The 90,934-nt window shown below is 51.4% G+C and carries 64 protein-coding genes and 2 tRNA genes; 19 read left to right on the plus strand and 47 right to left on the minus strand.

From position 1 onward, the window contains the following. Positions 1-189 precede the first annotated feature (189 nt). The 9 genes from FUA23_RS22345 to FUA23_RS22380 all read right to left on the minus strand — a co-directional run bounded on the left by FUA23_RS22345 (position 190) and on the right by FUA23_RS22380 (position 3,615). Positions 190-333, minus strand: coding sequence for a hypothetical protein (locus FUA23_RS22345; protein ID WP_187271044.1), 144 nt, complete (start codon positions 331-333; stop codon positions 190-192). Between the two features lie 51 nt (positions 334-384). Beyond that, the gene (locus tag FUA23_RS22350) at positions 385-528 is read right to left on the minus strand and encodes a hypothetical protein (protein WP_187271046.1); all 144 of its coding nucleotides are present in this window, start codon (positions 526-528) and stop codon (positions 385-387) included. A 45-nt stretch (positions 529-573) separates the two neighbouring features. Further along, entirely contained in the window at positions 574-723 is a 150-nt protein-coding gene (locus FUA23_RS22355) for a hypothetical protein (protein ID WP_187271048.1), read from the minus strand. Positions 724-1,586: 863 nt separating this feature from the next. After that, entirely contained in the window at positions 1,587-2,363 is a 777-nt protein-coding gene (locus FUA23_RS14370) for a hypothetical protein (RefSeq protein ID WP_147931448.1), read from the minus strand. Between the two features lie 95 nt (positions 2,364-2,458). Next, positions 2,459-2,596, minus strand: a complete 138-nt coding sequence (locus FUA23_RS22360; RefSeq protein WP_187271050.1) for a hypothetical protein — start codon at positions 2,594-2,596, stop codon at positions 2,459-2,461. Positions 2,597-2,664: 68 nt separating this feature from the next. Continuing rightward, complete coding sequence (locus FUA23_RS22365; protein ID WP_187271044.1) at positions 2,665-2,808, minus strand: hypothetical protein; 144 nt, start codon at positions 2,806-2,808, stop codon at positions 2,665-2,667. A 44-nt stretch (positions 2,809-2,852) separates the two neighbouring features. Next, a complete protein-coding gene (locus FUA23_RS22370) occupies positions 2,853-3,002 on the minus strand; it encodes a hypothetical protein (RefSeq protein WP_187271052.1) in 150 nt (49 codons plus the stop codon). Between the two features lie 45 nt (positions 3,003-3,047). Then, complete coding sequence (locus FUA23_RS22375) at positions 3,048-3,200, minus strand: hypothetical protein (RefSeq protein ID WP_187271053.1); 153 nt, start codon at positions 3,198-3,200, stop codon at positions 3,048-3,050. Between the two features lie 250 nt (positions 3,201-3,450). Beyond that, positions 3,451-3,615 carry a hypothetical protein gene (locus FUA23_RS22380; RefSeq protein WP_187271055.1) on the minus strand — a complete coding sequence of 55 codons (165 nt, stop codon included), beginning with the start codon at positions 3,613-3,615 and terminating at the stop codon, positions 3,451-3,453. 939 nt (positions 3,616-4,554) lie between these two features. On the opposite strand from FUA23_RS22380, the gene FUA23_RS14375 reads away from it, so the two are divergent. From FUA23_RS14375 to FUA23_RS14390, 4 genes are all read left to right on the plus strand, one after another. Then, the gene (locus FUA23_RS14375; RefSeq protein WP_147931449.1) at positions 4,555-6,069 is read left to right on the plus strand and encodes a hypothetical protein; all 1,515 of its coding nucleotides are present in this window, start codon (positions 4,555-4,557) and stop codon (positions 6,067-6,069) included. Positions 6,070-6,268: 199 nt separating this feature from the next. Then, positions 6,269-7,780, plus strand: a complete 1,512-nt coding sequence (locus FUA23_RS14380) for a hypothetical protein (protein WP_147931450.1) — start codon at positions 6,269-6,271, stop codon at positions 7,778-7,780. Between the two features lie 1,213 nt (positions 7,781-8,993). After that, a complete protein-coding gene (locus tag FUA23_RS14385) occupies positions 8,994-9,596 on the plus strand; it encodes a DNA-3-methyladenine glycosylase (RefSeq protein WP_147931451.1) in 603 nt (200 codons plus the stop codon). A gap of 138 nt (positions 9,597-9,734) precedes the next feature. Next, entirely contained in the window at positions 9,735-11,105 is a 1,371-nt protein-coding gene (locus FUA23_RS14390; RefSeq protein ID WP_147931452.1) for a type IX secretion system plug protein, read from the plus strand. Here the strand turns inward: FUA23_RS14390 and FUA23_RS14395 are convergent. Then, the gene (locus tag FUA23_RS14395; protein ID WP_147931453.1) at positions 11,102-11,656 is read right to left on the minus strand and encodes an NADAR family protein; all 555 of its coding nucleotides are present in this window, start codon (positions 11,654-11,656) and stop codon (positions 11,102-11,104) included. The two genes, FUA23_RS14390 and FUA23_RS14395, sit on opposite strands and share 4 nt — an antisense overlap. Positions 11,657-11,914: 258 nt before the next feature. Between FUA23_RS14395 and FUA23_RS14400 the strand changes: the two genes are divergently transcribed. Together FUA23_RS14400 and FUA23_RS14405 are read left to right on the plus strand one after the other, a co-directional pair. Beyond that, positions 11,915-13,372, plus strand: coding sequence for a TolC family protein (locus FUA23_RS14400; protein ID WP_147931454.1), 1,458 nt, complete (start codon positions 11,915-11,917; stop codon positions 13,370-13,372). A gap of 132 nt (positions 13,373-13,504) precedes the next feature. Next, positions 13,505-14,854: an HlyD family secretion protein gene (locus tag FUA23_RS14405; RefSeq protein WP_147931455.1), complete on the plus strand. Its 1,350-nt coding sequence runs from the start codon at positions 13,505-13,507 to the stop codon at positions 14,852-14,854. Positions 14,855-14,896: 42 nt separating this feature from the next. Here FUA23_RS14405 and FUA23_RS14410 read toward each other — a convergent pair whose 3' ends face one another. The 5 genes from FUA23_RS14410 to FUA23_RS14430 all read right to left on the minus strand — a co-directional run bounded on the left by FUA23_RS14410 (position 14,897) and on the right by FUA23_RS14430 (position 21,638). Next, the gene (locus FUA23_RS14410) at positions 14,897-15,658 is read right to left on the minus strand and encodes a DUF4292 domain-containing protein (RefSeq protein ID WP_187271057.1); all 762 of its coding nucleotides are present in this window, start codon (positions 15,656-15,658) and stop codon (positions 14,897-14,899) included. Positions 15,659-15,810: 152 nt separating this feature from the next. Further along, positions 15,811-17,355: a tetratricopeptide repeat protein gene (locus FUA23_RS14415; RefSeq protein ID WP_147931457.1), complete on the minus strand. Its 1,545-nt coding sequence runs from the start codon at positions 17,353-17,355 to the stop codon at positions 15,811-15,813. A gap of 150 nt (positions 17,356-17,505) precedes the next feature. Further along, a complete protein-coding gene (pyk, locus tag FUA23_RS14420; protein WP_147931458.1) occupies positions 17,506-18,942 on the minus strand; it encodes a pyruvate kinase in 1,437 nt (478 codons plus the stop codon). Between the two features lie 330 nt (positions 18,943-19,272). Further along, entirely contained in the window at positions 19,273-20,790 is a 1,518-nt protein-coding gene (locus FUA23_RS14425; RefSeq protein ID WP_147931459.1) for an SUMF1/EgtB/PvdO family nonheme iron enzyme, read from the minus strand. Positions 20,791-21,047: 257 nt separating this feature from the next. Beyond that, the gene (locus FUA23_RS14430) at positions 21,048-21,638 is read right to left on the minus strand and encodes a hypothetical protein (RefSeq protein ID WP_147931460.1); all 591 of its coding nucleotides are present in this window, start codon (positions 21,636-21,638) and stop codon (positions 21,048-21,050) included. A gap of 295 nt (positions 21,639-21,933) precedes the next feature. Between FUA23_RS14430 and FUA23_RS14435 the strand changes: the two genes are divergently transcribed. Then, positions 21,934-24,429, plus strand: a complete 2,496-nt coding sequence (locus FUA23_RS14435) for a penicillin acylase family protein (RefSeq protein WP_147931461.1) — start codon at positions 21,934-21,936, stop codon at positions 24,427-24,429. Between the two features lie 16 nt (positions 24,430-24,445). Here the strand turns inward: FUA23_RS14435 and gcvT are convergent, their stop codons facing one another. The 18 genes from gcvT to FUA23_RS14525 all read right to left on the minus strand — a co-directional run bounded on the left by gcvT (position 24,446) and on the right by FUA23_RS14525 (position 56,180). Next, the gene (gene gcvT, locus FUA23_RS14440; protein WP_147931462.1) at positions 24,446-25,555 is read right to left on the minus strand and encodes a glycine cleavage system aminomethyltransferase GcvT; all 1,110 of its coding nucleotides are present in this window, start codon (positions 25,553-25,555) and stop codon (positions 24,446-24,448) included. Between the two features lie 104 nt (positions 25,556-25,659). Beyond that, entirely contained in the window at positions 25,660-26,655 is a 996-nt protein-coding gene (locus FUA23_RS14445) for a sensor histidine kinase (RefSeq protein ID WP_147931463.1), read from the minus strand. 77 nt (positions 26,656-26,732) lie between these two features. Next, positions 26,733-28,313 carry a phosphate ABC transporter substrate-binding/OmpA family protein gene (locus tag FUA23_RS14450; RefSeq protein ID WP_147931464.1) on the minus strand — a complete coding sequence of 527 codons (1,581 nt, stop codon included), beginning with the start codon at positions 28,311-28,313 and terminating at the stop codon, positions 26,733-26,735. Between the two features lie 103 nt (positions 28,314-28,416). Then, entirely contained in the window at positions 28,417-29,421 is a 1,005-nt protein-coding gene (locus FUA23_RS14455; RefSeq protein WP_246144234.1) for a hypothetical protein, read from the minus strand. A gap of 135 nt (positions 29,422-29,556) precedes the next feature. Beyond that, positions 29,557-30,303, minus strand: coding sequence for a coiled-coil domain-containing protein (locus tag FUA23_RS14460; protein ID WP_147931466.1), 747 nt, complete (start codon positions 30,301-30,303; stop codon positions 29,557-29,559). A 257-nt stretch (positions 30,304-30,560) separates the two neighbouring features. Then, positions 30,561-35,816 carry a proprotein convertase P-domain-containing protein gene (locus FUA23_RS14465; protein WP_147931467.1) on the minus strand — a complete coding sequence of 1,752 codons (5,256 nt, stop codon included), beginning with the start codon at positions 35,814-35,816 and terminating at the stop codon, positions 30,561-30,563. 433 nt (positions 35,817-36,249) lie between these two features. Beyond that, on the minus strand, positions 36,250-37,650 hold the full coding sequence (locus FUA23_RS14470; RefSeq protein WP_147931468.1) for a UDP-N-acetylglucosamine--peptide N-acetylglucosaminyltransferase SPINDLY family protein: 1,401 nt from the start codon (positions 37,648-37,650) through the stop codon (positions 36,250-36,252). A gap of 10 nt (positions 37,651-37,660) precedes the next feature. Continuing rightward, positions 37,661-39,040 carry a hypothetical protein gene (locus tag FUA23_RS14475; RefSeq protein ID WP_147931469.1) on the minus strand — a complete coding sequence of 460 codons (1,380 nt, stop codon included), beginning with the start codon at positions 39,038-39,040 and terminating at the stop codon, positions 37,661-37,663. Continuing rightward, positions 39,021-39,815 carry a type III pantothenate kinase gene (locus tag FUA23_RS14480; RefSeq protein WP_147931470.1) on the minus strand — a complete coding sequence of 265 codons (795 nt, stop codon included), beginning with the start codon at positions 39,813-39,815 and terminating at the stop codon, positions 39,021-39,023. The genes FUA23_RS14475 and FUA23_RS14480 overlap by 20 nt, the downstream gene beginning before the upstream one ends. Before the next feature lie 68 nt (positions 39,816-39,883). Continuing rightward, positions 39,884-41,410, minus strand: coding sequence for a bifunctional phosphoribosylaminoimidazolecarboxamide formyltransferase/IMP cyclohydrolase (purH, locus tag FUA23_RS14485; RefSeq protein WP_147931471.1), 1,527 nt, complete (start codon positions 41,408-41,410; stop codon positions 39,884-39,886). 115 nt (positions 41,411-41,525) lie between these two features. Then, positions 41,526-42,428: a hypothetical protein gene (locus FUA23_RS14490; protein ID WP_147931472.1), complete on the minus strand. Its 903-nt coding sequence runs from the start codon at positions 42,426-42,428 to the stop codon at positions 41,526-41,528. 101 nt (positions 42,429-42,529) lie between these two features. Further along, complete coding sequence (locus FUA23_RS14495; protein ID WP_147931473.1) at positions 42,530-44,161, minus strand: ABC-F family ATP-binding cassette domain-containing protein; 1,632 nt, start codon at positions 44,159-44,161, stop codon at positions 42,530-42,532. Positions 44,162-44,453: 292 nt separating this feature from the next. Beyond that, positions 44,454-50,036 carry an SdrD B-like domain-containing protein gene (locus FUA23_RS14500; RefSeq protein WP_187271059.1) on the minus strand — a complete coding sequence of 1,861 codons (5,583 nt, stop codon included), beginning with the start codon at positions 50,034-50,036 and terminating at the stop codon, positions 44,454-44,456. Between the two features lie 842 nt (positions 50,037-50,878). After that, positions 50,879-52,006, minus strand: a complete 1,128-nt coding sequence (locus tag FUA23_RS14505; RefSeq protein WP_147931475.1) for a cytochrome-c peroxidase — start codon at positions 52,004-52,006, stop codon at positions 50,879-50,881. A 14-nt stretch (positions 52,007-52,020) separates the two neighbouring features. After that, complete coding sequence (locus FUA23_RS14510) at positions 52,021-53,115, minus strand: cytochrome-c peroxidase (RefSeq protein ID WP_147931476.1); 1,095 nt, start codon at positions 53,113-53,115, stop codon at positions 52,021-52,023. Positions 53,116-53,125: 10 nt separating this feature from the next. Next, positions 53,126-53,884 (minus strand): MbnP family protein, encoded by a 759-nt coding sequence (locus FUA23_RS14515; RefSeq protein ID WP_147931477.1) that lies wholly within the window; start codon positions 53,882-53,884, stop codon positions 53,126-53,128. A 137-nt stretch (positions 53,885-54,021) separates the two neighbouring features. Beyond that, the gene (locus FUA23_RS14520) at positions 54,022-54,477 is read right to left on the minus strand and encodes a DUF2141 domain-containing protein (RefSeq protein WP_147931478.1); all 456 of its coding nucleotides are present in this window, start codon (positions 54,475-54,477) and stop codon (positions 54,022-54,024) included. A 176-nt stretch (positions 54,478-54,653) separates the two neighbouring features. Continuing rightward, positions 54,654-56,180 (minus strand): trypsin-like peptidase domain-containing protein, encoded by a 1,527-nt coding sequence (locus FUA23_RS14525; RefSeq protein WP_147931479.1) that lies wholly within the window; start codon positions 56,178-56,180, stop codon positions 54,654-54,656. 245 nt (positions 56,181-56,425) lie between these two features. On the opposite strand from FUA23_RS14525, the gene FUA23_RS14530 reads away from it, so the two are divergent. The 3 genes from FUA23_RS14530 (at position 56,426) to FUA23_RS14540 (ending at position 62,568) form a co-directional block, all read left to right on the plus strand. Then, positions 56,426-59,326, plus strand: a complete 2,901-nt coding sequence (locus FUA23_RS14530) for a M1 family metallopeptidase (protein WP_147931480.1) — start codon at positions 56,426-56,428, stop codon at positions 59,324-59,326. A gap of 96 nt (positions 59,327-59,422) precedes the next feature. Continuing rightward, on the plus strand, positions 59,423-60,844 hold the full coding sequence (locus FUA23_RS14535; protein WP_147931481.1) for an ATP-binding protein: 1,422 nt from the start codon (positions 59,423-59,425) through the stop codon (positions 60,842-60,844). A gap of 59 nt (positions 60,845-60,903) precedes the next feature. After that, entirely contained in the window at positions 60,904-62,568 is a 1,665-nt protein-coding gene (locus FUA23_RS14540) for an FAD-dependent oxidoreductase (protein WP_147931482.1), read from the plus strand. 54 nt (positions 62,569-62,622) lie between these two features. On the opposite strand, the gene FUA23_RS14545 is transcribed toward FUA23_RS14540, so the two are convergent. Beyond that, complete coding sequence (locus FUA23_RS14545; protein WP_147931483.1) at positions 62,623-62,865, minus strand: hypothetical protein; 243 nt, start codon at positions 62,863-62,865, stop codon at positions 62,623-62,625. Between the two features lie 216 nt (positions 62,866-63,081). Here FUA23_RS14545 and FUA23_RS14550 point away from each other — a divergent pair, with 216 nt between their 5' ends. Beyond that, the gene (locus FUA23_RS14550) at positions 63,082-64,290 is read left to right on the plus strand and encodes a bifunctional alpha/beta hydrolase/OsmC family protein (RefSeq protein ID WP_147931484.1); all 1,209 of its coding nucleotides are present in this window, start codon (positions 63,082-63,084) and stop codon (positions 64,288-64,290) included. 192 nt (positions 64,291-64,482) lie between these two features. On the opposite strand, the gene porN is transcribed toward FUA23_RS14550, so the two are convergent. The 3 genes from porN to FUA23_RS14565 form a co-directional block, all read right to left on the minus strand. Next, entirely contained in the window at positions 64,483-65,385 is a 903-nt protein-coding gene (gene porN, locus FUA23_RS14555; RefSeq protein WP_147931485.1) for a type IX secretion system ring subunit PorN/GldN, read from the minus strand. 175 nt (positions 65,386-65,560) lie between these two features. Next, entirely contained in the window at positions 65,561-67,198 is a 1,638-nt protein-coding gene (gene porM / locus FUA23_RS14560) for a type IX secretion system motor protein PorM/GldM (RefSeq protein ID WP_147931486.1), read from the minus strand. A 96-nt stretch (positions 67,199-67,294) separates the two neighbouring features. Beyond that, positions 67,295-67,900: a GldL-related protein gene (locus FUA23_RS14565; protein WP_147931487.1), complete on the minus strand. Its 606-nt coding sequence runs from the start codon at positions 67,898-67,900 to the stop codon at positions 67,295-67,297. A gap of 639 nt (positions 67,901-68,539) precedes the next feature. Between FUA23_RS14565 and FUA23_RS14570 the strand changes: the two genes are divergently transcribed. Further along, on the plus strand, positions 68,540-71,629 hold the full coding sequence (locus tag FUA23_RS14570) for a T9SS type A sorting domain-containing protein (protein WP_147931488.1): 3,090 nt from the start codon (positions 68,540-68,542) through the stop codon (positions 71,627-71,629). A gap of 79 nt (positions 71,630-71,708) precedes the next feature. On the opposite strand, the gene FUA23_RS14575 is transcribed toward FUA23_RS14570, so the two are convergent. Continuing rightward, complete coding sequence (locus tag FUA23_RS14575; RefSeq protein WP_147931489.1) at positions 71,709-72,467, minus strand: hypothetical protein; 759 nt, start codon at positions 72,465-72,467, stop codon at positions 71,709-71,711. Positions 72,468-73,059: 592 nt separating this feature from the next. Here FUA23_RS14575 and FUA23_RS14580 point away from each other — a divergent pair. Both FUA23_RS14580 and FUA23_RS14585 read left to right on the plus strand, forming a co-directional pair. After that, positions 73,060-73,121: transfer RNA gene (locus tag FUA23_RS14580), tRNA-OTHER, on the plus strand. Between the two features lie 7 nt (positions 73,122-73,128). Next, positions 73,129-73,202, plus strand: a tRNA-Gly gene (locus FUA23_RS14585). Positions 73,203-73,558: 356 nt separating this feature from the next. Here the strand turns inward: FUA23_RS14585 and FUA23_RS14590 are convergent. Together FUA23_RS14590 and queA are read right to left on the minus strand one after the other, a co-directional pair. Then, positions 73,559-74,062 (minus strand): pyridoxamine 5'-phosphate oxidase family protein, encoded by a 504-nt coding sequence (locus FUA23_RS14590; RefSeq protein WP_147931490.1) that lies wholly within the window; start codon positions 74,060-74,062, stop codon positions 73,559-73,561. 186 nt (positions 74,063-74,248) lie between these two features. Then, the gene (gene queA / locus FUA23_RS14595) at positions 74,249-75,313 is read right to left on the minus strand and encodes a tRNA preQ1(34) S-adenosylmethionine ribosyltransferase-isomerase QueA (RefSeq protein ID WP_147931491.1); all 1,065 of its coding nucleotides are present in this window, start codon (positions 75,311-75,313) and stop codon (positions 74,249-74,251) included. Between the two features lie 372 nt (positions 75,314-75,685). Between queA and FUA23_RS14600 the strand changes: the two genes are divergently transcribed. After that, on the plus strand, positions 75,686-76,936 hold the full coding sequence (locus FUA23_RS14600; protein WP_147931492.1) for an ABC transporter permease: 1,251 nt from the start codon (positions 75,686-75,688) through the stop codon (positions 76,934-76,936). Between the two features lie 227 nt (positions 76,937-77,163). On the opposite strand, the gene FUA23_RS14605 is transcribed toward FUA23_RS14600, so the two are convergent. Further along, a complete protein-coding gene (locus FUA23_RS14605) occupies positions 77,164-78,117 on the minus strand; it encodes a class I SAM-dependent methyltransferase (protein ID WP_187271061.1) in 954 nt (317 codons plus the stop codon). Positions 78,118-78,363: 246 nt separating this feature from the next. Between FUA23_RS14605 and FUA23_RS14610 the strand changes: the two genes are divergently transcribed. Beyond that, positions 78,364-79,149 (plus strand): T9SS type A sorting domain-containing protein, encoded by a 786-nt coding sequence (locus FUA23_RS14610; RefSeq protein WP_147931494.1) that lies wholly within the window; start codon positions 78,364-78,366, stop codon positions 79,147-79,149. 239 nt (positions 79,150-79,388) lie between these two features. Here the strand turns inward: FUA23_RS14610 and FUA23_RS14615 are convergent, their stop codons facing one another. From FUA23_RS14615 to FUA23_RS14640, 6 genes are all read right to left on the minus strand, one after another. Further along, positions 79,389-80,273: an NAD(P)/FAD-dependent oxidoreductase gene (locus FUA23_RS14615; protein WP_187271063.1), complete on the minus strand. Its 885-nt coding sequence runs from the start codon at positions 80,271-80,273 to the stop codon at positions 79,389-79,391. A 286-nt stretch (positions 80,274-80,559) separates the two neighbouring features. Further along, positions 80,560-82,074: a DEAD/DEAH box helicase gene (locus FUA23_RS14620; protein WP_147931496.1), complete on the minus strand. Its 1,515-nt coding sequence runs from the start codon at positions 82,072-82,074 to the stop codon at positions 80,560-80,562. A gap of 195 nt (positions 82,075-82,269) precedes the next feature. Beyond that, complete coding sequence (locus tag FUA23_RS14625; RefSeq protein ID WP_147931497.1) at positions 82,270-82,848, minus strand: retron system putative HNH endonuclease; 579 nt, start codon at positions 82,846-82,848, stop codon at positions 82,270-82,272. A 19-nt stretch (positions 82,849-82,867) separates the two neighbouring features. Next, a complete protein-coding gene (locus FUA23_RS14630) occupies positions 82,868-84,163 on the minus strand; it encodes an AAA family ATPase (protein WP_147931498.1) in 1,296 nt (431 codons plus the stop codon). 41 nt (positions 84,164-84,204) lie between these two features. Beyond that, entirely contained in the window at positions 84,205-84,966 is a 762-nt protein-coding gene (locus FUA23_RS14635) for a glucosaminidase domain-containing protein (RefSeq protein ID WP_147931499.1), read from the minus strand. A 152-nt stretch (positions 84,967-85,118) separates the two neighbouring features. Further along, positions 85,119-85,895: a hypothetical protein gene (locus FUA23_RS14640; protein ID WP_147931500.1), complete on the minus strand. Its 777-nt coding sequence runs from the start codon at positions 85,893-85,895 to the stop codon at positions 85,119-85,121. A gap of 39 nt (positions 85,896-85,934) precedes the next feature. On the opposite strand from FUA23_RS14640, the gene FUA23_RS14645 reads away from it, so the two are divergent. From FUA23_RS14645 to FUA23_RS14655, 3 genes are all read left to right on the plus strand, one after another. After that, positions 85,935-86,600: a porin family protein gene (locus FUA23_RS14645; protein ID WP_147931501.1), complete on the plus strand. Its 666-nt coding sequence runs from the start codon at positions 85,935-85,937 to the stop codon at positions 86,598-86,600. 74 nt (positions 86,601-86,674) lie between these two features. Further along, positions 86,675-87,973 (plus strand): serine hydrolase domain-containing protein, encoded by a 1,299-nt coding sequence (locus FUA23_RS14650; protein ID WP_147931502.1) that lies wholly within the window; start codon positions 86,675-86,677, stop codon positions 87,971-87,973. 260 nt (positions 87,974-88,233) lie between these two features. Continuing rightward, positions 88,234-89,703, plus strand: coding sequence for a helix-turn-helix domain-containing protein (locus tag FUA23_RS14655; RefSeq protein WP_147931503.1), 1,470 nt, complete (start codon positions 88,234-88,236; stop codon positions 89,701-89,703). Positions 89,704-90,934 lie beyond the last annotated feature (1,231 nt).

Raw genomic sequence — 90,934 nt, forward strand, 5'->3', positions numbered from 1 at the left:
AACTACAGCGGTCACAGCGGTCGCTGCGAACATCGCCAGCGGCAGCAATCTGTACGGTTTCCAGGCGGTCTTCGAGTTCGATGACGTCGAGGCCTTTCTTGAGGTTGTTAGAATCAGACATGGTAAATGAATTATTGAGTGAAAAAATAAATGATTGAATACTTCAGAGCCGAAGGAGGCTCAGGCGGTTTACTCGGGGCAGCCGCAGTCGTCGTTTCTCCGGTCACAGCGAACGCTGATCGGTAGATCGGCTGCCATCTGAACGGTTTCTAACCGGTCTTCAAGCTCGATGACTTCGAGGCCTCGTTTTAGGTTTGATGTTTGATCTTTCATTGGTACTTAGTTTTATGAATTAAAAAAATGGTTTCGATTTCTTGTTCTTCTTTACTCAGGGCAGCCACAGTCATCGTTACGGCGATCACAACGGGCACTGATGGGAAGGTCCACGGCTATCTGAACAGTCTCCAGACGGTCTTCAAGCTCAATGACCTTCAACCCTTTGTCCAGGTTATTTTTGTCGATTAGCATTGCTATCAATTTAAATGGGTGAATAATTTACGGCTCCGAAATTGTTTATTCCGGGCTAACCGTTTCCTCAGGGCAACCTTCGCGGTCGCAACGACGGGTGAAAGCGGCGTCGGCAGCGGCAAGCTGGACCATTTCCAGGCGGTCTTCGAGTTCGATGATGGAAAGGCCTTTCTTAAGGTTGTTAGAATCAGACATGGTAAATAATTTATTGAGTGAAAAAAATTAGGTGAGGTGTATCAGAAGTTGCAAAAGATTGAAGCCAAGACAAGCTTACATTGAATATGCGACAGATGGGTCTCAGGCTGTTTCGCTCCAGCAGGCAGTTAGCGATCAACTCCCTGACCTGTGCTTGGATAAGATGCTTGTTGTTCATCACGAACTGACGATTACAGTCTTTACAGCGGTAATTCTATTTCCCATGGTGCGTAGAGCCATTCTTGACTACTTTTAGTGAATGGCAGCCGGGACAGATGGTATACATCAGCCAAAGAATTTGGACGCTTTAAAGCTAATGATTCTGGACTATCTGCCGTTTTAACGCTCCATCCTTACTTCTGATACACCGCCAGTTTTTCAAGCACCAGCATGATTTAGGAGGAAAGCACTTAAAAAGAAAGAGGGTAATTTCCTTGGCTAGCCGTCCGAAACTTTTCCAAAAAAAAGTTTCTTTATTTTTTTAAGATCGGTAAACGGCATCTCATAAAAATAGACCCGAACAGGCCATCCTAGGTATTTGATTCTAGCGATAGTAACAAGAGGGATGTATAAAAAGGCAGTTAAGCTATAGATTAGCATGTTGATGCTAGAAGATGTTTCTAGATAAAATACACATAGCAAATTAACTGCAAGAGCAACTAAAAGTGCGAAAGAAAAAAGAAATCTATTCATGATCAATTGTTATTTGTGACTATTTAATTGTCCTACTGCTATAAGCAGTATTGATTAATTGTGCAAAAATGATCGCATTTGTATAAGTTGTCAGACTCACCATTAAACAAGAGTGGCAAAGTAGTTAGCTGGACACAACCACTTTACCACGCTTTATGAGGTTAAAAGCATTAGAAATTCATTCCTGGCAATCGTGTAGCACCATGATCGCAGCAGGTATAATCGAGAGTTACAACAGCATAGGCTGCGCAACCTACTGCAATTGTTGCCGCACAAGGCTTACCAAAAGCTGCACATGTTAGTCCTCCAACAGCCCCCGCTACAGAACCTCCACCGAAAAAAGAGCCTAAAACGCTACCTACGCATTTACCCCACTTACCAAACAGTTTGCTTGACACATATGCACTAGAAACAGAAATTACAGTAGTAGAGTTATCAAGTTCATTGTATAAAGTGTGAGCAATATTATCCCCATAGATGGAGATGTAATCTACGTTTAATGTAGTTATTGAGCTTTTTCTAGCAGTTGTTTTGACGAAAAATCCATCTTGAAGAAGCAAGTCTGAGTTAGCATTAAATCTAGCCTCTAACGAGTACACTAACTTATAGTCATCGCCATTAGCATTGGTTGCAGGAAAGACAACTAATTGTTCATTAGAAGACGAGTAGTTAATGAAGTAAGCTGCTTGTAGGTTATAAGTCAAGCCTAGTACAATAGTTGTTGAGTATAGAGTGTCATAATCAGCAGATGACACAGAAGCTAAAGTATGTAGGATATAGTTTGCAGTGTCTTCTGCTATTGGAACAACTTGAGCTAGATTTGTTCCTGATTTGTTGGGTGTGATTTCTTCAACTGAAGGCGTATTGAGAATAGTCTCATTTTTATTGGTGCAGCTAGTGAAGATGAGTGAAGAAATGACAAAAAGGGAGAAGAATAATATTTTCATTGTGAATGATTAAGTACTTATGCCTACTCTTTTTTTAAAATCCGATTTTCAGCAAGACTCGGTATAAAAATTAGATGATTGATTAGATATGGTCCTTACGCAGGATTGTCACAGCTACAGCGGTCACAGCGGTCGCTGCGAACATCGCCAGCGGCAGCAATCTGTACGGTTTCCAGGCGGTCTTCGAGTTCGATGACGTCGAGGCCTTTCTTGAGGTTGTTAGAATCAGACATGGTAAATGAATTATTGAGTGAAAAAATAAATGATTGAATACTTCAGAGCCGAAGGAGGCTCAGGCGGTTTACTCGGGGCAGCCGCAGTCGTCGTTTCTCCGGTCACAGCGAACGCTGATCGGTAGATCGGCTGCCATCTGAACGGTTTCTAACCGGTCTTCAAGCTCGATGACTTCGAGGCCTCGTTTTAGGTTTGATGTTTGATCTTTCATTGGTACTTAATTTTATGAATTAAAAAAATGGATTTTGGATCTTGTTACTTCACATCAGGGCAGCCACAATCATCGTTACGGCGATCACAACGGGCACTGATGGGAAGGTCTGCAGCTAGCTGTACAGTCTCCAGACGGTCTTCAAGCTCAATGACCTTCAACCCTTTGTCCAGGTTATTTTTGTCGATTAGCATTGCTATTAATTTAAATGGGTGAATAATTCACGGCTCCGAAATTGTTTATTCCGGGCTAACCGTTTCCTCAGGGCAACCTTCGCGGTCGCAACGACGGGTGAAAGCGGCGTCGGCAGCGGCAAGCTGGACCATTTCCAGGCGGTCTTCGAGTTCGATGATGGAAAGGCCTTTCTTGAGGTCATTAGTGGAATTAATCATGGTAATAATCTTTAAATGGTGAAAAAATTGATGAATTAGTTGGATAATGCCCCGGAGTATCAGCCCTGTCTTCAGCGGATAGAAGATGATAGTATGGGGGGCAATGGTATTTTTGGAGTTCGCCGGAGTCCGGCGGTAAAGTTCTCATGATGCAGTTGTTTGAGTGATTTCGTGGATATTCAGCCCCTTGGTCATCACCTGTATTATGAGCTCTTCTGGCGTACTGGTGTTTGGCGGAGAAGGAAGATGGTTAGTACCACGGGGTATTGTCATCGTCTGGTTCTTCGGGGTCGTCGTTGCGGTCGCAGCGGCGGCTGCCCTGAGCGGAAAGGGCTGATAGTTGCACCATTTCCAGGCGGTCTTCCAGTTCGAGAATTTCCAGACCGGAACGGAGATTGAGGAAAGATTTTTTCATGGCTGATATGGGTTATGCTATGAGGGTTCGTTGCAGGACTCCCGATCACAGCGCCGCGTAGGGGCTTCTGCAAGGGCGGAAAGTTGAACCATCTCCAGACGGTCTTCCAGTTCGAGAATCATTAATCCTTTTTTAAGTCGGTCCAGATTCATGATGAATTATAGTTTGTGGAATTGCTTCCGGTTTTGGTTGAGGGCTTTAAGTTGTTTCCCTTTGACATCAGCAAATATGGGGGCAAGCGTAAACCAGATACGAGACACAGCAGCAAAAAAAATCTCCGCATAAAATCCGACAAAAACGAAGCTACCAACCACACAAGTGATTGAAAATCAACAACCTATTAAAAAATAACGCACCCCATCATTGCATCAAAACATTTCCCGGCACCTGCGTTTGCGCCTCTAAAAAGTCAGCTTATCGAGCAAACAACCAGCTTTTTCTCTCTGAAATAAAATTGCGTCCCCGTAGGGCCCATTACGGTGTGGACGATAAAGGGCCGTGTTATGAGGTATATGGTTTTCCCTGCCCTCACAGGAGAGACACGATAGCCGCCAGAATTATTACAATCGCGTATTTCGGATTGTACACTATTGGTTGGATAAGGGTCGTGAGGTGTATAACTGAAGGCTGTAAGTGGGCGGAGTCTTTGCGGACTGGCTGGGGTAGCAAATCATTTCGGGGGGTGTACACAAAAAAACAGTATCGATCGTCTTTCTGGCTCACTTTTCATACATTGCGTGAATACTACTTCATGAAACTGTTTTCAGAAACCAAACCGATTTAAACTTTCCTGACCTGACCGATTTCCGGGCCACTTTTTTATTTACCAGGTGCGGGAGCCGGAGTGTAGTCATCGCTACACGATAATTGTGCAACGACGCCTGACGAATGGGGTCGTGAACAGATCGGTTAAACCGGCTCATTAACAAACCAATACAGATGGAATTGTTACGGGAAATCTCTTCTTACGTTAATTGGGAGCAAGTTCTGGCCAATATGGATGGGACACAAACGCCTAAAAAAGCAAAAAGAATTCAACAATTTTTCCTGCGCCTGCAGGAAGCACCCGCAACCGGTAAACTGGAGATGGCACGCCTTCTTTACGGTCGCACCCGAACGGCATCTCACCCTCCTTTTCTGGCACTGCTCGATGAGCTGAACCTGGCCACACTCAAAGCTTACCTGACTCCAAATGGTCGTTATACTTCCTCTCCTTCCCGCAAGGATATGATTCAGCGATGTGAACGCACCAACGCTCTGCTCTTCATGTCGGCAGAACGAAGCAAAGAGGCACGGACTAAATTTTTGCACCTTCTGGTAAAGCATGCCGCACAGTGCCACCACGTATCCCTGGAACTTGAATGCCTCCAGCTACTACAGGCTATTTACGGTTACCGGGCTTACGACGAAGTAAAACTACTGGAAACGGAGGCGGAAATCCGGCGGTGCATTACGGTGAACCGCATTACCGCACGCTGTAAGATGGCCGCCCTGGACCAACGCATGGCCAGCGCTGAAGGCCTCCCCTACCCCGCCGGAATTCCCCTTGCCGAAATAGAAGAGGCTGTAAGCGTTCACAAATTCTACGACATTCAGTATGCCGGGGGTGAAGTTCTGACTCAGATAGCAATTGACCAACAAGACTGGCCCGGCGCACTCCTACACTCCGGCCGTGCGCTGAGCTTTTTCCGGGAATACTTCCCAAAAGAGAAGCAACCATTCATACATTTCCTTTACGCCCAGGTGATGATTTACGCCGCTATGGAGGACTTCACAAAAGGATGGGCTTGCTGGAAAAAACTGTATCAGTTCTTCAGTAAGGAAAAAAGCAGAAGCCAGGTTGGTAAAGTGATCGAAATGGGAACCATCCTCTTACTTCGCTGCGGCGAAACAAAAACAACCACTGAACTGATGCAATGTATTGCGGACGCAGGAGGAGTAACCACCATTGGCAAGGGAGAGCGCGGCCGGTGGCTGACTTATCTACGTACCCTTGCTTTCCTGAATTCCGGACAACCCGCCGTACTGGAATTGATCGCCCAGCAAGAGCGAAAACTACGGAGGGGAGGAAAAAATATCTCCCTGCTTGCCGGTGACGAACTCAACCTCGGAATAATAGAGTGTCTAGATCTGCTGAAAAGTAAATCTTACCGTAAAGCAGCTGGTGTAGTGGCCGGATTGAAGAATAAGCTTCCCGGACGCCTTTCTTCCAGTGCTCCCGAATATCGTCTCCATCTTTTCCTCAAACTCCTGGTCGAGAGTGCCGCCGCAAACTTCCACCGGGCAGCAACGATAAGAAAGACTACGAAAACACTAAAGCGGCTAAAAGCCACCAAGCCCGGAATTGACGATAATGGAATTGATATCGAACTGATAACTTTTGAATTACTCTGGGAAATAATGATTCCTACATTATCCGAAAAAGCCCCACGCCGCCCTTACCTTTCTGCCTGAGATCCTTTAATGAATTACTTCCTGTCGGGAATTTATGGATTTGTGCTACGCAGTCAGTCCCCCAAAAGGCACCGCACGCTATTAGCCCGTCCAGGTCAACAGACCGCTTGTTATAGTTTTAGTTGTCTGACACCTTCAGCGTTGTTCTCTCTGTAATCTGGCAGGCCAATAATTCTTAGTCTCATAAACCTTACTCCCAATGGATTACTTACTCGAACTAAAATCAGGTTACGACAGAGTCGCTCACCTGCTTGACATTCCGGATAATACTTCGGGTAAGGAGAGTTTACTCAACCAGTTCTTCCACCTCCTGATTCATGGGGTAGTGGGTACTGACGAAGAGGCTGCTGAAAAGTTGTACGGTGCGGGTAAAGACGGCAGCTTTCCTCCTTACCAGAAACTGAAAGCTAAACTTAAAATTCATCTTCCTTACCGCCTGTGCCAGCTCACTACTCCCGTTGAGAATGCCGGGCCTTCGACCGTATTTGTTGCTAAGATGTACCTGCTCTGGGGAAGGGAGTGCAAAGCCCGGCACAAAGTAATGGCCACGGAATGGCTGATGAAGGAGGCTTTCCGACTGGGAGAGTCCGTCGAGCAATTCCGGATCGCCAGAGAAGCGGCTGAAGAACTTTGTGAGCTGTACGCCGGCCCCTTGTACAACCCCGGTCTGTTTCAGCGCTTCCGCAAAGCAGTTGCCCACAACGCAGAACAGGAAGAGACCCTCGGGATCCTGCAAATGCACTATTACAAACTCCGGGGGATGGAGACCAGAAGGGATCGCCGGTTGCGGGAAGCAGGAAATTCATTTGAAGCCATGTTTAACGAAACCGTGGAACTAACCCGGAACAGGGAAGGCACAAAAGTCGTTAATTACGGTTATGGCATCCTGGTGTCAATTTCCATGCTCCGTCGTGATCCGGCCTTAGGCCGGAAGTTTGCCGAAGAGGCTCTGGTAAGAGCCAAAAATCAAACCTACAGAAGAGATTCCCTATTGAAGGTGAAAGCCACGAGTCTGATTGTGCAACTTTCAAAGTTGGGAGACCATCACGCATGCCTGCAGGTACTTGAAGAGTGGAAACATCTGAGCGTTCCCGGAACCCTTGGCAGGTATGTCTATATATTCTATCGAATAATCTCGCTGTTAAGTTTGGGTCGTTACCCTGAGTCAGTCGTTGAAAGCAGAGCGGTTAACATTGCAGAGGTAAAAAAAGGTTACTCCAAAGAAAACGCACTCAGCTACTACTTCATCTTCGCGTATCAGTTCATACTGGCAAAGGCAGGTCTGGTTCCTTCCGAAAACCTACCGTCTCAGGTGGCAAACTTCCGTCTGCATCGTTTTATGAACCAGGTACAAGTGTTTGAAAAAAACAAACAGGGGTACAACATTCATATTCGGATCATTGAACTCTTCCATCTCGTCATCCACCGAAACTACGATACGTTTATTGACCGGATGGAAAGTGTAGACAAATATGTACAGCGTTACCTTTCTGAACCGGAACACCGGCGGAATGGTCTTTTCCTACAGCTTCTTGCTTCTGCAGGCCGCTATAATTTCGACGCGGACGCATTAGAGCTCGGTGAAAAGAAACAAATTGCAGAATTCATGGCTCTCGAGAATACTGCCTTTTTGATTGATACCGCTAGTACCGAGTTCATCCCCTACGAAGCCCAATGGAAGATATTCCTTGACATTCTCAGGGCGGGCTAATAGGCTTAAGTCAGAGTGGCTCAAACCAGATTGTCGCGATTGCTTCTCCCCAGCGTAGCGAGGCTGAGAGGGGGTTGAGCGACAATCTGGTGTACGGCCGATTTAACGGTGGGTTTTGCAAGAACATATTCCCCTGTAAAACCTATTGCAAGCTCCACTCCTATTTCGCCATCAATAAAACAGATTATCCGATGGAGCTGATCATGTCGTAAATTTCCTGACCAAATTCAGCCATGATTTCATTGAGGGTGATGTATCCGTTTTGGAGGAGATCGTAAATATCTTCAGAAGTCATGATATCGATTATTTATGGGTGATTAGTAATTGATTCTGGTACAAATCTCTTACCAATCGCCCCCCCACAAGAAGACGGTCACGCAGTTTACCTCTCGGTATAGTTTTCCCAAAAAAGCAAAAACACGATCATGTAAAAGCCTGAAAAACAGCTACATACAAAAAAGTAAACTTGACTCTTTTTCAATTTTTAATACTTACGAACACATAAGATTCAATCATTAATACACTAAAATTGATGCAAAAAAGAATAATATTTCACAAACTCAGCACAACCCAGAACACATAAAAACCCGGACGTAATGACGATTTAATCCAATACATCCGCCCCGTATTTTCGTGCATGTTTCACCTCGATCTTTTCCGGCAAAATCTTTCTGACCAGGAAGTAATAAAAGCTACTTCGACAGGCTGGCTGCGAACGTAAACCTCAGCGACGACGGTCCGATTTAATCAGAAAAACTGTATGCGTCTCTTTCGGACAACAATTTTCTCGAAATAGAATTCATAATTAAGAAGGCATACTACTGAATATTCACTCACCGCTTTTTTGTAGAGATCAAAACGCAGAGTACAGAATGCAGTCTCTCTGGCTTTGGCCTTGGCACCGGCAGTAGAATCCTGCTTTTGAAGCCGTTAAAAAATGGAAACTGTCTGAGCGTTCTCATACTACTGAACATTTCGCTTGGCGGCTTCTTCGAGGTTTTGGTTCCCTCTCCGCTGAGCCTTAGGCAAGCACGAAGTACTGCAAAGCACATCACGCCCGTAAAAAAATCTCATTTGTGCCCTTTCGCCTGCATCGTTGTAAATACTCACCGACGCTATGGAGCTGCCTCCACTTGTCGCTTTGCATCCTAAAAAGCTGCCTTCGGCAAATCCTCACCTCCTGTTACCGAAGGAGTAAATATCTTACCGCTTTATGGACCTTACCTCACTTCTCGCTCAATCAGACCCCGTAGCCATCGCGCGCCAACTCATCGGGGTAGAACTCATATCTGAAGCCGATGGCCAGGAAACCTCCGTACTCCTTACCGAAGTGGAAGCTTACTACGCTCCGCACGACCTGGCCAGCCACGCCCGCAATAACACCCGCACCGCCCGGACGGAAGTGTTCTGGGCCGCACCCGGCAGCTGCTACATCTACACCATACACACCCACATGATGCTCAACGTAGTAACCGGTCCGGTCGGGACGCCCCACGCCATCCTTTTTCGTGCGGGCGCTCCCCACAGAGGCCTGGAAACCATCAAAGCCCGTAGAAAGATGACAAAACTTAAACGGCAATTAACGACCGGTCCCGGCGTTCTTGCTAAGGCTCTCGGGATTAAGGACAAAACCCTTTATGGCTCGGACCTCCTCGACCCCGAAAACCCATTGCGGCTGGAAGTAACCACCCCTCCCGTAACGAAAGATGGCATCGTAGCGACCAAACGCATTGGCCTCGGTGTTAAAGCGGGTGAATGGGCAGAGAAACCCTGGCGGTTTCACCTTAAGGGCAGTCCCTTCGTCACCCCCGGGTGAAGCCCCGCAAAATCAGGCACCGACGCTCACCAGTTGTGGCCCGTAACTCCCTTAACGTCTTAACGAAACGTCAAACCCTGACTTAAACTCGACCTTGACCCAAAACCAATGTTTACCTTTTTGTAGAAAACACTCAGGATGAATCTCACTTTTTCAAAGCTTACCCTGCACCTGCGCTCCGTCGCCATGCTCCTTCTTTTCGCTATTCCTGCCCTGACGCAGGCCCAGGACGAAGACCTCTTGTTTATCGACAATACATACGTCGACAACATCAAAACTGTCCGTTTTCACCTCGATGGAGTACTCCACAGCTACCCACTCATCGAGCTCAACGGCAGCGGAAAGCTCCGCTTATCCTTTGATGATTTCAACGATGAAGTTCGCCGCTACTCTTACAAATTCATCCACTGCGATCAGGACTGGCAACCCTCCAGCCTCAGCCCGCTGGAGTTCAATGCCGGCAATACCATCGGTTATTTCGACGATTACGATTTCAGCATCCGGACGCTGCGCGATTACATCCATTACGAACTCGTTTTCCCTAACCGTGACATGCAAATCAGCGCCAGCGGCAATTACCTTCTGGTAGTCTACGACGACGAAGACGAAACCATCCCCGTAATTACCCGTCGCTTCATGGTGCAGGAAAAACTGGCAGGCGTCACCGGACGGGTTATGCGTCCTTCCATCGTAGATCAGATCCATACGCATCAGGAAGTCGACCTCACCGTCGGGACCAAGCAAATGCAGGTCCGCAACCCGCTGCGTGAACTCCGCGCAACGGTTATTCAGAACAACCGGTGGGACAATGCCGTGACTGGCATCGTGCCCAGCCTGCTCCAAAACGACGCGGTACGTTTCGATTATCAGGGACAGGTGAGTTTCTTTGGTGGCAACGAATACCGCAATTTGGACATTCGCTCCGTCCGCGCCCCACGTACCGAAATGGTAAGCGTCACCAACGAAGAAGACGGCTACGCCATGATGATGCAAGCCGACCGCCCACGCGACAACGGCACATACCTCGGGTACATAGATTTTAACGGCGATTACATCAACGATCGCTTCGAAGAACTGACCCTCCAGCTTACTCAGGAAAGCCAAAGCGGCGAAACATTCGACCGCTTCGATTACAACTACAGCGGCGACTATGTGCGCATGACCTTCGTCCTCGCAACCAATACCAAACTCGACCGCGACATTTACCTCTTTGGTGGTTTTACAGAAAACCAGCTTAAACCTGAGTATAAAATGGTTTGGAACACCCAGATCAGTGCTTACGTCGGTCAGGCGGTTTTGAAACAGGGCTTTTACAACTACCACTACGTGGTGGAGCAAAATCCCCCTCCCGGCAGTACCAAAGCATCGGATCGGTTCACCTATGATTACATCGAAGGCAGTTTCGACGAAACGGAGAACGATTACCTGGCCCTGATCTACTGGCGCCCGATTGGCGGCAGGTACGACCGGCTGGTCGGTACCAGCCAAATGAACAGTAACGTGGATTAAACCTGGTGCATCAGTTCATCCCTTGCTTCCATCAGGCACCAACCCAACCAGTTGGTTCCTTTCCAATCGTGCGGTGTAACTCGTTCGGCTTCGTCCTTTGACATGCCAATTCCCCAATGCGGATCAAAAGGACTTGCCTCCACGAGAACTTCGTTTCCGGTTGTCTTCAGGTAAGCCAGTAATTCCGGGTTCTGACTGAATTTCAGGCAAGAGCCTTGCGCAACGATGGTCCGCATATGCTCCTTCCAGACATCGACTTCAAATCCTCTGACCTCCCGCCCAAGTTTCTTGGCAACGGCGGGGTTTTCGGTTCTTAGAATCCTCTCCAGCACTTCCGCATCCCCGAACAGCCTTGCTTTACCCGCCATCATCCAGTGTTCCGCCGTCGCGTAGCTGTGCCCCTCGTACGAGAAGCCGGCAGGGTACCACTGACTCAGGCACGATTTTGTTATCACGCCATCGGGCCGCACACGATGGCCCCAGAAATAGAGGTATTTCAGTTTCCGGTTTTGTGCCAGTCTCTCAAGGAGCCATTCATTGGAGTAAGTCATTTGCAGTGTTTTATCGGATTAGGAATGCCCTGAAGGATCGATAAAGTTCTCCGGATAACTTAGTTTCAAAGCAAACAGTTTTTTTCAGGCGCGAACGCAGGTGCATGGTCGGGTTAAAGGCGACCGTTAACACCGCAAAAAATCCTTAGGAGGCCTCTGGCAGAGTAAGTCGTCTAGAAAAACCATTCATTCATAGATAAAACTTCCCAGCCCCTGTCCAATTATTAGCTTTGCCAACCGTAGTCAAAAAGACCGCCCATGCGCCAAGTTTACTTCCTCCTAGTCTCTTTTTTATTCACCGGCAGCCTCTTCGCCCAGAGCGGAGACACCTGGACCCTGGAACGTGCCGTAGAGTACGCCCTTACCAACAATCTTCAGGTCCGGCAGCTCGACAACATAACTGAGATTGCCCGCCTCAATCAGCAGCAGGCCAAGAACAACCGATTACCCACCGCCAGCGGCTCAACCAACGTCGGGGTACAGTTGGGTAGGACAATTGATCCGACCACCAACGAATTCAACCAGCAAACCATCGGTTTCCAGGGCTATCAGGTACAGTTTGGAATAAGCCTTTACAACGGAGGGCTGATAAAGAACACCCTTCGTCAGTCGGAGGTGGATCTCGCCGCTGCCAGGCTCGACCAGAAGGTGACCGCCAACAACATCGGTTTACAGGTAGCCAACGGCTACCTCAACATTGTACTGCTAAAAGAACAGCTCAACAATACCCGGGCGCAGCTGCAGCTTACCAACGACCAGCTGAGCAATACCGACGTTTTGATCAAAGCCGGAGCACTTCCGGCAGCACAGCGCTTCGACCTGGTAGCACAGCGCGCCTCCAACCAGCGCGCCATCGTCGACCTCGAAAACCAGGTTGAATTGGCAGAATTGAGCCTTAAGATCCTCTTGGAGCTCGACCTCGACGCCGATTTTGAGATCGTCACGCCCGAACTCAACCCCTCCGAAACAGAGCTTTTCGCAACCTACGATGTGAACGAAGTCTACTCTTCCGCCCGCGGCATCCAACCTACCGTCGCTGCTGCTGAGCTCCGCAGAGAGTCCTCCGAAATGGGCATCGAAATTGCAAAAGCCGGAATGCGGCCCTCCATTAGTCTTTTCGGTAGTGTCAGTACCAATTTCTCTACTGCAGCTAAAGATTTTACGAACCCTATTGACGTCATTCCTCCTACTTTCGATTTCGGGCCGATGGTTCCCGTCCGCATCAACGGCGAAGACGCTACCATCTCAGAATTGGTTGCCACCGGTGGTTCTGCCGACTTCAAGACCCTAAATTACTTCGATCAGCTCGACCGGAACTTCGGTCAGTCAGCAGGGATGACCCTCAGCGTTCCGATTTACAGCCAGGGCCGCAATAAGATCAACGTTCAACGCGCCGAAGTTCAACGGGCCAACGCAGAGCTCGACATTGAGCAGGCCGACAACCAACTGCGCAACGACATCCAGCTTGCACTTTCCAACCTGCGTGGCGCACAGGAGACCTACCGCGCCGCTCAGGCAAGCGAAGAAGCGTCTAAAATGGCTTACGACAATGCGCAGCGCAGTTATAAGGCCGGCGCCGCCAATAGTCTTGAACTCGTTACTGCTTCTAATCGCTTCGAACAGGCACAAACCGAACTTACCCGAAGCAAATACCAGCTCATTTTCAACCGCCAGGTCATCCGTTTCTACCTCGGCCAGGGCTTCTCGCTCAACTAACCAATCAACTCCACCTCTCCGGAGATGGTGCCCTGCACCACTCTATCCACTCACACTATTGCTTCCTGCCCACCCGATAGCTTTCGGGATCCCCAAAAGACGCAACCTACATTTACTGAAATCTACTCAATCATGGCTCGTAAGATAATCATCGCCGTTTTCGCTCTGATCGTAATCGGCGTCATTGCCGCCGTCGCTTTTGGTGGCCGCAAAGAATCCGGAACGAAAGTATACACCTCTGAGGCCAAAGCCCGTACCATCCAGGAAGTGGTTTCCGCCAGCGGAAAAATTTTCCCGCAAACAGAAGTCAAAATCAGTTCGGATGTCTCAGGTGAGGTCGTCGAACTTTACGTCGAAGAAGGTGACAGTGTTGTCCCGAATCAGTTGCTCGCAAAAATCGACGCTGATGCATACCAAAGTCAGGTTGCCCGCGGTGTTGCCGGGGTCAACAGCAGCAAGGCGCAGTACGCCAACGCTCAGGCGCAGATCAAAAGCCTGGAAGCTCAACAGACGCAGATTGAAGCACAGATCGAAAACGCCCGCGTGATCTACAACCGCAACAAAACCCTGGCCGCCGACGGAGTGGTAAGCCAGGCCGAACTGGAAGCCAGTGAAGCCAACCTCCGCGTACTGGAAGCCAACCTCTCCGCCTCCAAGAGCAACATCGCCGGTGCACGCCAGAGCGCAAAAGCAGCCGAATTTGGCGTACAGTCCAGCGAAGCAACCCTGAGCGAACTCCGCACCAGCCTGCGCCGCACCACCATCTACGCACCAATGGGCGGAGTAGTATCTCTGCTCAATGTAGAACAAGGCGAACGCGTTGTGGGTACCATCCAGATGACCGGTACTGAGCTGATGCGTATTGCGAACCTCAACGCGATGGAAGTCCGGGTAGAAGTGAGCGAGAACGATGTTCCAACCCTCAAAATCGGCAATAAAGTAGAAGTGGAAGTAGATGCGTACCTCAACCGCACCTTCACCGGCCGCGTCACCCAAATCGCCAACTCCAGCACTACTGCCGGCCTTGCCGACAACGTACTGAACTCCGATCAGGTAACCAACTTTGAAGTCAGAATCAGCATCGACCCCGAAAGCTACGCAGACCTGGTTGCCGAAGGCAACCTCTACCCCTTCCGCCCCGGAATGTCGGCCGGTGTCGACATCCTCACCAAAACCGCCGAAGGCATTGTTTCCGTCCCCATCGAAGCCGTAACCACCCGCGAAAAGAAAACCGATGACGATGAAGCTGCTGGCACCGATAACCTCGAAGAGGTCGTCTTTGTAGTCAGCGGAGACACCGTGCGCCAGCAAACAGTTACAACCGGCATTCAGGATGCCAACGTTATCCAGATCAAAACCGGCCTGAACGAAGGGGACAAAGTAGTTTCTGGCCCCTACACCGAACTTAGCCGCAAGCTGAAGGGCGGTAGCAAGGTGATCGTAAAGGACAAAGAGACTTTCTACTCCGAAGACAAGGATTAAAACACCCCGGAAGCATAAGAACGGAAAAGGCTTCGTGGTCCGTTAGCGGCGCTCGAACGGCATCGCTAACGGACCTTCAAATTTAAGGCGATTGAAGGTAAGGTCTAATTTCGCCGGGCCCGTCGCCTTCGCGTCAATGCTTACCGTACGCTCAAAAGCAAAGTCGGGGCCATCCTCTTTGCCCAGGGCTTTCCGGAAGTCTGCGTTACTGATACTCAGGGTACGGTTTTGGGCCAGTTCGTTCAGCGTCATTTCCATCAGCCGGAAACCGTTGGCGTCTACGGTATGCCGGGTCGCAAAGCGGCTATCATGACCAGAAAGCGTGTAGGTGTCTCCCTCCGTCTGCAATTTCAGGTCGCGGGTAAAGAATACAGCATTGCCCAGTACGATCTCCTGAAGCAAGTCAAAACGAGCAGGAACTTTATACTTCTCTTCGATATAGCTCAGTGGCTCTGCTGTGTAATCTCCGTTCAAACGGTTTATAACGAAGAAAGAATCTGGCCGGATCAGCGCCCGTGCGCCCTCGAAGCCAAATTTTTTCACGCTCATCCAGATCGCCTTGTCTTTGTGCAGGCGGATCGTGGCGCTTCCGCCAATGTTGAGTTTTTCGCTTTCCAGCTTAACGCGGGCCGAGCCTTCCAGGTATTCTGCGTCGAAACTGTTGTCTTCAAGGCCCTGAATGACTTTAGCAGCTTTGCTCGTAGTAGCCAGGCCATCCCGACCATCGTTGTTGCCCGTTACTTTTTTGTTACAGGCAGAAGCAAGCGTGATGGCGGTAAATGCCAGTAAAAAGAGTGTGCGCATAGTAGATTGAATCGGTGATGATGGTTTGGGGAATACTTGAAAGATCGTGCACCGCCTGGACGTTACGACCATCTGCCGCAATACACCCGGAGAAGTTTTCTTTTCGTGGCGCGGCCGCAGGTGCAAAATCTGGTTTAACGAGCAAAAATTGCTTATTGTACTTTAGTCATTTTACCCCGAAGGTTAGACGATTTGCTTCCTGCTGATTTAGCACGGGTATATGCTTTAGCCGCAGCAACTTTGTCGCCTGACTTCACGTAGGCATCACCCAGCATCTCGAGGAAAAACGAATTGGTATTCTGCGGGCTGTCGTAAGCGATCAGGGCTGTCGTATTTCCGCCGTTTGCGATCAGGAAGGCAAGGGGGCCTTCTTTTCCGCCGGGCAGTTGGGCAAAATCGATTTTAGCCGTTGCGTCGCCGGCCTCCAGGCCGGCCAGGGCCAGGGCCAGTTGCTCCATCGCAGCCTTGGCCTCCGGTTGAGACGAGGTCATAAACCGGGCCTGCTCCAGCAGAGAGTTCGCTTCGGAGAAATCAAACCTGAAAGCTTCGCCGAGGGCGTAATGAACGTATACACCGGGCCGGTTAGGGAAAACATCGAGCGCTTCTTCTGCGTACTTGCGTAATTCCACCGTCTGATTACTGAGGTACAGCGTTGCAAGCAGTTGCTCCCAAACCGGGTATACTGTGTCGTCCAGCTCAATGGTTGATTTGTACGCAGCGGCGGCCTCCTCCATTTGTCCGGAGTGAAAAAACACATCGCCCTGCAAAGCAGCGGCTTTAGCTTCGTCGGGGTGAACCCGCCGGAGCTCAGCGGCCAGCAACGTTGCTCTTCTACCCTTCTCTGCATCCTGCGTCTGCGCCAATTCGTTAACTAAAGGCAACAGCTTACCCACCTTCAGGTCGATGTCTACGTCTGCCCGGCCCAAAAGCGCCATCAGTTCAGCATCGTTACCCGAAGACTTCGCCGGCGCCACATCCTGCAGTGCCAGTTGCGCCCGTACGTCGGCGGGTTCCAATTGTAAAATTTCTTCGTAGGCTTTGCGCGCCTTCGCTTTATCATCCTGACTGGTGTAGTATCCTGCCAGCATATGACGAAAACGCAGGTCTTCCGGCTTGGATTCCACGAGCGCAAGGAGTTCTTTCTCGGCCCGCTTTTCATCTCCCTGCCCCAGGTAAAGGGAGTGCTTCAGCCGCGCCAATTCAACGTTAATACCAATTTTATCTTCCAGCTCGTTGTAAACAGAGATAGCGCCCTTTACGTCCTGAGCACGAACCAAAAATGCAGCCCGCTCGAGGTAAAATTCTGCTTCTTCCGGATTCTTCCGGATCAACTCTCCGTACAGATCGGCTCCCTCTTTATGACGACCACTTGCCTGGTACAACTCCGCTAAAAACGATGCGTACACTTCGTCAGGGCGCTTGCTGTAGGCTTTTCTTATATGATCGATAGCGTCCTCGGTATTTCCGGCAGCATACTGCAACCGACCAAGTTCAAAGTGGGCAGCGTCCATGTCAGGAGCCGCCTCCACGAGTTCTTCGAACATGCCGATGGCTTTCTCAGTCTTACCCAGAAGCGCTTCGCGCTTCGCCTCGATAAAACTGGTCTGTCGTTTGATGTCGCTTTCGGTAGGTGCTTCGGCCTGAGCGAAAAGCGGGACAGCTAAGAAATACAGGAAGAGTAAAAGTGCAGTACGCATAAAAAGGGATCAGTTCTTTTATGTAACGCCTCTGCTCTGCGAGTGTTGCACTACGAGGGTTTCAGGCGGTTTCTTGTTAAAATTTTCAGGGCCGGTAAGTGTTGTTGCACTTACCGGCCCTGACCGTTTTAACGCGAAGTAAACTTCCGTTTACTCAACCACTGTGATTTTCATCATGTTGGTCCGACGACGTTTTTCCAGTGGCATAGAGCCGGTATTCACGATCATGTCGCCTTCGGCAACGTGACCATTTTCTTTCAGGATGTTGGTAACATCCTCAACGGTCTGATCAGTGCTGGTGAAGTTGTCGTAGTGAAAACACCGGACTCCCCAGCAAAGACTCAGGGTATTGAGCATATGGTTGAGATCGCTGAAGATGTAGATCTTAGAGCTGGGCCGGAAGCTCGAAAGCTTAAATGCCGTGTAGCCCGTGCGGGTCATGCCTACGATGCCACGCGCCCCCACGTTCTGAGCTGCCCAGGCTGCAGCGGAACAAACCACATCGCTGATGAATGTTCCGGATTTGCTGTTCGACTTAGGGCGTTTCATCCCGATCTCGTAAATCTTTTCTGCCTCAGCAATGATGGAGTTCATGGCTTTCACCACCAGGGCCGGGTGACGACCTACCGAAGTCTCTCCCGAAAGCATTACTGCGTCCGTTCCGTCGAGAACAGCGTTCGCTACGTCGGTGACCTCCGCCCGGGTTGGGCCGGGGTTGTTGATCATTGAATCCATCATCTGCGTTGCAACGATGACCGGACGGGCTCTTTGGATACACTTCCGGATGATCTCTTTCTGGATGATGGGCAGTCGTTCCATCGGCACTTCGATACCGAGGTCACCACGCGCCACCATGATAGCGTTGGAGTGCTTGATGATTTTGTCGAGGTTCTCGATTGCTTCGGGCTTTTCAATCTTAGAGATGATCTTGGCCGGGTGTCCCGCTGCGTCGATGTGCTTTTTCAGCCCCTTGAGGTCTTTTGCATAACGCACGAAACTGAGTGCAATCCAGTTTACTGCCGGTTGTGTAAGGATGTACTTGAGATCCACCAGGTCTTTTTCCGTAAGGCTGGGCAGGCTGATCTTGGTATTCGGCAGGTTTACCCCTTTGTTTGATTTGAGCACACCACCAAAGAGTGTCTTCAGCTTGACGGTATCGGTACCGTTGGTTTCCACTACCTCGAATACAAGCGTACCGTCGTCGACCAGTACGCGCTCGCCTACCGTCACGTCTTCGGCAAACTGTGGGTAACTCATGTAAACCCGTTCAGCGTTACCGACACATTCTGTATTCGTAAAGGTGACGATCTGACCTTCCTCTACGGGAAGACCATCACCTTCCATTTTTCCAACACGAAGCTTCGGCCCCTGGAGGTCGGCGAGGATACTCACGTGGGTCCCCAGCTCTTCGTTAAGCTTCACGATCTTATCTATGGTGCCACCATGGACTTCGTGTGACCCGTGGCTGAAGTTAAGCCGAAAAACATCGACACCGGCAAGGATCAGACTTTTAAGGCCTTCGGTAGAGCTGCAGGCTGGGCCTACAGTAGCAACAATTTTTGTATTCTGGTGGTCGGTAACTTTCATCTTTCAGGGGGGATAGTGTAGAATTTACAATAATACCACGAAGATAACTTAGTTGAGCATTAATAAGGAGACTTTCCCTGAGTTGGTCTTAAATTTTAGCATACTAGTTTCCCGGTAAATACGAATCATCACCTATTCAAGCCGCTAAGCCGCTTCTGGCCGAACGTGATTATTGACGGCTTTCAGGGAGCGATGAACGCTACGTCTTATTTATTTCAGGACCAAGCAAGCACAACATAACGCAAAAACTCCCCGCTGAAACAATCAACGGGGAGTTTTTGAATCCTCAGGAAGTTTCTTCCCAAAGGTCAGGTAGTACAGGTCTGCAACCTAGCGGCGCGAGCGACGACGCTTCTTCGGAGATGTTCCGAAGCGGTTTTCATCACCACGGGCATCTGGGCGTCCGCCGGCGTTGTCTCCACCCATGCTGATCATTGCACAACGGAAGCCAACGGTACGGCTTGATTTCTCTTCCTCCATAAAGCGACGGGTACCGGGGCTGAGCCAGTAAGCACGATCGGCCCAGCTACCACCTTTGTAAACGCGGGCGCTGTTGGAGATGAGGGTGTATTTGTTGGTTTGGTAACTCGCAAGACTCTGCTCATCACCATCGAGGTAATCGTACGGGCGGCCAACTTTGTAGTTGTCTCGCTCAGCAGCTTCTTCGTCCGTTACGTACTCGTACTGCAGACGACCGAGACTGTCTTTAGGCAGTACCGTTCCGTCTACCGGGTCGCGGGCAACATCCTGGAACTTGTTACCACGGAATGGGTTCAGTTCGTGGTTCTCCACATCGCTCAGGTCAGTAGTGGTCAGCGGGCGGTAAAGGTCTTCTACCCACTCGTTCACGTTGCCTGCCATGTTGTAGAGACCAAAGTCGTTGGGGTAGTTTTCCAATACAGGAGTAGTGATCGAAGAACCATCGTTTGGCTTACCGGCAATACCCATGTAGTCACCACCACGACGCTTGAAGTTAGCGTACATCTGGCCCTGGTACTTATCGTGACGCTGGTAGCGCACGCTGGTTCCGCTCCAGGGGTAGATACGGCGATCGGTGTAGTTTTCGTCTTTCTCGTTTGCCTGAAGGCCGGGGAGTGCCAGTGCAGCGTATTCCCATTCTGCTTCGGTTGGCAGACGGAATTCGGGCTGGAGAATACCGTCTTCGAGTTTCACGGGGCGCTCACCTCCTGTACGGAGATCTTTAAGCTGCTTGCGGGGAGTACCATCGTACTGACCGGCGAAGTAAGAATCAGTTACAAATACCTGATCATCTTTAGCATCAGGGCTTGGGTTGAGAATACCTTTATCGATGAGGATCGCCTCATTTACCCGGTCGGTACGCCAGCGGGCGAATTCACGGGCCTGGCGCCAGTTTACACCCACAACCGGGTGCTTGGCGGTAGCAGGATGGCGAAGGTAGTTCTGTACGTAGGGCTCGTTGGCAGAAAGCTCATCACGCCACACAAGTGTATCGGGCAGAGCTTTGAGGTAAACTTCACGGTAGCTCTCTCCGTAAGAAAGGTAAGTCCAGTCGAGGTAGAAGAGGTAGTCTTCGTTGCTCATTTCCGTCTGGTCCATGTAGAAAGTAGAGACGGTTACACGACGCGGGATGTTGTCCCAGTCGTAAGGCACGTCTTCTTCGGTGAAACCCATTACGAAGTTTCCACCCGGAATCAACACCATGTTCGGTGGAGTCTCCTGACCTTCGTAATCAGGCTTGGTCTCGAAACCGCCCCATTTGGTGTCGTTCATCTTCCATCCGGTAGTGGAGGAGCGATCGTTTTTGCCACAAGAGGCGAGGATGGCTACCATACAAAGGAGAGGCAGCATTTTTTTCCAGTAATTCATAAAGCTGAGGTAAACCGAGTTTTTTCCAAAATTCGCGGCGGCAAATATACGTCGGGATGAAACGATATTAAACAATCTTGCCACTCACGAAAAGTTAAACCGCTTTGGAGGCTCCACTATTGTGCTGAAAACCTTAAAGTTTTCATTGAAAGTGAGTTGTCTCCTCAGAAGGCCTTTTTCATGCCCTGAATCATGCGCAAAAGCGACTCATCTCCCGCAGTACGAGAAGGTGGCGCGATCGCAGGTGCAGGGGCTTTTTATTTGTTCTTATTGATCTCGTCCTGTAACTGACGGCGAAGCTTCTGCTCCACCTCAAGCCGGTTTTTGCGGCTCTTCTCCAGGTCTTCGGTCACTTTTTCGAAATCCTGACGAGCCTCCCGTGCCGCACCGACCGCAAGGCGCATCCGGCCCAAAGCAAAGAATAACATCGCAAGCAAGCCGATGATCGCTGACCAGAATATCACACTATACGTTGTCTTAGACAACGACATGCCCAGCAAACTGACGCTGTCTTTTTCCCCCGTTAAGGCCGCAATCTGATTGTCGCGCTCCTCGATGGTCGTTCCCTGGCTGGCGATCTTTGCGTTTTGCTCATCGATCCGGTTTTCCAGCTTTTCGATCTCATTGGTGTAGACCCCGATTGAATCGCTCACGTTGGCCATGAAGGCATCGAGGAAATCACGCCGTACCGTCTTATAAATCTGGTACTTGCTCGAAACCCGGAGCATCTCATCGAACTGCCCCTGCAGGCTAACCGTATCCGCTGTAGCGGGGTTCCCCCGTTGAGCAACTGCTGACTGGGCGAAAAATAATAGGAAGGTGAATGTCAGTAAACGGAAAATATTCATGTAGCCAAAGCAGTTTTAGAGCCTGTTCCTCCAGGCTATTTAAATAGCCTCAGAGGACGCAAAGAAAAGCTTCTGCCGGGGATAATGCGAATTTGCCGGGCACTTTATGATTTCCGGGAATCAATTCTTTTTGAATCGACTACTGTATCTTCCCTCCGGAACAAGCGCCCGGGGTGTTTCCGGCACCTCTCTCAGGTCATCTGTTCTAACGGGTTCTGGTCAAAAGCCCTATCGCAAAAACAAACTCCCATCCTGCAACTACGGTTAAGGAAAGAGGATCTTACACAGAAAGCAAATGAAATACGTCCATCTCGCCACCTCAGGTATCGTTCTGCTGCTCTGGCTGATCTTCGGCTCCTACTCCGGCCCGGCAGGTCTGCCGGTTCCTGCTCTCGGAAACTTTTTTCACCCCCAGAAAGGCTTCTGGCATAACAGCCGCCCAAAACTTACTGACCGCACGAAGAAAATTGGTTTGAACCTCGATCATCCGCTGGCAAAGGGGAGCGTTCATTTTGATGACCGGGGCGTTCCCCATGTTTTCGCGCCGGACCTGGAGAGTGCAGCCTTCATGCAGGGTTACGTTAGTGCCGCCGACCGGCTCTGGCAAATGGACATCAGCACCCGCGCCACCGAAGGCCGCCTGAGCGAAGTGCTCGGAACCAGAACCCTGGCCCGCGATTCAATGCAGATTCGTCGGGGTTTCCGGCAGGCAGCGAAGAACGAAACCGATACCATGCGGGTCAACTTCCCCGAAGACATGCAGGTGCTCGAAGCTTACGCCGCAGGCGTAAATGCATGGATCGACCAGTTGAAACCCCGGCAGTACCCCGTCGAGTATAAAATCCTGGGCCATAAGCCGCTCCGATGGTCTCCCTACCGTACCGCCCTGCTGATGAAAGGGATGTCTCAATCCCTCAGCAGCCGCTATTCCGATGCCGGAGCCGACAAAACCAAAGCAGACCTGGGCGAGGACGTCTTCAATGCTTTATTCCCCAGCCGTTTCCCCGCAGACAGCCCCATCGTTCCGGACGACGGCAGGTATAAAAAAGGGGCGGAGACGCAGGTGCAAAATCAGGTTTCAACCGCGCTTCTCTCAACCCAGTATGCACCTGCGACCGCGCACCCAAAAGACTATGCCATCGGGGCCAGTGGATATGATGCCGTGAGCCACGAACCTTATACCCTCATGCCTGCCCACCCCGATAACGGATCCAACAACTGGGCCGTGGATGCGGAACATTCCAACACCCGCCACCCGATCCTGGCCTCAGACCCTCACCTGGCCCTATCGCTGCCCAGCATCTGGTACGAAATTCAAATCAGCATCCCCGGTGTGAACGCACGGGGGGTAAGCCTGCCCGGCGCACCGGGCATCATCATGGGCTTCAACGACCACATCGCCTACGGTGAAACGAACGTAGGGCACGACGTTACCGACTGGTTCCGGATCGAGTGGACCGACGAAAAACGCACCCATTATCTGCTGGACGGAGTAAAAACACCCGCCCGGATAGTGACCGATACGCTTCACCTCAAGGGAAGCAAGCCCATCATCATTCAAACTCCCTGGACGGTGTTTGGCCCCGTCCCGTACTACGATGGGCCCTACGCAGACCACGCAATGCGGTACCTGGGCCACGATGCCCCGGGTAAAGACGTGCGCCCGCACACCATGGCGGGCACCTTTCTCGGGCTGATGCAAGCCGAAAATTACGATGACTACGTGCATGCACTGAAGGGTTACATCGACCCCGCTCAGAACTTCATCTTCGCGGAAAAGAACGGCGATATCGCCATCCGCCCCAACGGAGGTTTCCCGATCCGGGCACCCGGTCAGACCGGGCGCTTCACCACCCCTGGCAACACCATTACCAACGCATGGCGCGGCTACGTACCCTTCTCCGAAAGACCAGTGCATAAAAACCCCGCCCGGGGGTTTGTCTCATCTGCAAACCAAACGACTACGGGGCCAAACTACCCCTACCCTTACACCGGCGGATTCGATGAATACCGTGGCCGGCTCATCAACCGCTACCTGAGCCGGGAAACCACCATGACACAGCAGACCATGAAGGAGCTTCAGCTCAGCAGCCATTCTTTGCTCGCCGAAGAACTTACCCCTCTGCTTATCGCCAGAATCAACCGCCAGGCCCTTACCGACGAGGGCCGCGAGCTGCTGCGTCTCATCTCTGAATGGGACTACCGCTGCGAAGGAGAAAGCCGCGCCGCGACCTTTTTCGAAATGTGGCGAACCAAGGTTTATGCCCTCACCTTCGATGAAATGCCGAGTGATTCCGGTTACCTCCAACCGGAGCTATGGAAATGGAACGAATTACTCAAAAAAGATGCCCGCAATGCGGTTTTCGACATTCAGGCTACCCCAAACTTCAAAGAAACGGCTGCCACACTGACGCAGCGTGCCTTCGATGAAATCGAGGAAGAGCTCGCCGGAGAGCTGCCGGTTCCCTGGGCAGAATACCGGAACACCCACGTGAAGCACCTCGGATCCATACCAGGGTTTGGCTCAGAACTCATCCGTACCGGGGGGGCACGCTTCGCGCCCCGGGCACTGAGCAGTGGGCATGGTGCAAGCTGGAGGATGGTCGTGGAACTGGGTACACAACCCCGTGCATGGGGTACCCTGCCCGGCGGGGCATCGGGAGATCCCGGCAGCGAGTTTTACGATAATTGCCTTAGCGACTGGGCAAACGGCAGGTATCACGAACTCGTTCGGTGGAAAGACGACGAAGAGGCGAAACGAAAAGCTACAGGAAGCTGGACTTTTCGATAAGCTTCAGCTCCTGGCCCTACAAAAACGGAATTTTGACGACCTCTGCCTCAACGGACTTGCGGCCCAGATCGATCTGAATTTTTGTCCCTGGTGTATGCTGGCCCAAAGCAACGTAGCCCAGCCCGACCGGGTAATCCAGCGAAGGCGAATGCGTCCCACTCGTTACTTCTCCGATCTTGTTTCCATCCGCATCCAGAATACCGTGTCCGTTGCGCGGAGCACGACGACCAGCTACTTTGAACCCAACCAGGCGACGTTCAAGGCCGGCCTCTTTCTGCGCGATAAGGTGATCCCGGCCTACAAAATCGCCTGCCTTGAGCTTTGTTATCCAGCCCAGGCCGGCCTCTAGTGGTGTTGTGGTGTCATTGATGTCATTACCGTACAGGCAGAATCCTTTTTCCAGGCGAAGCGTATCCCTTGAACCAAGACCACAGGGAATAAGGCCTGCTTCTTTCCCCGCCTTCAGTATCGCTTCCCATACCGACTCTGCTGCATCGTTGCTGATGTACAACTCAAACCCTCCTGCTCCAGTATATCCGGTCGCAGAAATGATCACATTGTCGTGTCCGGCAAGGCTCCCGCGTACAAAATGGTAGTAAGAAATATCTTCGAGGTTGGTGTCCGTTAAAGGCTGCAGGATCTCAGTGGCCAGAGGCCCCTGTACTGCCAACAACGCAGTTTGGTTGCTGATGTCAATCATTTCTGCGCCAAAAGAATTATGCTCTGAGATCCAGTCCCAGTCTTTCTTTATGTTACCGGCATTGACCACCAGCATGTAGGCCGGGTGCTCGTTGCTCATCCCCATAGCGGGGTTGGCGGGCAAGCGGTAGACCAGCAGGTCGTCCACGATTCCTCCCTGAGGGCGGGGCATACAGCTGTACTGTGCCTGCCCTTCCACGAGTTTGTCCACGTCATTGCTGGTAACGTACTGTACCAAATCTCGGGCTCCGGCTCCCCGGATGATGAATTCCCCCATGTGAGACACATCGAATATTCCCGCTTTTTCCCGAACCGCGAAATGTTCTTCTTTGAGGCTGGTGTAGGTCAGGGGCATTTCAAAGCCGGCGAAGTCCACAAGCTTAGCGCCCAGGGCGCGGTGAATTTCGGTTAGTGGGGTAGATTGCATGGCAACTTGGTTATTTGGTTAGTTGGTAACGTCCGGAACACAGATTGAAGGCGCGGCCGCGGGTGCAAAGAAAAGGTTTAATGCGCAATGTTGTCTCAGCAATCTTATTCAGTTGTGGGCAGGTAAATCCTGAATGTCGTCCCCTGCGGTTTATTATCCATCAACTCCAGCTGACCTCCGTGCTTTTCCACGAGTTCTTTCACGATAAAAAGCCCCAGCCCGGTTCCCTTGGTGGTCCGGGTATCTTCGTTACCTATCCGGTAAAACTTTGTAAAAACCCGTCGTTTTTCACGGTCGGGGATTCCCATCCCGTTGTCCGATATTTCCCAGATCAACTCACTGGCACCACCTCTTTGTAAGGACGTATGAATAACCGGGTCAGGCTGACTGTACTTGGCTGCATTCTCCAGCAAGTTCACCGCAACACTCATAAGCCCCAGATGGTCACCTCTGACCTTCCCTACTCCGGCCTCGATATCGACGTGGATGTTAGCCGATTTATATTTCATCGCAACCGTATCTGCTGCGTCCTGAATCAATGCTCCCAGATCGATTTCTTCCTCATTGATCTGATAAGCCTGCTCCAACTTAGCACTTAGCAACAGGTCATTCACGAGAGCAGTCAGTCGATCTGTTTCAGTAAGAGCGTTGGTACTTAGCTTTTGCTGAATTTCCGGTTTCAATTCTCTGCGCTTCTGGAATGTTTCCAGAATCAGCCGTATTCCCGCCAGGGGCGATTTTAATTCATGCGTAATACTCAACAGAAAGTTCCGCTGCTGTTCTGCTGCGCTGATCTCTTTACGCAGGCTCCTGAAGAGTAAAAACAGGCCTCCCGCAAGACTTAGAACCAGTAGCACCGACTCTCCGACAATCATATTTTGCTGGCGCCGGAAAGACTCCGCAAGGTCATAATAAGCCTCGGTAGCCCGAAAGTCAGCTGGCTTGTCGATTTCCCGCTGCACCGCCATTTGCAAAGCGAACAGTTCAACCCGGGCATCATGTGCCTCCTCATTTTTACGTAACAACAGAACACTCCACCACCCAAAAGCGAGGAGCATATAGCCAATGATGAGAAACGTAATGGGAGGTAGCCGACGCATTTGCTGTAATTTAGAAATCAGGGACTGCGCTCTTCCGCCTGCCCCTGATTCCCGAATATATTTATTTGATAAAGAGTTTAACGAACTATCTCAAAATCTGTACGGCGGTTCTGCGCCCGCCCGCTTTCGCTGGAGTTGTTGGCAATTGGCTTATTCGGGCCATTACCGACAATGATGAAACGATCGTTATCCATATTGTATTCCCGGGTGAGATAAGCCGCTACTGCCTGAGCGCGTCTTTTACTGAGTGCGATGTTGGTTGCAAGCGATCCGGTATTGTCCGTGTTTCCTTCAATCCGGATACGGGCATTACCAAACGCTTTCGCAATTGGTACAAATTCTTCATCGATGATCTGCTTAGCGTTATCGTCAAGAGTCGAAACGCCGGTAGGGAAGTTGATACTGATGCGCTTGGTCGCAATGGCTTCTTTGTCGGTTCCTTCTTCTTCGGTTACCGGGGCGAAGTCCGTTCGCCCTTCTCCTGCATGCTCGCTACCCGTCAGGCGGGCGTTTGCTTCAGACACCAGGTTGCCGCCGTAAGCTACGCTGCGGAAGGGAGCAATACTACTGTTGATGAAGCCCAGGTCTTTGTATTCCTGAGCCATGCGGCGGTACAGGTCACCACCGGTTACACCACGAAAATCTGAGTTCTGGGAAAAGAAGTTGACGTTATCGCCGTGTGTGGTCAGACGTACATTGTTCATCATCCCCAGGGCGTCAGCTTCAGAAAGCGACATTTCCCGGCCAAGGATTTTAGCTGCCTTTTGCTTGGCTGCAGCGCTGGAGTTGATCTCCGCGGCACCGCGCATCCACCCTTCGTATAGCTTCTGAAGACGGTCCCGGTTCGCCTCAGCGTAGCTGCGCTTGGCGAAGAATACATCGGAAATAATATTAGACGCGGAACGGGTACTTTCCAGAATTTTGGATCCCGGAACGGAACGAACGCTCAGCTCATCATCCGGAGACCAGACTACAGCAGCATCCACCTGCCCGCTTTTGAATGCTGCCGCGGCCTCGATGGCGGATGGCTGCGCAACAATTTTGATATCCTCTGGCTTCAGGTCTCCAGCGTCCAGTAACCACAATAGGAAAGAGTGGCTGGGCGTCAGTTCAGCTACCGCCACGGTTTTACCACGCAGGTCCTGAACAGAATTGATCCCACGCTTAACTACAATCGCATCACCACCCCGCGACCAGTCAGCTTGCCAGAGAACAACCGGATCAAAATCCTTCATCTCCGGCATGATCGTTGGCATAGCGTCAATAGTGTACCAGTGCACATCGATGTCACCGTTCTTCCAGGCATTGAGGCTCGATACAACGTCATCGTTCAGTACGAACTCTACGTCGATGCCATACTCTTTTTTGAACCGGCTTTGGTTGGTAGCCTTAAAGCCTTCATTGAAGTACTGACCTCCGGCGTACCCGCCCCAGGTTACTACTCCTACCCGGATGGGATCACCAGAGCTACTCCCGGTAGTCGCACTTCCTGTGGTTGAGGTTCCTGTCCCTCCGTCTGTTGCTTCAACGGTTGTTTCATCTCCTCCCAGAACGCCGCTGAGCAGCTTGCCGTTGGTAAGGAAATTGAAGCCGAATACCAGGGCCAAAAGAATAAGAATCGTAATGAGAAGCTTGCTGAATGTTGTCAGGCGTGCCATATCAGTGTGAGTGTTGGTTATCCGCCGGTTTCTCCGACGGGGTAAAAAAGAGGTCTGGCACAGAAAGTATCCGTACCAGACCGGTTTTAGTTGATCTCATTAATTAGTCGAAGAAAGAATCGTACTGGTTCTTGCTTCCGCTTTGCCGTGCCCGTTCCGGAACGGGCGCATCAAGATCGAGCACTTCGTTGTCGCTCTGAGCCTGAAGTAGAAGTTGGTCTTTCTCCTCTCCAAGCAGAAGGCTTGTGGACTCCTTCTCCCACTGCTCGAGCATCTGCATGCCTTCTTCTTCGAAGACGCCGTTCTGGAGGTCAACGGAATCCATAAAATTGGCGGACATTTCCATGAAACGTTCCATTTCACCAACTTTGTTAGCAACGTCTTCGGTGATGTTTTCCATCGCCATATCAAACATTGCCCGTTGGTCCGGGTCACCGTTGATGACACTCATCGCAGACTTCATCGCGCCGTGGCTGGCGTGGATCGCTTTGCGCTCCTGCTCTTTCACCATCACCTGATCTTTGATGTCTTCCGCCAGAATCTGGCTGTTCTCGTACATCTTCGTCAGTACCCGGTAGAGTACCTCCATCTTCTTGTAGAGCTCCTCCAGACGCATGTTACTGTCCTTCAGGCGGCCGGCACGGCGGCTCTTCAGAATCATCACATTACGCTTATTGGTCTCCTTAGCCTTACCGGCAATCTGCAGGTTATTCTTGATCTCCCGCTCGTTGTTTACGATCAGTTCCTTGAGCTTGTGCATCTGAGCACGAAGCTGGGAGATTTGCTTGTTCATCTTGCGCAGGTTGTTCTGCAACTCCTCTACGTAAGTTTTCAAAATGCCGATTGGGTCAATCTGCACAAACATACCGGTGATGGCACGCATCACGCTCTTGTAAGCATAGAATATAAGGTTACGCATCTTAGGATCGAGCACCATGTAAATAAGCACACCAAGAACCGCGATTGTCGCAGCCATGTAGAATGTACTTGCCAGAATCGTTGCCCAGGGTAATGAAACAGCCAGAAAGCCAACGCCTCCGACCAGTGCTGCCAGAAAAAGCAAACCAGTAATCCCTTCTGGTTTTTTCCAGAAAGATTTTGGTTTCATCTGTGGTGCTTCCATAATTTTTTCTTTTCAGTAGTTTAACTAAACGGTCAAAGGTAATCAACGGACCGCGCCTTAACAAAAGGAATAAAACCGCCGCAGGTTTATCCTCATCGACGAGCGCCCCGAAAACATCGACTATTTCAGGAATTCTTTCATGTTTGCCATATCCTTGCGGATACCATCCGTAATCACACTAAGTGTGGTTTCAAAATCAGCCTGGGTTTTGGCCAATTTGTCTACGCTTCCTTTTATCGTTTCCCGCAGTTTAGTTTGTTCTGCCCGGGATTTTTCGATTTGAGACTGCAACTCTTTAATTTTTGCCTCCTGCCGCTTTATATCAGCATCAATTTGTTGGAGTTTAGCCTCCTTATTATTGACCTGAGCCGCACGCTGCGCCTTAAGCGCATTGGAGAACTTCTTGTGCTCGTTCTCTAAAACAGAAAGGTAGTGCTGCGCAGATTCCTGCAGATGCCCCGGGGTTACCCCCATACTCTGCGCCGTGGCAAATGCTGTCTGAAATCGAATACTATCGGTAAAATCCATCTTCTTCAGGTTTTGAAGCGACTTCTTGTATTCCAGATAATCGAATCCAGGCAGATTGTTAGCCTCCATTGCCTCCATCAGAACTTTCACCGAACGATCATTAACGCTACCCGACACTGTGCGCTGAGCAGGCGGGGGCGCAGGTGCAACAGGTGCCCCCTTCGGGGTAGCAGAGCCCTTGGCTCCCTCTACAGGCTTTGATTTATCGGGCAATGTTTTTGCCACTTTCGGGCCGCCCTCTTCTTCGACGATGAAGTAAGACTTAAGATTTTTCCACATGGATATATAATCGTTATAGTTGGTCGGAAGGTCAGCACCCTCAACCAGGTGGTATTCCATACACTTTCAAAACACCCCTCCTTAATCTTCAACGATCAGGGCAAAGTATTCATCTGCAAAGTACGGAATTTTGTTCATGTTCCTCTTTTCTTCCTAAGACAACCGGGAGCTCCTCATAAATGAGAGCTTGTCAACAGCGGTCTCTCCTCAGGCCTCCGTGCGGAGTTGTCCGGAAAAAACAAAAGCGGCCCCTCCGGATTTCTCCGAAGGGGCCGCCTTTCATCTCCAGTAAAGGAGGGCTTATGGATTAGCCGTTCTTAGCGAACAACAACCATCTTTTTGGTAGCAGAGAAGTCACCAGCAGTCAGTGTGTAGCTGAGGATACCAGCTGCACCACCGAGTTCGTTAACGTCAACCGTAGTTACGTTACGACCAGCAACACCTTCCAACTCACGTACCATGATGGTACGACCCTGTACATCCTGGATGTTGAGGGTAGCTTTACCAGCAGTAGCAAGAGTGTAAGCGATAGTAGTTACGTTAGCAACGGGGTTAGGAGTGTTCTGCTCGAGGCTGTTAGCAACTTCGAAAGAAACACCAGCGAAGCTAAGTTCCAGACCGTTAGATACGCCGTTAGCAGCAACACCTTCACGTACAGTGATAGCGTCAGTCAGGCTAACTTGCTCGCTCAGAGTAACGGCTTCAGTAGCGCGTACTTCAAGTGTGAGGCTGGCGTTGTTGCGAAGAGCAACAGCGATCAGACCTTCAGCAGCGTTGTTCAGGTTGATAGCACCTTCACCGGTGTAGTCAGCAGAAACGAGTTCCAGACCAGCAGCCAGTTCGATAGTACCCTGGAAAGCAGCCAGTTCAGTACCGTTCAGTTCCATAGAGTAAACCTGACCAGCTTCGAGCTGAGCATCTTCTACGTTCAGGGTCTGAGCAGTACGGCCAGCGCCGTTACGTACATCACCGAGGCGGATAGCAACGAAGCTTACGTTCCGGAGGCTACCCTCCAGGTCGTTCACGTTGTACACCTCAGGGAAAGCTACACCGTAAGGGTTAGCTACGTTTACTTCAGTGTCAACAGTAACGAATACCCAGTTGCCACCTTCGAAGCCGTCCTCAAGACCGAGGATACGCTGAGTTGTAGCAATTGCATCGAATACGTTCAGCTCCATGTCGCGGTTAACGTCAGCAGCGATGAAGTCGTAAGCGTTCTCGAAAGAAGTAGTACCGAGGATCTGGCCGATCATAGCAACTACGTCAGAAGACTTAACTTCAGAAGCTTCGAAAGCACGGTCGAATGCAGGCTGGATAGTGTAGTCACCACCAAGCGGGAGGCTGTTGAATTCGAAGTCACCACCAGCGTTGGTCATAGACATTGCGTCCATACCGTTAGCACCAGTCAGGGTTACTTCTACACCTTCAAGAGCTTCGTCGTTCTGAGTAGCGATCAGACCGGACAGGTTGCCGGTAGAACCGTCACAGTGGCCCATGTTGTCCTGTACCTCGATGATTACTTCACAGTAGTCAGGAGTAGAACCGTTGTCGTCGAATGCGTATACACGTACGCTTACAGTACCGTTGTCGAAGTCATCACAGTCGATGTCGTCGATGCCAAGAACACCAACTACAGGAGTGAAGCCAGCAGCACCAGCTTCGCTGGAGCGGTAGAGGCTGTACTTGTCTACTACGTTACCGAAGCAGTCAACGATTGGAGAAGCGATGAAGTCAGATGCCCAGATAGCAGCCATGCCGCCACCGTTGCCGTCGTCCATCAGGGTAACAGTCAGGGTCTGGATACAGATCGGAGTAGGCGACTTGTCAGCAGTTACACAGAACTCGATGATCTGAACGTCGAAGTTACCACAGCCGTCAGATGCGCGAACGCGGATAGCGTGGTCACCAACTGGTACGTTGGTAGCAGTTACGGTGTAGTTTCCGTCACCGTCGTTAGCTACGCTTACGCTTACACCAAGGGCAGCAGCGTTGTCAGCAACGAATGCACCGGTGAAGTTGGCGTCAAGCTCAACAGAAACAACAGCGTCAGAACACTCGTCAGTAGCAGTGAACTCGAGAGTTACAGTAGTACGGCAGCCTTCGCCAGATCCAGCGAAACATTCAGCTGGCTCAGTGAAGGTGATTTCAGGAGCTACTTCGTCGTAGATCTTGATGAACTGCGTGTAGCGGAAGAAACCGCGGCTGTCGTATACGTTAGTACCGTAAGTGTTGTCATCGTTGATGTCACCACTTCCGTTGTCACCAAGGGCAACGTCACCCTGAGCAGATGGAGCTGGGTTGAAGATACGGTCAGTACCGATCAGGCTGTAGAATGCTACGTCGTCGTTGATAGTAGCAGTGCTAGCACCAGGAGTAACGTTTACGTAGAGGAGGTCCTCTTCGATGTCACGTGGGTTGCGGGTACGGTCGAAAGCGCCAGGAGCGTCGCGACGGATCACGTAAGGCTCACCGAGTGAGTTGTACTCACACCAGTTAACTACGTCGTAAGTAAGGCGGAGCTTGAAGCATTCCTCACCAGCGTCCTGCGTGCGCAGAGTGTCAACGTCAACAGTAGTAGTGATCAGGTCACAAGCAAGTTCCTCAGCTACAACAGCGTCGTAAGAAGGTACTTCCATACAGTCACCGGACTCATCAGTTGGGAAGGTGATACGGTAGTCGTGGATGCCGATTACGTCGATGATCTGGCTACAAATGTTAGTGTTGGTGAAACCAGCGTCGTCAGTAGAAGTGAAACGACGAGTGATGCGGCCAACGCCACAGCTGTTGATCGTTCCGGAAACAGTCTGAGTGATAGTAGTACCACAGTTGTCTACACCAGCAGCTTCGCCAAAGAGAGCGTCAAGCTGAGCGAAAGATGCGTCAGTGATGTCGTTAGGGAGGCTAGCGTTGTACTCAACACAAGTGATAGTGGTGTTACCAGGAGCAACACAAGTAGGAGCAAGCTTGTCCTCAACGAGAACGTCCAACCAGCAGAAGTTCATGTTACCAAGAGCGTCAGTCACTTTAAGACCAACACGTACAGTACCAAGATCGTCACAAGTCAGAGTGATTTGTGGGCCGTAACCGCCGATAGCGAGGTTAGTAGCAGTAACACGAGCGATCTCGAGAGTTACACCGGAACAGTCATCGTAAGAACCGTTGTCGATGTTTTCAGGAGTCAGTACAGCGAAACCGTTGTTAGCACCACCTGCGATAGAGATGTTCAGGCCGTCCTCACAGATAGCAACAGGAGGAGTCTGGTCTTCAACGCGGAAGTCGTAGTCGGTTACACCGGTGTTACCACAAACGTCAGAGTAAGTGTAACGGAGGATGTGAGTACCAGCTGGGATAGCAGAAGTAAGCTCAGGAGATCCACCAGGAACTACAGTGAAAGCGCCAATTGGAGCAGCAGTGAGGTCGCCGTTAGGGAAGATCTCAGCAGAGATAGTAACGTCACCGTCACAGTTGTCAGTTACAGTTACATCGTCAAGACGGATGTAAGCAGCACAGATGTTACCAGCGTTAGTACCGTAAACGAGGGTACCGTCAGCGTCAGTCTGTACGTTAGGACCAACGAAAGTAGGAGCGGTGGTGTCACCAACTTTTACTACCTGAGTGAAAGTGCGAACGTCTCCTGGCTCACACCAGTCGATTACAGTGTAAGTACGAACAAACTTGTAAGTGTTCGGGCAGGTAACGATAGAAGGACCGTCTTCGAAAGTCACACCGATGTTACATACGGCAGAACCAGTAGACAGGTTGAAAGTACGATCGCCAACAGCGAGGAACGGGAAGTCCTGGGTGCGGGGAGCAGGGCGTACAGATGGGTCAGCGCCACAGCTTTCGTAGTAAACAACATCTTCGATGTTGTCACCGTCGAGGTCGTCAAGTGATGGACGCTCGAAAGTGATGGTGTAAGAAGCAGAAACTGAAGGATTGCCCTCGCCAGCAGCAGAAGGACAAACAGCGATTTCAGTTGCAACGAAAGTACGGGTGATGATTACGTCATCACATGCAGGATCGGCACCGTAAGCAACGGCGTCGCTTACACATACTTCGATCTCGTCAGAACAACCGTCAGTGAAGGTTGGTACAACAGGAGCGTTAGTAAGGGCGCGAAGGCGAGCGTTCAGTGCAGAAGCCATAGTACCGGGGATAGTGGTACCAGTAGAAGCATTCACACGGTAGCAGCGGCTAACGCTTGTAGGAAGTGTAGAGAGGTTGTTGCCGTCGAGGTCAACACAAAGGAGGTTGATGTTAGCAGGAGTCTCAACTACAGCAGGAGCAGTTTTGTCTTCAGCGTTAACTGTACCCCAAGTGGTAACGAAACCAGTAACACCGAAAGCGCCTTGGTCAGCAGCAGTAGAGAAAGAGAAGTCAGTCAGGGAAACTTCAGTAACGATTCCGTCGTCCTCAGCGTCTTCAGTGAAGAGAAGGGTTACAACGTCACCGGCAGAAACTTCGAGTTCGTTGATTTTAGCACGGAAAGGAACGAGTCCATCATCACCGTTGATTGGGTCCTGGAAAGAGTTCTGGTAAACAAGAACACCTTCGAAAGTCACCTGGAAGAAGTCGATCAAATCACCAACTGCCTGACGGTTACCTTCAACAACGAAAGATGCGAAACCATTGTCGATGAAAGAAATGTCAACAGTAGAAGTACCTCCACCATCTACACCAGTAATGGTGTAAGCTTCAGCACTTGCAGATACGGTAGGACCGCCTTCAGTAACAGTGATGTTACCACCAGCTGGGTCGTAGTCGCCGGTGAAACCGAAGTTTACATCAGGACCGTTGTCGTTGTTAACAGTAACACGGTACTGGAAAGTACCACAACCGTCAACGATCGGGCCGTTGCTCGGGTTGCTGTCCATAACTACAACATCGAAAGCTGAAGCAGGAACGGAGAATCCGTTACCGTCAGCGTCGAAGTCACCAGTAAGAACCATTTCAGGAATTACCAGACCTTCACAACCATCAGTAAGTGTAAGGTTGAGAGAGTTGATACCCGCGAGGTTTACTTCCTCTTCAGGAACAGTGATGGCAGATACGAAAGGAGAAACAACAATAGCAGATACGCCCATAGTACCGGAGTCACCGCCAGCAAGGTCGTAAATGTTCATTGTCCATGTACCGCCCATTTCCTCACCGCCGAAAGCAGCGTTAAGGAAACCACGCTCAGCAACGTAAGATGCGTTAGCGTAAGGAGTTGCAGCGTCCTGGATGTTGATGCCAGCAGCATCGTCAAAAACAACATTCTCGAGGTTGTCCGAAAGGCTACCGTTACCAAAAGTAAGGGTGTGTACGGTACCAGCAGGAGAAGTGAGGTCGATGTAAAGGTCGCCTACCCAAGTGTGGACAAGATCAACTTCTACCTGGAAAACCACATCTTCATTGATGATGCCAGAAGCACCAACGTCAAAAGTAACTACGGTAGGGGTGAAAGGAGCTCCACCGGTGCCTACTGCAGGAATGGGATCGCCCACGCTGGAACCAGCGTAGGATTGTGCTGTTAGCGCAAAGCTGAAAAGGCAGCAGATGGCCAACATAAGCAATTGTCTTGCTTGCTTCATAAGATTACGATTTAAAAGATTAAACAGGTCGCCTCCCGTAGAAGGACTTAAATTATGGTTACAGATCGCTAAAACACTAGGCTTAGCTAAACATTAGGTCACTTTTATCGCGTAAAGCTACTAAGAGAAATCGCTTTCACAAAGCCCAGGAAGAATTTTATGATTTTTTCCTTTCTGAGGAGCGAACACGGCTTTACCTAAAGTATTCAATTTCTTTGCGTTAGCGCACCAGGGCCGGCATTTCCAAACTTTGCTCATCCACACATTTTTGCACCTGCGCTCCCGCCTGATGATTGTTGGTGTCCGAATAGCCCTGATTGGTCACCACAGAACAGAGGTAAGCTTCTGTAAACAGGAACGGCCCGCCAGGAAATATTTCCCGGCGGGCCGTTTCATCGGCACACTGTAAAACAGAGACCTATATATATAAGGTCTAGAAACGCAGAGTAACGGTTTCGCCGATACCACAGCCTACCTTGATACGATCACCCTCACTGTCTCCACGCTGGAACGCTTCAGACTTGATAGGCATAGAACTACGGTAGTTAGCAATCCGGCGGTTAGCGTCGCCGCTCACCTCGCTGTCCACACGCTTAGCCTGGTTGTACTTGTCGATCGCAGCGAGAACGGCAAGGCGCTGCTGGTAAGAATCACCACAGCTACTACCGAGGCGGGCGTAGATGTCACCAATCATGAGGTATGGCTTACCCCAGCCCGGATTGAGCTGAGCAGCTTTGTTTGCATTCTGGCGGGCAGCGCCATACTGGCGCAGTTTGCTGGACTGAACAGAAGCGATCTGGTAGTAGGCCTGAGCTTTCTTTTCGTCGCTGTCTGCGCTTTCGATAGCGTCCTCGTAACGCTTGATTGCTCCTGCGTAGTCGCCTTCGTCCATCAGGATGCTGGCGTCATACAGTGGATTCATCTGGCGGCGCTTTTCTTCCTGCTCCCCTTTGAGGGTTGCGTAGATTGCATCGTACTTGGCCTGAACGCGCTGTACGTCGGCATCAGTTTCCGGACAGCCCTGATCTTTGAGCTTGGAGAGGATGTATTTCACTACTTCGTAGTCCTCCTGGTTTTCCTCAAATTTAGGGATGAGCGTTTCTTTGAAGTAAGCACAGTCGAAGATCTGATCGGCAAACTCAAGAACGCTGGCGTCCAGGTTCGCTTTTCCTGCTTCCCAGTACTGAGCGTAGGCATCACCTTTGTCGATGTTCACATCCGCGATTTTGGTTGCCATATCGTAGAGCTTGCGGACACGCTTATTGTCGATCTTCTCCGTTTTGAAGTAGTAATTGAGCTGCTGACCCAGTGGCGCAAGGACGATGTACTCAGTATCGTTACCGCCAGCCTCCATAGCTTCCTCAAAGAGGTCGATTCCTTCCATACTGTAGCCCTGCAGGTAGAACATATCATATGCCTTGCGTCCTAGTAAGAAAGCCTTGTTGTTAGGGTAGCACTCGAGCTCTTCGTCGTAGAAGGAAATAACGCGGTCGTTGTATTCCTTCTTCTTGGCGTCATCCGTTGCATTCTTGGCCATAGCGCGGTAGAATTCGCGACCGTCGATGTAATGGAAAGGACGCTGACCGTCAGCTGCCGGCGCAATACCGTATGCCGTTTGCCAGTCTTTGAAGGCAGCATTGAACTCCTCCTCGCTGAGGGTGGTAAAATCTTGAGCGTCTTTAACGAAATTACGGTAAGACACGTGAGCGTTTTCCGCCGTTTCCTTGTCAGGCGAATCGTTCCAGGTAGCACACTGAGCGTTGAGGCTCATGCTTGCACTGACCACAAGAAGCAGAGCGAAGGCCCGGCTGGCGAAGCGAATGAAAGTATTCATGTTGGTTTTTTTAGTTGAGTTTGCGTTTGAAGAACCAGGAGTTATCGTTAAGAGAGAAACCCAGTGTAAATTGTATGTAGTTTTCGTCCAAAATATCAGGAACGCCAAATTTACCAATTTCCAACGCAAGATCCACAAACGAGATTTGCTGACGTGGAAGACGGAAAGGCAGTCCTAAACCGATTGTAGCAGCATTCCGGCGTGCTTGCACACCATCTACAGACCGGCCGTCCTCTTCGAGCCGAAGCCCGGCGCGGTACCTGATCCGTTGTGTAAATTTGTTGTAGGAGTTGGCATTCGGTATATACTGGATGCCAAAAGCAAAACGATTGGCGTCCAACAATGTCTCCGGCGAAGAAGTATTAAGGTATTCGCTGTTAGAAGTACTACCGTATTCTACTCCGACATAAATCTTGTTGATCTTCTCGTAGGCCAGACCTACGGTGTAAGACGTTGGCAGTTTCAGTGTTCCTTCCTGGCTCGTTGCGGAGTTCAGCGTATCCTGTACCGCCAACTGTCCGGTGGGACTAAAGCGACGGAACAACAAACTTGCGTCAGTGCGTATCTCATTACCGATGCTTCCGTTAACACCAATAATGATTCGTTTACCATTGGGCCGCATCTCACCGTTCTTATCCAGGTCTTTGAAGTTGTATGCATACTGCAGACCGTAACCGAGGCTGAATCCTTTTATAGCTACATCCTCAACAAACTCACTGGCGAGCGCTTCCTCAATATCATTGAAGGTGACAACGCGACTGTTGGTTATTTTGCCGAAATTGTAGTTCACGTTCAGTCCGCCCGACAGGTATTTGTAACGAAGTGCCGTAGACCAGGAGAAACGATAAGTACCTCCCGTACCTTTCAGTGTATTGGAAGTTTCTCCGAAATCAGGATCGTCGTCATCAATCTGGAGGTCGTACCCCACGTCAGAAGTCGGGATAAGCGAGAACGCCATACCACCATTCCAGATGTTTTGCTGCCGTGCAAGGTTGAGGCTGATGGGGTTCCGCAACGGGAAACCGAGTGAGATATAGCGCAGGTTACCCTGCCAGGTATTCACCGATGAGTTCCGATCAGAAAGATTTGCAGAGCGGCCGTACCCTCCTACCTCAAAGCTGGTTGATTGCAAACTGGCAAGGGTGGCGGGGTTCTGAATGTTGAGGTGAAAAGCATCCTGATATGTACTCATAAGACCTCCCATTCCTGCCTGAGCAGCATAGAACTGGTCCACGGGGTTACCCAATCCGAATCGGCTTAGCGGGCTGTTCAGCTTGGGTCGAATATCGGAAGCGTTCGACACCTGGCTTTGAGCCACATTGCTAAAGCCTCCACACAAGAGCAGAAGCAGCAACGGGAGCAGACTTGATTTACGATTGGTGTTGAACATAATATGACAGTATTTGATTAAGCCCGTGCAGGACCAGATTGGGGTAAATAACATTAGGAATGCTAAGCAAGCCAGCCAACAGCGCCGCATCTCCTCCAGTCAGGATCAACTCCAGATCGGGGAAAGTTTCGCGTAGTCTGAGGAAAAGACCTTCTATCTCGTAAGCTGCACCGAACTGTCCTCCGTGAAGGAGTGCCTTTTCGGTAGAACGGCCCACTTCGCCGGAGAGGCTTCCCGGCTCAACGAGAGGCAGTCTCGCGGTGAAATCATGCATCGATCTCAGCCGCATCCGAACTCCCGGGCTTATGTTTCCTCCGTAGTACACGGCATCGCCATCAATCAGATCGAGGGTAATACAGGTACCGGCGTCGACGATAAGCCGGGCGGGCAGATGTTCAGCAGGCGCGGCCGCAGGTGCAGAGGAAGTTGGAAGCGAAAGGCTTCCTGCCACCGCTGCGATACGGTCCTGACCCAACGTTGCCGGCGTCTCGTATAACGAGGTGAACGGCAGCGGCAGCTCAGGTTTCAGGGCCAGTGTAAACCGACCCGCCTGATTCCATTTATCCATCCACTTAGCAGGTGGCACGTTTGCCACCGTGGAATAGATGATGTTTTTAACCCCAAGGTTGGTTACCATCCGGTCCGCTACTTCCCATTCCTGGTCCGTAAAGCGGGTAACCGGCCCGGTCAGAAACCCATCGAGGAACACTCCGGCCTTGACCGAAGTATTTCCAATATCAATGGCTAGCTGATGATCCGATGTGGTGCCCATCATTGGTAAAGTCGCCCATAAGACGCACGACGGGGTGGTCGCGGTTCTTAAGCAGGCGTTAAAAATTTGGTTTAATGCTTAAAATGACGAATTCCCGTCGTCACCATGGCCATGCCTCTTGCATTGCATGCGGCGATGGAATCTTTGTCCCGAATAGAACCTCCCGGCTGTACGACCGCGGTAATACCCGCATCATGGGCGATTTCGACACAATCGCTGAATGGGAAAAAGGCGTCAGATGCCATCACGGCACCTTTCGTACTGAAACCAAAGGTTTCAGCTTTCTGAATCGCCTGTTTCAGCGCGTCTACCCTACTCGTCTGACCGCAGCCCATCGAAATCATCTGGTTATCTTTAACCAAAGCGATGGTATTGGACTTAAGGTGCTTGGCGCACTTATTGGCAAAGACGAGATCGGTCACCTCTTCCGTTGTTGGCTCGCGGTCCGTCACAACTGTGAAATCGGCAGCGCCCTCGGTCTTGAGATCCGTATCCTGTACGACTACGCCGTTGAGCAGAGTTTTGAAACTCTTCGTCTGCTGATCAAGGTGATGGAACTGAAGCAAGATGCGCTTGCTCTTTTTGCTGAGCAACTCACGGGCAGAATCGGTAAAGTCCGGAGCGATCAACACTTCGTAAAAGAGTTTATCGATTTCCTGGGCAGTTCCCAGTTCAACGGATTTATTGGTAATCAGGATCCCACCAAAGGCCGAGACGTTATCGGACGAAAGTGCTGTTTGCCAAGCCTCCAGTTGGGTGGGCCGCACAGCAACGCCGCAGGCGTTGGTATGCTTTAAAATAATGAATGCGGGGTCCCCACTCTGGAATTCCCGCATCATCCCTACAGCCGCGTCGATGTCAACGAGGTTATTGTAGCTTACGTCCTTACCATTCAGCTTGGTGAACATTCCGTCCATCCGGCCGAAGAAGGTGGCCTCCTGGTGAGGGTTTTCACCGTAACGCAATGGCGTTGCGTTCATTTGGCTGATCTTCAGGGCAGGCAGGCCTCCATCCTCGTTGAAGTAGTTGAAAATAGCCGTGTCGTAGTGGCTGCTCGTTGCGAAAGCACGACGTGCCAACTGCCGGCGATCAGTCAACTCGGTAACACCTCCCTTTTCGTCCAGAATGTGCTGAAGAGTTGCGTAATCTTCCCGGCTGGGAACAATCACTACGTCTTTGTAATTTTTCGCTGCAGCACGAATCAGGGCAATTCCTCCAATATCGATTTTCTCGATAATGAGTTCCTCTTCCTCTGTATTCGCAACCGTCTCCTCGAAGGGGTACAGGTCAACGATAATCAGGTCAATTTCGGGAATATCGTATTTAGCCAGCTGGCTAAGATGGTCCTCCTCACGGCGGGCCAGGATGCCACCGTGTACCTTGGGGTGAAGGGTTTTTACCCGGCCGTCCAGAATGGATGGGTATCCGGTCAGGTCTTCTACTGGTACGACTTTGATGCCCCGGTCACGGATAAAAGTTTCCGTTCCACCGGTGCTGTAAATAGTCACTCCCAGATTATTCAAAGTATCCACGATCGGGCCAAGGCCGTCCTTATGGTATACGGAGATCAGTGCTGATTTAATTTTCCTCTCGGTCATGTAGCCTTGCGGTTTTGAAGGCGCAAAGTTAGTCAAATAGTCACGTAGTCTGGCAGCGAAATAACAGGACTCCTTTACAGAGGCGAATCAAGGGTGTTTTCAGCCCGTATTTCCATCAGGAAACACCGAGTACCCAGCCCTCATGACGAAGTACTTTCTTACGTTTTTTCTTGCTCAGGTCCTGAGGTCCGGCAAGCCATGACTCCAGGCTATCCGTTTTCTGTTCATCCTGTAACCATTGAACATAAGCCCTCACCTGCGCACGGTCAGGAATTGTATGTTTCCCCTTTAGCGGAATCATACTGGGGTACACTTCTGCATGCACAACACAGGCACCCTTAGGCATCGCTTTCCCGAAGCGGGTCTGGAAGGGCCAGATGACGCTTTTCGACTTCAGGGACTTATTTTTGAAGGCCAGCCGGTAAAGCCGGGGTATTCCCAGAAGGGCCTGACTACCAACGCTTCCGGCGTAAGCCAATTTCCACCCTGGCTGCATCTTCGGAACCCGTTCTTCGACCAATCTGCGCTCTTCCAGTACGCTCCGCTTGTTCACAACAGGGTAACTGAAATCACGTTTAGCGCCCAAAAAAATGCCACTCTGTCCGGTAGGAACACCCCAAAAGGGTCCGCTGCCCAGGCTAATGCGCCTGTTTAATTCAGCACCCACCGCGAACCGGTTATTATCATTATCAGATTTGTCGATTATTAATTTCTCCAGTAATTTCCAGATGCCCTTCCACGGGCGTTTTTTACTAATGCGTAGCGCCGGCCCCAGGCCTTTAGGATATCCAAATACGAAATCCCACCCCACGAGTACGCGTTTCTTGTTTTTGACAAGTCTGACGAGCTTTTTCTCGATATAATCAACAGCAGCATCCCTGGTCCTGAAGTACCGTGACGTGACCCTTCCCTGGTTCTTTCCTTCTCCTACCCAGATGGCATCTTTGGTAGGCTTAACGGGGCTCGGTTTTGCACGAGAACTCCAATCAACAATAATAAAATAATCAAATGGTTGCAATTACTATTTCTTTGCTGCGAAAGTAGCCTGCATTAAGCCAATGTAAAGAAAAAGTAATGTTAAGTTTAAGTGTCTAAACACTCAGTCCGAATGATCCGGTGCTAAGCAGTAGCCTTGTAAAGCGCTTCTTTCTTAGCAGCGATCTCTTTGGAAGTAAGATAATCATCGTATTCCAGCAAGCTGTCAATCATTCCGCCGGGGGCGATTTCGATGATGCGATTACAGGAGGTTTCTACCAACTGGTGGTCATGAGAACTCATGATGAAGTTGCCCTTGAAGTCCTTCAGAGCATTGTTCATAGCCGTGATCGATTCAAGGTCAAGGTGATTCGTCGGCTCGTCCAGCAGTAGAAAGTTGGGGCTGTTCAGCATCATCTTCGAGAGCATACACCGGACTTTTTCTCCTCCTGAAAGGACGCTTGAGTCTTTATGTACTTCCTCTCCGGCAAAGAGCATTCTTCCGAGGAATCCACGGATGAACTGTTCGTCTTTGTTCGCAGAGTACTGCCGCAGCCATTCCACGAGATCCAGTTTATTTCCTTCCTGGAAATACTCCGCATTTTCGTTCGGCAGGTGCTGTACGGTGATTGTCTGTCCCCATTCGATGGAACCAGAGTCAGGCTCCAGTTCTCCGGCAAGAATTTCGTAGAAAGCGGTGAGAGCTGTTGCTTCATTGCTAAGCAGCGCAATCTTGTCTCCGCTGTTCATCGTAAAGCTGATGTCGCTAAAGAGCACGGTACCGTCCGGGCTTTTCTTGCTCAGGCCGGCAACCTTCAAAATCTGATCTCCGGGCATCCGCTCGGGCTGAAAAGCGATGAAGGGGTATTTACGCGAACTTGGCTGAATCGTTTCGATGTCAAGCTTTTCCAGCGCTTTTTTCCGGCTCGTTGCCTGCTTGGATTTGGATGCATTGGCGCTGAATCGCTGGATAAACTCCAGCATTTCAGTCCGCTTTTGCTCCATTTTTTTGTTCTTGTTTGCACGTTGCTGCAGCGCCAGCTGGCTCGATTCGTACCAGAAAGTATAGTTACCGGTGTAGATATTGGCTTTCTGGCGGTCGATGTCGACAATGTGCGTACAGACCATATCCAAAAAGTAACGGTCGTGACTAACAATGATGATTGTGTTCTCGAAATCGGCGAGGAAGTCAGCCAACCAGTGCACCGTTGGTGCGTCCAGGTCGTTCGTAGGCTCATCGAGCAGAAGCAGATCGGGGTTCCCGAAAAGTGCCTGAGCGAGCAGTACTTTCACCTTCTCCGGCCCGGAGAGCTCTTCCATCAGTTTGTAGTGCACATCCTCTTTGATACCCATATTAGAGAGGAGTTCGGCGGCATCGGAGTCTGCGGTCCACCCTCCCATTTCGCCGTACTTGTTTTCCAGCTCGGCGGCACGCATTCCCTCGGCCTCAGTAGCTTCGGGGTTCATGTAAATGGCGTTCTTTTCCTGCTCGATTGCGTAGAGAACTTCGTGGCCCATTTTCACGGTTTCCAGCACGGTGTGCTCCTCGAAACCAAAGTGATTCTGACTCAGAACAGCCATACGTTTGCCCTTCTCCAGGCTGACGTGCCCCCGGGTAGGGTCCAGTTCACCGGCCACCACCTTCAGGAAGGTAGATTTCCCGGCGCCATTTGCCCCAATAATGCCGTAGCAATTACCGTGAGTAAACTGCAGGTTCACCTCATTAAAGAGGACACGTTTACCGAATTGTACCGTTAGGTCATTGACGTTCAACATAAGTTCAGAGCTTTTAGAAGCCGCAAAATTACGGCTTTTTATACTGCCAAAAAAAGGCATTCCTACATTGCCTTTTTCAGGCGGGGTCGCAGGTGCAGTGAAAGTTCCTTCCGGGGCCCTTCCTCTCCTGCGCGATGAGTGGCTTTAAACCGGTTATTGCATCCCGCGTTTGCGCCATAAAAAATGCCCCGACTTTTACAAGTCGGGGCATCATCTGTTAAGGCTGCCCGAAGTAACTGTGCCCGTGCGTGGTTAAAACCAGGACCAGTTTCCTTCGAGCCCAATCAGGGAATTACTCAATAATCACCCGGTGCGTTTCGGTTTGATTTCCAACGGAAACCCGGAGGAAGTACACGCCTGCAGCCTGGTACTCGGTCGGGAGGTTAATTACTCCAGTACCTACCGGCAGGAAGATCCGCGGAGCGACAAGGTTGCCCCGTACATCAAACAACTGGACACTTGCGTCTCCTTCGTTTGCTGCTTCATCGGTCATTTCCACGTGGATCATGCCGTTGCTCGCGGGGTTAGGGAATACCCGGCCCAGAGCATTGGACACTCCGGCCAGTTGCATCTCTACCACATTAGAAACCATGTCGCCATACTGTGCATCGATCATCCGGACGCGGTAGAACGTACGGCCAGCCAGCGGGCTCACGTCCTCCTGGCGGAACATTGCCATATCGTTACCGGACACAAAAACCGGAGAGGTCACGTTCGCAACACCTTCGAAGTTCTGTCCGTCCGTAGAGCGTTCGAGCATGAAGCTGTAGTCTGATCCGTCGTAAGGCACCTGCCATTCGATGGTCACTTCACGCGAAACGAGGTTGTTGACCGAACCATTAGCAGTCAGGTTTCCGCCACAACGATTCGGATTGTTCAGAACAGCAATATTGCGGGTATGGGTACTGGTACAGCCGTTGGCCGTTACAGTAAGCGTTACGCTGAAGGAACCGAAAGTGGCCCAGCTCGTAGTAGCCAGCGGTCCGGTGGTGCTTTCCACCTCTGAAGAACCAGTGAAGTTCCAGGAGATCGATGCTCCGTTACCGGGGTTTACAGCCTGGAAGATCGCTTCTTCACCGACACAGATCGAAGTTGGACCGCTGATGTCGGCCACCGCGTCGTCTCCAACTTCGATGGTGATAACGTTAGACTCGATGTACTGACAGTTGTTGCGGCGCACACAACGTGTGAAATAGGTGGTTTGAGAAACGGCTCCAGGCGCATAATTCGGGCTGTTGGTGTTCGGAATAGGCTGCCAGAAGCTGATATCCTGGTTCGGGTCATTCGTATTGAACATCCAGAGGTACTCAATCGCACCTTCTCCTCCGGTAGCCGGAGCGATTTCGACAAACGGATCAGGAACGTTACCCGGTCCACAGATCTCCTGGCTGAAGCCGATGGTTCCCGGATTAACGATATTGGCAACACAGGGGTTGATGAAACCAGCGTCGATGGTGAAGTCCATCTCATCGGGTCCAACGGTGTAGAATCCTGTCATCAACATAGCGGGGTCCATATCGCTGTCAGTAGCATCGTTGCCAGAGTTAACGGTAGTCGGCACAAAGTCCTCCGGAGCATCGAAGGTCATTTTGTACGTTCCTGGTGGTACCGAGAACATATACATCCCCGTTTCATCGGTGAAGGCCATATCCATGTACGTTCCGTCCTGGCTGGTAACAGTAACCTTGACGCCTTCGATCCCGGGTTCTCCTGGGTCTTGCTGGCCGTTGCCGTTGGTGTCTTGCCATACGAAGTCTCCAAGTTTCGCATTACAGTCTTCTGTAAGCAGGAACCGTAGTTCTTCATCAGCGATACAAAGGTCCATATTGTCGGGGACGAAGCTCGCCGTGATGGTGTTTTCGCCCACTGGCAGGTTTGCCGGATCGATTTCAAGCACTGTCTCTCCGTTAACGGTGAATATCACATCACCTGGCAGTGGTTGGTTATTGATGAGACCAAAGCCATCAAGCAGGAAAGGAAGATCAAAACGGCAAATAGACGCAGGTGGCTCTTCTACGTAACGGACCACGGGGTAGAAACACTGGTTAGCGATTTCAAGGCTGTAGACTCCGTTAGAAATCACGGAGACATACTGGAAACTATCTACAAGCAGGAACTCAAAGGCGTAAACAGCCATATCGCCATCCATCGAAACCTGAGGAATCACGGTACCAACCGGTACCGGGTTTGGTGCGGCAGGAGGATCATCGCTATCCAGGAAATACATATTGGAGTTAGACAGGATCGTCCAGGTCTGGCCTGGGTTAGAGCGAATCTCAAGAATTTCCGTGAACTGGCCATCGAAGTCAGTAGTATTGTTATTCAGACAGTTACACGGGTCAGCGATTACACCTCCGGGAGTAGCGAAGAATCCGGCATCAACGGTCATGTTGAATTCCCCGGGAGCGAGGGTGTAAGTATCAGTCATCCCGTTCATATCAGGATCACCATCACTATCGGTTGTATCGTCACCGCTATTGGAAAGCGTACGTGTGCCTCCCGGTGGTTCGATGAACAGGATAGAGTAAGTTCCTGGCTCGAGGCCCATGAACGAATAGTTTCCGTTGGCATCCGTGCGGGTGGAATCGATAATCACACCAGCAGCATTTTTGAGGTATACCGGGTAATCCTCAATGCCCGGCTCGCCGGGATCCTGCTGGCCGTTGGCGTTGTAGTCTTCCCAAACGAAGTCACCGATGCCGGCAAGTGCGCGCAGGGTGGCAATACACTCTGTGGTACAGCCGGCAAAATCAGTAACAGTAACCGAGTAAGTACCCGCAGAGAGGTTGCTGATGGTTGGGGTCGTTTCGTTGTTGCTCCAGGCATAGGTAAAGGGAGCAGTTCCTCCATCGACAGCAACAGACAACTGGCCGTTGTTACCATTTGTAGCTTCCTGGTCAATAGTTATTTCGCAGGTGAGCTGGGGCAGTTCGTCGAGAACGATACCAGCCGTTACGTCAGTACAACCGTTGGCATCCGTCACCGTAACGGTGTAGGCCCCCGCAGGAATGTTATCGATCATGTTACCAGTATCACCATTGCTCCAGAGGTAAGAGTAGGGCCCTGTTCCCCCGGCGGGGAATACTGTGATCGCACCTGAGTTGGTACCGCCACAAACGATGTCCGGAGCAGTTACTGAAAGGTTGATTTCATCGGGCTCGGTAACCGTGAAAGAAGCAACCGAAGTACACTCATTGGCATCGGTTACTGAAACGGTGTAAGTGTCGGCTGGTACGTTGGTGAGGTCTTGTGTAAGCGCACCATTGCTCCAGGTATAAGCATACGTACCAGAACCTCCGGACACCGTGATGTCGATGTTGCCGGTACTGGTATCATTACAGTCTGCATTTTCAACGTTACCGGTAATTTCAATCTGCGCTACCGTGTTTACGGTCCAGATTTGAACGAGCGTACAGCTGTTCGCGTCGGTAATTGTCACGGTGTAATTACCGGCTGTAAGCCCGGTAATATCTTCGGTTGTTGCGCCGGTGCTCCACACGAAAGAGTAAGGAGGCGTTCCGCGCTCGGCAGTGAGGTTAATGGCGCCAGTAGCACCTCCGTCGCAAGCAACAGGGGTGATCTGAGTGAAGCCATTCAGGGCGAGTGGCTCGCTGACGGTGACGGATAGTGACTCGGTACAACCGTTAGCATCAGTAGCCGTAACGCTGTACGTTCCAGCGGCCAGACCATTCCGGTCTTCAAGGGTACTGCCGTCGCTCCATGCAAATTGGTACGGTGCGGTACCTCCGGAAACAGTGACGGCGATCGCGCCGCTGTTGTCTCCGGCACAATCAAGGTTTGAAGGTGTAGCGGTCAGTGACAAATCAGCAGGCTGCGTGATGGTGAAAGACGCTGTTTCCTGACACTCGTTTGCGTCCGTAACGGTTACTGTATAAGTTCCGGCTCCGATGTTACTGAGGTCTTCAGAGTTGCTGCCGTTGCTCCAGTTTACGATGTAAGCGGGCGAACCACCGAGAACTGTGAGGTCGATCGAGCCGTCATTTTCACCAAAACAGGTCACGTTAGAGGCGATTCCGGAAAGGTCAATGGCGGTTGGCTCGGTAATGGTGTAGCTTTCCACGAGGGTACATTCGTTTGCGTCTGTCACCGTAACGGTGTAAACTCCGGCAGAAAGATTGTTAAGAATACGCGTCGTTGATCCGTTGCTCCAAGCGTAAGAGTAAGCAGGTGTACCGCCGGAAACTGCCAGTTCGATACTTCCCGATGCGTCACCTTCACAGGATACGTTAGTGATAAATTCATTGATATCAAGAACGGCAGGCTCATTGATCTGAACTGTGATGTTATCGGTACATCCGTTAATATCGGTAACCGTGAGGCCGTAAGTGCCTGCAGAGAGGTTCGTCCGGTCTTCGGCGGTCGAGCCGTCATTCCACAAGTAGGAATAAGCCGGCGTTCCTCCGGTAACCGTTACATCGATGGTTCCGTTGTTATCGCCGTTGCAGACGATGTTAGTTGGGGTAACAGAGATATTCAGTGCGGGCGGAGCACCTACCTGAATATTACCGGAAACTTTACAGTTGTTGGCTTCGGTAACAGTAACTCCGTAGACACCCGGAGTGAGACCAGTAATGGTCTGAGTAGTTTGTCCGTTACTCCACTGGTACAAATACGGCATATCACCTCCGGTAGCAACAACTGTTGCTGTTCCGTCAGCAGCATCAATACAAGTGGTAGCGGTACTGTTCAGGCTCAATGAAAGATTAATAAGGCGTACAGTTGCGGTCGCCGTCGCCGTACAACCATTCACATCGGTTGCAGTAACGGTGTAATCACCTGGGGTAACATTGTTGATGGTAGGACTGGTAGCCCCTGTATTCCACAGGTAAGTGTATTGGCTTGCAGGCCCCGAAACGGGAGATGCCGTAAGCGATCCGGTGGTTCCTGCTCCACAGAGGAGCATGTCACCGGTTATTACTACATCTACCTCAGGAGATTCAGTGATGACGTAAGTATCGACCAGCGTACATTCGTTGGCATCAGTAACGGTGACTCCGTAAGTGCCGGCCCCGAGTGGCCCGATGCCCTGCCCGGTCTGGCCACCAGGTGACCAAACGTAAGAGTAAGGAGGAGTTCCTCCCTGAGGAGCAATGCGAATAAAGGCATCTGCTTCGCCGGGGCACACAGTATTGTCTCCGAAGATGTTACCGGTGATTGGGTCCGGTTCGTCAATGACTGCGTTTGCGGTAGCGGTACAACCTCTGGCATCAGTAAGGGTTACGCGGTAAACACCCGGAGCGAGACCAGTGATAGTGCGTGTATTGGCCCCTGTGGTCCAGGAGTAAGAATAAGGCGCTACACCACCAGAAGGGTTAGCGGTGATGGCTCCGTCGTCTGAACCATCACACTGAGCATCGACGTCGACGAGGGTAACCGCAGGAGGGTTTTCGTCGACCGTAGTACAGGCAACGTATCCACATAGATTGGCATCGACTACGGTTACACAGTAATCGCCGGCGGGGACACTTACAGCACGGGTGTCCGCTCCTGTAGACCAGTTGTAGGTGTAAGGAACTACCCCACCCTGAGGCTCCGCAGCAATCACAAATGGAGCAGAACATTCCCCTGCTTCAGAAATTACGGCAGTGACCCGGGTAGGCTCGGACAGAGTGACCGCTCCCGCCCCCGAAAGGCCGTTGATGTCAGTGACGGTGACGCTGTACGGACCGGCATTAAGATTAGTGATGGTAGCGGTAGCGCCTCCGTTGCTCCACTGATAGGTAAACGGCGCAGTGCCATTACTTACCGCTGCAGTAGCTGACCCATTGGCGAGTCCGAAACAGGAGATGTCTTCTCCGGTCACGGTTACGTTGAGTTGAGCAAATGCAGAAGAGGACAAAAAGACTAACGCCAATAACAGGGCGCTTCGAAAGCCCCTGTAATAAAATTGTAGATGTGTTGACATAATGGAATTATGATTTAAAGCTAAATTGGGATAAATGATAACGTACGACTTGAAGGTCGTCGGATTAAATCGGTCTGGGCCGGAAAGGCCGGCATTAAATATACGAATTCCCCGGTTCCCGGCTCAAAAACACCGCTCTCCCGGGAAACCCGCTTCTTTCGTAAATAGTCCTCTTAGCTCTTTTTCCAGATCTTCCGGAAAGATTTCAGTTGGCAAGATAAGCATTAGCCTGCTTTGTAGACAAATAGTTAGTTGCCCTGGGTATTTATAAACGTATAAAAAAAGAAAGGGTCACATTCAGCTTTTAACTGAACATGACCCTTTTGACAAATCGTAATCTCATGAAAATATTGCGAAAAAAGAGGGCTTAAGCCCTGAATCTCTATGGTTGTGGTCAAAAACGAGGGGAGAAAACTTAGGGTAGTAAGTCGGCCGTTCCATTTGTCCGGGCCGACTTACTACCTTCGGCGAATCTCTGTGTAATTCCAAATACCGAAGCGTTCTTCGGTCTTTGCTTTCGTTTGACAATACAATTATCGGGGACGATCGTGCCGAAAAAAAAGACAGATTAAACTTATTGTGAATAATTTTCAACAAGAAAAAACCTTCAATGCCTTGAAAAGCAACTACTTAGATCAAATTTTAGTGAACTACAATAATCATCACAGTAAATGATCGGCCGAAGAAAAAATTTGCTTTAGCCCGATTTTTTTTCAAAAACAGGGAATTTTAACAAAAAAACCTTCGCTGCACCTGCGTCAGCGCCCAATTGAACGTCTGTTGCTTTTCGATCAGAAAGGATTGGAATAGCGTTCGTCGGAGATTAATGTCTCATCGGTGAGGCTGCGTAAAAACGCCAACAGAGCGACCTTCTCGCGTTCGCTCAACGGGAAGCCGGTGATATTAGGATCTTCATTCTCCACCCCGTGGCCTCCGGAAGCGTAATGGTCAAGAACTTCTTCAAGGGTATTGAAACGTCCGTCGTGCATATACGGGGCCGTCAAAGCAATGTTCCTGAGGGTCGGCGTACGGAACTTGCCATTGTCGAAACGGCTTCCGGTTACTTCTCCCCTGCCCAGGTCAATGAAATCATCGAGACTGGCGACATCGTCAAGGCCGTTGTTCTTGAACTTATTGTCTCCGAACGAAGGCTTGTTGTGGCAATGTCCGCACCCAGGATGAAGAACTCCCGCAGGAACGTCCTCCACAAAAAACAGGCTGTCGGCTCCAAGCTGCTCTTCTTCCGTAAGAAACTCCGTGTTTTTGTAAAAGAAGCGATCAAAATGGCTGTCCGCAGAAATAATGGTTCGCTCGAACTGGGCGATTGCCTTAATGGCGAGCTCCTGGCTGATCTGATCAGTATGGTCGATACCGAACGCTGCCCGAAAACGCTCAGGGTAGTCGTTGTGTTCCCTCAGTCTTTCAAGCACCCGCTCCCAGTCTTCGTCCATTTCCAGCATATCTTCGACCGGGTGAATAGCCTGCTCCCACAGTTGCTCCGAACTACCGTCCCAGTTAAATCCATTCGAATTGAACGCCAGATTTACAATCGACATAGCACTGCGGCGCCCGTTTTCGCCCCTAACGCCCTGAGACAGCGCCCGGCCATCAGTGAAGGCTTTCTCCTGAATGTGGCAGTCGGCACACGCAAATGAGCTGTCCCTGCCCATTATTTTGTCATAGAACAAACGGCGGCCCAGCGCAATCCCCTCTACTGTCATCGGGTTATCTTCGTCGAGTACGGGGCGTGGCATGTAGTCGGGCACTTCCAGGGTAAAATCGGTTGGTTCGGAGGGGCCTGTCACTTCACGTCCTTCGGTATCCGGTGGGCACTCGGGGCACACCACGGGCTCATCCGGCTCGCAGCTTGCTGCGACGAAGAGGGTAAACAACACGGACAGGAGGAGGGAACGTTTCATGTTTCGGCTAATTACTACTGGCGATAATCCGGATTGTTAACAAACGAACTGTCCGTTAGGGTGTGTAAAAAAGCGACCAATGCTTCGGCCTGGTCGTTTGAGAGACCAAGTTCGAAGATATTGGCGTTCCGGTTTTCGGCGTAATGGCCTCCGGAATTATAGTGCGCTACGACATCGTACAGGTTTTCAAAACGCCCGTCGTGCATGTACGGTGCCGTAAGGGCTACGTTACGTAAACCGGGAGTGCGGAAAGTTCCGTTATCGTAAACAGAGCCCGTTACCAAGGCCCGGCCGATGTCTTTGAAATCTTCTAAGGAATCTGCTTCATCGAGACCATTGTTGAAGAACTTCTGGTTGGTGAAATGAGGCGGGATGTGGCAATGCGCGCATTCTCCCGTTGGCAGGCCATGAAATTCCGGATCAGGCTCATCCGCCAGGTCAAAAAAAATAGCATGTCCCAGTCTTTCAGTTTCCGTGTAAACTGCTTCGCCCCGTTCTACCTTGTCGTACTTAGAATCGGACGAGATGAGTGAACGTTGAAACTGTGCGAGCGCCTTCCCGACGTGGTCCGGGCTTAGCTCACGGTCATCTGAGAGACCGAACGCCCGCCGGAAGGCGGGCATGTAATCAGGGTGCCTCCTGAGTTTACTAATCAACAGCGGCCAGTCTCCCCCCATTTCGTTGGGGTCAGCCACGGGATGTAGCGCCTGGCTTTCCAGATCGTCCGCCCTTCCGTCCCAAAACAACGTTTTGTGGAGGTAACCGATGTTAACCAGGCCGGGCGAGTTTCTCTTCCCGGTTCTCCCTCCGATGCCCTTGCTCACCTTTCGGCCATCGGTAAAAGCGAGTTCGGGGAGATGGCAGGTACTGCAACTGATGGTGCTATCCGCCGAAAGAATGGGGTCGTAGAACAATCTTTTTCCGAGTGCCAATCCTTCTCTCGTGGTTGGGTTATCCGGAGGGTAGATGATTTTGGCAAACTTTTCAGGCTCCGGAATCAGCTGGGTTACAGGCGGCGAAGGCTGGCACGAAGCGACGCACAACACCAGAGCAAAACACCAACTGTTGTACAATATTCGCCTGACCACAAAAACGGAGCTCGAGGACATAAACTTCCGTTTACTGAATCAAAAGCTCGAACTGCCCGGCCAGCCGTTCCCATATTTCGGTTGCAACCGCCTGGTTTCCTCCGTGAACGCGCTGTTTTTCTGGGTCTGCGATATCAAAAGTATCCATGCCATCGCTGAGGGCCTTCAGCACGTCAGAGGTCACGATCAATTGTGGGTCATTATCACCGTCGAGCGTAAAGGAGCCCGTAAAAGTAACTATGCTGTACAAAGCGTCGCTCCCCATATGGTAAGAAAGCCCGGTATCAAAGGTTCCGTCGTTCTCGAGATCGGCGTTTGCTTCGATTTTGGCGAAGACGTAGCGGGCCGTTGAGTTCCAGAACTCGTTCTCGTTCAGTGGGTCGTCAGCCGCAAAGTTGTTTGGGTCCAGAGCATTCAGCTCTGGCTTAACACCGAGGCCGAAACGCAGGCCGATGTAATCTCCGGCTGGTACATCGTAGGTACGTTCTTCAATGTTGTCGGCAGTTGCATCATCATAGCGGATCAGTTCAATTTCCGACAATTCCACTTCGCTGCTATCGGCAGCGATCAGGGTAAGGTCCGACACGTAGTACTGAAACAGCGTTGCTTTGAGTTCAGCTCCGGTAGGATACGCGTAGGTCGCGCTCTGGATGGCAAGGTCGGTGTCATCGTACTCAGCACGGAATTGAATAGTTGTGGCGATGTCTCCTGTCTGTACCGGATCATCATCGTCCTGGCAGGCGGCAAAGAAGAGCAGGGCAAAAAGGGCTATAAGGCTTAAATATTTCATTGGTTTGATTTTTATGGTGCGAGGACGCAGGTGCAAAACAGGTTGAAGGAGCAGTTCTCTCCGCAGCTATACCCGTAAGACACCATACATCAAGCACTTCCCCTACCTGATGTAGTTTGCATCTTACCCTTAGTGCCTCAAAACCAAGTCCTGAGGCGCAGCATTTGCTCCGGCGCGCCTTCCTCAAAACGGAAACTCACCTCTTCAAAGCGGGGCATCCGGAACCGGCTTTTCAGTTTCCCGCTGAAGGCCCAGGGCTCCGCCGGAAGACCCAAAAAATTGGTATCGAACTCTCCGTTGTCGTTCTCGTCGTGGAAAAGACCGAGGGCATACTCTTTACCAACGATCATTTCCGGGATTTCAATGAATTTATCACCGGTTTTGCTGACCTTGACTGCGACCAGCCGTGCCTTCTCCCGGTCCAGAAAATCATCTTCAGAAGAGTAAACCCCTACCCAAATGGTGCCACCTGCATGTTTTATGTTGTTGACCGAAAACCGCAGCGTGCCCGTCACCGTATCCGGCGGCGTATTCGCAGCCGGCAGCGATAAGGCCACCAAGGCCAGCAGTATAACCAGAAAGGTATGTTTCATAGTATTGTATACGAACAAATGCAGCTCTGGGATGTGCCGGACGTGCCGTTTTTATGTCATATAAAGACAATGCCCCGGCAAAACCGAAACAATACGTCCGGGTAAAAAGACAGCCCTCCGCTAAAGAGCGGAGGGCTGGTACAATATTCTCACTTAGCTTTATTGAGGAAAAAATCTTATTTAACGATGCCGTACTTCATCGTACGATCCGGGGAATCGGGGTAAATCCCCTCCAGAGAAACCGTGCCGTTGGAGCCGTCAATCATTTTCTGGAAACCGGACACCGAACTTACCTGGCGGCCGTTGACTTTGGTGATGATAAAGCCGGGCCGAATGCGCGTTTGTTCGGAGATGATACCGCTGCGGATATCAGCTACGGTAACACCACTTTTCAGGTCGAGTTTACTTGCCGTTCCTTCATCGAGCTCCACAAATTCGGCACCGAGTTTGGAGATTGACTCCGGTTCTGGCTCGGGGCGGATGATGCCGGTATCTCCGTTAGCGTTACGCAGTCTTGCCGTAGCCGTTTTCTGCTTTCCGTTGCGTTCAAATTCGATATTAACCACGTCTCCCGGGCGGTGACGGCCCAGTTGCTCCAGCAGTTCGGAGTTACGAAGGGTTGTAACACCGTCTACTCCCGTGATCACATCTCCGTTCATCAGGCCGGCTTCTTCGGCGGCGCTCCCTTCGGTTACTTCAGAGACGTAGACGCCGTTGTCACGGTCGATTCCTTTCTCTTGGGCAAACGCAGTATTGAGCTCCATGATACGGGCACCGAGTAAGCCTCGTTGCACGATGCCGAACTCACGCAGATCCTGAACTACTTTCTTTACAATAGCGGACGGAACGGCAAAGCTGTAGCCGGCAAACACACCCGTAGGGCTGCTGATTGCGGTATTGATGCCTACCAGGTCTCCGTTGATATCAACCAAAGCACCACCGGAGTTTCCGGGGTTTACGACAGCATCGGTTTGAATGAAAGACTCGATTGCCATCTCGCCACCGCTGCGGCGGACAATATCGATGCTGCGGCCCTTGGCGGAAACGATACCCGCCGTAACGGTACTCGTCAGGCTGAAGGGGTTGCCAACGGCAACCACCCATTCACCGATTTTCAGCTTGTCGCTGTCAGCGAACTGAACGGTAGGCAGGTTGACAGCATCAATCTTGATGAGCGCAATATCGGTGGTTGGGTCAACGCCGATTACTTCGGCGTCGTAAGTTTTCTGGTCGTTGAGAACGACCTCGAGGGTTTCAGCACCATCGACTACGTGGTTGTTGGTAGCAATGTAACCATCGGGGCTGATGATTACGCCAGACCCTGATCCTTGCTGAAGGGGAGCGGGGCTTCCTCCCTGGCCTCCTCCCTCAGGAATGCCGAAAAGATCGCGGAAAGCATCGGGGAGACGGTCGGGGTCAATACCCTGAGCTCCACGACTTCCAAAACCGGGGGCTTGTTTAGAAGCTTTGATATGAACCACAGCGGGCAATGCCTTATCCGCAGCGGTAGCGAAACCGGCGGTAGGCGCCGGATTTACGTTAACGGTATTGCTTGGTGCGGCGAAGTTAGTCATACTAGATGCTGGCGGAGCCTGAACTTCGACGTACCGGGTGTCCTGGTTGAGCCCCAGGTACTGCGCGCCGCCAAGGGCGGCAAATCCGCCGACAACGGCGGCCAGAATAATGAGAAGGAAATTTTTCATTTGATGATGCACTTTTAGAGCTTGTTAAGATAACGGTTCAGCTGTTTATAAAACGTATGTAGTAGACCTCCCAACAGCCAATTTGGTTGGCTGATTCAACCTTCATTAACTTTTATTAACTGAGACAAGCGGCTCTCTCCGGATTTATGTTGGTGCCCGAAGCGGATTCCCCTTGCTCCTCCGGCAATCAGAGGTGGAAGAAAACCAAGTAGCGAATCCCTATTTTACGCCTTCAATTTCCAGCTATGCGCCTTACCGCCTTTCTCACCCTGCTCTTTACCCTGCTTTTCACCTGCGGCCGCGCCCAAGATGCTTCCTTCCAACAGAAGGCTGATTTTATTATCGACGCGAAACTCGATGATGAACGGCACGAACTGCACGCCCACCTGAAACTCACGTACACCAATAATTCTCCCGATTCGATTTCCGTCATTCCGTTTCATTTCTGGCCAAAAGCATACAGCTCCGACGAGACAGAATTTGCTCAACAACAACTCCGTAACGGAAAAACCGACTTCCACTTTTCTGAGCAACGCCAGCGCGGAACACTCGACAGCCTGAAATTTGTGGTAAACGGTACAGCCGCCGAACATAAGTTCCGCCGAGACGCTCCCGACGTTGCCGATGTTTTGCTGCCCGGAGCTATTCCCCCCGGTGGTAGTGCCGTAATCGAAACCCCTTTCCGGGTGAAAATCCCCGCCAGTTTTTCCCGCCTCGGTCACGTAGGCCAATCATACCAGATTACCCAGTGGTACCCGAAGCCTGCCGTATATGACAAAAACGGCTGGCACCCTATGCCCTACCTCGATCAGGGAGAATTTTACAGTGAATTCGGCAACTTCACCCTTCACCTCACGCTTCCCGAAAATTACGTCGTTGGTGCAACCGGGGTGCTGCAAAACCCCGACGAACGCAACTGGCTCCTGAAAAAAGCGGAAGCAGACCGGGTGCACCTGAACATTAGCAAAGCGGCAGGAGAACTGAGCGATGGCTTTGTCCGGGAAACTTTCCCGACTTCTTCGGAACGAACAAAAACACTTACCTGGCAAGCCGAGCAGGTACACGATTTCGCCTGGTTTGCGGATAAGCGCTTCCGGGTTTTGCACGACACGCTACAACTGGCAGAAAGAGAGGATGCCATTCACGTCTGGTCCATGTTCACGGCCACCGAGGCCGGCTTATGGGTAAAATCCACGGATTACATTAAGCGTGCCACCCGCTTTTACTCCGAACAGGTAGGCACGTACCCCTATCCGCAGGTGACCGGCGTACAGTCGGCGCTCAGCGCCGGCGGCGGCATGGAATATCCGATGATTACCGTTATCGGGCGTAGCGGGAGTGCTGCGGGGCTCGACCGGGTGCTGGCGCACGAAATTGGACACAACTGGTTTTACGGCATCCTCGCCAGCAACGAACGCGCCCACCCCTGGATGGACGAAGGGCTGAACTCTTTTTACGAGCACCGGTACATGGCGAAGTTCTGGCCCGACCGCCCTGCTGGCATCGAGTTGGCCAACCTGCAAATTGACTACGACCGACTGGGGTACCACTACCTCGCCCGCCAGGGAAAAGACCAGGCTCCGGACACCCGGTCGGACAGTCTGAGTCAGTACAACTACTGGCTGCAGGCCTACAGCAAACCCGCTCTTGCGCTTAAGGAGTTGGAGGCCCACGCAGGCACCGAAGCGTTCGACCGCGCGATGCGGGCTTATTATGCAGACTGGAAGTTCCGTCATCCCCAGCCGGACGATTTTTTCAGCACCATCAACGAAAGCCTCGGGCTGGAAACCGAACCCTGGTTCCGCGAAGCCTTCACTACTACTAAAACCTCGAACTGGAACCGGGGCGCAGCACCCGGCTTCGTTGCCTACCATAAAGGAGACCGGATGGTTCCACAACCCGAAGGAGAAAAAAGCAATGCCCTCGATCTTTACCCCAAAGGAGGAATGTCTCAGGGAAGAAAGTTCTCGTTGGGCGTTCTCACCAATCAGGAGAACCCGAACAAGCGTCAGATTTTTGCGTCCCCTATCGCGGCATTCAACGAGCACGACGGGCCGATGATCGGGGCAACCCTGCACAACCGGACGCTGGAACCACGACGCCTGGAATGGATGCTCGCGCCGCTGTACGGCTTTGAGAGTAAAACGCTGAATGGCTTTGCCGGTATCCGCCTGCGCGTGCCGCGCAGCAGTGGCGGAATTGAACAGAGCACCCTGAGTGCTGGAGTACAACGCTTCAGCGATTTCACATTACGCCGGACCGATACACCTTACTCATACTTCCGGTACGCCCTGAAGGCGGAAACGACCTTTAGGCATGCCCCGATTACTGAAACCGAAAGCAAGCTGAATTTCCGGATGGTGCTACTGCAAAAGGACCGTCCTGAGTTTTCAGCCACCGGCGAGATTGCAGGGAAAGACGCCGAAGGAGAGTATTTCTGGCGGCTCGGCTACAGCCGCGCTAAAACGAGGGAGATCACCCCCATTGCCTTTAGCCTCAACCTGGAAGCGAAGGTTGTTGATGAGGCAACGCCCTTCCGGGCGGGTCACCTTAAGCTGGAGGGCATCGTAAACGGCGGCTACCAATACGAGCAAGAGCGGTTTCTCCGCTACCGGCTCTTCGGGGGTGTCTTCCTGGCCAATGAACTGCGCGAAAGCGCAGTACGCAGTAACTCCGGCTTTTCGTTGGTCGACAATGCCTTCAGCGACTACCGTTACGATGACCTTTACCTGGGCCGTAACCTTGATGGCATTTATGGCCAGCAACTCGAACAGCGGCAGGGAGGATTTCGGGCGCCCATCAGTTCTGCCTTCGCTTTCGGCACAAGCAATAGTTACATGACCGCCATAAATATCGATGCCGACCTTCCTGCTTTCCCCGCATACCTCCCGTTCGGTTTGTTCCTCGATGCCGGTTACTACGGTTTTAAAAGCCTCAGTGCTGATCCCCTCAGCGGCGAATTCAGCTGGGTTGGCGGAGTTTCGCTCAGCGCGATGAAGGGACGGATAGGAGTATTTGCCCCTTTGATTGCAGACCCCGACACTAAAATGCTGCTGGAACAGCAGGGAGACCTGATCAACAGGCTTACGTTCAGGCTTAGTCTTTCCGGCTGGATGCCGTGGCGCTGGGTTGACGACCTGTTCTGAACGGGCCCCAAAGCCGTGCACAAGTTGATTGTCAGCAAAAACAGATCGTATAACTTTTGTTAACAACCCTTCTCCGTTGCCCTACGTTAAGACGCCATGACTACCTGCCCCAAACCAGAAAACCTTTTGGAACAGCTTCGTGCGTTTGAAATCTTCGCCGACGTAAGTGATGCTGCCCTCAAATGGCTGATCGATAATAGTACCTATCACTGCCTGGAGAAGAACGAGTACTTCGTACGGAGCGATGAGCCCGTTCACCATATGCAGGTTGTTCTTACCGGTGGTTACGTTATCCGGAGGGAAAGCAAAGGGCGTAAACGGGAAATGGGGGTTTGGGAAGCACCGATGGTTGCCGGGTTGTTACCCTTCAGCAGGATGACCACATCTGCCGCAGAGGGTGTAACAACCGCTCCTACCAGCCTCCTGCAACTGCACAAGGATCATTTCACCGAGATGGTAAATCAGAGTTACCCCCTCACCCAGGCACTGGTGGGTGTAATGACCAATCGCGTCCGTGATTTTCAGCAGATGCAACTGATGGATGAGAAACTGATGGCACTCGGTAAGATGAGCGCCGGGCTCGCCCACGAACTGAACAACCCGGCATCGGCCATGATCCGTTCCGCTCAGGAGCTGCACCGCCACCTGCAACAGACACCAGAGAGGATCAAAGCGCTCTTCAAAATGAGGGTGAGCGACAGTGATGTCGATAAGATGAACGACGTTCTGTTTGAACGGATAGCCGCGAAGCAACTCAAACCAGGTGAAGACCTCAGCCTCATTGAACGGGAAGAACTGATTGATGAATTGCAGGACTGGTGTGAAGATCACGACATCAAAGACTGTGAGGAGATTGTCGACACCCTGATTGATTGGGGCTTCGAATCGGAGCACCTCGACCTGCTGGCCAAAATCGTTACCGGCCCCTCCCTTCAGGCGGTGCTCTGGTGGCTGGAAGCCTCCCTGACCACTGAATCCCTCGTGGATGAAATTCAGACCGCCAGCACCCGGATTTCCGAACTGGTAACTTCGATCAAAACTTACAGCCACATGGACAGTGACCCCAGCATGGAGTTCATAGACGTTCATGAAGGACTCATTTCGACACTGACCATGCTGAAATTCAAGTTCAAAAAAGACAAGAGCATAGGTTTCAGGAAAGAGTGGGACCGCACCCTTCCGTTCATCAAAGCCCTGCCCGGAGAACTCAATCAGGTATGGACCAACCTGATCGTGAACGCCCTCGATGCACTCGAGGGCCAGGAAGGCGCTCAACTCACCATCCGCACCTACAAACAAAGAGAAAACCTGTGCATCGACATCGAAGACAATGGCCCAGGCATTCCCGCCGACATACAGAGCCGGGTTTTCGAGCCCTTCTTCACAACCAAAGGAATCGGTGAAGGCACAGGAATGGGGCTCGACATCGTCCGGCGGGTACTCGAGCGACACAGCGGCAGTATTGGTATGGAAAGCGAACCCGGCCGCACTTGCTTCCGGGTCTGTTTCCCCTTATAACGATTTTCAACTCCACGGCTAAACACATATCCTTTAACTTGCAACCATAATCCTGCCTAATGAAGAAACCAGTAATTCTCTCCGTAGACGATGACCAGCAGGTACTCCGTTCTCTCAAACGCGATTTGCGCAATGAGTACAAATCAGATTATCGCATCATCAGTACCACGAGTGCCAACGAAGCTCTTGAAGCGGTAGAAGAACTGAAGAAAAAAGGTGAAACCATCGCACTCTTCCTCTCCGATCAGCGGATGCCGGAAATGCCGGGAGTCGACTTTCTCGAAAAAGCACGCAAGTTTTTTCCCGACGCAAAGCGGGCATTGTTAACGGCTTATTCAGACACCCAGGCTGCGATCAAGGCCATCAACGACGTTCAGCTCGATTACTACCTGCTGAAACCATGGAATCCACCGGAGGAGAAGCTGTTTCCCGTCCTCAACGAATTGCTCGAGGACTGGAAGCTGAGTTACCGTCCCGGATTCCAGGGCGTAAAGGTGGTGGGTTATCAGTATTCTCCTAAAAGCCACAACATCAAAGACTGGCTTGCCTCCAACCTCAAGCCCTACCAGTGGGTGGATGCCCAAAGCGAAAAGGGGCAGGAACTACTGCAACTTCACAACTGCGAAAATAAAGAGCTTCCCTTTGTCGTCCTCGAGTCTGGTGATGCTCTCCCCAACCCCGACCTGCCTGTATTGGCCGAAAAATTGGGAATGAGTGCCTCGGCCAACGAGCCGATGTACGATGTCGTCATTGTAGGCGGTGGGCCGGCCGGAATGGCCGCCGCTGTTTACGGAGGTTCCGAAGGCCTCAACACATTGATGATCGAGAAAAGAGCACCCGGTGGACAGGCCGGAACGAGCAGCCGCATCGAAAACTACCTTGGCTTTCCGAGCGGACTCTCCGGTGCGGAATTGACCCGCAGGGCAATGGCCCAAACGCTTCGTTTTGGCGTGGAGGTGGTTACCCCCAGAGAAGTCGCCGACGTTCGGATTCAGGACAACTACAAAATCCTTACCCTCGACGATGGTTCTGAGGTGAAAACCCGAGCCGTTATTCTTACCACCGGCGTGGAATACCGCCATCTGCCGGCCGAAGGGGCCGACAAGTTCTCTGGCGCAGGTGTTTACTACGGAGCAGCAATGACGGAGGCCAATGCCTGCTCCAACAAAATCGTCTACGTTGTGGGTGGCGGCAATTCTGCAGGGCAGGGAGCGGTTTACCTCTCCAAATTCGCAAAAGAGGTGCACATCCTGATTCGCAAACCAGACCTGACCTCCAGCATGTCGAGCTATCTGATCGATCAAATCGACGGAATCGAAAACATCAAGGTGCACGGTTACCGCCAAATCCAGGAAGTAAACGGAGACGACGACCGGGTTGAGCAACTTCTCATTCAAAACCTGGAGGATGATTCTGTTATCGACGCCGCAGCCGACTCCGTTTTCGTTTTCATCGGTGCACGCCCGCGTACTGAATGGATCGAACGCGGACAGATCACCATCGACAAGCGTGGCTTTGTGGTTACCGGGCGCGATCTTACGGCGACCAAAGAAGGGGCCACGAAGTGGCCATTAGAGCGTGCTCCCTACCTCCTCGAAACTTCCCAACCGGGTGTTTTTGCGGCAGGAGATGTACGGTCCGGCGCAATGAACCGGGTAGCCTCCGCCGTAGGAGAAGGGGCCATGGCCGTGAAGTTTGTCCATGCCTACCTGGCCGAAAATTAGCAGGCGGGGCCGCAGGTGCAAACGAAGTTTTTCTGAAGAGCAAAGCGCAAGCCCCTAGCCTGTTACTCCTTCGTAAAGTGCGTAAGCCGCCAGGCTTACCTTCAGCAACAAGCTCAGAAACTCCAGCCAAGGCTTCTTGTCGGCCAGTTCCGATGTTCGTTCAGTGGGGGTGAGCGGATAGGTCACAAAAACGATGATAATGTCGCGAAGGCGATCACGCTCCTCGGCACCAGGACCGGCATATTGGTCGTTTTCCTTTAGCTTCGGTTTGTTTTTAATTTCGGGAGGTGTAGACATGATTTGGGATGAGTTTGAACACTTGTAAGATAATCACTGTCCGCTCCTGACAACATCAGTGATGTTATAGTTGCCCCGGCCACCCCAGGTGACTTTTGCGGCCGCTTTTATCACCTCGCCAAAATTTCACCTTTGATGACCGAAGCAACTATATTACAAATTTAAAGTATTTGTGATAAAAAACAAACATTTTGTTTCATTTTTAAACCAATTACTTTGAAAAGCACTAAGATCTACTTTCCCAACGGGCGGGGGCAGCAACTCGCTGCAAGGTTAGAGCTTCCGGTAAACCGTCATCCGCATGCTTTTGCGTTATTCGCGCACTGCTTTACGTGTTCGAGTTCGTTGGCAGCAGTCAGGTACATAAGCCGGGAACTGAACCTACAGGGCTATGGCGTACTGCGTTTCGACTTCACCGGACTGGGCAACAGCGAAGGCGACTTTGTAGACACCAACTTCACGACTAACATCTCAGACCTCGTTGCCGCAGCAGAATGGCTCGGCGAGCATTACGATGCTCCGGCTCTTCTCGTTGGCCACAGCCTGGGTGGTGCAGCGGTACTCTGCGCCGCCAGGATGATCGACTCCGTAAAAGCGGTGGCCACCATCGGTGCCCCCTTTGCACCGGATCATGTTTCGGCCCACTTCGCCGCAGACATCGACCAGATCGAGACCGAAGGCGAGGCTACCGTAAGCATCGGCGGGCGCCCCTTCAGGATTGCGAAGCAATTCCTTGACGATCTCGACCAGCAACCTATCCTCGAACACATTAAAGACCTCGGTGCGGCGCTGCTCATTCTCCATTCTCCGCAAGACACAACGGTTAACATCGATGAGGCGGCTAAACTGTACACAGCTGCCTTTCATCCCAAAAGCTTTGTTTCGCTCGACGGAGCGGACCACCTCCTGACCCGGGCTGAAGATGCTCATTATACCGGCCAGGTTATTGCTGGCTGGTCATCGAGATATATCACTGCACCTGCGGCCGCGCCCCTCAGATCGGACAAAGAAGTCGCAGTAAGGCTCGGAGATGAAGGTTTCACAACGGAGGTCATGGTCCGCCAGCACCACCTTGTCGCCGATGAGCCCGAAAGCATTGGCGGCAACGATTACGGCCCGGGGCCGTACGAGCTCGTCAGTGCCGGACTGGGCGCCTGCACAGCTATGACCGTTCAGATGTACGCCCGCCGAAAAAAATGGCCCCTGGAAAATATTGAGGTACACATCGACCACCGGAAAGACTACGCAACAGATATGATCCTTGTGGACAAGAAGCCCACCAAAATCGATCACTTCGACCGTACCATCATCCTCACCGGAGACCTGACCGAGGAACAGAAAAAACGCCTTCTGGAGATTGCCGACCGCTGCCCCGTACACCGGACGCTGCACGAAACCGTAGAGGTGAAGACCGTATTGGGTTAACGCTGTCTCCCGGAGAGGAGACAGAAAAGCACGCTCCTAAAAACAAAAATGCGCTGTCGGCCAAGGGGCCAACAGCGCATTTTTATCGTAGTAAAATAACCTTTCGGGAGGTCTCGGCTCTTGTCTCCCCGGGTGCTGGTAATTCTCCCCGGCAAGAGGGACGGATACAAGTCGAGAACCAGGGTTAGTTTCTTAGTAAGACCAGAGGTCGTGCTCGAAGTTGAAGATCTCCTGCTTGATCCGCTCAGCTTCCATCAGACGCTCACGCCCGTCGGTTTTGTAATCCTGGATCCGGCGATCGGTTACGTTGCTTTGTTTGATGATGTAGCTGTTGAAGAAACGGCTTTCGAACACGTCTTCCCAACTGCGGTTGGCCGCATCGTTACCAGTAGCGAAGGCATTCTCGTTGGCCAGTACCTGGCGTGCGCCAGGGTAGTAAACCCAGAACATGGGGCGCTCGGTGATTACGTTACCGTTCTCGTCGAGTTCGTCGATCAGGGGGGCAATACCGAGGATGCGTACCTTCATGGTAGAGCTTTCCCGGTCGAAGAACCATACTTCCTGAAGGCGGTAACGACGAACATCGTCCGGGTTCAGTTCACGTGGCACCAGAGAGTAGGTTACCTCGTAAGTTTCAGGGTCAACAACGGGAACAGTGTCGATTCCACCTGCGATTGATCCACGCTCCAATTCGGTAAGCGGCGTGGTGAACTTATCATCCAGTACGCTGTAGAGTTCGATCTTACGATCATTCGCTGCCTCCATCAGGATATTGATGAGGGGGCGCTCCGGATTAGAGAAAGGAAGGTTGATCTTTTCTCTTACGTCAAGTACCCGCCATACGCGTTTCTGCCAGAGGATGTCTGCCTCACGGATGTTCTCGTACGCCAGAATACGACGTTCGTTCTTGGTCCGCTTCTCTACGATGTCATTAACGGGCGTAATGAAGATATTATCGGAAGGGTTGGCGGGGTCGCCGGTTCCGGGAAGAGTAATATTATCGGGATTGTCCTGCGGGTTACCTGGGCGCTGGGCAACCAGAACCGAAGAGGTACCGAGCAGAAGCAGGAGGGCCAGTTTAAGAGCTGCCTTCATGGGAGGGGAGTGATTAAAGAGGGAAAATGACTTATACCATCTACGAACGTAGCTTACAACGGGCATAGTGTAAAAGTCATGAAAAAAAACGAGCCTTCCGGAACATTTCCCGGAAGGCTCGCAAAAATCCGTTTTTATTTCGGCATATACAAACGATGCGCCGGCCTTAACGGATTTACTGGATCTGGAAACTCATGGTACCAAGGTCACGTGGTCCGTTGTCTCCGGGGCAACGCCCTTTGATGTTACGAATGGTGAAGTTGTCACCCGGCTTAGCCAGGTCTACCAGTTTCTTGGTGCTGGCGGTGAAGTTACCACCAGCATTGGTGCTCACCACTGGGTCAGCACGCTTAGGGATGTACAGCAATTCGAAACCGGTGATGCCACACTTAGCTTCGAAGTCGAAGTTCTCCAACTCAGCGTAAAGGCCAGACTGGCTTTTGAAGATGTTAGAACGGAGTTTTCCACCCGTGCTACCACCAATTTTCGCCTTCGGATCAGGAATCCGCTTCACGCGGAAATCGAAAGAACCAAGAGTTTGTCCTTTAGCAGTCACGTTTACTTTGGCGTCACCTACGCTGTTACCGGTTACGATCAGATTAGAGTTGTTACCAGACTTTTTAGAAGCTGCACCAGTAACGCTTACGCGGACGTCGCCGGAGGCAACACCGGCAGCGGCTACGGTTACGGGGTTATCCACACCGATGTAGAAAACGTTCATCTTGTCGGCAGAAACCGATACAGAACGCTGGCCTACTTCGTAGGTGAATTTGCCTTCGCCTCTTTTCACCTCTCCCGTGAGCGGGTTAGTTACCGCAACAGAAGTAGTGAGTGTTTTCTGGCCGGTTCCTGAACCGGTGATGCTGAAGTCAGCCGTACCGTCAGGGTTGATGCGCAGACGCTGTCCGTTTACACGGAGATCAACGTTAGAAGGATCGAGGCTCGAAGAGTAAGAACCTACAGAAACCTTAGCGTTGATCTTCTCCCCACCGATTACGTAGCTACGGTCGGCGTTGAAAACCGGGAAGAACTTGTCGATCTCAATCACCTTACCACCAGCGAGGCTGACCATATCGTTTACGAGGTTAGACTCGGAAACTTTCAGGTCAGACTTCATCTGAGAAAGCAGCGGCATTACTGCAGCTACGGGCATGTGGCCGAATTTGAAATCTTCCCAGCTTGGGCGATCAGCTTCTTTCCATGCTTCATCATCGATATTGAAAGGCATGTTAACGGCAACGCTCTGGATCTTAGCCTCGATATCGGCGGGCTTAAGGTCCATGTTCTGGCCGTGCTCGGTCAACAGGTTAGAGTAAGCATCGATGAGGCGTTGGCGGGTTTCGATAACTTTTTCCTTCAGTTCAGCACCGAGACCTCCCTGACCGTCTTCGCCAAGGACGAGCAAACGGGTAGTGATGTCTTTGTTCTTCTTGCCACGAAGCGCACGTACACCGTGGTCTACTTTGTAATCTTCGTCGTCAACTTCACCGTTATTGTTACCAGATCTGTCGATCATCAAGTCACGGAGTTGATCGACGTAAGTACCGAACTCACCGGAGATGGAGCGGACTTCTTCGATAGCTGGTTGAATAGGCTGAAAACGCTTCTTGGAATCATCTTCCAGGATGGTCTCAACTCCTTTAACCGTAGCGTCGAGTTGTTCGTCTACGGTAGCGATGGAGTTTTGGTTACCCTCATCGAGGGTTTGGAAAGCGTTCATAACCTCAGCAGAGACGTTCAGGGCCAACAGGGCCATCAGTACGAGGTACATGATGTTGATCATCAACTGCCGGGGTTCCTTTGGAATTGACATTGATATATATTTTTAAAAAACGGACGCGGCGGCAACGTTGCCGCCGCGTCGGTTTGCTTATGAAAAGGGGAATGTATTGCGCTAAGCGGTTGCTGCTTATGCGTTAGGGCCGCGCATAGCGCTGATCATGTTGCCGTAAACGGAGTTCAACGTGTTGAGGTTACCGTTCAGTGACTTCATGTTAGACTTGTACGCTTTGGTTTCGTCAGCAGTTGCTGCGAGGTCGGCCATAGCTTCGTTGAGCTTAGCGTAGAAGTTGCCCATCTGGCGAACTTGCTCACCGGTGCCGCTGAAGTCTGCATCCTGGAGCGCTTTGAGGCTACTCATGCTTTTAGACATAGTCTGGAGCTCAGTCAACATACCACCGAGCTGCTGCTCTACTACTTCTCCGTTAAGAGCAGCGCCGGAAGAAACAGCTGCGCCGCCGGAAGTCAGGGGCTGAACGTCACCGTCGTAGCTGCTGAGGCCGGGGTAGAGTTTGTCCCAGTAGTAGTCAGGATCAGGGCCAAGGATACCGATCAGCGCGAAAAGTGCTGCTTCAATACCAAGACCGATGGTGATGAGGTCAAACTTGATTCCTGCGATGGTGGGCATCTCCCAGGACTGGAGCTTGTAGAGGGCACCAAGCATTACAATCGCGGCACCAACGCCGATGATAAAATTCTTGATGTACTTGAAAGTGGGCGATTTAGTAAATGCCATTGTACGGAACGTGTGATTTGGGGAAGATGATGAAAGAAAGCTTAGTGCTTGTTTAGTTTTCCCGTTTTGTAAAGAAAGTGGGTTGCGATTTAGCGGCCGAAACCGTCTTAACGACCCTTTAACCGAAGTTAAGGGAAGCATATTGTTTTGGCGACCGCGAAAATACGGAGAAAAGCAGACAAAATCAAAAAACTACGATTTGAGAAAGGTAGCCGACAAATGTTTATCTCCTGCGTATTTGTTTGGGTCGCAATGGTGTAACGGCAAATCGGATTGCGTGTGCACTGCCAAAAGAAAAAATTTTTGAGGCTCACTTTATTCTTACCGGAGCTTTTCTTCCCCGGTTTGCCGCAGGCATGGATGCTGTTCCGGGCGCAGACGCAGGTGCAGAGCGACCGGTCTTCGAAAGCAGCATAAAAAGGCAGGAATTACTGTTATTGTTTTTTCAAATATAACGCGCAGTCCTTGATTAAGGAGAATAATATTTTGTACTTTCGCCATAGTTAAGCATACTATGCTACACATTCAAAGGGGCACAAACTATACCTAATTCAATTTCCTCTCCACCTGATGGCTTTTTACCCGACCAGCTTTTTGCTGCAGTCTCGGGTTGTTGCCGATCAGACCAAACCTCACTAAATGAGAACACTTTTACTTTTTACTATGCTACTACTATGTGGTAGCCTATCCGCACAGATTGGAATAAACGAAGACTTTGAATCCGGATTTCCCAGTTCATGGTCTAACGCCGGAAGTTCCTCATCTACTTTTGGGGCCTGTGACGGCACATCAATTCGGGATAACATCTACAGCGGCAGTGCAACCGGTTCAGTAACGACCAATACTGCTACCAATGCAACTACTGACGAAGTAACTATTTCCTTTGACTACAAAATAGTAGACTACTACAGCACCAGTTCGGCTGCTGATAGCGATTTCGGCCAGGTGGAACTCCTTTACTCTACTGACGGCTCCACCTTTTCTTCAATATGGACAACAACTACCCCCGTTGGCACTTGTACAAATCAAGTAGTTACGATCCCTGCTAATACTCTGACGGCAGGAGACGACGTAACCTTCCGCTTTGAATACACCTGGAATGCGGATGACTGGTATATCTATCTCGACAACTTCTCCGCGACTCAACCAGGAGCTTGCGTTGAGGCTACTGCAACCTATACTGTAGCTGAAGATTGCGCCAATGGTCAGTTCAGTATCGATGTAGCGGTGACCGATCCGGGAAGTGCTACCACACTTACCATTGCGGACGACCAGGGTTCAGCAACACAAGCCGCCAACCTCTCTGGAGTAAATACTTTTGGGCCGTACGCCTCCGAAACCGACGTGGTATTTACTATCACTAATGACCAGAATGGATCATGTTCTACAACCAGTCCAACACAAAGCTTTATCTGCCCTCCACCGAACGACCTATGTTCTGGTGCCGAAGCCCTCACCGTTACAACAGATGGCACTTGCTCTGCGCCCCTAACTACAACCAATTTGAGTTCTACCGCTTCGGGCACCACACCCACTCCGACTTGTGGGAGCTTCGGTGCCGGGCAGGACGTCTGGTACACGGCAATCGTACCAGCATCTGGTGACCTTACCATTGAAGTAGGCACTGCCGGTGGTCCTACGGATATGGTCATGCAGGCTTACTCGGGTACCTGTGGCGCATTAATAGCCATTGAATGTGACGATGACGGCGGCAGTAGCTTTACACCATTTCTTGAGCTTACTGGACGCACGCCAGGAGAAACGATTACGTTAAGGCTATTTGAGTCAGGAAATAACTCCTTTGGTGACTTCACGATTTGTGCTTACAGCCTGAACTGCGCTTCCCCAACGGCAACCTATGCCATTTCTGAGGATTGTGCCAACGACCAGTTCTACGTAGAAATAGTAATTTCTGACGTAGGCACTGCGACAACTCTAACTATTGCTGACGACCAGGGTTCTCCGACTCAAACGGCATCCATGACCGATACGTACACCTTCGGTCCCTATGCCTCCGGCACCAGTGTTGTATTTACAACTACCAACGATCAGGATGGAGCATGTTTTATAACCAGTCCAACACAAAGCTTTACCTGCCCCCCACCGAACAACGAGTGCTCTACGGCACAAGCTCTCTTCTGCGGAGGAACTCCAATTGACGGAAGTACGGTTAGTGCGACGGACAATGCTGACGGCATTGGTTGCGACATGGGGCCTGCTGTATGGTACACTTTCAGCGGCAACGGATTCGACGTAACGCTTACCGCAGACCCTGAATCAGGCTACGACATTGAACTGGGTGTATACTCCGGAGATTGCGCCGGCACATTGACCAGTGAAGAATGTGTTGATAGCGGTGGCAGTGGAACAGCTGAAGACTACACCTTCACTACCGTTAGTGGGGTTACTTATTACGCATCTGTTGGTCATTACAGCAACACAAGTACCCAAACGGGGGATTTCACCATCGGAATTGAGTGTGGGACTTGTGCGCCCCCCGAAGCAACAGCAACGGTGGCAACTTCTTGTAATCTCAGTGGAGAATATGAGGTGACACTTGACATCAGCAGCCTCGGTTCCGCCACCAGCCTGTCTGTAAGTGATGGCACACCACCAACAACCATTACTAATACTGGCGAAATCACTTATTCCTATCCTCCGGGAAGCGGCACTATTACTTTTACGCTCACCAACGATCAGGACGGAACATGTGAGATTACCCGGACCGCTACCATTCCTGCAGCATGCCCTCCCCCGAACGACGCCTGTGCAGGTGCCATCGCCCTTACCGATATCAGTGGGGCGCCTACGGCCGCCAGCGGTGATACTTATGACAGTTCTGATGCCACACAATCTGCAAGCGTAGATTATTGTACCGGCAATGACAACGATGATCTATGGTTTACCGTAACGGTACCTAACGGAGCAGGAGACGTAATTACCATTACAACTGGCGGGACAACCGACATGGTAATTGGACTCTACAGCGGAGATTGCGAAAATCTGGTAGGATTAAAGTGCGTAGATGAACACGCTAGTGGAGTAGATGCCCCCGAAACCCTTGTATATACCGTTCCCGCAGCAAGGGGTGGAGCCGCAGCACCGCAAACGTATTTTGTTCAAGTATACGACTACTTTGCCAGCGGCGGAGAGTTCACCGTATCCGCTTCCACGGCCCTGCCGGTAGACCTCATCTCCTTCAACGGACAGGCGATGGAAAAAGCCAACAAACTGACCTGGTCTACTGCCCGCGAGGAAGCCGCCGACCGCTACGTGGTTGAGCGCAGCAGCAACGCCAACAACGACTGGGCCGCAATCGGCGAAGTACTTGCCGCTGGCGACTCAGAGACAGAGCTCTTCTACGAACTGATGGACGAAAGCCCACTCGCCAATGCCTACTACCGCCTCCGCATGGTAGACCTCGACGGTACTTTCACCTTCAGCAACATCGTTGAACTGACCAACAATACCCTCGGCGATACCGGGCTCTCTGTCTTCCCTGTTCCCGCACTCAGCGAGGTTACCGTTGGCTTCGAGGCTCAGGCCGCAGGTAAAGCTATGATCGTACTGACTGACCTGACCGGCCGCACCATCAGCGAGCAGGAAGTGAACGTTGCTGCTGGCTACAACGCCGAAACAGTCAACCTCCAGCCTCGTGCCTCCGGTGTCTTCCTCGTTCGGGTGAGTGTAGATGGCCGTCAGATGGTCCACCGCCTGATCAAGCGGTAACCAATACTGAAGCATCGTTCTGATGCGATTCACAGCAGAATGGGCTGTCGGGAGTTCTTCCCGACAGCTCATTTTGTTTTCAGGCCACCCGTTGTTTCTCCTTACTTTCAAAGATGAGTCGCTGCCCCATACTCTCCAGCGAGCGCGGAGAACGTCCGAAGATATCCGACAGGCGCTTCAAATCGTTGGAGTAGCACATTGCTTCGATCAGTAGGGCCTGCTCGTCCCGTACCCAGGGCTCGAAGGACCGGGAGTAAGATTCGCGGGCTTTTTGCATGTATGCCGGCAGCCGGTGGTTCTCTTTACGCAGACCAAGACCGTCGATCGCTTTTTTCACCTCTGCTTCTTTTTCGATGTCCATTTTATCAAAGACCGCAACGCGGAAGAAATCAATCTCCCCCCAGGGCTCGTGGACCGTGCGCTTGTTTACTTTGGCAATTTCCGGGAGGATTTCAGGGAACCGGCGGTGAAACTCCATCAGATGAGTATGGATCAGCTCCCGCTTGTACACGCCCCGGTATTTGTTGTAGGCGACCAGACCCTTCAATGAATGATCAGCAATGGAGCGGCTACCGATGAATATTTTAGCCAGCTGCGCCACGCAGGGGGCATAACCCAACTCCCGTAGGGCAGCACAGGTTTCCTTCACCAGCTGATCGGGGATGTTGATCGCCTCCGGATCAACGGGTAGGGTAAGCGTTTTAATGAGGCTATTGAGCGAGCGGCGCACCTCAGGCTGGCCGAGACAACTGTCTTTCTTGTGGAAGGTTTCGCCGGTACGGGGGTCTACGCCGTTGCGCAGACCGTCGAGAATGTCAATCAGGGATTCGGAAGTCATGGTAGTTCTGTTTGTTTAGTGGACAATTCGGTTGAACGCCAGCAAAACTGAGGGAACCGCCCGGTGCTAGTCGTCTTTTATTCGAATACTTGCGTTTATAAACGTTTAAATACGGCTACGACCAGCGCGAATACGGCTCAAACCCGCATAAACACTACACTTCTGCAAGCAACACTCGTTTTTATGCTTCTGGGGAATTCAGCGCAGATTCCGTAGCACCCGGAAGACAACATTCTCTGGCTGCGGCCTACCCTGCTTCTTTATCCTTTTGCTGCACCTGCGCGCCGTCGCCCTGAAAAGCTGCGTGGGCTAACGACAAAATCATTCCTGTCTGCAACTAATCCCGGTGCTCCCTGCATTATCTCTCCGTCTGCAAGTACAGACGACAAATATTTCCACCTATGCAACTTCAAAAATCACGACAGCGAGGGCTTCGGGGGCAAGGCGCCCGGCCCGCACAATAAGTGTCTGCCAACGGTCTCCGCGCCCGTGGGAAGGCGCGCGCTCTATGAAAGTATCAGTACGGCATCTAACCGATTCTCCGCCTCTGGCCGGGGTTTCCTGTGTCGTGCACGAAACGGCTCCATTTCAAGCTCCGGTAGCCCAACGGCAGAGGCATCCGGCTCAGTAAAGGTTCGAATCCTTTTTGGAGTACAAATTTGCGGATATAGCTCAATGGCAGAGTTACAGGCTTCCACCCTGAAGATGTCGGTTCGATTCCGGCTATCCGCTCCAATTTTGTCCGGTGGTATAACGGTTATTACTCCTGATTTTGGTTCAGGTAATGGGGGTTCGATTCCCTCCCGGACTACCAGTATCTCAGCCCCTCCTCTCGCAACAAACAACCCCGGCTCGCCGCGCAAGCGGTGCCGGGGTTGCCGTGTAACTGGTGGGCAAAAACCCATGTTTCTGGTTAAAATACGATAGCCTATTCCGCTATTAACTACATACTAATTTAAGTCACCTTCCTTTTGGTCTTTGTTGATCCTGTGGGAGGTTGGCAGCCGAAGCTGACGCGGATACATCATAAAGACGCAAAAGCCCCCGACCGTCACCGGTCGGGGGCTCTTTTATTTCAGTTGATGACAGGTTTACACTTTCAGGGTTCCTTCCACGTCGTCGTCCATCGTCTTGCCGGTAACGACCGACGCCATCATTTTTGCCATCGCTACCATTTTCCCATTTTTCGTATCCCAGTAGAATCCCTCGTCGGGGGTAAACCGGATGAGGCTCAGGTTGGGATCGTCTTTACCTTCCTGAAACCACGTTTTCACGGCCGGGCTCCAGAGTTCTTCAATTTTACTGCGGTCTTCGGTGATGGTGCTTTTGCCGTAAAGGCTGAGGTAGTCGCTGTCGGAAGAGTTGGCGAGCAACACCTGCGTAGCGGGGGCGTTTCTGATGTCGGCGTTGTGGTCGCTGTCTTTACCGCTGAAGAACCAGAGATTCCCCTGGTCGTCGACCTGCTGTACGCTCATCGGGCAGGAGCTGAACGGCTTGCTGTCGAGATCGGTACAAAGCATGACGAAGCCTCCATCGGCAAGGTTTTTGATTTTTGCGACGGCTTCTTCGTTGAAAAGGTTTTTTGTGGTAGACATGATAGTTTTATTTAATTGTGATGCACTGATACACCGATTAAACGCGAGCCTACCATTCGCGTGTTCGTTTTTTTTGCGCGGCCGCAGGTGCAAAGCGGAAGACAAATGAGCCAACGACGAAGCCCGACCCGAAATTAATCGGGCCGGGCTTCGGCTAAATTCTGTTACAAAAAGCCAGGGCGGTTTTTATATAACCAGCATACAGTCGCCGTAGGCGAAGAAGCGGTACTTCTCTTTCTGCGCCTGGGCGTAAGCTTCCAGGATCAGGTCGATACCACCAAAAGCACAGGTAGTGATGAAGAGGCTACTCTTCGGCAGGTGGAAGTTGGTGAGCAGGTGATCCGGGATGTGGAAATCGTAAGGAGGGAAGATGAATTTGTTGGTCCATCCTTCGTTGGGAGCCAGCAGGCGCTCGGCGCTTACACTGTTTTCGCAGGCGCGAATGGCGGTGGTTCCGACGGCGAGGACCTTTCCACCATCGATTTTAGTGGCGTTCACGGTATCACAGGCTTCCTGCTCGACGCGGAAGTACTCGGCGTCCATTTTGTGCTTAGACAGGTCTTCGACTTCAATAGCCCTGAAGGTACCGAGACCGAGGTGAAGCGTAATGTCTGCCTTCTTAACTCCTTTGAGTTCCATCCGCATCAGCGTTTCGCGGCTGAAGTGGAGGCCGGCCGTTGGCGCGGCAACCGCTCCGATCTCGGAGGCAAAGACGGTTTGGTAGCGATCTGCATCGCGGGCGTCGGCTTCGCGCTCCAGTAGTTTGGGCAGGGGCGTGTTACCGAGGCCGTGGAGTTCCTTGAGGAACTCGTCGTTCGGTCCGTCGTAAAGGAAACGGATGGTACGTCCGCGGCTGGTGGTATTGTCTACTACTTCGGCGACGAGGCGGGTAACGCCCCGCTTATCGTTGAAGTAAAGCTTATTACCTACGCGGATTTTCCGGGCCGGATCAACGAGAACGTCCCACAGGCGGGCCTGAGCGTTGAGCTCGCGCAGGAGGAAAACCTCGATGCGGGCCTGGGTCTTTTCCTTGAGGCCGTAGAGGCGGGCCGGAAAAACTTTGGTGTTGTTAAATACCAGAGAGTCTCCCTCATCGTAGTAATCAAGCAGGTCGGTGAACATCTTGTGCTCGATCTCGCCGGTTTCCCGGTTGACGACCATCATTCGGCTGTCGTCCCGCCGCTTGCTGGGAGTACGGGCGATTAATTTCTCGTTTAGTTCGAATTTGAATTGTGACAGCTTCGTCCTCATTCCCTTGGCTAATTTTAGTCCCTGATGTTTCGTTGATGGTTGAAGGCAAAAACAGTATAAGTGTTCGCCCAAAGCCGCCGCAATTTATATTACGGAGACTTTAAATAGCGGGCAAAGGTAGGGGTATTTTACAAGATGGTTGTAAGCCCGCCATTAAGTAAGGCTTCAGGGGGATGGAATGTTGATGTTCTGGCCAGGAAAATTAACCGTTGGTCCAACTTTCCCTGCCTTTAGTCTATGTATGCACCTGCGGCTGCGCCTGAATTGTATCTTGAGCGATATTTGACTTCCGGCGGATACTGCCGGTAATCACCGCAGCCATCCTCTTCTCAGGAGAAAAGCTGCGGTTCAGTTGACTAAACCGATATTCTCATGCTTTTTCTGAAGGTCTTTACCGAAAGTGTCCGCCAGGCCATCGCCCAGCTTACCGGCAATAAGCTGCGCACTTTTCTTTCGCTGCTTGGCATTTCGATCGGGATCTTCTGTATCATTGGTGTTCTCTCTGCAGTGGAATCTCTGGAAGACAGCGTGCAGGGAAGCCTGGCCAAACTCGGAGACGATGTTGTGTACATCGATAAATGGCCCTGGAAAGACAACAGCGGCGACTGGTGGGAATATTACCAGCGCCCTTATCCTGATCACGACGATTACGAAGCGCTGAAAGAACGGATGCCTACCGCCTCGCTGGTTTCCTACTGGACAGTACCCGGCGTAAAAACCCTGAAGTACCAAAGAAATACAGTAGAAGGCGGTTTCCTCTTCGTCACCACTTACGAGCTCAACCGGATGCTCAACATCGAAATCGGCAAAGGCCGGTACTGGAGCTCTGCAGAATACAACGGAGGATCAGACAAGGTCTTGCTCGGGTTTACAATTGCACAAGAGCTGTTTGGCGCCATCGAGCCAGTGGGCAAGACCATAAAAATGGGGGGGCGTAAATATGAAGTTATCGGTGTTCTGGAAGCTGCGGGCGGGGACCTCATCAATCCGCTCGATTTCGATGATGCCATCATGGTGACGTACACAAATGCCGCACGCTTCATCAACCTCAAAAACCGTAACCGATTTGGAGGCAGTGTTGCCGTGAAAGCAAAAGAAGGTTTCTCTCTCGAACAGGTCCAAGACGATATCCGTGGTATCCTTCGTTCCAGCCGGCGCCTTCGCCCCCGCGAAAACGACAGTTTTGCAATGAACCAGCTAAGCATGATCGCGGATCAGGTCAGTGGAATTTTCGGTGTTCTGAATACCGTTGGCTTTCTGATCGGGTTCTTCTCTATCATAGTCGGAGCCATTAGTGTGGCCAACATCATGTTCGTTTCCGTTAAAGAAAGGACCAGCCTCATCGGGGTGAAGAAAGCACTGGGCGCTCGTCAGTTCGTAATTCTGCTGGAGTTCCTTACCGAGTCCGTCATCCTCTGCATCATTGGAGGTTTGTTCGGGCTTCTTTTGGTAGTTGGTGCCACAATGGTCCTGAACTCAATTTTCGAGAGTTTCCAAATCACACTTAGCGTCAAGTACGCCATTTTTGGGATTCTGGGCTCTGCGGTTGTCGGCATTTTAGCCGGCGCAATCCCTGCAGGACTCGCAGCTAAGATGGACGCTGTCGAAGCGATGAGGAGCTAGGAGCTAGAAATTAGGAGCTAGGAGCTAGGAACTAGAAACTAGGGGCTAGGAGCTAGGAGCTAGGAATTAGGAATTAGGGGCTAGGAACTAGGATTTAGGAACTAGAAATTAGGGGCTAGGAACTAGGAATTAGGAACTAGAAATTAGGGGCTAGCTATCCAGCCCTCTAGTTTCTATGTTCCTAGTTCTCTAGTTCCTAGTTCCCTAGTTCTCTAGTTCTCTAGTTCCTATTTCACTTCCCAGACGCGGTGCAGGTTCTTCTTCCGGAAATCCTGCGGTAACGTTTGCTTGGTAATTTCCTTTACGGAGGATGCGCCCATCACGTTGCTCTCATCGAACTTGAACTTGCGGGCGTTGGTGGCGAAGAGGATGGAGCCTCCTTCGTTCAGTTTCGGCGTGCAGTTGTTGATCAGCTTGAGGTGATCGGCCTGCAGGTCGAAAGGTTCCTTCATCTGTTTGGAGTTTGAGAAGGTAGGTGGCGTGATGATGATGAGGTCGTACTTGGTCAGTTTAGGTTCGCGGAGCCACTCCAGAATATCGGTGCGGATAAAACGGTGCTTGCTAGCGTCGATCTCGTTGAGTTCAAAGTTTCGTTTCCCCCATTCCAGATAGGTATTGGAAACGTCGAGGTTATCGACCCGGAAGGCTTCGGCCGCAGCGGCGTAGACGCCGAAGGAACAGGTATAGGCAAAGAGGTGGAGCACCCTCACTTCCTTCCCGGCCTTAGCGACGCGCTCGGCTACCATCATCCGGGTGTCGCGGTGATCCGCGTAGAGGCCCGTATCGAGGTAATCGGTGAGGTTAACGATGAAGCCCAGGCCGTTTTCAACGACGGTGAATTCCCGTTTAACGATGCTCAGTTTTTCGTACTGTTCGGTTCCCCGTTGCCGTTTGCGCAGCTTGAAGAATACGTTATCTCTTCCAACTCCCAGCACTTCCGTGATAATATCCCGGTAGGCCAGTTTGCGGTCCTGGTAGTCTTCTTCGGTCCAGATTTCGCCCTTACGGTGGTAGAGGGAAACGTACACCTGTTCGGCATATCGATCTACGAGAATTGGGAACTCATCCAGGTCGGCGTCGTAGACCCGGTACACCTCGATCTCCTTACGGCGAGCCCATTTACCGTAATGTTTGGCCATTTTACGAAGGCGATTGGCGAAGGCGGTATAGTCTTTAGACATAGTGACATTATATAAAACAGGCGAAGGGCTCCTCATTGTTAGAAACGCCAAAGGTAAAGGTTTCCAATTTTGGTGCTTTCGGGTTTACGCTCTGAAAAGCAACCTTCCCGAAATTTCTATTACTCGTAAGCGGAGTCAATACGGCGGGAAGAACGTAGAAAACTTGATTAAATGAGGGGGGGCATATATTTGTTCTAGCTGACAACCAACGTGGTTCATCCTGAAGTCTGTTCAAACCCTACCCATATGCTGAAGTACCTTTTCTTACTATTCGGGTTTCTCAGTATCCTTCCTGCCCAGGCTCAAAAGGAAGATCCTCACAGCCAAATCATCATTTGTAGCGATTCTCGTTTTAAATGCTACATCATCAACCGTCTTCCGTTAGAGCCCGACGGAAAATTCATTAAAGCCTGTTGCCATCACATGAGGCTAAACAGTGACTGGGACTGTACAGATGATTGTGTTAGCGCCCGGCTTGCAAAAGATCCTTCGCAATCGTCTTCAGGAGCTGCTTTGGTTGACGGGGTACTGGTCATAGACGGAGAACCCGTAGGAGAATTGGCAGATAGTTATCCGAGGGTTAATTCCAACCTGTCCGCATCGCGCTCGTTTTACCCTGATTTCCCGTTGAACTTCCTGTCAAAAAGCCAAAGCCACCTGGTAGGAAAAGACCTTGTTATCGACGGGGAAATCATTGGAAACTTCCCAACAGCAAAGGACAATTCTCCTATTGAGTTCAGTGAGGTCACTCAAGCCGCAAAGACGAACAAACCTTCTGGCAATCTGGAGGCCCAAACGGTTACGATCTTCCCTAATCCCGTTGTCGACATTTTATCCGTATCAGTTCCTTCCAGCTTTAGGGGGCATACCATCCTCATTTATGATCAAAATGGGAAGGAAGTACACCGCTCACCCGTTTCGACAGAGCAAAATGTTGTCGAGGTTAACGTGGGAACTTTACCCGTCGGTCTTTACACGTTGCTCACGGTCGGAGATAAGTCGAATCAAACGATCAAATTCGTTAAAAAGTAAAGTCACCTGTCCCTGGAAGCGTCCGGGTCCTTCGAGGCAACCACTCCCATACCCCGGCGGTAAAGCGATACGTACAACTGCCCGGTGTCACGCTCTGCCAGGATAGGAAACTCATTCAGCTCAACGTCGCAGGTCCGGTAAATGTCAATCTTCTTATGGCGCGGTCGCAGGTGCAATGAAGGGCTTTCATGGTTGCGGACGGGGCGACGACTTCTGCCGCCGCCCCGTCCACTACCGGGTCAGATCAAATCGTGGTTCGCCATTGCACCGGCAACGTTGCCTGCGGCAACCGCTATTGCAACAGACCTCATTGGGTGTGCGCAGTCGCCCACCGCGAATATGCCGGGGATGGAGGTTCGCTGCTGAGCATCAGTTTTGATGTGGCCACTCTCCTGTAATTCAGGTGCAAGCCCGGCAATAGAAGCCGAGCCTAAGCGAAACGGAGGACGATAGTACAACGCCGCAAGCGAGACTGTCTCTCCTCCCTCCAGGACGACCTCCCGGAGGCAACCTGCTTCGTGACGAAGCTCAACGATCTTTTGCTCGTTGAGCGAGACGTTCATCTTTTGCAATGCTTCAGGCTCGAACTCAGCGGGGCCGTTGGTAAACACCGTCACATCGGGAGTCCAGTTGAGCAGCATTTTTGGGAAACCGGGTGTATCCGGCGTATTGCTAAGGTAGCCGGTGGGCTGGTCGTTGTACTCGTACCCGTGGCAATACGGGCAGTGAATAACCGAAGTACCCCAGCATTCGGCCAGACCGGGGATGTCCTCCAGCAGATCAACAACTCCCACCGCAATAATCACGCGCCGGGCCGTAGCGGATTCATTCTCTCCGAAAAAGACCTGAAATTCATCCAATTCTCCATCCAGTTTTGTAACCCGTGCCTCACGGAAGGTTACCGTTGGGTACTTCTTTACATCGGCCATGGCCAGCCGTCGCAACTCAGCGGGAGGAGTACCGTCGCGGGTAAGAAAGTTCTGCGCATGAGGCGTAAAGCGGTTACACGGCTCTCCTGCGTCGACAACCAATACTTTCCGGCGGGCGCGGCCCAGAGCAAGTGCCGCGGAAAGACCAGCGTAGCTACCGCCAATTATTACTATTTCGAAATTCGAGTCAGACATATTAATGAGTTTATTTGCTTTAAATACACGCATTAATGCGACAATGTTGCATTAGCCTCAATGCATCGTCTGATTCCTTTCAAATTGGGAAAGGTATAGCAAATTTTGCCAGAAAAATGATCGCGGATATGGTAAAAACATGGTAGTTCAACAGCCATAAAGAGAGGGTGCAGTGACTTGTCAACCCGCGCCACCTGAGCTTAACAAACCCTTTCACTCCCTTCAAATACTCAACAGCAGAAAAAAAGCACGAACGATCGCTCGTTCGTGCTTTTTTTGTCCGTTTTTATTCGCTCTTCGGCTTGGGGCCACGCCCTCTGCCACGTCCCCTGCCCCGCTGCTTGCGGTTGGGGTCACGGGGCTGTTCGCTACGGGTGCGTTCGCCACGGGGCTTTTGTTCTCCACTACTTTCGTTGCGGGGTTTATCGCTTCCTCCGCCTTCATTGCGGGGCTTTCTGTCGCCTCCTTCGCTGCGGGGTTTATCGTGGTTTCGCTTCCCACCCCCTCCGGAGCGGTTGCCACCCCGGCCACGGCCTCCGCCACGGTTACGGTCACCTCCGCGTCCGCGTCCTCCGCCGCCGCCACGACGATCACCACGGCGGTCACCGCCGTCGTCTTTGAGGCGGTCAGGAACTTCGAGGCGCTCGACCTTCATTTCCATCAGTTCTTCGATGGCTTTGAAGCGGCGGCGATCATCGCCGCTGATCAGTGTGATCGCTTCGCCTTCGGCCGCTGCGCGGGCCGTACGGCCAATGCGGTGCACGTAGTCTTCAGCGTCTCCCGGAACATCGAAATTGATGACCAAATCGATGCCGTTGATGTGAATCCCCCGGCTGAGTACGTCGGTTGCAACCACTACCTGGATGGCTCCCGAGCGGAACTCCCGCAGGCGTTCCTCGCGTTCGTTTTGTTCCAGATCAGAGGAAACGTCTTTCACCTTCGGATTTCTACGGGCCAGCCGGCGGGTAAGCTCCCGTACGGTTTTCTTCCGGCCGCAGAAGATGAGGATACGATCCATCGTCTTGGTCTTCTCCTTCAGGATCTCCTCGATGAGGGCGTTCTTTGCCCAGTCGGCTACATAGTAGGCCTTCTGTTTGATTTTCTCGGCCGGCTTGGAGATTGCGATGCTGATCTCGACCGGATCTTTGAGGATCTCCCGGCTGAATTTCCGGATCTTATTCGGCATAGTAGCCGAGAAGAAGAGAATTTGCAACTTCTCCTTCGGCAACATATCAATGATCTTGACCATATCATTGACGAAACCCATATCCAGCATCCGGTCGGCTTCGTCAAGCACCAGGTGACGGACTTCGCTGAGGTCGGTGTAGCCCATATCGAGGTGAGCCATCAGGCGGCCGGGAGTCGCGACCACGATAGGTGCGCCGGTTTTGAGGGCTTTTTGTTCCTGGGCCATGCTATGGCCGTCGCGGCCACCGTAAACGGGGATGGAGCTGGCGTTCATGTGAAAGCTAAAGCCTTCCAACTGACGGTCGATCTGCATCGCGAGTTCCCGGGTGGGCGTCAGCACGATGGTCGTTACTTTGGTGGGTGGGTTGTCGCAGATGTCGGTCAGGACGGGGAGGAGGAACGCAGCGGTTTTACCGGTTCCTGTTTGGGCTACGGCCAGAATATCGCGCCCTTCGATGGAAGGGGGAATGGCCTGCGCCTGGATGGGGGTACACTTCTCGAAGCCCATATCGTCGAGGGCGTCAAGTACTTCGTCGGCGATGTCGAGTTCATCGAAATAGACAGTTGGTGGCTCCTCCTTTTCTTCGGGGGCGTTGTCTGGGGTAGAATCCATTATGTTTGGCTTGGATGGGGATATGCGCAAGCCTTTTCTTCCCTGGCCCGCGGAGTTGATAGTATTAGGGTAACCGGCGTTCCGGTAGCGCGAAGATAGAATAATTGAATGAGAGACACTAATTTAGGCGGGGCCGCAGGTGCAGGGTAAGGGTAGGATTTTTTATCGAGGCGATGTGAATTTCGTCACTGCGGACTATGCTTTCTTTTTCAGGTAGTCAATGATGATATCGTTAAAGCTGCTTTCTGAGGCCTGCTCCTTTTGCAATAAATGATCAAACTGAATCCTTTTACCACGCTTTTGAAGATTGCGTAATTGGTTTCTGAAATCGTTGAGAAGGCTACGACGAAGTCGCACCAAATTTTTGCAGTTTAGGTTTAGGCGTTTCGGGCTGTCCAGGTCAAAAAACAGTTCAGGATTGTCGGAGTTGATTGTACCGTCTTTCCTAAAGTAAAGCTGAGCGATATGGTTAGCGTTCAGTGGGTCAATCGTTAGGTTTGTTTTATCTTCTCGGCTACGGTCACAGTGGAGATTCGTTCCACAAAAGAGATCGCCGTAACAAACAGCCAGCAAATTCGTGTAATCCAAGTCACGATCCGGATGCAAAGAACGGGTGGCCCAGTGTTCTATTTTTGTTTTGCGCTGCTTAAGGTTTGCACCACAGTAAGCACAACGATTTGCCTGTTCACTGAGCAACTGTGTAATTACGGGTTCACGATATTCAGCATCCATGCCGTTATCGTACCGCTCTCCCTTACTGCGGTATTCAGCCAATTTAGCGGGTTCTTTCCCTTTAGATATCAACCGCACTTTCTTCGATACTTAGAATGTTAGAAAATTGGAGAAGCTCTAGGTCGTTCGGGCTGATTGTTTGACGCAGATTAGCCAATTGCTCACGAACTTTATCCAGGTTTTCCGGACTAGGATCATTCAAGAGTTCGGCTACTTCATCAAAGCGCTCGCTGATTTCCGGAGGGCGACTCGGTGCACCCATGATGTTGGTGATAACGGCACTGGCATCCATACCATAAGTCTCTTGCATTTGCGTTCCCGGCACGATGCCGTCTTTTCGTAGCGCAAATACCTGCTCGTCCCTCAGTTGATTAATCACCAATGGTGAGTGAGTCGAGACGATGAACTGGATGTTAGGAAAAGTTGTCCTGAGTGCTTTTATGATATTGGCTTGCCAGCGGGGGTGTAGGTGCAGCTCTATTTCGTCGATTAGGACTACGCCGGGAGATTCAAGAGGGTTAGACAAATGGTTATTTGCGGAGATACATCGATACATCACATCTAATGCAAGGCCTAAGATAAGTTGTTCTCCCGATGACAACTGATCAAATTTCAAAACACTATCATTCTTGACATAAGTAAGTGTACGCTCAAATGTCTTGATTACTAGCTGGACTTTTCCGGTTCCGTGACCATTTCCCTCCAATTCACCCCAAAATTTAGCCAGTCCTATATTAACCGCTTTCATTTCAGGCAAAATGTAGTCAAAATCTCTTCTATTAACCGCCTCGCTGTTTTGTAAATTGATAAGATCCTCCAGCCAGTGTGTCAAAGTTGTGAAATCTATCTGAGTGTCAAGCGCTCCAAAATAAGTTTGCTCTCTACCTAGTTTATACTGGACTTCATCATAATAACCTTCCCCCATTTCTATTGGAAGGCCTGCTTTATATGCACACACAATCGGTATAGATGTCTCATTGGCGATAGCGTTTCTCAGCCATTCTTTTTCGTTAAAACTTGAATAACTAATTTCTACCGCAGCGTTATAACTTGGAATAGGAATTTTAATCCTCAAGTTATTCCCGGTTGCTGAATCGACTATCACTTGTACAGCGACACTTCCACTCGTATAGCCTATGCTTATATCCTCTAGAGTCAAGCTATATACTGCAGCGTTATTTCTATTGTCAGAACGTCTTAAAAGGTTATGCAGAGCCACTAACATCGCCTCCAACACCGTACTCTTGCCACTACCATTCACCCCGATAAAAGCGGCGACGTTCGGGTCAGTGAACTTAACTTCATGCTTGCCGGCAAAGCCGCGCAGGTTTTCGAGAGTGAGGGACTGAATGGTCATAAGCAAAGACTTCTGTTGTCGGAGAGCAAGGTACTGCCTTTCTAGTCAAACCGGAAAAGCTGGAACTTATCAATTGTTCGCAGGAGCTGCTCAGCCAGCTCGTCGCTGTCGTTGAAGCCGAGTTCTTCCAGGCCGGCGGCCCACCTGCGGTAATCGGTTTCGCTAAACTGGGTCAGGGCGCTGTACTTATCGGAGGTGATGTACAGGCTGTGGTCGCGGAAACTGGTCCAGGCGTTTTCATAGGCCCGCACGCACTGACCAGCCACCCTGCCAGTACTGCCCGACCATTCGTCGTGGCATCCCAGCGCAAAGTAATTCAGGTAACTCCTGGCGGCAGGCGCTTCGCCTGCCTGACCATGCAGCAGTGCATTGGCCAGCGTAATGCTGGCTGGAATCCCGAACTTCTCCTGCTCCGCCTGGGCAACGTTGCTGAACCTGCGGATGAAAGCCGCAATTACCTGTTCCTCGCGCCGGGTGAGTTCATCGTATTTATCCGGCTTGTCCGATCCAAATAAGTTGAACCGTTCGAGAAAACCGGCTTTTTCGGGAGCACGCACTACCGGATCGGACACCGGCTCCGATTCCGTCAGGATCGGCTTTTCGGAATTTTGCTCAGGGGAGCCACCTCCAGCGGGTTCGGTACGGCCGTTGGGTACAACCGTTTTAGCGGGCGATGGTGCTCCGAGCCGTAAGTTGAAGTTCACCTGTTTATCGGACAGCAGAACCAGGGCTCCGACGATAATGAGCAGACGAAGCCAGTGACGCCCTGCGAAGGACATCAGACGGGAAAGAAATGAAGTCATTTTTTGCAACCTTTGGGAGAGCTCCTAATCTGGCTCCCTTGCTAAGTAATCCTGTTATTTCCGTTCAGGCTGAGTTTGAGTGAGGCCATGAAACGCCCCCGATGCAACACAAATGTAATGCAAAACACAAATACAAACAAATTGTTTGTATTTTATTTTTCTTTTGTTTTTAGTTGGGCTTCTCCCAGATCATCCAGGTAATAAATACCCTCAGGGCTATCGAAGAGCTTTCCCCTTAACCCGCTTTGCACCTGCGGCCCCGCCGTATCATTTCCCGCACGGTAGGCCCAGTGCCCAGCCGAAGAATTGCCGGTAAGGATGGGCGCCCGCCAGCCCAATTGTTCTGCCGCAGGCAACTCTACCCAGCGCTCGAAGCGGCCATAGTTGGTAAAAACGGCCAACTTGTTTTCTTCGGCATAATGCAACAAAACGGTACTTCTGTCGACATACAAGGCCACGGGCGAGCTGGTGGGGCGAAGCTCCAGTTTCAGATCGTTGGACTGTAACCGCAGCGTCCCCTGGGGGTCGAGTAATTTCAGCCGATTGTCCCACGAATCAAAAATCCAGATGCCCTGATTGGATGCGCGGGCGATTACCTCCGGTTGGCGGACATCCTTCAGTGAGAACAAATCGATCCTGCTTACCTCACTCAGGGTCCGGTCTACCACTACTACGGTTCCGTATTCGGGATAAAACAGCAAAATCGCGAAGGGATCACTCACATCGATTCCTCCCGGAGCACCGAGACTGCTATCGTAGTACGAGAAGTGGTTTTGGCCCAGTTCATTGTAAGTGATAAAGCGGTCATCGGACAGCAAGTAGTATTTCCGGCCGGCGTTGTCGATAAAGAAATCGATCACATCAGGGCCAACGACGGGCTTTGCGGTGACGCAGGAAAAACACAAAAGAAGGGGAAGTAACAGGCGCATTGTAGTAACCTAACGCCGAAAGTCGCATTTTTGTGGTCCATGATACGCTATTCCCTCCTGTTTACTCTATTCTTTCCGGTTTTACTCTCCGGCCAATCGTCGGACACCACCTCGGTCATCCACCGCCTGCAGGTCGGCGGCGGGTTCGGGATAATGTTGCACGACGTCGACTTTACGCCTTCGGCCAACACCGAATACCTCAGTGGCCAGCGATACAACCTCAGCCTGCGGTATTTCGACAATAAGCTCGTTGGCTTTCAGGCAGAAGTCGGCCTCACTAACGCAGGCTGGGAAGAAACCATTGACACCCTGACCACAAGTAATTATGAGCGCAAGATCAGTTTTGCCGAAGTGCTCATCCTGACGCAGCTGAGCATCGGCAACGGCAGCATTCAGCCAATGCTTCAGGCGGGTCCCTACCTTTCGCTTCCCCTGAGCGAAACGATTACGCTGCCGGAAGGCTTCGAGGTTCCTACCTCTACCCCATCCCAGTACTACGATGTTGAATTGCCCGGCCGGCTGAACTACGGCGCAATCATAGGGCTGGGCCTGAACGTAGAGCTTGGCCCGATGACCGTACAACTCGATGGCAGGTACCTCATCGGGTTCAGCGACCTCTTCAAAACCGGCGACACCGTGGCGGCAACCAGCCGAAGGGAAGGGCTTGGCGGACAGGTGAGTATGTTTTGGGCCCTGGGCAAGTAAAAAGTGTTTAAAAATTCGCGCCGTAGGTCCTGATCGATGCGTAAAGGTTATACTTGTCTCTCAATTTCACCTTTATGTTTCGCTACCTGATCCTTTCCGTCCTTCTATGTTTCTTTAGTTCCGTGGCTCAGAGCCAGGCCGAAAGCCTTCTGGCCGATTCCATCCGGCAGGTTCTCGAAGAAGGCATTGCGGCCGGAGCCTTCCCCGGTGCTCAGGTACTGGCCTGGCACAAGGGCAAACCGCTGGTGCACGTAACCGCCGGGCACCATACCTACGCCAATGAACGACAAGTCCAGAAAGATGATGTCTACGACCTGGCCTCCATTACCAAAACGAGTTCCGGGCTGCTTTACCTGATGCAACTGTACGACCGGAGGCTACTTGACCTCGACGCTCCGCTCGGCGAAGAATTTCCGGTATTTGCGGGAACCGACAAGACAGAGCTTTCGGTTCGCTCGGCGCTCAGTCACCGGGCCGGGCTGCTGCCGTGGGTTCCGTACTGGCAGGGTACGCTGAAGGGCAACGCCCGGTATCCGTGGCAGAAAAAATGGGACAGTTCCCGAACCAACGACTACCGCTTCCGGGCCCGAACCATCCGTCGTGACAGCAGCCGGCGCTTCCCGATCAGGCTAACGGACGACATGTGGTTGCACCGGGAATTCCGGGAAAAGAAAATCTACCGCTCCATTGAGAAATCTCCCGTCAAGCCCGAAGGGGAATACAAGTACTCCGGTCTTCTTTTTTACCTGCTGCCCCAACGGGTAGAGGACGGCTCGAAAAGGGATTACCGGACTTACCTGCGCGAGAACTTTTATGATGCCCTGGGAGCAAACACGCTGGGCTACCGGCCGCTGGACCGGAATATTCCCCTCGAGCGCATCGTCCCAACCGAAGTCGACACGTTTTTCCGGATGCAAACCCTGCACGGCGTGGTCCACGATGAGGGCGCAGCGATGATGAACGGCATCAGCGGTAATGCAGGTCTTTTCTCTTCAGCCGAAGACCTGGCCAAGCTTTACCAAATGCTCATGAACGGAGGGAGTTACAACGGGCAGCAATTCTTCAAACCGGAAACCCTCCTGGAGTTTACCCGGCGGCATTATGCCGCCGAGGGCAACCGGCGGGGCCTGGGCTTCGACAAACCCCTGATCGAGTACGATGCCGACGCCAGTTCCGTAGCCAGGCAGGCCTCGGCCGCCAGCTTTGGCCACAGCGGGTATACCGGCACCATGGTGTGGGCTGATCCCGAGCACGACCTGCTCTTCGTCTTTCTGAGCAACCGTGTTCACCCCAGTCGGAACCGCAGGGCGATTTATACTTTGGGAATAAGGCCAAGAATTCATACATTACTGTACGAACATCTGGGGCTATGATCTTCAGAAAAGAATCATGTAGCGTTTTCAGCAATTCCAACAGTACAATTACACCCTGAACAGTCGGTGTTCACAACAAAACACATACATTAGTCACAGAAGTCATATTTTCGGCCAAAGGCAGGTGTCAACCACACCTTCCGCAAGCTGTTGTTCGTGCCGCTCCGCTCCTGCGCTGAAACGCCGTTATGCATTTTGACAGGCAATCTAATAATCGAAGAAACTGTTTGAATTGCGAATTTTCGCTACTTTAGCCCCACATGACCGCAAAAACCTCCAACGAAAAAATAATCTTCGGACTCAAAGTCAAGCAGCTTCGCCAGGAGCAGGGCCTCTCCTTTTCCGACCTCTCCAAGGCTTCGGGCATGTCCCTTTCTTACCTCAACGAAATTGAGAAAGGAAAGAAATTCCCCAAACAAGACAAGGTAAAAAACCTGGCGAAAGCGCTGGGTACCACGAGGGAAGAACTGACCAACGGAAAGTTGGGTCGTCACCTTGCTCCGGTTACCCAGTTGTTGCAGTCCAACTTCCTCAATGAGCTCCCCTTGGAGTTGTTTGGCATCGAGTTGAGCAAAGTGGCAGACCTCATCGCTCAGGCTCCTACCCGCGTGGGTGCTTTCATCAGCACCCTGCTGGAGCTCTCCCGTTCTTACGCCCTGCGGGAGGAAAACTTTTACTTCGCTGCCCTGCGGTCTTACCTGGAGCTTCACGAAAATTACTTCAGCGAGTTGGAAGACTCCGTAGAGGCCTTTTCGGAGAAACACGGTTTACCCGGCTTCAGGCCGGTACCGCCCCGCACACTCGGAGGAATTCTGGAGTCGGCCTACGGCTACACCATCGTTCCCGAAGGACTGAACGAACACCCTGACCTGCAGATGTTCCGTTCGGTTTACCTCCCCGAAGACAAACGGTTGCTGCTCAACGGCAACCTGACCGCCGGTCAGCGAGGTTTTCAGTACGGTAAAGAACTGGGCTTCAATCACCTCAAACTCACCGAGCGCGCCAACACCAGTAGTTTGTTGCGCAGCAAGGTATTTGAGGAAGTCCTGAACCACAGCCGGGCAACCTACTTCAGCGTGGCCCTGCACATCCCCCTGCACCCGTTTGTGGAGAGCGTCAAAGAATTCTTCGCTTTGCCTACCTGGGATGGCGAAGCTTTCCTCGGGCTGATGCGGCGTTATAACGCCACCCCCGAGATGTTTTACCACCGGCTTACCAACGTGCTGCCAAAGTTTTTTGGCTTGCGTGAGTTGTTTTTCCTGCGGTTTCTGCAGGAAGCCGACACGACCGACTATACGATCGATAAAGAACTGCACCTCAGTCGCCGGCACCATCCGCACGAGAATGGCCTGTTCGAGCGCTACTGCCGCCGCTGGGTCTCGTTGAGCCTGCTGGAAGAAATGGCCGCAGAGGGATCCGGGAATATGCGAATCGATGTACAACGCAGCCACTACTTCGGAACCGAGGACGAATACCTTTGCATCACCCTGGCGAGGACCGGCCACCCGCGCAAAGACTGCAACGTGAGCCTCACGCTGGGCTTCATGGTCAACGACAAACTGAACGAGACCATATCCTGGCTGAACGACCCCGCCATTCAGGCCAGAGTGGTGAATACGACCTGCGAACGGTGCCCGATTACCGATTGCGCAGAGCGGGCTGCCGAGCCAATCGTTGTCCGCAAACGCGAAAAATACCAGCGCATCAAAACGGCTCTGAAGGAACTGTAGTTTTTTCAGGCAATACCATTCGGGGCGCGGCCGCAGGTGCAGCAATGGTTAAAAGTAATTGCTCGGCGGAGGAGTTCCTCTTCGACAAAACTCAACGTGTCATTTACAATAGTCCGCTACGATTTCAGGTAACTCTGGCCCAATACAACTTTGGCTTCTTGATCACTGCATGCTTTTTAATGCTTTTTCGTCCGGCGAAGAATGTAACGATCATTCGTAGCTAAGTCGATTTAACACCAAAGAAGCCAAGGGCAACAGCGCGTCTTGCGTGCCTGCGGCCGGTGCCCGAGGACTGAGCTCTTCCCCCTCGGCCCGTTCATTTTTTCTTGATAAAAAACGAACCAAAAAATCAAGGCTGTGCCACCGGCTGATCGTGGAATCCAATTTTTGAAGCCTAAAATGGAAAAACTCGCGTCGGCGTTGGTTACGTTGCTTCTAACCCCATCGGTCCGTTGAAGTCTGGGTGGCTACTTCCTGAGCTTCGGGAACGCTCAGACAGTTTCCATTTTTAAACGGCTTCAAAAACCGGATTCCACTGCCGGTGCCAAGGCCGAAGGCGGAGTGTCGGAGTTCTGTGCTTTGCTTTCAATTACGAAAGTTGGAGCATTGAAGTAAACCTTGGTCCGGCCGCCTTCACCTCCGGGGAATAGCGGGGATTAGCGACTTACGGTCGCATAATTTTCCTGTTGGATTCAGTCGGAGTAGAACTTATCTGCCGGTGCCTCTGACTATTTTCATTGCGCAGCTACTTCGGCCTTGGCCCCGGCCACTAATGCGGTTGCTGGTGGCCGTTAAGAAAAGCAAGTTGTATGAGCCAACACTGAGTTGCTGCATTTCCGAAGGGCTTCGACTCCCGACAGTTCCAGGCTTCGAAGGATCAGTTTAAGGCGAGTTTTTGCTTTTTAGGCCAGCAGTGACCGTATTAGTGAGCAGCCGGGGACACAGCCCGAGGGGTTTGCTTCTTTGCCCCGACAAAGAAGGCCGCCGGCAGGCAAGGTAAGACGGGCGGCGACGTGTGTTCACTCGGAGTAGAGCTCCTCTGTCAGTGCCCGAGGACTGAGCTCTTCCCCCTCGGCCCGTTCATTTTTTCTTGATAAAAAACGAACCAAAAAAATCAAGGCTGCTGCCGGTGCCAAGGCGGAAGGACTGAACTCTGCGTTCTGCACTCTACACTTTGATTGCTGAGCGAATATTTAGAATCCCGGTCCGGTCTAACTCTCCTGAAAAACTA

This window comes from Neolewinella aurantiaca, from assembly GCF_008014675.1.
Taxonomy (GTDB): Bacteria; Bacteroidota; Bacteroidia; order Chitinophagales; family Saprospiraceae; genus Neolewinella; species Neolewinella aurantiaca.

Excerpts from the sequence above, each read along its gene's own strand:
- FUA23_RS22345 (WP_187271044.1), bottom strand. The coding sequence starts at position 333 with ATGAAAGATCAAACATCAAACCTAAAACGAGGCCTCGAAGTCATCGAG.
- FUA23_RS22350 (WP_187271046.1), bottom strand. The coding sequence starts at position 528 with ATGCTAATCGACAAAAATAACCTGGACAAAGGGTTGAAGGTCATTGAG.
- FUA23_RS22355 (WP_187271048.1), bottom strand. The coding sequence starts at position 723 with ATGTCTGATTCTAACAACCTTAAGAAAGGCCTTTCCATCATCGAACTC.
- FUA23_RS14370 (WP_147931448.1), bottom strand. The coding sequence starts at position 2,363 with ATGAAAATATTATTCTTCTCCCTTTTTGTCATTTCTTCACTCATCTTC.
- FUA23_RS22360 (WP_187271050.1), bottom strand. The coding sequence starts at position 2,596 with ATGTCTGATTCTAACAACCTCAAGAAAGGCCTCGACGTCATCGAACTC.
- FUA23_RS22365 (WP_187271044.1), bottom strand. The coding sequence starts at position 2,808 with ATGAAAGATCAAACATCAAACCTAAAACGAGGCCTCGAAGTCATCGAG.
- FUA23_RS22370 (WP_187271052.1), bottom strand. The coding sequence starts at position 3,002 with ATGCTAATCGACAAAAATAACCTGGACAAAGGGTTGAAGGTCATTGAG.
- FUA23_RS22375 (WP_187271053.1), bottom strand. The coding sequence starts at position 3,200 with ATGATTAATTCCACTAATGACCTCAAGAAAGGCCTTTCCATCATCGAA.
- FUA23_RS22380 (WP_187271055.1), bottom strand. The coding sequence starts at position 3,615 with ATGAAAAAATCTTTCCTCAATCTCCGTTCCGGTCTGGAAATTCTCGAA.
- FUA23_RS14375 (WP_147931449.1), top strand. The coding sequence starts at position 4,555 with ATGGAATTGTTACGGGAAATCTCTTCTTACGTTAATTGGGAGCAAGTT.
- FUA23_RS14380 (WP_147931450.1), top strand. The coding sequence starts at position 6,269 with ATGGATTACTTACTCGAACTAAAATCAGGTTACGACAGAGTCGCTCAC.
- FUA23_RS14385 (WP_147931451.1), top strand. The coding sequence starts at position 8,994 with ATGGACCTTACCTCACTTCTCGCTCAATCAGACCCCGTAGCCATCGCG.
- FUA23_RS14390 (WP_147931452.1), top strand. The coding sequence starts at position 9,735 with ATGAATCTCACTTTTTCAAAGCTTACCCTGCACCTGCGCTCCGTCGCC.
- FUA23_RS14395 (WP_147931453.1), bottom strand. The coding sequence starts at position 11,656 with ATGACTTACTCCAATGAATGGCTCCTTGAGAGACTGGCACAAAACCGG.
- FUA23_RS14400 (WP_147931454.1), top strand. The coding sequence starts at position 11,915 with ATGCGCCAAGTTTACTTCCTCCTAGTCTCTTTTTTATTCACCGGCAGC.
- FUA23_RS14405 (WP_147931455.1), top strand. The coding sequence starts at position 13,505 with ATGGCTCGTAAGATAATCATCGCCGTTTTCGCTCTGATCGTAATCGGC.
- FUA23_RS14410 (WP_187271057.1), bottom strand. The coding sequence starts at position 15,658 with ATGCGCACACTCTTTTTACTGGCATTTACCGCCATCACGCTTGCTTCT.
- FUA23_RS14415 (WP_147931457.1), bottom strand. The coding sequence starts at position 17,355 with ATGCGTACTGCACTTTTACTCTTCCTGTATTTCTTAGCTGTCCCGCTT.
- pyk (WP_147931458.1), bottom strand. The coding sequence starts at position 18,942 with ATGAAAGTTACCGACCACCAGAATACAAAAATTGTTGCTACTGTAGGC.
- FUA23_RS14425 (WP_147931459.1), bottom strand. The coding sequence starts at position 20,790 with ATGAATTACTGGAAAAAAATGCTGCCTCTCCTTTGTATGGTAGCCATC.
- FUA23_RS14430 (WP_147931460.1), bottom strand. The coding sequence starts at position 21,638 with ATGAATATTTTCCGTTTACTGACATTCACCTTCCTATTATTTTTCGCC.
- FUA23_RS14435 (WP_147931461.1), top strand. The coding sequence starts at position 21,934 with ATGAAATACGTCCATCTCGCCACCTCAGGTATCGTTCTGCTGCTCTGG.
- gcvT (WP_147931462.1), bottom strand. The coding sequence starts at position 25,555 with ATGCAATCTACCCCACTAACCGAAATTCACCGCGCCCTGGGCGCTAAG.
- FUA23_RS14445 (WP_147931463.1), bottom strand. The coding sequence starts at position 26,655 with ATGCGTCGGCTACCTCCCATTACGTTTCTCATCATTGGCTATATGCTC.
- FUA23_RS14450 (WP_147931464.1), bottom strand. The coding sequence starts at position 28,313 with ATGGCACGCCTGACAACATTCAGCAAGCTTCTCATTACGATTCTTATT.
- FUA23_RS14455 (WP_246144234.1), bottom strand. The coding sequence starts at position 29,421 with ATGAAACCAAAATCTTTCTGGAAAAAACCAGAAGGGATTACTGGTTTG.
- FUA23_RS14460 (WP_147931466.1), bottom strand. The coding sequence starts at position 30,303 with ATGGAATACCACCTGGTTGAGGGTGCTGACCTTCCGACCAACTATAAC.
- FUA23_RS14465 (WP_147931467.1), bottom strand. The coding sequence starts at position 35,816 with ATGAAGCAAGCAAGACAATTGCTTATGTTGGCCATCTGCTGCCTTTTC.
- FUA23_RS14470 (WP_147931468.1), bottom strand. The coding sequence starts at position 37,650 with ATGAATACTTTCATTCGCTTCGCCAGCCGGGCCTTCGCTCTGCTTCTT.
- FUA23_RS14475 (WP_147931469.1), bottom strand. The coding sequence starts at position 39,040 with ATGTTCAACACCAATCGTAAATCAAGTCTGCTCCCGTTGCTGCTTCTG.
- FUA23_RS14480 (WP_147931470.1), bottom strand. The coding sequence starts at position 39,815 with ATGATGGGCACCACATCGGATCATCAGCTAGCCATTGATATTGGAAAT.
- purH (WP_147931471.1), bottom strand. The coding sequence starts at position 41,410 with ATGACCGAGAGGAAAATTAAATCAGCACTGATCTCCGTATACCATAAG.
- FUA23_RS14495 (WP_147931473.1), bottom strand. The coding sequence starts at position 44,161 with ATGTTGAACGTCAATGACCTAACGGTACAATTCGGTAAACGTGTCCTC.
- FUA23_RS14505 (WP_147931475.1), bottom strand. The coding sequence starts at position 52,006 with ATGAAACGTTCCCTCCTCCTGTCCGTGTTGTTTACCCTCTTCGTCGCA.
- FUA23_RS14510 (WP_147931476.1), bottom strand. The coding sequence starts at position 53,115 with ATGTCCTCGAGCTCCGTTTTTGTGGTCAGGCGAATATTGTACAACAGT.
- FUA23_RS14515 (WP_147931477.1), bottom strand. The coding sequence starts at position 53,884 with ATGAAATATTTAAGCCTTATAGCCCTTTTTGCCCTGCTCTTCTTTGCC.
- FUA23_RS14520 (WP_147931478.1), bottom strand. The coding sequence starts at position 54,477 with ATGAAACATACCTTTCTGGTTATACTGCTGGCCTTGGTGGCCTTATCG.
- FUA23_RS14525 (WP_147931479.1), bottom strand. The coding sequence starts at position 56,180 with ATGAAAAATTTCCTTCTCATTATTCTGGCCGCCGTTGTCGGCGGATTT.
- FUA23_RS14530 (WP_147931480.1), top strand. The coding sequence starts at position 56,426 with ATGCGCCTTACCGCCTTTCTCACCCTGCTCTTTACCCTGCTTTTCACC.
- FUA23_RS14535 (WP_147931481.1), top strand. The coding sequence starts at position 59,423 with ATGACTACCTGCCCCAAACCAGAAAACCTTTTGGAACAGCTTCGTGCG.
- FUA23_RS14540 (WP_147931482.1), top strand. The coding sequence starts at position 60,904 with ATGAAGAAACCAGTAATTCTCTCCGTAGACGATGACCAGCAGGTACTC.
- FUA23_RS14545 (WP_147931483.1), bottom strand. The coding sequence starts at position 62,865 with ATGTCTACACCTCCCGAAATTAAAAACAAACCGAAGCTAAAGGAAAAC.
- porN (WP_147931485.1), bottom strand. The coding sequence starts at position 65,385 with ATGAAGGCAGCTCTTAAACTGGCCCTCCTGCTTCTGCTCGGTACCTCT.
- porM (WP_147931486.1), bottom strand. The coding sequence starts at position 67,198 with ATGTCAATTCCAAAGGAACCCCGGCAGTTGATGATCAACATCATGTAC.
- FUA23_RS14565 (WP_147931487.1), bottom strand. The coding sequence starts at position 67,900 with ATGGCATTTACTAAATCGCCCACTTTCAAGTACATCAAGAATTTTATC.
- FUA23_RS14570 (WP_147931488.1), top strand. The coding sequence starts at position 68,540 with ATGAGAACACTTTTACTTTTTACTATGCTACTACTATGTGGTAGCCTA.
- FUA23_RS14575 (WP_147931489.1), bottom strand. The coding sequence starts at position 72,467 with ATGACTTCCGAATCCCTGATTGACATTCTCGACGGTCTGCGCAACGGC.
- FUA23_RS14590 (WP_147931490.1), bottom strand. The coding sequence starts at position 74,062 with ATGTCTACCACAAAAAACCTTTTCAACGAAGAAGCCGTCGCAAAAATC.
- queA (WP_147931491.1), bottom strand. The coding sequence starts at position 75,313 with ATGAGGACGAAGCTGTCACAATTCAAATTCGAACTAAACGAGAAATTA.
- FUA23_RS14600 (WP_147931492.1), top strand. The coding sequence starts at position 75,686 with ATGCTTTTTCTGAAGGTCTTTACCGAAAGTGTCCGCCAGGCCATCGCC.
- FUA23_RS14605 (WP_187271061.1), bottom strand. The coding sequence starts at position 78,117 with ATGTCTAAAGACTATACCGCCTTCGCCAATCGCCTTCGTAAAATGGCC.
- FUA23_RS14610 (WP_147931494.1), top strand. The coding sequence starts at position 78,364 with ATGCTGAAGTACCTTTTCTTACTATTCGGGTTTCTCAGTATCCTTCCT.
- FUA23_RS14615 (WP_187271063.1), bottom strand. The coding sequence starts at position 80,273 with ATGTCTGACTCGAATTTCGAAATAGTAATAATTGGCGGTAGCTACGCT.
- FUA23_RS14620 (WP_147931496.1), bottom strand. The coding sequence starts at position 82,074 with ATGGATTCTACCCCAGACAACGCCCCCGAAGAAAAGGAGGAGCCACCA.
- FUA23_RS14630 (WP_147931498.1), bottom strand. The coding sequence starts at position 84,163 with ATGACCATTCAGTCCCTCACTCTCGAAAACCTGCGCGGCTTTGCCGGC.
- FUA23_RS14635 (WP_147931499.1), bottom strand. The coding sequence starts at position 84,966 with ATGACTTCATTTCTTTCCCGTCTGATGTCCTTCGCAGGGCGTCACTGG.
- FUA23_RS14640 (WP_147931500.1), bottom strand. The coding sequence starts at position 85,895 with ATGCGCCTGTTACTTCCCCTTCTTTTGTGTTTTTCCTGCGTCACCGCA.
- FUA23_RS14645 (WP_147931501.1), top strand. The coding sequence starts at position 85,935 with ATGATACGCTATTCCCTCCTGTTTACTCTATTCTTTCCGGTTTTACTC.
- FUA23_RS14650 (WP_147931502.1), top strand. The coding sequence starts at position 86,675 with ATGTTTCGCTACCTGATCCTTTCCGTCCTTCTATGTTTCTTTAGTTCC.
- FUA23_RS14655 (WP_147931503.1), top strand. The coding sequence starts at position 88,234 with ATGACCGCAAAAACCTCCAACGAAAAAATAATCTTCGGACTCAAAGTC.